86 protein-coding genes and 1 pseudogene (1 of these 87 running past the window's edge) are annotated in these 101,323 nt (G+C 62.6%); 42 read left to right on the plus strand and 45 right to left on the minus strand.

Annotated elements, in window-relative coordinates; translation table 11 throughout:
• The 9 genes and pseudogenes from VWY34_RS06425 to VWY34_RS06465 form a co-directional block, all read right to left on the minus strand.
• Nucleotides 1–632: the start of a hypothetical protein gene (locus tag VWY34_RS06425; RefSeq protein WP_416544665.1), read on the minus strand. The gene continues 829 nt to the left of window position 1, outside the view; 632 of the gene's 1,461 nt are visible here — the first part of the coding sequence; the start codon lies at nucleotides 630–632; the stop codon falls past the left edge of the window.
• Nucleotides 632–1,417 (minus strand): hypothetical protein, encoded by a 786-nt coding sequence (locus tag VWY34_RS06430; RefSeq protein WP_416537519.1) that lies wholly within the window; start codon nucleotides 1,415–1,417, stop codon nucleotides 632–634. The genes VWY34_RS06425 and VWY34_RS06430 overlap by 1 nt, the downstream gene beginning before the upstream one ends.
• 16 nt (nucleotides 1,418–1,433) lie before the next feature.
• A complete protein-coding gene (locus tag VWY34_RS06435) occupies nucleotides 1,434–1,835 on the minus strand; it encodes a GtrA family protein (protein WP_340547428.1) in 402 nt (133 codons plus the stop codon).
• The gene (locus VWY34_RS06440) at nucleotides 1,832–2,836 is read right to left on the minus strand and encodes a glycosyltransferase family 2 protein (RefSeq protein WP_416544666.1); all 1,005 of its coding nucleotides are present in this window, start codon (nucleotides 2,834–2,836) and stop codon (nucleotides 1,832–1,834) included. The genes VWY34_RS06435 and VWY34_RS06440 overlap by 4 nt, the downstream gene beginning before the upstream one ends.
• A gap of 211 nt (nucleotides 2,837–3,047) precedes the next feature.
• Nucleotides 3,048–5,036: a CocE/NonD family hydrolase gene (locus VWY34_RS06445; RefSeq protein ID WP_416544667.1), complete on the minus strand. Its 1,989-nt coding sequence runs from the start codon at nucleotides 5,034–5,036 to the stop codon at nucleotides 3,048–3,050.
• A 72-nt stretch (nucleotides 5,037–5,108) separates the two neighbouring features.
• Entirely contained in the window at nucleotides 5,109–6,236 is a 1,128-nt protein-coding gene (locus VWY34_RS06450; protein WP_416544668.1) for a CaiB/BaiF CoA transferase family protein, read from the minus strand.
• Between the two features lie 112 nt (nucleotides 6,237–6,348).
• Complete coding sequence (locus VWY34_RS06455) at nucleotides 6,349–6,672, minus strand: hypothetical protein (protein WP_416558539.1); 324 nt, start codon at nucleotides 6,670–6,672, stop codon at nucleotides 6,349–6,351.
• A 218-nt stretch (nucleotides 6,673–6,890) separates the two neighbouring features.
• Nucleotides 6,891–7,040, minus strand: a complete 150-nt coding sequence (locus VWY34_RS06460; protein WP_340547540.1) for a hypothetical protein — start codon at nucleotides 7,038–7,040, stop codon at nucleotides 6,891–6,893.
• Nucleotides 7,018–7,161 (minus strand): annotated as a pseudogene (locus tag VWY34_RS06465) (IS5/IS1182 family transposase); the annotation flags it as partial. The gene VWY34_RS06460 and the pseudogene VWY34_RS06465, both read right to left, overlap by 23 nt.
• A 536-nt stretch (nucleotides 7,162–7,697) precedes the next feature.
• Between VWY34_RS06465 and VWY34_RS06470 the strand changes: the two are divergent.
• The 7 genes from VWY34_RS06470 (at nucleotide 7,698) to VWY34_RS06500 (ending at nucleotide 16,781) form a co-directional block, all read left to right on the plus strand.
• Nucleotides 7,698–8,600 (plus strand): LysR family transcriptional regulator, encoded by a 903-nt coding sequence (locus tag VWY34_RS06470; RefSeq protein ID WP_416537524.1) that lies wholly within the window; start codon nucleotides 7,698–7,700, stop codon nucleotides 8,598–8,600.
• A 32-nt stretch (nucleotides 8,601–8,632) separates the two neighbouring features.
• Nucleotides 8,633–9,508: a putative hydro-lyase gene (locus VWY34_RS06475; protein ID WP_416544669.1), complete on the plus strand. Its 876-nt coding sequence runs from the start codon at nucleotides 8,633–8,635 to the stop codon at nucleotides 9,506–9,508.
• Nucleotides 9,509–9,528: 20 nt separating this feature from the next.
• Nucleotides 9,529–10,566 (plus strand): TRAP transporter substrate-binding protein, encoded by a 1,038-nt coding sequence (locus VWY34_RS06480; protein WP_416544670.1) that lies wholly within the window; start codon nucleotides 9,529–9,531, stop codon nucleotides 10,564–10,566.
• 26 nt (nucleotides 10,567–10,592) lie between these two features.
• A complete protein-coding gene (locus tag VWY34_RS06485; protein ID WP_340547435.1) occupies nucleotides 10,593–11,147 on the plus strand; it encodes a TRAP transporter small permease subunit in 555 nt (184 codons plus the stop codon).
• Nucleotides 11,144–12,430, plus strand: coding sequence for a TRAP transporter large permease (locus VWY34_RS06490; RefSeq protein WP_416544671.1), 1,287 nt, complete (start codon nucleotides 11,144–11,146; stop codon nucleotides 12,428–12,430). The genes VWY34_RS06485 and VWY34_RS06490 overlap by 4 nt, the downstream gene beginning before the upstream one ends.
• Before the next feature lie 75 nt (nucleotides 12,431–12,505).
• On the plus strand, nucleotides 12,506–16,135 hold the full coding sequence (locus VWY34_RS06495; RefSeq protein ID WP_416544672.1) for a hydantoinase B/oxoprolinase family protein: 3,630 nt from the start codon (nucleotides 12,506–12,508) through the stop codon (nucleotides 16,133–16,135).
• Between the two features lie 169 nt (nucleotides 16,136–16,304).
• The gene (locus VWY34_RS06500; RefSeq protein WP_416544673.1) at nucleotides 16,305–16,781 is read left to right on the plus strand and encodes a Glu/Leu/Phe/Val dehydrogenase dimerization domain-containing protein; all 477 of its coding nucleotides are present in this window, start codon (nucleotides 16,305–16,307) and stop codon (nucleotides 16,779–16,781) included.
• Between the two features lie 389 nt (nucleotides 16,782–17,170).
• Here VWY34_RS06500 and nagA read toward each other — a convergent pair whose 3' ends face one another.
• The 4 genes from nagA to VWY34_RS06520 are packed head-to-tail and all read right to left on the minus strand — an operon-like array spanning nucleotide 17,171 to nucleotide 21,050.
• Nucleotides 17,171–18,331, minus strand: coding sequence for an N-acetylglucosamine-6-phosphate deacetylase (gene nagA / locus VWY34_RS06505; RefSeq protein ID WP_416544674.1), 1,161 nt, complete (start codon nucleotides 18,329–18,331; stop codon nucleotides 17,171–17,173).
• Nucleotides 18,328–19,356 (minus strand): SIS domain-containing protein, encoded by a 1,029-nt coding sequence (locus VWY34_RS06510; protein WP_416536599.1) that lies wholly within the window; start codon nucleotides 19,354–19,356, stop codon nucleotides 18,328–18,330. Before VWY34_RS06510 ends, nagA begins: the two co-directional genes overlap by 4 nt.
• Nucleotides 19,357–19,380: 24 nt before the next feature.
• A complete protein-coding gene (locus VWY34_RS06515) occupies nucleotides 19,381–20,139 on the minus strand; it encodes a GntR family transcriptional regulator (protein ID WP_340547440.1) in 759 nt (252 codons plus the stop codon).
• Entirely contained in the window at nucleotides 20,136–21,050 is a 915-nt protein-coding gene (locus VWY34_RS06520) for a BadF/BadG/BcrA/BcrD ATPase family protein (RefSeq protein WP_416544675.1), read from the minus strand. The genes VWY34_RS06515 and VWY34_RS06520 overlap by 4 nt, the downstream gene beginning before the upstream one ends.
• Nucleotides 21,051–21,260: 210 nt before the next feature.
• Here VWY34_RS06520 and VWY34_RS06525 point away from each other — a divergent pair, with 210 nt between their 5' ends.
• The 10 genes from VWY34_RS06525 to eda all read left to right on the plus strand — a co-directional run bounded on the left by VWY34_RS06525 (nucleotide 21,261) and on the right by eda (nucleotide 33,525).
• Nucleotides 21,261–22,190, plus strand: coding sequence for an N-acetylmuramic acid 6-phosphate etherase (locus VWY34_RS06525; protein WP_416536597.1), 930 nt, complete (start codon nucleotides 21,261–21,263; stop codon nucleotides 22,188–22,190).
• A 77-nt stretch (nucleotides 22,191–22,267) separates the two neighbouring features.
• Nucleotides 22,268–23,521 carry an ABC transporter substrate-binding protein gene (locus VWY34_RS06530; RefSeq protein WP_416536596.1) on the plus strand — a complete coding sequence of 418 codons (1,254 nt, stop codon included), beginning with the start codon at nucleotides 22,268–22,270 and terminating at the stop codon, nucleotides 23,519–23,521.
• An 83-nt stretch (nucleotides 23,522–23,604) separates the two neighbouring features.
• Entirely contained in the window at nucleotides 23,605–24,531 is a 927-nt protein-coding gene (locus tag VWY34_RS06535; RefSeq protein ID WP_416536595.1) for a carbohydrate ABC transporter permease, read from the plus strand.
• A gap of 10 nt (nucleotides 24,532–24,541) precedes the next feature.
• Complete coding sequence (locus tag VWY34_RS06540; protein ID WP_416536594.1) at nucleotides 24,542–25,381, plus strand: carbohydrate ABC transporter permease; 840 nt, start codon at nucleotides 24,542–24,544, stop codon at nucleotides 25,379–25,381.
• A 157-nt stretch (nucleotides 25,382–25,538) separates the two neighbouring features.
• A complete protein-coding gene (locus VWY34_RS06545) occupies nucleotides 25,539–26,639 on the plus strand; it encodes a Gfo/Idh/MocA family protein (RefSeq protein ID WP_416544676.1) in 1,101 nt (366 codons plus the stop codon).
• A 12-nt stretch (nucleotides 26,640–26,651) separates the two neighbouring features.
• Nucleotides 26,652–27,647 carry an ABC transporter ATP-binding protein gene (locus tag VWY34_RS06550; RefSeq protein WP_416542983.1) on the plus strand — a complete coding sequence of 332 codons (996 nt, stop codon included), beginning with the start codon at nucleotides 26,652–26,654 and terminating at the stop codon, nucleotides 27,645–27,647.
• Between the two features lie 184 nt (nucleotides 27,648–27,831).
• Nucleotides 27,832–29,472, plus strand: coding sequence for a glucose-6-phosphate isomerase (gene pgi, locus VWY34_RS06555; protein ID WP_416544677.1), 1,641 nt, complete (start codon nucleotides 27,832–27,834; stop codon nucleotides 29,470–29,472).
• Between the two features lie 49 nt (nucleotides 29,473–29,521).
• The gene (gene zwf / locus VWY34_RS06560; RefSeq protein ID WP_340547448.1) at nucleotides 29,522–30,982 is read left to right on the plus strand and encodes a glucose-6-phosphate dehydrogenase; all 1,461 of its coding nucleotides are present in this window, start codon (nucleotides 29,522–29,524) and stop codon (nucleotides 30,980–30,982) included.
• Nucleotides 30,983–31,050: 68 nt separating this feature from the next.
• Nucleotides 31,051–32,874 carry a phosphogluconate dehydratase gene (gene edd / locus VWY34_RS06565; protein WP_416544678.1) on the plus strand — a complete coding sequence of 608 codons (1,824 nt, stop codon included), beginning with the start codon at nucleotides 31,051–31,053 and terminating at the stop codon, nucleotides 32,872–32,874.
• 3 nt (nucleotides 32,875–32,877) lie between these two features.
• On the plus strand, nucleotides 32,878–33,525 hold the full coding sequence (gene eda, locus VWY34_RS06570) for a bifunctional 4-hydroxy-2-oxoglutarate aldolase/2-dehydro-3-deoxy-phosphogluconate aldolase (protein ID WP_416544679.1): 648 nt from the start codon (nucleotides 32,878–32,880) through the stop codon (nucleotides 33,523–33,525).
• A gap of 93 nt (nucleotides 33,526–33,618) precedes the next feature.
• Here the strand turns inward: eda and VWY34_RS06575 are convergent, their stop codons facing one another.
• The 6 genes from VWY34_RS06575 to VWY34_RS06600 form a co-directional block, all read right to left on the minus strand.
• Entirely contained in the window at nucleotides 33,619–34,011 is a 393-nt protein-coding gene (locus tag VWY34_RS06575) for a GFA family protein (protein WP_416536587.1), read from the minus strand.
• Between the two features lie 134 nt (nucleotides 34,012–34,145).
• Nucleotides 34,146–35,117: a carbohydrate kinase family protein gene (locus tag VWY34_RS06580; RefSeq protein ID WP_416542987.1), complete on the minus strand. Its 972-nt coding sequence runs from the start codon at nucleotides 35,115–35,117 to the stop codon at nucleotides 34,146–34,148.
• On the minus strand, nucleotides 35,114–35,758 hold the full coding sequence (locus tag VWY34_RS06585; protein WP_416544680.1) for a nucleoside/nucleotide kinase family protein: 645 nt from the start codon (nucleotides 35,756–35,758) through the stop codon (nucleotides 35,114–35,116). Before VWY34_RS06585 ends, VWY34_RS06580 begins: the two co-directional genes overlap by 4 nt.
• Nucleotides 35,755–36,531, minus strand: coding sequence for an ATP-binding cassette domain-containing protein (locus tag VWY34_RS06590; RefSeq protein ID WP_340547453.1), 777 nt, complete (start codon nucleotides 36,529–36,531; stop codon nucleotides 35,755–35,757). Before VWY34_RS06590 ends, VWY34_RS06585 begins: the two co-directional genes overlap by 4 nt.
• Nucleotides 36,531–37,592 (minus strand): ABC transporter permease, encoded by a 1,062-nt coding sequence (locus VWY34_RS06595; protein ID WP_340547454.1) that lies wholly within the window; start codon nucleotides 37,590–37,592, stop codon nucleotides 36,531–36,533. Before VWY34_RS06595 ends, VWY34_RS06590 begins: the two co-directional genes overlap by 1 nt.
• Before the next feature lie 169 nt (nucleotides 37,593–37,761).
• Nucleotides 37,762–38,778 (minus strand): sugar ABC transporter substrate-binding protein, encoded by a 1,017-nt coding sequence (locus tag VWY34_RS06600; protein ID WP_340547455.1) that lies wholly within the window; start codon nucleotides 38,776–38,778, stop codon nucleotides 37,762–37,764.
• A 168-nt stretch (nucleotides 38,779–38,946) separates the two neighbouring features.
• On the opposite strand from VWY34_RS06600, the gene VWY34_RS06605 reads away from it, so the two are divergent.
• A complete protein-coding gene (locus VWY34_RS06605) occupies nucleotides 38,947–40,149 on the plus strand; it encodes an ROK family transcriptional regulator (protein WP_416544681.1) in 1,203 nt (400 codons plus the stop codon).
• Between the two features lie 6 nt (nucleotides 40,150–40,155).
• On the opposite strand, the gene VWY34_RS06610 is transcribed toward VWY34_RS06605, so the two are convergent.
• The 3 genes from VWY34_RS06610 to dnaE all read right to left on the minus strand — a co-directional run bounded on the left by VWY34_RS06610 (nucleotide 40,156) and on the right by dnaE (nucleotide 44,658).
• Nucleotides 40,156–40,686, minus strand: a complete 531-nt coding sequence (locus VWY34_RS06610) for a GNAT family N-acetyltransferase (RefSeq protein WP_416544682.1) — start codon at nucleotides 40,684–40,686, stop codon at nucleotides 40,156–40,158.
• 150 nt (nucleotides 40,687–40,836) lie between these two features.
• Nucleotides 40,837–41,139 (minus strand): hypothetical protein, encoded by a 303-nt coding sequence (locus tag VWY34_RS06615; protein ID WP_076617036.1) that lies wholly within the window; start codon nucleotides 41,137–41,139, stop codon nucleotides 40,837–40,839.
• Between the two features lie 6 nt (nucleotides 41,140–41,145).
• The gene (dnaE, locus tag VWY34_RS06620; protein ID WP_416544683.1) at nucleotides 41,146–44,658 is read right to left on the minus strand and encodes a DNA polymerase III subunit alpha; all 3,513 of its coding nucleotides are present in this window, start codon (nucleotides 44,656–44,658) and stop codon (nucleotides 41,146–41,148) included.
• 395 nt (nucleotides 44,659–45,053) lie between these two features.
• Between dnaE and xdhA the strand changes: the two genes are divergently transcribed.
• The 8 genes from xdhA to VWY34_RS06660 all read left to right on the plus strand — a co-directional run bounded on the left by xdhA (nucleotide 45,054) and on the right by VWY34_RS06660 (nucleotide 54,821).
• A complete protein-coding gene (gene xdhA, locus VWY34_RS06625; RefSeq protein WP_416544684.1) occupies nucleotides 45,054–46,448 on the plus strand; it encodes a xanthine dehydrogenase small subunit in 1,395 nt (464 codons plus the stop codon).
• Nucleotides 46,448–48,814, plus strand: a complete 2,367-nt coding sequence (xdhB, locus tag VWY34_RS06630; RefSeq protein WP_416540904.1) for a xanthine dehydrogenase molybdopterin binding subunit — start codon at nucleotides 46,448–46,450, stop codon at nucleotides 48,812–48,814. Before xdhA ends, xdhB begins: the two co-directional genes overlap by 1 nt.
• Nucleotides 48,815–48,817: 3 nt before the next feature.
• Nucleotides 48,818–49,777 (plus strand): xanthine dehydrogenase accessory protein XdhC, encoded by a 960-nt coding sequence (xdhC, locus tag VWY34_RS06635; RefSeq protein ID WP_416544685.1) that lies wholly within the window; start codon nucleotides 48,818–48,820, stop codon nucleotides 49,775–49,777.
• Nucleotides 49,774–51,291 (plus strand): ABC transporter ATP-binding protein, encoded by a 1,518-nt coding sequence (locus VWY34_RS06640; protein ID WP_340547462.1) that lies wholly within the window; start codon nucleotides 49,774–49,776, stop codon nucleotides 51,289–51,291. Before xdhC ends, VWY34_RS06640 begins: the two co-directional genes overlap by 4 nt.
• A gap of 120 nt (nucleotides 51,292–51,411) precedes the next feature.
• Complete coding sequence (locus VWY34_RS06645; RefSeq protein ID WP_416544686.1) at nucleotides 51,412–52,494, plus strand: ABC transporter permease; 1,083 nt, start codon at nucleotides 51,412–51,414, stop codon at nucleotides 52,492–52,494.
• The gene (locus VWY34_RS06650; RefSeq protein WP_416544687.1) at nucleotides 52,494–52,766 is read left to right on the plus strand and encodes a hypothetical protein; all 273 of its coding nucleotides are present in this window, start codon (nucleotides 52,494–52,496) and stop codon (nucleotides 52,764–52,766) included. Before VWY34_RS06645 ends, VWY34_RS06650 begins: the two co-directional genes overlap by 1 nt.
• Nucleotides 52,766–53,686, plus strand: coding sequence for an ABC transporter permease (locus tag VWY34_RS06655; protein WP_340547464.1), 921 nt, complete (start codon nucleotides 52,766–52,768; stop codon nucleotides 53,684–53,686). Before VWY34_RS06650 ends, VWY34_RS06655 begins: the two co-directional genes overlap by 1 nt.
• Before the next feature lie 58 nt (nucleotides 53,687–53,744).
• Entirely contained in the window at nucleotides 53,745–54,821 is a 1,077-nt protein-coding gene (locus VWY34_RS06660) for a BMP family ABC transporter substrate-binding protein (RefSeq protein ID WP_416542996.1), read from the plus strand.
• A 112-nt stretch (nucleotides 54,822–54,933) separates the two neighbouring features.
• Here VWY34_RS06660 and VWY34_RS06665 read toward each other — a convergent pair whose 3' ends face one another.
• Nucleotides 54,934–55,245, minus strand: coding sequence for a cupin domain-containing protein (locus VWY34_RS06665; RefSeq protein ID WP_340547466.1), 312 nt, complete (start codon nucleotides 55,243–55,245; stop codon nucleotides 54,934–54,936).
• Between VWY34_RS06665 and VWY34_RS06670 the strand changes: the two genes are divergently transcribed.
• Nucleotides 55,244–55,780 carry an Lrp/AsnC family transcriptional regulator gene (locus VWY34_RS06670; protein ID WP_416544688.1) on the plus strand — a complete coding sequence of 179 codons (537 nt, stop codon included), beginning with the start codon at nucleotides 55,244–55,246 and terminating at the stop codon, nucleotides 55,778–55,780. The two genes, VWY34_RS06665 and VWY34_RS06670, sit on opposite strands and share 2 nt — an antisense overlap.
• A 133-nt stretch (nucleotides 55,781–55,913) precedes the next feature.
• Here VWY34_RS06670 and VWY34_RS06675 read toward each other — a convergent pair whose 3' ends face one another.
• A complete protein-coding gene (locus VWY34_RS06675) occupies nucleotides 55,914–56,525 on the minus strand; it encodes a CDP-alcohol phosphatidyltransferase family protein (RefSeq protein ID WP_416544689.1) in 612 nt (203 codons plus the stop codon).
• Between the two features lie 141 nt (nucleotides 56,526–56,666).
• Between VWY34_RS06675 and VWY34_RS06680 the strand changes: the two genes are divergently transcribed.
• From VWY34_RS06680 to VWY34_RS06690, 3 genes are read left to right on the plus strand one after another with little or no spacing between them, the layout of a single operon-like run.
• Nucleotides 56,667–57,620 carry an aldo/keto reductase gene (locus VWY34_RS06680; RefSeq protein WP_416544690.1) on the plus strand — a complete coding sequence of 318 codons (954 nt, stop codon included), beginning with the start codon at nucleotides 56,667–56,669 and terminating at the stop codon, nucleotides 57,618–57,620.
• On the plus strand, nucleotides 57,617–58,693 hold the full coding sequence (locus tag VWY34_RS06685; protein WP_416544691.1) for an NAD(P)/FAD-dependent oxidoreductase: 1,077 nt from the start codon (nucleotides 57,617–57,619) through the stop codon (nucleotides 58,691–58,693). Before VWY34_RS06680 ends, VWY34_RS06685 begins: the two co-directional genes overlap by 4 nt.
• Nucleotides 58,693–59,373, plus strand: coding sequence for a DUF938 domain-containing protein (locus VWY34_RS06690; protein ID WP_416544692.1), 681 nt, complete (start codon nucleotides 58,693–58,695; stop codon nucleotides 59,371–59,373). Before VWY34_RS06685 ends, VWY34_RS06690 begins: the two co-directional genes overlap by 1 nt.
• Before the next feature lie 50 nt (nucleotides 59,374–59,423).
• Here the strand turns inward: VWY34_RS06690 and VWY34_RS06695 are convergent, their stop codons facing one another.
• Nucleotides 59,424–59,903, minus strand: coding sequence for an Lrp/AsnC family transcriptional regulator (locus VWY34_RS06695; protein WP_416544693.1), 480 nt, complete (start codon nucleotides 59,901–59,903; stop codon nucleotides 59,424–59,426).
• Nucleotides 59,904–60,004: 101 nt separating this feature from the next.
• Between VWY34_RS06695 and VWY34_RS06700 the strand changes: the two genes are divergently transcribed.
• The gene (locus VWY34_RS06700) at nucleotides 60,005–61,192 is read left to right on the plus strand and encodes a diaminopropionate ammonia-lyase (RefSeq protein WP_416544694.1); all 1,188 of its coding nucleotides are present in this window, start codon (nucleotides 60,005–60,007) and stop codon (nucleotides 61,190–61,192) included.
• A 101-nt stretch (nucleotides 61,193–61,293) separates the two neighbouring features.
• Here the strand turns inward: VWY34_RS06700 and VWY34_RS06705 are convergent, their stop codons facing one another.
• The 4 genes from VWY34_RS06705 to VWY34_RS06720 form a co-directional block, all read right to left on the minus strand.
• Nucleotides 61,294–63,801 carry a GcvT family protein gene (locus VWY34_RS06705; protein WP_416544695.1) on the minus strand — a complete coding sequence of 836 codons (2,508 nt, stop codon included), beginning with the start codon at nucleotides 63,799–63,801 and terminating at the stop codon, nucleotides 61,294–61,296.
• Between the two features lie 644 nt (nucleotides 63,802–64,445).
• Nucleotides 64,446–65,849, minus strand: a complete 1,404-nt coding sequence (locus tag VWY34_RS06710) for an FAD-binding oxidoreductase (protein WP_416544696.1) — start codon at nucleotides 65,847–65,849, stop codon at nucleotides 64,446–64,448.
• 193 nt (nucleotides 65,850–66,042) lie between these two features.
• On the minus strand, nucleotides 66,043–67,845 hold the full coding sequence (ggt, locus tag VWY34_RS06715) for a gamma-glutamyltransferase (RefSeq protein WP_340547474.1): 1,803 nt from the start codon (nucleotides 67,843–67,845) through the stop codon (nucleotides 66,043–66,045).
• Nucleotides 67,846–68,085: 240 nt separating this feature from the next.
• Complete coding sequence (locus VWY34_RS06720) at nucleotides 68,086–69,072, minus strand: 2-hydroxyacid dehydrogenase (protein WP_340547475.1); 987 nt, start codon at nucleotides 69,070–69,072, stop codon at nucleotides 68,086–68,088.
• Between the two features lie 274 nt (nucleotides 69,073–69,346).
• On the opposite strand from VWY34_RS06720, the gene VWY34_RS06725 reads away from it, so the two are divergent.
• Nucleotides 69,347–69,832 (plus strand): SH3 domain-containing protein, encoded by a 486-nt coding sequence (locus VWY34_RS06725; protein ID WP_340547537.1) that lies wholly within the window; start codon nucleotides 69,347–69,349, stop codon nucleotides 69,830–69,832.
• Between the two features lie 12 nt (nucleotides 69,833–69,844).
• Here the strand turns inward: VWY34_RS06725 and VWY34_RS06730 are convergent, their stop codons facing one another.
• Both VWY34_RS06730 and VWY34_RS06735 read right to left on the minus strand, forming a co-directional pair.
• Nucleotides 69,845–72,463: an AAA family ATPase gene (locus VWY34_RS06730; RefSeq protein ID WP_416544697.1), complete on the minus strand. Its 2,619-nt coding sequence runs from the start codon at nucleotides 72,461–72,463 to the stop codon at nucleotides 69,845–69,847.
• Nucleotides 72,460–73,593, minus strand: coding sequence for a metallophosphoesterase family protein (locus VWY34_RS06735; protein ID WP_416536569.1), 1,134 nt, complete (start codon nucleotides 73,591–73,593; stop codon nucleotides 72,460–72,462). Before VWY34_RS06735 ends, VWY34_RS06730 begins: the two co-directional genes overlap by 4 nt.
• A 219-nt stretch (nucleotides 73,594–73,812) precedes the next feature.
• Here VWY34_RS06735 and VWY34_RS06740 point away from each other — a divergent pair, with 219 nt between their 5' ends.
• The 5 genes from VWY34_RS06740 (at nucleotide 73,813) to VWY34_RS06760 (ending at nucleotide 79,850) form a co-directional block, all read left to right on the plus strand.
• Nucleotides 73,813–74,478, plus strand: a complete 666-nt coding sequence (locus VWY34_RS06740; protein ID WP_340547478.1) for a GntR family transcriptional regulator — start codon at nucleotides 73,813–73,815, stop codon at nucleotides 74,476–74,478.
• Nucleotides 74,479–74,576: 98 nt separating this feature from the next.
• The gene (locus tag VWY34_RS06745) at nucleotides 74,577–75,596 is read left to right on the plus strand and encodes an ABC transporter substrate-binding protein (RefSeq protein ID WP_416540916.1); all 1,020 of its coding nucleotides are present in this window, start codon (nucleotides 74,577–74,579) and stop codon (nucleotides 75,594–75,596) included.
• A gap of 99 nt (nucleotides 75,597–75,695) precedes the next feature.
• The gene (locus VWY34_RS06750) at nucleotides 75,696–76,463 is read left to right on the plus strand and encodes an ABC transporter ATP-binding protein (RefSeq protein ID WP_416537556.1); all 768 of its coding nucleotides are present in this window, start codon (nucleotides 75,696–75,698) and stop codon (nucleotides 76,461–76,463) included.
• Nucleotides 76,456–77,304 (plus strand): ABC transporter permease, encoded by an 849-nt coding sequence (locus tag VWY34_RS06755; protein ID WP_416537557.1) that lies wholly within the window; start codon nucleotides 76,456–76,458, stop codon nucleotides 77,302–77,304. Before VWY34_RS06750 ends, VWY34_RS06755 begins: the two co-directional genes overlap by 8 nt.
• A gap of 329 nt (nucleotides 77,305–77,633) precedes the next feature.
• On the plus strand, nucleotides 77,634–79,850 hold the full coding sequence (locus VWY34_RS06760) for an NADP-dependent isocitrate dehydrogenase (protein ID WP_416544711.1): 2,217 nt from the start codon (nucleotides 77,634–77,636) through the stop codon (nucleotides 79,848–79,850).
• 116 nt (nucleotides 79,851–79,966) lie between these two features.
• Here the strand turns inward: VWY34_RS06760 and VWY34_RS06765 are convergent, their stop codons facing one another.
• The 3 genes from VWY34_RS06765 to VWY34_RS06775 all read right to left on the minus strand — a co-directional run bounded on the left by VWY34_RS06765 (nucleotide 79,967) and on the right by VWY34_RS06775 (nucleotide 82,509).
• Nucleotides 79,967–80,665: a gamma-glutamyl-gamma-aminobutyrate hydrolase family protein gene (locus VWY34_RS06765; protein WP_416543006.1), complete on the minus strand. Its 699-nt coding sequence runs from the start codon at nucleotides 80,663–80,665 to the stop codon at nucleotides 79,967–79,969.
• Nucleotides 80,662–81,708, minus strand: a complete 1,047-nt coding sequence (locus VWY34_RS06770; protein WP_416544698.1) for an amidoligase family protein — start codon at nucleotides 81,706–81,708, stop codon at nucleotides 80,662–80,664. The genes VWY34_RS06765 and VWY34_RS06770 overlap by 4 nt, the downstream gene beginning before the upstream one ends.
• A 162-nt stretch (nucleotides 81,709–81,870) precedes the next feature.
• A complete protein-coding gene (locus tag VWY34_RS06775) occupies nucleotides 81,871–82,509 on the minus strand; it encodes a LysE family translocator (protein ID WP_416544699.1) in 639 nt (212 codons plus the stop codon).
• Between the two features lie 191 nt (nucleotides 82,510–82,700).
• Here VWY34_RS06775 and VWY34_RS06780 point away from each other — a divergent pair, with 191 nt between their 5' ends.
• On the plus strand, nucleotides 82,701–83,171 hold the full coding sequence (locus VWY34_RS06780; RefSeq protein WP_340547486.1) for a hemerythrin domain-containing protein: 471 nt from the start codon (nucleotides 82,701–82,703) through the stop codon (nucleotides 83,169–83,171).
• A gap of 199 nt (nucleotides 83,172–83,370) precedes the next feature.
• Here VWY34_RS06780 and VWY34_RS06785 read toward each other — a convergent pair whose 3' ends face one another.
• The 5 genes from VWY34_RS06785 to VWY34_RS06805 form a co-directional block, all read right to left on the minus strand.
• Complete coding sequence (locus VWY34_RS06785; protein WP_416544700.1) at nucleotides 83,371–83,898, minus strand: GAF domain-containing protein; 528 nt, start codon at nucleotides 83,896–83,898, stop codon at nucleotides 83,371–83,373.
• 63 nt (nucleotides 83,899–83,961) lie between these two features.
• Nucleotides 83,962–84,708 (minus strand): ABC transporter ATP-binding protein, encoded by a 747-nt coding sequence (locus VWY34_RS06790; RefSeq protein ID WP_416544701.1) that lies wholly within the window; start codon nucleotides 84,706–84,708, stop codon nucleotides 83,962–83,964.
• A complete protein-coding gene (locus VWY34_RS06795; protein WP_340547489.1) occupies nucleotides 84,705–85,553 on the minus strand; it encodes an ABC transporter ATP-binding protein in 849 nt (282 codons plus the stop codon). The genes VWY34_RS06790 and VWY34_RS06795 overlap by 4 nt, the downstream gene beginning before the upstream one ends.
• Nucleotides 85,550–86,452: an ABC transporter permease gene (locus VWY34_RS06800; RefSeq protein ID WP_416540923.1), complete on the minus strand. Its 903-nt coding sequence runs from the start codon at nucleotides 86,450–86,452 to the stop codon at nucleotides 85,550–85,552. Before VWY34_RS06800 ends, VWY34_RS06795 begins: the two co-directional genes overlap by 4 nt.
• Nucleotides 86,452–87,426, minus strand: a complete 975-nt coding sequence (locus tag VWY34_RS06805) for an ABC transporter permease (protein ID WP_416558540.1) — start codon at nucleotides 87,424–87,426, stop codon at nucleotides 86,452–86,454. Before VWY34_RS06805 ends, VWY34_RS06800 begins: the two co-directional genes overlap by 1 nt.
• Nucleotides 87,427–87,660: 234 nt before the next feature.
• Here VWY34_RS06805 and VWY34_RS06810 point away from each other — a divergent pair, with 234 nt between their 5' ends.
• The 3 genes from VWY34_RS06810 (at nucleotide 87,661) to VWY34_RS06820 (ending at nucleotide 91,190) form a co-directional block, all read left to right on the plus strand.
• Nucleotides 87,661–88,278 carry a helix-turn-helix domain-containing protein gene (locus tag VWY34_RS06810; protein WP_416544702.1) on the plus strand — a complete coding sequence of 206 codons (618 nt, stop codon included), beginning with the start codon at nucleotides 87,661–87,663 and terminating at the stop codon, nucleotides 88,276–88,278.
• 68 nt (nucleotides 88,279–88,346) lie between these two features.
• The gene (locus tag VWY34_RS06815) at nucleotides 88,347–89,933 is read left to right on the plus strand and encodes an ABC transporter substrate-binding protein (protein WP_340547492.1); all 1,587 of its coding nucleotides are present in this window, start codon (nucleotides 88,347–88,349) and stop codon (nucleotides 89,931–89,933) included.
• Between the two features lie 156 nt (nucleotides 89,934–90,089).
• Entirely contained in the window at nucleotides 90,090–91,190 is a 1,101-nt protein-coding gene (locus VWY34_RS06820; RefSeq protein ID WP_416558541.1) for a M24 family metallopeptidase, read from the plus strand.
• 51 nt (nucleotides 91,191–91,241) lie between these two features.
• On the opposite strand, the gene VWY34_RS06825 is transcribed toward VWY34_RS06820, so the two are convergent.
• Nucleotides 91,242–91,649, minus strand: a complete 408-nt coding sequence (locus tag VWY34_RS06825) for a response regulator transcription factor (protein ID WP_340547494.1) — start codon at nucleotides 91,647–91,649, stop codon at nucleotides 91,242–91,244.
• A gap of 263 nt (nucleotides 91,650–91,912) precedes the next feature.
• Between VWY34_RS06825 and VWY34_RS06830 the strand changes: the two genes are divergently transcribed.
• The gene (locus VWY34_RS06830) at nucleotides 91,913–95,059 is read left to right on the plus strand and encodes a transporter substrate-binding domain-containing protein (protein ID WP_416544704.1); all 3,147 of its coding nucleotides are present in this window, start codon (nucleotides 91,913–91,915) and stop codon (nucleotides 95,057–95,059) included.
• A gap of 162 nt (nucleotides 95,060–95,221) precedes the next feature.
• On the opposite strand, the gene VWY34_RS06835 is transcribed toward VWY34_RS06830, so the two are convergent.
• The 5 genes from VWY34_RS06835 to VWY34_RS06855 form a co-directional block, all read right to left on the minus strand.
• A complete protein-coding gene (locus VWY34_RS06835; RefSeq protein WP_416544705.1) occupies nucleotides 95,222–97,726 on the minus strand; it encodes a heavy metal translocating P-type ATPase in 2,505 nt (834 codons plus the stop codon).
• A gap of 200 nt (nucleotides 97,727–97,926) precedes the next feature.
• Nucleotides 97,927–99,309, minus strand: a complete 1,383-nt coding sequence (locus VWY34_RS06840) for a multicopper oxidase family protein (protein WP_416544706.1) — start codon at nucleotides 99,307–99,309, stop codon at nucleotides 97,927–97,929.
• Nucleotides 99,310–99,353: 44 nt separating this feature from the next.
• On the minus strand, nucleotides 99,354–100,244 hold the full coding sequence (locus tag VWY34_RS06845) for a c-type cytochrome (RefSeq protein ID WP_416544707.1): 891 nt from the start codon (nucleotides 100,242–100,244) through the stop codon (nucleotides 99,354–99,356).
• 13 nt (nucleotides 100,245–100,257) lie between these two features.
• A complete protein-coding gene (locus VWY34_RS06850; protein WP_416537573.1) occupies nucleotides 100,258–100,839 on the minus strand; it encodes a c-type cytochrome in 582 nt (193 codons plus the stop codon).
• Nucleotides 100,840–100,892: 53 nt separating this feature from the next.
• On the minus strand, nucleotides 100,893–101,323 hold a 431-nt coding region (locus VWY34_RS06855; RefSeq protein ID WP_416544708.1), incomplete at its 5' end, for a hypothetical protein.

Below are 101,323 nucleotides of genomic sequence, written 5' to 3' on the forward strand. Positions count from 1 at the left end.
AGCGCAAAACACAGGATAAACAGCCCCAGCAGCGATGCCAGATCCCGGGCAGAGCGCTGCGTGTCCGCACGGGTCAGACAGAGCGCCAGCAGAAAGAACGGATAGGTCGTATAGGCGGTCAGCGCCAGCGGCACAAAGGGCACCAGCAGCCAGCGGCAGGCCCGGTCCGACAGTTGCGTGGTCGCCAGCGCATAGATGGCAAGGATCGCCATGCCCGGGATCAGCGTGTTGAACCACAGTGAAATCAGCAGCGCAGGCGCCGACAGCCCCGCAATCAGCGCCACCGCGCCCTTGCGCCATAGCGGCGCCCCGGCCCCCAGCGCATTATGCGCCAGACAGCCCAGCACCACCGCCCATAACCCGTTGTAGATCAGATAGTTGGCCCAGCTCGGTAACAGTGTCTCGCGCAGGTGCCACAGGTAATTGACCCAGCGCCCCTCCATCAGGGTTTTGACATAATAGGTCTCTGCATCGCCAAACAGCGCAGGGTAATCATCGTGACGGATCAGCGGATCCGGCAGCTGGAACACCGCCGCGATCAGCAGCCCGAAAAAGGCCACCGCAATTGTCGCCAGCAGGGGCGTTGCAGCGTCCCGGCGCGCCACAACCGGGCTGTCCATCACCAGTGTCATTATATTGTGCCCTTTGCCGTATCCGCACCCACCAGCCCTGCCGCCCGCGCCTGCCGCGCGATGATCGCAGCGCGGATCTGTGCGATCCGGGTCACCATCAATTGCGGCATCAGCGACACCACACCCCGGCGCAGCCGCCAGCCAAGATTGCCCGCAGGCGGCACCGGCTGCCCCGCCAAAAGCTCCGTTGCCAGAACCTCCTCCGGCAGACCCGCACGCCCCGCTTCATTCACATAGAGCACAGTATTGTAGCGATACCAGGGTTCTACCCCCTCGGCCTCTCTCAGCGCCGGGCGTACGCAGTCAAACGCCCGATAGCCCCGCGCGGCAAAGAGATCCTGCCAGAAGGACAGCGGCTGTTCATTGATATGAAACTCGCCGCCCTGCCCCGGAACAGCCGCCGAAAACAGCACCCGATCGGCATGGCGCGTCAGCCCCGCAACCAAGGTTGCGGAGGCCGCCGTCGGCAGATGTTCACCAACCTCCAGGCTCTGCGCCAGCTCGAACCGCCGACCCAGATCAAACTCGCCAGTCAGATCCGCCGCATGGTAACACCCCGCCGGGATCGCCAGACGGTTACGATCCACATAATCGCCGTCCACCCCGGCGATGTCAGCAACGCCGGAATTCGCCCATTCACTGAGCCAGACACCGCGACCGCTGCCCAGATCCAGCACGCTCCGCGCGCCAAGCCAGGGCTGCACCGCCGCGATCAGCGCCTTCGCCGAGCTGCGCGCGCCGGCCTCGATGTAATCGTAGAATTCATTTGAATACACATGCGACATTTCTTGCCACTCCTCTTTACGCGCCGTGTCCGGCGTAGACCCAGATCTTGAAAAACAGGTAGTTCTGAACCGGCAGCCAGACTGCGGCGGTGGTTGCCGCCAGCCACTCCGGCCAGCCCAGCATCGGACCGATGACACCCGTCAGCAGCGCTGAAGTCACAAACCCAAGGCCGACCGTGCAGCCAAACCGCAGCGCCTGGTCCGGCTGGCCCAGCTTCTGGCGGAACGTCCAGACGGTCTGGCCGACATATTGCGCCAGAACCGCCAGGCCAAAAGCCAGCGCATTGGCCAGCCCCGCCGCCAGACCGATATGCAGGAACCCCAGGAACGCCAGCACATAGAGCGCTGCAACCGAGACGCCGACAATGGCAAAGCGGATCAACTGGCCGAGATCTTTCTGAACGGCGGCGCGGATCATGACGCTTCTTTTTGGTCCGGTTCAGCCAGTGGCGCCGCTACGGCGCGGCTGTCGCCGATGAAATCGACCGCATGGGCGGCGGGATGCCCGGTCTGCTGCGACAGGAAATACAGCGGGCGCTGTTTGCTCTCCATATAAAGCCGTCCGACATATTCGCCGAGGATCCCCAGCGTCAGCAGCTGGATCGCGGAGAAGAAAGAGATCGCCAGCAGAACCGAGGCCCAACCGGCAACGGTGTTGAACAGGATCAGCGAGCCAAAGACATAAATCGCCATCAGCACGGTCACCAACAGGCTGAAAAACGCCAGCCGTGTGGCCATTTTCAGCGGTTTGGTGGAGAACCCGGTCAGCGCATCGGTGGCAAAGCGCAGCATCGCCTTGAACGGATATTTGGTTTCCCCCGCGACACGGGCTTCGCGGATGTATTCGAGACCAATCTGGTGAAATCCGGCCCAGGCAAACATGCCGCGGATGAACCGCGCGCGTTCCGGCATTTTCAGCACCGCATCCAGCGAGCGACGGCTGACCAGGCGGAAATCGCCCGTGTCTTTGGGGATATCCACATCCGACAGCGTATTGAGAAAACGGTAGAACAGATAGGCCGTCGCCTTCTTGAACAGGGTTTCCCCCTGGCGCTCGGCGCGGCGGCCATAGACCACGTCATAGCCGCGATCCATCATCATCATCATGTCGGGCAGAATTTCCGGCGGATCCTGAAGATCGGCATCCAGCATGAAAATCCGCGCGCCGGTCGCCGCCTCCAGCCCAGCCGTCAGCGCAACCTGATGGCCGCGATTGGCCGACAGACGGATGCCCCGCACCACCGGATGACGCTTATGCGCCGCTTCCATAGCGGCCCAGGTTTCATCGCTGGAGCCATCATCGACCAGAATGATCTCGGCCCGCTCCGCCCAGGGTTCGATTGCCTGCACCAACCGATCCACCAGCAGGGGGATGGACTCTTCCTCATTATAGCAGGGTACAACAACGGATAGATGCACCTTCTCGCCCCAATTCTGTTTATCGTCTGCTCACAACCGGGGGACCATCCGCCCGGCATTCCAGCGCGATGAAAACATCTCAAGGGGGGTATTCTCACCCGAAATGGTTAACGCGCAGTTCCGTTTCTGGTCACAGAACGTGGCCAAACCGTGGCGAACTGGGGGTCAATCCGGGGAAAAACAGCGATTTTTAACAGGATTTGATGCGAAATCACAAACAATCGCGCGGCAGGCTCTCGCTCCATTCCTTAACGCAGACTTCGGTCTGCCCGGCACCTTCGCAGGCGACAACCCTGCGCCAGAGATGGAAATCCTCCCGATCACCGCGCATCTCATTGTCGGTATCGACCTGCACCTGCCAGTCACCGCGCGCGAATGTAAACCGCCACTGGCTGGTAAAGGTGGCGCTGGCCGGATCATCCGGATGCACCGCATAGCGCATGGCGACATGGCTGCCGACCTCCATCCCATGCACCGGGTCAATGGCCGCACCATAGTCATCAAAAGTTTCCAGCACCAGCGTGCCGTCGGCCTCTTCATAGGTGTTCGATGTGCCGGAGGGCGCGCGGGTGACCTCTGCCTGATAGGTCGGATAATCCCGCGCGGCGCTTGGCGCCTGCGCCTCGACCTCCTCAGCGACCAAACGTTCCGGCAGGATCAACGCGCAGCCCACCAGATGCAGGGTCAGCGCCACAGGCTCGGGCGCGGGCCAGATGATCGGCCAATAGGAGGTCGACAGCGCCAGCCGCAGCTTATGCCCAGCCCTCAGACGATGCGCGCATTCATTAAGCGCAAACTCCACCTCATAGCGCCTGCCGGGAACCAGCCGCGCCGCGTTCTCATGGCTCTCATCATGGCATAGGTTGCGTCCCCGATAGGTGATGCGCTGCGACACGCCATTCGGGGCCACATCACACAGCCGCGCCATCACCTGCGCCACCGGTCTGTCGACAGAGAACGCCAGCCGCAGCCGCGCCCGCCCCAGCAACTCCAGCGGGATGTCCAGCGGTGCCGTATCGAAACAGGCCGACAGCGCATCATCACCCGCCTGATCGTCCGGCAGTTCATTGTCGATCCGCATACCTGCGCAGAAATACCCGCTCCCCATGCCCAGGGTTGCTGGATTGGATACCACAACCTCCCCCGCACCCGGCACCGCCTGCAACGTACCCTGCTGTCCCAGATGATGCGCCACCTCGCGCACATTCGGGGAGGGCCATGCAGTCTCAGCAATCCAGCGCCCCTGCCGGGGTTTGTTTTCCTTGGTCGGATTGAAATGCTCCTGCATGTAGGTGCGATAATCCGGCAGATCCTCCGCGCCGCTGTCTACGCCCTTCAGCCAGCGATCAAACCAGCGCAGCACCTCGCCGTGGAAATCATGCCCTTCCAGCTTGGAAATATGGGCATAGCGGTGCTCCCACGGGCCGATCAGCGCCTTGGCGGGCGCCTGCATATGGGCCGCCAGTGCAGGTGGTGCATTCACATAGGCATCGGCCCAGCCGGTGATCGCCAGCACTGGCACCTTGATCGCAGACCAATCCTCGCAGATGGAACCGTGTTTCCAGAAATCATCCCGCCGACTGTGACGCAGCCAGTCTGCGGCCATAAACGGCAGCGTCTCGATCCGCTCCACCCAGGCCTCGCGCCAGTCCGGGCGCAGCTCGGGATCCAGCGGGCGGGTTTGATAGGCAAACATCTGCGAGGCCCAATTGGCATTATCGCTGAGCAGGCAGCCCCCCATAAAATGGATATCATCGGCATAGCGATCCACGGTTGAGGCCACGCTGACCACCGCCTTCAACGCCTCTGGCTGACGCGCGGCCAGCTGCAAGCCGTTGAAGCCGCCCCAGGAAATCCCGATCATACCGATATTCCCATCGCAACAGGCCTGCGCCGCAAGCCAGGCCAGCACCGCCTCGCCGTCGCTCAGCTCCTGTTCGGAATACTCATCGTCAAACACCCCCTCGCTATCGCCCGTGCCGGCGATATCCACCCGCAGGCAGACATAGCCCTCAGCCGCAAAGACCGGATGCGTGGTGGCATCGCGCGGCGCGGTGCCGTCTCGTTTGCGATAGGGCAGATATTCCAGGATCCCAGGATAACACCCCTCTGCCGCTGGCCGCCACATCCGCGCCGCCAGCCGACGCCCATCTGGCAGCGGGATCCACAGATGTTCAACTCCGGTGATCTCCATCGCCATGGCGCGCCCTCTTCCTGTATGGCTCAATCTCAAGCTGTTGCCGCCCACCCAATCGGCAGGCGATCCGGAGGTCTAGTCTCCCTGCGACATATCCTGCGCCACCGGCAGGATTGGCGCGGATTTCTCCAGCGCCAGCTCCGCATCGGAAAACACCCAAGGACCACGCACGCCCGGCACATCCTCCGGCGCAATCTGCATCTGGCGGTGCCTGATCTGCGGGTCCTCAAACGCCTGCCCAATGGTGTTGATCGGCCCCGCAGGCACGGTCGCGGCCTCCAGCGCCGCCAACAGATCCGCCTGCCCCCATTGCGCCAGCGCTGCCGCCAGCATCGGTGTCAATTCGCCCCGGTTGGCCACCCGCAGCTGGTTGGAGGTAAAGCGCGGATCAACCGCAAGCGCCGCCATATTCAAAACCTCGCAGAGCCGCGCAAACTGGCCGTCATTGCCAACGGCAAGGATCACATGCCCGTCGCGCACCGCCATCACCTGATAGGGCGCAATATTGGGATGCTCATTGCCCATCCGGGTCGGGCTGGTGCCGGTTGCCAGATAGTTCATGTTCTGATTGGCCAGCATCGCGGTGGCGCAATCCAGCAGTGACATGTCGATATGCTGCCCCCGCCCGGTTCTATGGCGCTGTTCCACCGCTGCCAGAATGCCGATGGTGCCATAAAGCCCGGTGACAATATCGGTGATCGCCACCCCAACCTTCTGCGGCTCACCCTCCGGCGCACCGGTGATCGACATCAGCCCGGACAGGCCCTGCAACAGGAAATCATAGCCCGCCCGCGTCGCATAAGGCCCATCCTGCCCAAAGCCGGTCACCGAACAGTAGATCAGACGTGGATTGACCGCTTTCAGACTGTCATAATCCAGCCCGTATTTCGCCAGCCCGCCGACCTTGAAATTCTCGATCAGGATATCGGCATCCCGGATCAGCTCCAGCACCGTCTGTTTGCCGTCTTCAGTGCGAAAATCCGCAGTAACGCAGGACTTGCCCCGGTTCGCCGCATAGTAATAGGCCGCTGTTTTATCACCGTCGCGCTCGATAAAAGGCGGGCCCCAGCGACGGGTATCATCCCCATCGGGGCTTTCGACCTTGATGACCTCCGCCCCCAGATCGGCAAGCGACTGGCCAATCCATGGCCCCGCAAGAATACGGGCCAGCTCGACCACCTTCAAACCTGCAAGCGGTGTCATGGGCACTCCTGTCAGTCCGCCCGCAATCTGCGGGACATCCCCCTGCCAAGGCACGGCAGAGTGTTCTGACAGAGACTTAGCCTATCCATTCCTCTGCGGGCAAATAATTTGATCAAAACATGCGGAGAGTCTTCAGAAGGGAGTGGCCAGGCGGAACAAGCGGATGTTGCTCTCTTAAGTGTGATGATTGCGATCGGTTAGCATAATTCCGCAAGAATTTCCACGCTACGAACCCAAGCAATACTAATCCAAGCAAAGCGAAGGGTACTGCTGATCGCAAATCGGTCATAAAACAACATTCTCGATACGCTGCCAATAACTCCTCATCCCACTCCGCAAAACCGCTATGGGTGAAGAACACGCCTTTGCCCACTTGAACGATTAGCCAAGCTGCAAAGATGAGTAATATTCCACAAACGAGGACAATCCATTTCATATTCGCAATATAGCTGCGTTGCAGAAAGGAGCAACGATGACCTCAGCGCAGACCAGCAGGGCGTCCGGAACCAGCAAAACAATTGGCGCCAAATTTCACCGTATAAGACATCGTAGAGCGACTCGCCGCAACAGCAACTACAGCGCCAGCCCGCCCTGCCAGACCTGCTGCAGCTCCAGCGCGTCGTTCAGATGCAGCACATCGGCGCGCGCGCCGGGTTACAAGCGCCCCAGATCGGGCCGCCTGATCAAATCCGTCGGTCGGCTCGTGGCCATCTCCAGCGCCGTCTCCAACGGCAGATCGCAGGTCTCGACCAGGATCTGCACCGCCGTGGCCAGCTCCAGATGGGCGACCGGGGCTGCCATCATGCGGCGCGAGCCAGGTCATCTCTTTGTCCAACCAGATCAGAAGCGACCCGCGCTTTCTGAGCGCATCGTTGTAGCTGAACCAATTCGTCGTACGGTAGCGGGCAGGTGCGGGCTTGCTCATCTGCCCGGTCTAACCGCATGGATTCGTGATGTGAATCCTTAACACTCAGAGTTCTGCAACAACGCCTTCAAAGCTGCCAATACGACTTTCACCTTGAATGCAGGGCTGTGGTTCCGTCTGGGTCGCCTTGCCATCGTTGTTCCTTCGTCCCGGCACACTGCCGGATGAGGAACGGGAAATCCACCTAGCTCAACTGTTCATATTTCTCGGGCCACATCTCCATCACGGTCAAGGCAATGTTTCCCCCACTCTTTAACAAGCTTTTTGGCCCGACTGAGCACTTCGTCACTGGAGGTCGGGTGATCCGGTGCGATCGGTACTAGTATTTTCCGGGGCATGAATGTGATCCTTTGCTGTGACGAAGGTTAGATGACTGCCCCTCGAACCTATCGACGTTGCCGAACATCAATAAAAATCAAAAAAAATCTCAAATTTCATAAATGAAATTTATACGATACCTTGCGCGGCGAACACAGTAAGCCTCAATGAAGCATTTTCCGAACGACCTCTATCGGAGAAGACAGGAACAGAACCAAATGAACACTCGTCTCAACTTAGAACAAATACGGGCATTTCTGACCGTCGTGCGCCTCGGTGGATTTAGCAAGGCAGCCGATGAGCTAGGCTTGACACAACCAGCCGTGACTACGCGGATCAAAAACCTAGAAAACACCTTGGGCGTGGAGTTGTTTGAAAGAACGAGTGGAGGCGTTCTTTTGACCAAGAGAGGGGATATTCTCGCCCGCTATGCAAAACAGTTCGAACAGCTTTCAGAGCTCGTGCAACGAGATGTTATGGATCCCTCAGGTATCGAGGGCCATCTTCGCCTAGGAGTTTCCGAAACTATCGTTCAATGCTGGTTACCGTTATTCATTGAAGAGCTTCATCGAATGTATCCTGCCCTCGAAATCGAGATCAACGTCGATATATCGGTCAACCTCCGTACAATGTTGCTTGATAGAGAGATCGACCTTGCCGTCTTACTAGGGCCAATTTCTGAGTACTCTGTCGACAACGTCGAGTTACCAGAAGTGGATCTTGCCTGGTACCGAGCCGAAAGTGACCAAAGCTCCAACGACCAACCGTCTCGATACCTAGAAAAGCCCATATTTACATATGCAAGAAATACGCGTCCTTTTCGGGAATTGCGCTCTGAACTTCTTGAACATTTGGGTCCAAACTACTCACTCTTCCCCTCCTCTTCGCTGTCAGCTTGCTTTCGCTTAGTTGAATCTGGCTTGGGCGTCGCTGCATTGCCGCGTGTCTTGGGGCAGCGCTTCGTATCTGAAGGGCGAATTTGCGAGTTCGATCCTGGGTGGCGCCCAAACCCCCTGAAATTCTCAGCGTCTTTCCTCGGTGAACCAAAGAGCCATCTACTAGAAACCGCAGCGGCCATCGCAAGCGCCACTGCACGAAGCTTCGATGATAAAAAACTTTAATGGGATTGCGAAGATCTTTTTAATTTGTTTTTATGTTAACCCAGATCGATACTCCCACCACTGGGAGGAATCGTACTTTGCCAATCTCACATGCAGAACTTGTCCAAAAACCTCTAGCAGAAATTCGAGACGTTATTCGCCGCGACAGCTACCACTCTCACACAGCTGGGCTGGGTAACGGATTTCTTCAAGCCAACATCGCAATCATGCCCTCAGAGTCCGCCCTGGACTTCATGCGCTACTGCCAACGCAACCCCAAGCCATGTCCGTTGACCGGTGTCTCCGACACTGGGAATCCAAAGATGTTCACCATGGGCAGGGACATCGATATTCGTACTGATGTTCCGGCTTACAATATTTATCGTGACGGGAAGCTGGAAAGCACTGTCGGGAACATTCGAGACATCTGGCACAACGACTTGGTCGCATTTGCTCTGGGCTGCTCTTTCACATTCGAGCATTCACTCAATGATGCAGGCATTCAACTGTGGCACATTAATAATAACAAAACAGTGCCAATGTTCCGCACATCAATCGAAACCGTTCCATCGGGACCGTTTGGCGGTCCGATGGTCGTCAGCATGCGGGCAATTCCTGAAGATCAGCTAAAAACCGCAATCTCCATTTCTAAGAACTACCCCCTTGCGCATGGGGCACCAGTGCATTGGGGCGATCCTGCGGAAATCGGGATTCAAGACGTTAACCTCCCTGATTGGGGCGATCCAGCGCCAGTGGAAGCCGGGTTTATACCCGTTTTCTGGGCCTGCGGCGTTACTCCACAGGCAGCTATCGAGCAGGCCAAACTCCCTCTCTGCATCACACATAAGCCGGGTCATATGCTGATTACCGATATACCGCAGGATGCAGAGAATCCGATCTTAGCACCCGACAATCATCAATCAAACTAAGTCCAAACAGGAGAACTAAGATGAGAAAATTCACTGCATATCTGGCGGCAACCGCATTGCTTGCATCGCCTGTAATCGCAGAAGATTTGGCTGTCGTCGGCAGTTGGTCCGGCTTGCCACTTCACAAACAATTTGAAGCACCTTTCTGGTCGGAAACCCTCCCAACAGCTTCCGGTGGATCAATCAACGTTAGCCTGACCACGCACAACCAAATGAACCTTGGGGTTGGAGACGTTTTCCGTCTGCTCGGGGACGGCGTTTATGACGTTGCAATGACAGTTGGCGACTATGCAGTGGCCGATGCGCCAGAACTCGAAGGTCTGGATGTGCCGCTGCTTGCACTTACGGCCGACGAAGCTCGCGCGATGGTCGATGCTGCACGTCCGATGGTTAGCGACATCTATCGGGACCGCTTCAACAGTCACGTTCTGGCGATCGCGCCCTACCCACCACAGGTCGTATTCTGCAATGGTGACGTGAACTCTCTTGCTGACCTCAAAGGCCTAAAGGTCCGTGCCTCTGGGCGTATGACCGCCAAGTTCCTCGAAGCCCTTGGAGCTGAGGGTGTCAACGTCAGCTTTGCCGAAGTACCTGGTGCTCTCCAGAAAGGGGTGGTCGATTGCGCGGTAACTGGTGCCGGATCTGGCTACAGCTCTGGGTGGTGGGAAGTATCTACCAATCTTTTGGCCATCCCCTTGGGTGGTTGGGATCCGGTGGTCACCGCCATCAATCTGGACAAATGGAATTCTCTAAGCACCGAAACTCAGGAATTGATCCAAACCCAGGTGTCAGCCGAATTTGAGGAGCCTGCATGGGAAGTCGCTCAAGACGCGCTGGTCAATGACATCGCCTGCTTGACAGGGAATGGCGAGTGCCCATCTGGCGAAACGCGTAACATGAAGCTTGTCGAAGTTTCGGAAGAAGACTTCAACAACGCGAGGGAAACCCTGGTCAGCGAAGTTCTCCCGGCGTGGGCTGAACGCGCCGGTGCTGATTGGGCCGAGCGGTGGAACACTAGCGTCGGTCAAGTCGTCGGCGTGTCTGTTGCCGTAGAATAACAGATAGTTCCCTGGGAGTGCTTTGAATGCCCGAGAAAATACTTGCGACGATGAAGCGGCTCAATCGAGCAGTAGCAATGCTGATTGGTGTTCTGCTCTTGACATGTGTCGTGTTCATCATCGCTGAAATCATGATCAGGCAGTTGGGAGGCACTCTCGGCGGAACTGATGAAATAAGTGGCTACGTCATGGCTGTTGTTACGTCCTGGGGTATGGGATTTGCCCTGCTCGAACTCAGTCACATTCGGATCGATATTCTCCGGGGGCGTGTCAACGCCCTCGGACGGTCCCTCTTTGACCTGTTCTCTCTGTTCGTCTTGTCGAGCACCGTCACCGTGATTGCCATCAGGTCCTGGCCTGTCGTTGAGCGGTCAATCATAAACAGTTCGCGCGCCAATACACCGCTGGAGACACCTCTGGCACTGGTTCAACTACCGTGGTTTGCGGGCTGGCTTTGGTTTGCGTTCATCGCATGGCTCACGTTGGTCGCCGCAGTCATGCTGGTGTTGCGCGGTGAATTTGAAAAATCCGAAGCTGCCGTCGGGATCGTCGGCGAAGAAGACGCGGAGATCCACACATGATTTGGTCAATTTCAGTCGGCCTGCTGGCCCTGCTTTCGCTCTCAATCCCTGTTGGGATCGTGTTATTCCTCCTTGGTTTCGGAATCGACGCATTCTTCAGCCCTTTTCCGCTGACCAGAGGACTCGGAAACTTGGTCTGGTCGACATCAAACAATGCCACATTGATCGCCATTCCATTCTTTGTCTTGCTCGGTGAGGTCCTGGTCCGCAGCGGTATCGCCAACAGAACTTACGCCGCGCTGGACCGTTGGGTGTCTTGGATGCCAGGGGGGCTGGTCCACGCGAATGTGGCTACCTCGACGATGTTTTCGGCCATTTCGGGCTCGTCTGTCGCGACGGCCGCGACCGTCGCAACGGTCGCCATGCCACAGGCTGAAAAGCTCGGGTATGACCCAAAGCTCTTCTCAGGGGCCATCGCCGCTGGCGGTACACTTGGCATCATGATCCCGCCATCAATCAACCTTATCGTCTACGGTTTCCTGACGCAGTCATCTATCCCGCAACTTTTTCTCGCGGGTCTCATGCCAGGTCTTTTGCTTGCGGTGGGCTTCATGCTCATCACTGTGCTCATTTGTATGATCCGACCCGAATTGGGCGGTGTTCGACGGGTGTTCCCGATCGCCGAGATGATCCGCGGACTTTTTCAGCTCATCCCCATCGTCATCCTTTTCGGTGCTATCATCGGGACCATCTACATGGGGTGGGCCACTCCGACAGAGGCAGCGGCAGTTGGTGTTGCAGGCGCAGTGCTCATCGCAGCAGCCTTTGGTGGCGTTTCAATCAAGATGATCAGTGAGAGCATCGTTGGCACCATCAAGATCACCTCCATGATCATGCTGGTTATCATTGGGGCGTCTTTCCTGAACTTCACACTGGCCTCGGCCGGTCTGGGCGCGGAACTTCAGGCTCTGCTCAATGGGCTTGGGTTTTCACCATTGATGACCATGCTGGTGATTGTCTGCATGTACATTGTACTCGGATTTTTCATCGAGACCTTGTCGCTGATGGTTGTAACGATCCCGATCATCGTGCCCCTGGTCGCGGCGCTTGGGTACGATGTGATTTGGTTTGGGATAATGATGATCGTTCTCGTTGAAATGGCTCTTATTTCACCTCCGGTCGGCTTGAACCTCTATGTCGTGCAAGGCGCACGTAAGAGCGGGAAACTGAGCGACGTGATGCTGGGTACCATCCCGTTCGTCTTTGTGATGCTGCTTATGGTAGCGGCCTTACTCGCGTTCCCTCAGATCGCTCTCTACCTTCCGGAATCCATCCAGCGATAACCGCGGCCCTAAGGGGCCGCATTTCACCAAAGAAAACATGCCGGGCAGTTGCCCGGCAAACAAAGGAGCTATGCCATGTGGCAATTTTGGGTCGACCGAGGCGGTACGTTTACCGACATCGTCGCACGAAAACCGGACGGAACGCTTCAGTCCCATAAACTACTTTCCGAAAACCCCGAGCGTTACAAAGACGCGGCAGTTCAAGGGGTCCGAGAAATTCTAGGCTTGGACGCGGACAGCCCTATCCCCGAAGGCACGATCGATGCAGTCAAGATGGGGACAACCGTCGCAACCAATGCGCTTCTGGAACGCAAAGGCGATCGGACAATCCTGCTCATCACCAAAGGAATGAGAGACTTGCTGCGCATCGGCTACCAGAACCGGCCGCGCCTATTTGATCTGAACATTCAGCTGCCTGAGCTGCTCTATGAAGAGGTCATTGAAGTTGAAGAGCGCGTCGATGCCGATGGCAATGTCATCGAACCCTTGAACCTGCGTCAAGTCCGCGACGCGCTATCTCAGGCCTACGGGCGCGGGTACCGCTCTGTCGCGGTGGCACTGATGCATGGCTACAGATTCCAGGACAACGAGCTAAAGATCGGCGAGATGGCAAAGCAATCCGGCTTCACCCAGGTCTCGCTTAGCCACAAGGTTAGCCCGCTGATCAAGCTTGTCTCCCGTGGGGATACAACCGTTGTGGATGCCTATCTGTCGCCAATCCTTCGCCGATATGTTCAGCAAGTCAGCGATGCGCTTGGTGCCACACGCGGTGGATGTAGGTCCTTGATGTTCATGCAGTCCAATGGTGGGTTGACCGATGCAAACCTGTTCCAAGGTAAGGATGCAATCCTATCTGGCCCTGCTGGCGGCGTGGTCGGCATGGTGCGCAGTGCAGAAGCCCTTGGTTTTAACAAACTCATCGGTTTTGACATGGGCGGCACTTCTACCGATGTGTGCCACTATGCGGGAGAATTCGAACGTTCCTTTGAAACCGAGGTCGCAGGCGTGCGGATGCGAGCACCGATGATGAGCATCCACACTGTTGCAGCTGGCGGTGGCTCGATCCTCAGCTTCTCAAACGGACGCATGCAAGTGGGTCCCGAGAGCGCCGGTGCAAACCCAGGCCCGGCTTCATACCGCCGTGGCGGCCCGCTTGCCGTAACCGACTGCAACGTTTTGCTTGGCAAGCTTCAACCAGATCACTTCCCGCATGTGTTTGGCCTCAATGGCGACGAGCCGCTGGACGTGGCGGTCGTGCGTGAGAAATTTACAGCGCTTGCCAAAGAAATATCGGCAGAAACCGGGGAACCAGAGCGCAGCCCGGAACAACTTGCCGAAGGTTTCCTGCGCATCGCCGTGGAAAACATGGCAAATGCGATCAAGCAGATCAGTGTTCAGCGCGGCTATGATGTGACCCAATACACCATGAACTGTTTTGGTGGTGCGGGGGGGCAGCACGCCTGTCAGGTTGCGGATGTCCTGGGCATGGAGAGTATATTCATTCACCCGTTTGCGGGCGTTCTCTCAGCATTCGGTATGGGGTTGGCGGATGTACGTGCCCTGCGGGAATACCAGTTTGCGCAGCCCATCAAAAATATCTCTGAAGCGGAGACTGTTCTGAAAGGGCTGGATGCTGAAACGCATAACGAAGTTCTGGAACAGGGTGTATCCAAAGAGGCGATTCAAATTGTTCGCACAGCTCATATTAGGACCGATGGCGCACATCAGACCCTGGACGTTCCTTTTGGAACCGTCGAGGAGATGCGTAAAGGATTTGAGGACGCGCACGAGCAGCGCTTCGGCTTTGTGCCGGACTACAATCAGCTAATCATCGACCTTCTGACATCAGAATCCATCGGATCCACTGGCGAAGATGTAACGCTTCCTGTCAATGAAGAAGGGCGTGGTAAGAACCTGAACGCCTCCATGTATAGCAATGGCCGTTGGCAAGATGTTCCAATGGTGGATCGAACCGGCTTGACCATTGGTGACAAGGTCACCGGACCAGCAATCATTTTTGAGCCCACTGGGACCAATGCCATCGAAGATGGTTGGCAAGCAGAATGCCGCGAAGGTGGCAACCTTGTGCTGACGCGGATTGTGCCATTGGAACGCAAAGAGGCGATTGGCACGACCGTCGATCCAGTAATGCTTGAGGTGTTTAACAACCTGTTCATGTCGATTGCCGAACAAATGGGGGCAACTTTAGCCAACACCGCTTATTCGGTAAACATCAAGGAACGGTTTGATTTTTCCTGTGCGATCTTTGATGCCAACGGCGACCTGGTGGCCAATGCACCACACGTGCCTGTCCACCTTGGGTCCATGAGCGGCAGCGTCAAATCCATCCTCAGCGAAAACACAGACAAGATCCGCCCGGGCGATGTGTTCATGATGAACAATCCCTTTAATGGCGGCACACACCTGCCGGATGTCACCGTCATCACTCCGGTGTTTGATGCCGATGGGAAAAACATCATCTTCGTCACAGCATCCCGCGGTCACCATGCAGATATTGGTGGCAAAACCCCGGGTTCAGCCCCGCCAGACAGCAAGACCATTGATGAGGAAGGTATCCTGATCGACAACTTCCTGCTGGTGGATCGCGGCACTTTGCGCGAAGCAGAAGCGCGCGCTTTGCTGGGCAGCGGACCATATCCCTGCCGGAACATCGATCAGAATATGGCTGATCTGGCAGCGCAGGTGGCTGCAAATGCCACGGGCGTCAAAGAGCTGCAGAATATCGTAGAGCAGTTTGGGCTTGGTGTCGTGCACGCCTATATGGGCCATGTGCAGGACAACGCCGAAGAAAGCGTACGCCGGGTTCTGGATGTTCTAAAGGATTGCTCGTTTGAATATCCACTGGACGGTGGTGCAAAGATCTGTGTCAGCATTTCGGTGGACAGAGTCGAGCGCAAGGCGATCATCGATTTTGAAGGCACCTCTGATCAGAGTCCTTTGAATTACAATGCTCCTTACTCGATTTGCCGCGCAGTTGTTCTTTACGTTTTCCGCACGCTGGTCGGGTCCGATATCCCGATGAACGAAGGTTGCATGAAGCCGCTGGAGGTTCGAATGCCAAAGGGATCAATGATCAACCCGGAATTCCCAGCTGCGGTGATCTCCGGTAATACCGAAGTCAGCCAGGCCATTGCCGATACGCTTTATGGTGCTCTGGGTGTTATCGCCGGCTCGCAGGGCACTATGAACAACTTCGTTTACGGGAACGATGAGTATCAAAACTATGAAACGATCTGCGGTGGCACAGGCGCAGGGGATGGTTTTGACGGGGCCAGTGCGGTGCACAGCCATATGACAAACACCCGCATGACGGACCCGGAGGTTCTGGAAACTCGGTTCCCGGTGCGCGTGGATGAATTCTCGATCCGGCAGGACTCTGGCGGCGCGGGGGAAACCACGGGCGGCAACGGGATTATCCGCAAGCTGCGGTTCCTCACTCCGATGACCGTCACGGTGCTGTCTTCGCATCGGGAAACCGTGCCCCATGGCGCAGCAGGTGGTGAACCGGGCAAACCCGGTGAAAACTCGGTTAAGCGCAGCAACGGGGATGTGCAAATGCTGAAAGGGAATGATGAAACTCAAATGGGGGTCGATGACGTCTTCATCATGAAAACCCCAGGCGGAGGCGGCTTTGGCACCGCAAAGGCATCTTTGATGCCCCGCCTGCTGGGGGCCATCCGATGAGTCGTGCGTTCTTGCCTGATGTGAATGCCATATTTAACGACATAGCATCCACAATCGATTTGCCAGAAGGGCTGGATGAGAAATAATCCGCATCTGCCACGCGACCTATGTGACCCGCTTCGGTGTGCGGCTGCGTGGCAAAATGCACTCCTTTACAGGGTGGCGCGCGGTGCATTCCACCCAAAACCCTCCGGCAAAGGGCGGCATCCGATATTCTCCGGATACCGATCAAGAAGAGGTTGAGGCGCTGGCGGCGCTTATGACTCATAAATGTGCTTTGTTGGGGCCGCCGTTCGGCGGCTCCAAGGGCGCCCTGCGGATCGACCCACGCGACCGGGAAGAACATGAGCTGGAAAAAATCACCCGGCGCTTTGCCCAGGAATTGATCCGCCATGGGTTCTTGAACTCAGGCATGAATGTTCCGGCACCCGACAGGGACACCAATGAACTGACCATGATGTGGATCGCCGATGAATACCGGCACCAGAAGCCCGAAGATATCAACGGCCTGGCCTGTGATACCGGCAAACCCCTGGGGGGGGGCAGCGGGATTGAAGGCGGCACCTATGCGCCAGATGGAGCAGAGGCGCTGCACGATGAATGTGATATTCCGATCCCAGTCGCATTCGCACGGAAGGTGGCTTAAACGAGCACCTGGGGCGGCACTAAAACGAGACAGGTCCAACACGGGCCGCATCGCAGAATTATTTTTGCTGCAACCGCGAGAGATTGCTGTGTAAGCACTGGCTGCATTAGCAAAAGTTGGGTCCGTCCCGCATTGTGTCAGCTCACCGGCTGCAAAACCTCGCAGTCGCAGCGAACGGCCGGCTGCGGCGCAGCAGAAACCCTCGGCTGGTTGCGTCAAATGACCGACTTTGCAACGCACACTATCCGCGCTTTTCTGCCGTTCGTGGGTCGTGCAGGATCGGTCAGCATGACCTCAGAGCAGACCAGCAGGACTTCCTGCCCCAGCAGAATAGTTGGCGCCAAGTTTCACCGTATGAGGCATCGCTGAGCGACACGATGCAACAGCAGCTACAGCGCCAGGCCGCCCTGCCAGACCTGCTGCAGCTCCAGCGCGTCGTTCAGATGCAGCACATCGGCGCGCGCGCCGGGTTGCAAGCGCCCCAGATCGGGCCGCCTGATCAAATCCGCCGGCCGGCTCGTGGCCATCTCCAGCGCCGTCTCCAACGGCAGATCGCAGGTCTCGACCAGGATCTGCACCGCCGTTGCCAGCTCCAGATGGGCGCCCGCAAGGGTGCCATCAGCCAGCGTCAACCGATTGCCGTCACGGCGGATTTCGCGACCATTCAGGGTAAAGCGGTCGATATCGGAGCCGCCGGTGGCCATGGAATCGCTGACCAGAAACAATTGCCCGGGCCCGGTCTTGGCCGCCAGCGCCGCCCGCATGGATGCCGGGTGCACATGCACCGCGTCCGCAATCAGCCCCGCTGACAGCCCGCCAAGATCAAGGGCGGCGCCGACAACACCGGGTTCGCGATTGCCAAGCTGGCTCTGGGCGTTGAACAGATGGGTGACGCAGCGCGCGCCTGCCGCAACCGCCGCCACGCAATCGGCGTGGCTCGCATCGGTATGTCCCAGCGACACCAGCACACCCGCCTCGCTCAACCGCCGGATCTGCGCCGGCGTCGCCGCCTCGGTCGCCAGCGTCACCTTCAGCACCGGCAACCGGGTGGCCGCTGCGCATAACATCTCCAGATCGGTCTCGCTCATCGGGCGTATCAAAGACGCATCATGCGCGCCCTTGCGCGACACCGCCAGATGCGGCCCCTCCAGATGCAGCCCGATGATGCCCGGAACCCCGGCGGCAATCGCGGCGACCACGGCGTCGATGGCGCGGGCGACGAAATCCGGCGTATCGGTAATCAGCGTCGGCAGGATCGAGGTCGCGCCAATCTGCGCATGGGCCGCCGCAATGACCTGCAACTGCTCCAGCTCGGGCGCGTCGTTGAACATCACCCCGCCGCCACCGTTGACCTGCAGGTCGACAAACCCCGCCGTCAGGATCCCACCGGTCAGCTCCGTCACCTCCGCCCCCTCGGGCAGTTTGCCGACGGGCAGGACGGCCGCGATCTGGTCGCCGCGCAGGACCAGCGCGCTGTCCTCCTCCCAGCCCACCGGGGTCAGGATGCGGGCACCGGTCAGCGCACGCAGCGGTTGCCGGTCGCCGGTCATACCGTTTCCGTCACTTTTTTCAGGTGGCGGGGCGCATCGGGGTCAATCCCGCGCGAGGCGGCAAAGGCTTCAACCATCGCATAAAAGGACACGATCAGGCTGATCGGATCAGTCAGCGCATGGTCCGTGCGGATATGATCCACACGCCGCGCCGCCGTCACCTTGTCGCTGGTGGCAAAGACCTGCGCGCCCTTGCCCGCGATCTGATCGGCGATACCCGCCAGCGCGTCCTCAGCGGCATCCGCCGCCGCAAAGCCCAGCACCGGGAACCCCTCTTCCACAATAGACACCGGCCCATGCAGCACCTCCGCCGAGGAATAGCTCTCCGCATGAAGCTGGCAGGTTTCCTTGAACTTCAGCGCCGCCTCATTCGACACCGCCAGCGCCTGACCACGCCCCAGCGTGAACAGCGATGACCGCGCGCCGATGGCCTCGCGCACCTCGGGCCAGTCAATGCGGCAGGCGCGCTCCAACTGCTCCGGCAAGGCGTGCAGCGCCGCAAGCACCGCTTGGTTGCGATCCCATTTGGCCAGCAGCCACAGCCCCGCCACCGCCGAGGTGACAAAGGTCTTCGTCGCGGCCACGCTCAACTCGGGCCCTGCGTGAATATCCAGCGCATGGTCCGACGCAGCCGCCAGCGGCGAGGCGGGATCATTGGTCAGCGCCACCGCCAGCGCCCCGTCACGGCGCGCGCTTTCCGCCATCGCCACGATGTCCGGGCTTTTGCCCGACTGCGACACCGCCAGGCTCAGCGCCCCCTGCAGCCGCAACGGCGCCTTGTAGATCGACGCAACCGACGGCCCGACCGAGGCAACAGGCACTCCCAGCAGGATCTCGCTGGCATATTTCAGATAGGTGCAGACATGGTCGGACGATCCGCGTGCCACCGTCACCATAATATTCGGATCAAGGCGGCGCACCGCCTCGGCCACCGCGTCAATATCCGCCTCGCCCTGGCTCAGCAGCCGATCCACGGCGGTCGGGATCTCGTCGATCTCGCGACGCATCTTGGTGATATCTGTCATGGTTCCCTCCTCAGGGTCGCCAGGTTAGCTCGTCCCGAGCCGCAGCTCGGCGACAAAATCATAAGCATCGCCGCGATAGATCGAGCGGGTGAACTCCACCACGCGACGGTTGCGCAAGTAAGACGTCCGCACGATGCTTAGGCCCGCCATTCCCGGCTCCACCCCCAGCAGCTGCGCCTCATACTCCGGCAGGTTGATCGCCGAAATCCGCTGCAAGGCCCGCACCGGGCGGCTGCCGGTCTGCTCCAGCACCTCATAAAGCGACCCCCGGACTGCCTGCGGATTGGGCAGGATATCCACCGGAAGCGAGGCCCGCTCGATCGCCATCGGACGCCCATTGGCACGCCGCAGACGGGCAATACGCGCAACCGCCTCCCCCGAGGTCAGCGCCAGCGCCATCACCTCCTCGGGCGAAGGGGTATGGATGCCGCGTTCCAGCCATTCGACGCTGGTGTCATAGCCGCGCCGCTCCATGTCCTCGGTAAACGAGGTGAGCTGCGACAGCGACTGCTCCACCTTGGGCGTGCCATCGGACACAAAACTCCCCGAGCCCTGCCGCTGCACCACGATGCCCCGATCCACCAGATCCTGCATGGCGCGGCGCACGGTGACGCGCGACAGTCCGGTCAGCGTTGCAATCTCTCGTTCGGCGGGCAAGGGCGCGCTCTTGGGCAGCAGCCCGGTCTCGATACCGTCCTCGATACGCTGGCGCAGCCGCACATAGCGTGGCCCGGCGGCGTCCTCCAGCCAGGCGGCCGGTTTCAGGAATTCCTCGACCGTCATAGCGCCTCCTGCCGGATCTCGCGGGCAAAGCGGCGCGCCAGCTCCAGCGCCCCGTCCAGCGGCGAGCCCTCCGGCGCCTGCAGGTACTCCGCCACATCCGCAGGCAGATAGGCGGCGTATTGCGCCGCCACACCGCCGATATGATAAACCGGTTCCTCCGGTCGACGTCCCAGCGCCTGCAACCCGTGGCACAGATACTCCGCCCCTTCGGCCATCAGCCGCCGCCCCACGGAATCGCCCGCAGCGGCAGCCTGCGCCACCCGCGGCGCATAGGCGCCAAAGGCCGCCGGACGCGCGGTCTGGGCAAACCGGACAATCTCGGCAGTCTGATTGGAAAAATCCCTGAGACAGCTGCGCAGCAGCGGCGTCATCGGCTCGATCCCTTCGGCCGCCTGTAGCGTCAGCTGCAACACACGCCGCCCCAGCCAGCCGCCCGAGGCCTCATCGCCAAGAACCGCCCCGTGACCACCAATAAGCGTGACCTGCCCCGCCACCTGACGGCCCAGAAATGACCCGGTGCCGACACCGATCAGACAGGCAGTGCCCTCGCCAAGCGCCCCGACAACCGCAGGCATCCGGTCATCTTCGACCCGGATATGCCGATGCGGCAGGGCCGAGGCGACAAAGGCTGCCGACCCGGCATCAATCACCCCCGCCAGCCCTGCATAGACCGGGATCTGGTGAAAAGCCTCATCCTCAAGGCCCGCCTGACGTTGCAGATCGCCCAATCCCGCGCGCAGCGTCTCAACCGCAAGCTCGGGCGCGGTATAGACATTGGCGCTTCCCCCGGTGACCACCAGCCGGCGCGGCGACGCCCCGCAGCTCTTGGGCGCGGAGGTATCAGGCAGATCAGCCGCAGGATCGCCCGCCCCCAGCAGGACAAAGCGACAGGAGGTCCCCCCTCCATCCACGGCGATTAGATATGGAAAGCACGAGTCAGTCATGCAATACCTATAAGATACCTTTTAACCAAAAGAAAGACCTATCGGCCGCAAGTATTGACGCCACAATCGATAACACCTTGAAAAATCTACATCAGATCAAGAAAATAATTAAATGGTAGACAAGTGGTATTGTATAGGTATTAAATACTTCTCATTCACCTGAGGGGGAGGAATCACATGGCATCGACCAGCGAACAACCGTCCGCAGCACGCATATCGGCGCCCACCGATGCGCAGACGGAAACGCTGCACCCCCGCGCCAGGGGGCTCGATCTGCGCGCCGATGCCGATATCCTCGACACGCTTCTCGACGGGCAATCGCGCGCACTGGCAGCTGTAGACAGCGCCCGCCCCGCCATCGCCGCAGGCGCCGCCCTGCTGACCGAATGCCTGCGCAACGCTGGTCACCTGCACTATGCGGCGGCAGGCTCCTCGGCCCTTATGGCGCTGGCTGATGGCGCCGAACTGCCCGGCACATTCGGCATCAGCGCCGATCAGATCTCCATTCACATGGCCGGCGGCATCCCATCCGACGGGCGGATGCCCGGCCATACTGAAGATGACAGCGCGGCCGGCAGCAAGGCTGCCGCCGCAGTGACCGCAGGTGATGTGGCGATCACCCTTTCCGCCAGCGGCACCACGCCATTCCCGATCGGCTTTGCAAAAACCGCACAGGCCGCCGGCGCCAAGGTCATCGCGATCGCCAACAACGCAGACACGCCACTGCTGCAACTGGCCGATGTGGCAATCTGCCTGCCAACACCGCCGGAGGTCATCGCAGGCTCCACCCGCATGGGCGCCGGAACCGCGCAGAAGGCCGCGCTCAACATGATGTCGACGCTGGCAGGCATCCGGTTGGGGCATGTGATGGACGGCATGATGGTCAATCTGATCGCAGATAACGCCAAGCTGCGCCAACGCGCGATCCGCATAGTCTGCACCCTCACACAGCAGGACGCCGAGGCCGCCGCCCGCGCGCTGGATCAGACCGGCGGCGCGGTGAAAGCCGCCATTCTGCTGTTGCAGGGTGCGGCCTCCCCCACTGCGGCGGACACGCTGCTGCGCCATAACAAGGACAACCTGCGAGCCGCGCTCGCACAGGTGTAACGGTCGGCCACGCGCCACCCAAGAGGTCACCAAGACCCTGATTTCAAATACCAAACATGCAAACTGGGAGATACAGAATGACACGCAAACTCTTTACCCTCGCGCTGCTCGGCTCGACCGTGCTCGGCGGCGCAGCCGCTGCCGAAGACGTCACGCTGACGATTGAGAGCTGGCGCAACGATGACCTCGCCCTCTGGCAGGACAAGATCATCCCCGCCTTTGAGGCCGCCAACCCCGGCATCAAGCTGAAGTTCACCCCCTCTGCCCCGGCGGAATATAACGCCGTGCTGAACTCCAAATTGGATGCGGGCAGCGCCGGCGATTTGATCACCTGCCGCCCCTTTGATGCTTCGCTTGGTCTGTATGACAAGGGCCAGCTGGCCGATCTGTCCGATCTTGAGGCGATGAGCAGCTTCTCCGACGTGGCCAAATCCGCCTGGCAGACAGATGACGGCTCCGCCACCTTCTGCGTGCCGATTGCTTCGGTGATCCACGGCTTCATCTACAACAAGGACGCCTTTGCCGAGCTGGGCGTGGACGTACCGGAGACCGAAGACGAGTTCTTCGCGGCGCTGGAGAAAATCAAACAGGACGGCAATTACATTCCGCTGGCGATGGGCACCAACGACCAGTGGGAAGCCGCCACCATGGGCTATAACAACATCGGCCCGAACTACTGGAAAGGTGAGGAAGGCCGTCTTGCCCTGATCGCAGGCGAGCAGAAACTGACCGACGAGCAGTGGGTCGCCCCCTATGAGACCCTGTCGAAATGGGGTGCCTACATGGGCGACGGCTATGAAGCCCAGACCTATCCCGACAGCCAGAACATCTTCACCCTGGGCCGCGCCGCGATCTATCCGGCAGGCAGCTGGGAAATCTCCGGCTTCAACACCCAGGCCGATTTCGCCATGGGCGCCTTCAAACCGCCAGTCAAAGCGGCGGGCGACACCTGCTACATCTCGGATCACACCGATATCGCGGTGGGCCTGAATGCCGCCTCCCCCAATGCAGAAGCTGCCAAGACCTTCCTGAACTGGGTCGGCTCGCCTGAATTCGCCGCAATTTACGCCAACGCGCTGCCGGGCTTCTTCTCGCTGTCAAACCATGAGGTCGCGATGGATGATCCGCTGGCGCAGGAATTCGTCTCCTGGCGTGGCGAGTGTGAGAGCACCATCCGCTCCACCTATCAGATCCTGTCGCGCGGCACACCGAACCTCGAAAACGAAACCTGGGGGGCCTCCGTTGCCGCAATCAAGGGCACCAAGGCCGCTGCTGATCTCGGCGCTGAACTGCAAGAGGGTCTGGCCAGCTGGTACGAGCCGCAGAAATAAGCGCGCCGCGATCTGACTGACCACAGACTCAGGCGTCCGGGCGGCCTCACGCGGCCCGGACCCGTCGACAGATGGGACACATCATGCAAAACACCCCTCATAAACCGCGCAGACGCTGGCATATCGCCGTTTTTCTGGCGCCCGCTGTGCTGGTCTATACGGCCATCATGATCTTCCCGCTGTTCAATACCCTGCGGCTCGCGCTCTATAGCGAAAGCGACCAGATCCGCCAGTTCGTCGGCCTCGCCAATTTTCAGACCCTGTTCGGCAACCCCAACTGGTCGGAACAGTTCTGGAATGCGCTTGGCAACAATTTCTGGTTCTTCATCGTGCATATGCTGGTGCAGAACCCAATCGGGGTGGCGCTGGCGGCGATCCTCAGCCATCCCCGGCTCCGGTTTGCCGCACTCTATCGCACCGCGATCTTCGTGCCGACCATCCTCAGCTTTGTCATCGTCGGCTTTGCCTGGAAACTGATCCTCTCGCCGATCTGGGGCATCACCCCCGACCTCCTGGACGCCATTGGCCTGAAGTGGCTGTTTGCCCCCTGGCTGGGCAAGGAAGACTACGCGCTGACCACGCTGGCGCTGATCTCTGTCTGGCAGTTTGTCGGCATCCCGATGATGCTGATCTACGCAGCCCTGCTGTCGATCCCCGAAGAGGTGATCGAAGCCGGCGAGGTTGATGGCATCACCGGCATGTCCGCCTTCTGGAAAATCAAACTGCCGCTGATCCTACCCTCCATCGGGATTATCTCGATCCTGACATTTGTGGGCAACTTCAACGCCTTCGACCTGATCTACACCACCCAGGGCGCACTTGCCGGGCCGGATTTCTCGACCGATATCCTCGGCACCTTCATGTATCGCACCTTCTTCGGCTTTCAGCTGCAACTGGGCGATCCGCATATGGGGTCCGCCATTGCCACCGCCATGTTCGCGATCATCCTGATCGGTGTCTGCATCTATCTCTTCGGCATCCAGACCCGTCTGCGCCGCTACCAGTTCTGAGGATCCGATGATGCATAAATCCCGCTCAAACCCGTTCAACAGCATCCTCGCCCACGGTGCGCTGATCACCTACACGCTGATCGCCCTGTTTCCGGTGTTTGTGATCCTGGTGAACAGCTTCAAAACCCGCAAAGCGATCTTTCGCGAGCCTCTCGGCCTACCGACATCCGACACATTCTCGCTGGTCGGCTATCAGACCGTTCTGAAACAGGGGGATTTCTTCCTCTACTTTCAGAACTCGATGATTGTCACCGTGGTGTCGCTGGCGCTGGTGCTGCTGTTTGGCGCCATGGCCGCCTTCGCCCTCGCCGAATACCGGTTCAAGGGCAATATGCTGCTCGGCCTGTACCTCGCCCTTGGCATCATGATCCCGATCCGCATCGGCACCGTCGCCATTCTGGAGCTGATGGTGGACACCGGGCTGGTCAATACACTGACCGCGCTGATCCTCGTCTATACCGCGCAGGGCCTGCCGTTGGCGGTGTTCATCCTGTCGGAATTCATGAAACAGGTGAGCGACGATCTTAAGAACGCAGGCCGCATCGACGGGCTTTCGGAATACACAATCTTCTTCCGCCTGGTGCTGCCGCTGGTGCGCCCGGCCATGGCCACCGTCGCCGTCTTCAACATGATCCCGATCTGGAACGATCTCTGGTTCCCGCTGATCCTGGCCCCGGCCGAGGAAACCAAGACGCTGACACTGGGCAGCCAGGTCTTCATCGGCCAGTTCGTGACAGACTGGAACGCCGTGCTCTCGGCGCTGTCGATGGCGATCCTGCCGGTCATGGTGCTCTATGTGATCTTCTCGCGCCAGCTGATCCGCGGTATCACCTCAGGAGCGGTGAAATGAGCCGACATATCACACTATGCGCTCGTCCGGCAGCAGTGCCGGGCTGCGTCGGGCCAGCCCCCCGGAGCGGCAGTCTTCAGCCGCTTGTTGGCCCGGCGCTCAGCCTGTCCTCTCGCCATCGTCACAGCAGCCATCCTCACCACAGCGGAGGCCGCCAATGATCCGCGTTCTGATTGCAGGCCTTGGCAATATGGGCTTTGCCCATGCGCTGGCTCACCACAATGACGAAACCGCGCAGATCGTCGGCCTCGTCAACCGCTCCGGCGCGCCTGCACAGGCCCCCTTGCAGGACTATCCGGTTTATAGCGATTTCCATCAGGCGCTGGCGCAGACCAAACCCGATCTGGTGGTCATCGCCACCTATTCCGACAGCCATGCCGCCTATGCCATTGCCGCAATGGAGTCCGGCGCGGATGTCTTCGTCGAAAAGCCGCTGGCCACCACGGTTGCCGATGCCCGCGCAGTGACCGACGCCGCCCGCCGTCTGGGGCGCAAGCTGATGGTGGGCTATATCCTGCGTCACCATCCCAGCTGGCAGCGCCTGATTGCCGAGGCCCGCGATCTCGGGCCCCCGTATGTGTTCCGCATGAACCTCAACCAGCAGTCCGATGGCCCTACATGGCAGACCCACAAGGCACTGATGCAGACCACTTCGCCAATCGTGGACTGCGGCGTGCATTATGTCGATGTGATGTGCCAGATCACCGATGCCACACCCCAGCGCGTCCATGGCATCGGCCTGCGCCTGTCGGATGAAATTGCCGAGGATATGTATAATTACGGCCAGTTTCAGGTGACCTTCTCTGACGGGTCCGTCGGCTGGTACGAGGCAGGCTGGGGACCGATGATGTCCGAAACCGCGTATTTCGTAAAAGACGTGGTGTCCCCCAACGGATCCGTCTCGATCACCGAAACAGACAAGGCTGGCTCGGACGATGTCGATGGCCATACCGCCGTCGGCAGCCTGATCGTACATCGCAGCACGCAAGACACCCCGGACCGCCGCATCGACCTGCCCGAGGAACCCGACCATCAGGCGCTCTGCGCTACCGAACAGACCCATATGCTGCGGGTCATTGCCGAGGACATCGACATGGAGCGGCACATGCAGGACGCCGTTGCCTCGCTGGCAATCTGCTTGGCCGCCGACCAGAGCATCCGCAGCGGCGCGCCCGTTGACCTGACCACAGTACAGACAGAACGGACCGAGGCCGCGGCGACAGCGCCCACCTCGCCCTCTGCGAACCCGAAGACCTGAAGGATCCCCGCCATGACCGCCCTACAGCTTACCAATGTCTGCAAATCCTTCGGCCCGGTCGAGGTGCTGAAAGATATCAACCTCACCGTGGAGGACGGCGAATTCGTGGTCTTTGTCGGCCCGTCGGGATGTGGCAAATCCACCCTTCTGCGGGTGATCTCTGGGCTTGAGGACGCCACGGCGGGTGAGATCACCATCGGCGGCCAGACCGTCACCACCACGCCCCCCGCCAAACGCGGCATCGCCATGGTGTTCCAGTCCTATGCGCTTTATCCGCATCTCACCGTGCGCGAAAACATGGCGCTTGCCCTGAAACAGGAACGCCAGCCCAAGGAGGAAATCGCCGCCCGCGTCGCCGAAGCCAGCCGGATGCTGTCGCTGGAGGACTACCTCGATCGCCGCCCCTCGGAACTGTCGGGCGGTCAGCGGCAGCGCGTCGCCATTGGCCGCGCCGTGGTGCGCGAACCCAAGCTGTTCCTGTTTGACGAACCGCTCTCCAACCTCGATGCCGCCCTGCGCATGAACACCCGTCTGGAAATCGCTCGCCTGCACCGTCAGCTGTCGGCCAGCATGATCTACGTCACCCATGACCAGATCGAAGCGATGACCCTTGCGGATAAAATCGTCGTGCTGCGCGACGGCCGTATCGAACAGGTCGGCACCCCGATGGAGCTTTACAACAATCCTGCCAACCGTTTTGTGGCGGAATTCATTGGCGCACCAGCCATGAATTTTGTCCCCGCCCCGCGTCTGGGCGGCAACCCCGGACAGTTCATCGGCATTCGCCCGGAATATGCCCGCATCAGCCCGGATGGCCCACTCACAGGCGAGGTGATTCACGTGGAAAAACTGGGCGGCGACACCAATATTCTGGTCGACATGGGCGAGGATCTGACCTTTACCGCCCGCCTCTTTGGTCAGCATGACACCCATGTGGGCGAAACGCTGACCTTTGACTTTGATCCCGCCAACTGCCTCGCCTTTGATGCTGCGGGTCAGCGGGTCTGATCCGGCACGCCCCGGCCCGCCCCTCATTCCGGCTCCCATTTTCACCGGTGACAGCCCGATTTGGGCCTATTCGCGCGGCCTGCTATATTAGGGCGTTACAAATGCACATGTTAGCGCTAACTAATCGGCAGCGGTGCCCTTGAGTGATTCGCAACGGGGCAAGGACAACCGAGGGAGACGGACGATGACGCAGACCCGGACGCAGATCTGGCAGCTTCTGGAACAGCACCGGACAGAGACCGCCGATATCCCGCTCCTGTCGCTCTTCGAGACGCCCGACCGGTTTCAGAGCTTCTCCGCCGAAACCGACGGGCTGCTGCTGGACTATTCCAAAACCGCGCTGGACGCCACCGCGCTCTCGCTGCTGGAGCGTCTCACCGCCGAGGCCGGTCTTGCCGATCGCATCTGCCAGATGTTCCGGGGCGAGAAGATCAACACCACCGAAGACCGCGCCGTTCTGCATACCGCCCTGCGGGCACAGACTGACGCGCCGATCCTGGTCGATGGCGAGGATATCCTGCCGCCGGTGCGTCAGACCCTGCAACAGATGGAAAGCTTTGCCGAGGCGCTGCGCGATGGCAGCCTGCGCTCCAGCACCGGCGCCAAATTCACCGATGTGATCAATATCGGCATCGGCGGCTCCGACCTTGGCCCGGCGATGGCCACGCTGGCGCTGGCACCCTACCATGACGGTCCGCGCTGCCATTTCGTCTCCAACGTCGATGGCGCCCATATCGCCGACACGCTGAAAGCTCTGGATCCGCAGACCACATTGGTGATCATCGCCTCCAAAACCTTCACCACCATCGAGACCATGACCAATGCCCGCACCGCGCAGAACTGGCTGCGGGCCGCACTGGGGGATGACACCTCTGCGCATCTGGCGGCTGTTTCCACGGCGCTGGACAAAACCGGTGCCTTTGGCATTGCCCCCAAACGGGTCTTTGGCTTTGCCGATTGGGTGGGCGGGCGCTATTCGCTCTGGGGGCCGGTTGGTCTGCCGATCATGATCGCCATCGGGGCCACGAATTTCCGCGAGTTCCTGTCGGGCGGGGCGGCGATGGACCGCCATTTCCGCACCGCACCGTTTCGCGAAAACCTGCCGGTGATGCTGGCCGCCACAGGGATCTGGCACCACAATATCTGCGGTTACAGCAGCCGCGCCATTCTGCCCTACGACCAGCGCCTGTCCCGCTTCCCGGCCTATCTCCAGCAGCTGGATATGGAGAGCAACGGCAAGAGCGTCGCACTGGATGGCAGCCCGCTGCCACGCAACTCCGGTCCCATCGTCTGGGGCGAACCCGGCACCAATGGCCAGCACGCCTTCTACCAGCTGCTGCATCAGGGTACCCGCGTGGTGCCTGCCGAATTCCTGATCGCCGCCGAGGCGCATGAGGGCGATCTGACCGATCACCACCAGCTGCTGGTCTCCAACTGCCTCGCCCAGTCCGAAGCCCTGATGCTGGGCCGCTCCCGCGAGGAGGCCCGCGCCATCGCTGCCAAACGCGGCTTTACCGGCGACGCGCTGGAGCAGATGGCAGGTCATCTCGCCTTTGCAGGCAACCGCCCCTCGGTGACCCTGGCCTATCCGAAGCTGACGCCCTTCGTGCTGGGCCAGCTGATCGCGCTATATGAACACCGTGTGTTTGTCGAAGGTGTGGTCTGGGGGCTCAACTCCTTTGATCAATGGGGCGTCGAACTGGGCAAGGAGCTGGCCGTCAGCCTGTTGCCGCTGGTTGATGGCAGCGCTCCCGCCGAGGCTTACGAGGCCAAAGACGGCTCCACCCGTGGCCTGCTGTCGAAACTCACCCAACCGCAACCCTAGCCACCAAAAAGACCGCCAATTTCCCCTTCGAGCTGTCAGAGAGAGAGCCATGGTTTCCCGCGTCATTCCCGTCCAGTCCTTTGATCTCGTGCTGTTTGGCGCGACCGGGGATCTTGCCCGCCGCAAGATCCTGCCCAGCCTGTTCCACCGCTTCCAGATCGGCCAGTTCTCCGACGATTGCCGCATTATCGGCACCTCCCGCAGCGACATGGACCGCAAAGGCTTCCAGCAGATGGTCGCCGATGCCATCCGCACCTTTGGCCAGCCGGGCGAAACCAGCGACGACGAAATCGCGGCCTTCGTCACTCTGCTGCATTACACCGCCGTCGATGCGCGCGGCGACAATGGCTGGCAGGCGCTTGGCGATCTGCTGCGCGACGATGCCATCCGCGCCTTCTACCTCTCGGTCGGGCCCAGCCTGTTCCCCGATATCGCCGGCCGTCTGCGTTCCACCGGGATCGCCACCCCCGACAGCCGCATCGTGTTGGAAAAACCCTTCGGCCATGATCTGGCCTCAGCCCAGGCGCTGAACGCCGCCTTGCGCGCCAATTTCGAAGAACATCAGATCTACCGGATCGACCATTATCTGGGCAAAGAGACCGTCCAGAACCTGATGGCCCTGCGCTTTGCCAATTCGCTGTTTGAACCCCTGTGGAATTCCTCCCACATCGACCATGTGCAGATCACCGTCGCCGAAAGCATCGGCGTCAAAGGGCGCGGCGAATATTACGACAAATCCGGCGCCATGCGCGATATGGTCCAGAACCACCTGATGCAGCTACTGTGCCTCACCGCGATGGAGCCCCCCGCCCGTTTCACCCCCAACGCCGTGCGCGACGAAAAGGTGAAGGTAATCGAGGCGCTGAACCCCGTCGCCCCGGATCAGATCGCCCGTGGCCAATACCGCGGCCCGGAGGGAGAATCCTACCGCGAGCACGCAGGCAACCCTTCCAGCACCACCGAAAGCTTTATCGCGATGAAGGTGGAGGTCGCCAACTGGCGATGGGCCGGCACGCCGTTTTATCTGCGCACCGGCAAATGCCTGCGCGCCCGCGAGTCGGAAATCGCCGTCTTCTTTCGCGATCCGCCGCATAACATCTTCGCCGAGGACACCGGCACCGGCGGTATCAAGGGCAATGTGCTGGTGATCCGCCTGCAACCGGACGAAGGCATCACCCTGCGCACCACGATCAAGGATCCCGGTCCCGGCGGCATGCGTCTGACCGGCGCCAATCTGGACATGACCTTTGCCGACAGCCTGCCAGAGGCTGGCCGGCCGCAGGACGCCTATGAACGGCTGATCATGGATGTGATCCGCGGCAACCAGACGCTGTTCATGCGCGGCGATGAGGTCGAAGCCGCCTGGGCCTGGGCCGATCCCATCATCGCGGGTTGGGCTGACAACAGCAATGACACGCCGCAGCCCTATGATCCCGGCAGCTCCGGGCCAGAGGACGCGCTGCTGCTGATGCACCGCGACAATCGCCGCTGGCGCGGCATTGGCTCCTGAGCCTGCCCACCCACCCCGCCACTGAGACCCACGACCAACCGGCACCTGACGACTGAAAGAGGCACCCGATGCGTTTGAACCAGACACTCCGCGACGTCACAGACCGAATTATCGCCCGCAGCGCCAAACCTCGCGCCGCCTATCTCGATCGGATGCGCGCCGCCAAGGGCAAAGGCCCCGCCCGCGCCCATCTGTCGTGCAGCGGTCAGGCCCATGCCTATGCCGCCACCGGCGAGGACCAGATGTCCCTCGCCGAAGGCACCGCCGGACACCTCGGCATTGTCACCGCCTATAACGACATGCTCTCGGCGCATCAGCCGTTTGAAACCTATCCGCAGCGGATCCGCGACGCCGTGCGCCGCGTCGGCGGCACTGCGCAGGTGGCCGGTGGCGTCCCTGCCATGTGCGATGGCGTCACCCAGGGCGAGGCGGGAATGGAGCTCAGCTTGTTCTCCCGCGATACCATCGCCATGGCCACCGGCATTGCCCTCAGCCACAACGTGTTTGATGCCACTGTCTATCTCGGCGTCTGTGACAAGATCGTGCCGGGTCTGGTCATTGGCGCGCAGGTCTTTGGCCATCTGCCCGCCGTCTTCCTGCCCGCAGGCCCGATGACCTCCGGCATCTCCAATGATGACAAGGCCAAGGTCCGCCAGAAGTTCGCCGCCGGTGAAATCGGGCGCGACGAGCTGCTGAAATCCGAGATGGCCGCCTATCACGGCCCCGGCACCTGCACCTTCTACGGCACCGCAAATACCAACCAGATGCTGATGGAGTTCATGGGCCTGCACCTGCCCGGCTCCTCCTTCGTCAATCCCGGCACTGACATGCGCGCCGCCCTGACCGAGGAAGGCGCCCGCCGCGCCCTCGCGCTCAGCGCGCTTGGCAATGATTACACACCGGTCTGCGACATCCTTGATGAACGCGCCTATGTGAACGGCATCGTCGGGCTGATGACCACCGGCGGCTCCACCAATCTGCTGATCCACCTGATCGCCATGGCCCGCGCCGGCGGCATCATTCTGGACTGGCAGGATTTCTCCGAACTCTCTGACGTGGTGCCGCTGCTGGCGCGGGTCTATCCCAACGGTCTGGCCGATGTGAACCACTTCCACGCGGCTGGTGGGCTTGGCTATGTGATCGGCCAGCTGCTGAACTCCGGCCATCTGCATCCCGACACCAAAACCGTGGCGGGCACCGGGCTGGACCGCTACACCAGCGAACCCTTCCTCACCGGCGAAGGTCTGGTCTGGAAACCCGGCTCCGGCGAGACCCTCAACGACAAGATCATTCGCCCCGCTAGCGACCCCTTCCAGCCCACCGGCGGGCTCTCCCGCCTCTCCGGCAACCTCGGCACCGGCGTGATGAAGATCTCCGCCGTGGCCGAAGAGCACCGCATCGTCGAGGCCCCCGCCCGCGTCTTTCATGATCAGGAGGAGGCCAAAGCCGCCTTCAAGGCGGGTGAGCTGGACAAGGGCGATGTGGTGATCGTGGTCCGCTTCCAGGGGCCAAAGGCCAACGGAATGCCGGAACTCCACTCGATGACGCCCTTCCTCGGCATCATGCAGGGGCGCGGCCAGAAGGTGGCGCTGGTCACCGATGGCCGCATGTCCGGCGCCTCGGGCAAGATCCCCTCCGCCATCCATGTGGTGCCAGAGGCGCTGGATGGTGGTCCGATTTCCAAACTGCGCGACGGTGACATGGTGCGGGTTGATGCCCTCACCGGGACGCTGGAGGTCAAGGCCGAGGGCTTTGACGACCGCGCCCCCGTGGTCGCCGACCTCTCCGCCTATCAGCACGGCACCGGCCGCGAGATGTTCGCACTGTTCCGCAATGCCGTCACCTCGGCCGACACCGGCGCCACCGTATTCTCGACCCTGATCGGAGACTGACCCATGCCCATCACCCCAAAAGATGCCAGCGCCCGCGCCCGCGAGATCTGCCAGCTGGCCCCGATCGTGCCGGTGCTGGTTGTCCATGACGTCGCCCACGCCCGCCCGCTGGCCGAGGCCCTGGTCGCCGGTGGCCTGCCCGCGCTGGAGGTCACCCTGCGCACCCCCGCCGCGCTGGATGTGATTGCCGAAATGGCCAAGGTCGAGGGCGGCGTCGTTGGTGCCGGCACGCTGATCACGCCGGAGGATGTGACCCGCGCCGTTGCTGCCGGTGCGCAATTCGGCGTCTCCCCCGGCGCCACCGACACGCTGCTGGACGCGGCCGAGACCGCCGGTCTGCCCATGCTGCCCGGTGCCGCCACCGCCTCCGAGGCGATGCGCCTTCTGGACCGCGGCTATGACATGCTGAAATTCTTCCCGGCTGAGGCCTCCGGCGGCGCTCCCGCGCTCAAGGCCATCGGCGCTCCCCTGCCGCAGATCAGCTTCTGCCCCACCGGCGGCGTCAGCCCGGACAATGCAGACAGCTACCTGTCGCTGTCCAATGTGGTCTGTGCCGGCGGCAGCTGGGTCGCCCCGACCAAACTGGTTGAGGCAGGCGACTGGGACGGCATCCGCGACCTCGCCCGCGCCGCAAGCCAACTGGCACGCTGACCGCGCAGACCTGATGACCCCCACTCCCCCGCAGCCCCGTGCAATACGGCGCTGCGGGGCAGTCACGCCCCTATGGGTCTAGATCCAGATCGATCAGGCCGGATGGCCGCTGGATTTTGGCGCATCGTCGCAAATCTCGTACCAGCCAGGCTTCTCCGACACGAATTCATGAAACCGGTTTCTCGTTGCAATCTCGCTGTCCAGCGCATTTGCGGCAATCGGGAAACTGTCCTCCTCTGACAGGATCTCCCCAAGCGAGCTGCCGCAGACCCTGCAGAAACATCTGCCGTATTTGTAAGGCGCGGCTGGCTGGTACAGGGCCACCTGATCTTTGCCCTCAACCCAGCTCAGATCCTCCCGCTTGACAAAAACGATGGTGCTCGCCCCTGCCTTTCGGCAACGCGAACAATGGCAGGTCCCCATCATGGATGGTTCCGCCTTCAGTCGGAATTTGACCGTTCCACAGCAACAGCTCCCCTCAATCATCTGATAATCCTTCACTAGACAATTAATGAGAACATTACGTGAACATATGATGCCTGACAATCCCCAACGCAAAGCGCCACACCGGCAGTTGTGACCGGGTGGCGCCTCAGCAGATCAAATGTTGGATCGCGGCCCTAGCCCGCCAGCTCGTCGCGCCAGGGCGGATTGGCACCGGGGCGGGAAACGGTGACGGCGGCGGCCCGTGCACCGTAGCCCAGACAGGCCCGCAGCTGCTCCAGATCCATCGCGCCGCTGGCGGCATCCGCCAGCACGCCTGCCTCGCTCGCTGCCGCCAGAAAGCCTGCGTTGAACGTGTCGCCCGCGCCCACCGTATCGGCCACCTCCGCCGCCTGTGCGGGCACCTCCACCGTCGGGCCGGAGCGCAGATAGCCCTTGGCGCCCTTGCTGCCCAAGGTGAGGATCACCAAGCCGGGGCCCTGTCCTGCCTCTGCGGCCAGAACCTGCCGGATCTTGTCCTCAATCGGAGCGTCGCCCGGATAGATCCAGTGCAGATCCTCATCCGATACTTTGACGATCCCGGCCCCTGCCACCATCGCCGTAAGCCGCCTGCGATAGGCCGCCTCGTCGCTGGCAAACCCGGCCCGCACATTGGGGTCGATCATGATGATGCGCTGTCCGGTTTCCCGCGCGGCCAGACGCGCGTAGGTCTCAGCCGCCGCGCCGTTGCACAAGGATATCCCCCCGAAGAACAGCGTCTTGACCTGTTCCGGCAACTCGGGCAGCCGGTCCGATCGCAGGCTGGCCCCGGCCGAATTCTCGTCAAAGAAATGATAGGCCGCATGGCCATCCTTCAGATGCACAAATGCCAGCGTGGTCGGCTGATCAGAGACCTCCGCCAGCGCGTGATCCACATGCGACGCGTCGAGCGCCGACATCAGCTGCTGCCCGAAGAGATCCCGCGACAGGCCGGTGAACAGACCGGTTGCCTGCCCCAGCCGCCCCAGAGCGATTGCGGTGTTGAACACCGCGCCGCCGCAATGGGGCACAAAACCGGTCTGCGCGTCCGCGCCGTCCACCATTGGCACGGCTCCCGCGACCGGTGCCGGGATCATGTCGATCAGCGCCTCGCCACAACACAGGATCATTCTGTCTCACCTTTCCAGATCACATCCGCAGGCAGCGCCGCCTCGGCGATACGATCGGCGTTGGCCATATCGTTGCGCTCGGCCCGTGCCTCGGCCTCGGCATCGCTCAGCCCATGGGCCTGCCAGCGCGCCACAAGCCGCTCCCGCAGCACCTCGCGCGGCACATCGACCCGGACCGACAGATCCCAGATTGCCGCCAGATCCCGCCAGACGGGCGCGTCGAACAGCAGGTAATTGCCCTCGACCACGGCAACCTCAACACCTGCATCAACCCGCGCTGCGCCTGCTATGGCGATATCCTGCGCCCGGTCGAACAGCGGATAGACCACCTCCTCCTCTGTCGCCATCGCCGCCATCAGCCGCTGAAACCCCGCCGCATCAAAGCTCTCGGGCGCGCCTTTCCGCGCCAGCAGATCCATTTCGGACAGCAGCCCGTTGTCCAGATGAAACCCATCCATCGGCACCACCGACGCCGGTGTGCCATTGGCGCAGAGCGCCCGCACCAGCAGCTCCGCCAGAGTGGATTTGCCGCTGCCCGGCGCGCCCGCCAGCGCCACCAGACGGCGCGCGCACCCATCGGCAACGGGCAGCGCCTGCACGGCGGTCACCAGATCCGCCAGATATGTCATGTCCCGTGTCATGCTGCTGTCAGATCCCCGGATGGGTCCTGCGCGCCAGTCATATAGGCCACCGCATCGGACATACTGTGCTGTTTGGGGTCGATCACGCAAAGCCGCTTGCCCAGCCGATGCACGTGAATGCGATCGGCAACCTCGAACACATGCGGCATGTTGTGGCTGATCAGGATGATTGGGATGCCGCGCGACCGCACGTCCTGGATCAGCTCCAGAACCCGGCGGCTTTCCTTCACGCCCAGCGCCGCCGTTGGCTCGTCCAGAATAATCACCTTGGACCCAAAGGCCGCCGCCCGCGCCACGGCCACGCCCTGACGCTGACCACCCGACAGCGTCTCCACCGCCTGATTGATGTTCTGAATGGTCATCAGCCCCAGCTCATTCAGCTTGTCGCGGGCAATCTGCTCCATCCGCGCGCGATCCAGCTGCCGCAGCAGATTGCCCCGCCAGCCGGGTTTGCGCAGCTCCCGCCCCATGAACATATTGTCGGCAATCGACAGCGCAGGCGACATCGCCAGCGTCTGATAGACCGTCTCGATCCCCTCTTCGCGGGCATCAATCGGCGACTGGAACGCCACCTTTCGCCCCTCAAGCCAGACCTCGCCCGCGTCGGGGATCACCGCGCCGGAAATCGCCTTGATCAACGAGGATTTCCCGGCGCCATTGTCACCGATCACCGCCAGAATCTCCCCCGGCATCAGATCGAAATCGCAATGGTCCAGCGCCGTGACACGCCCATAGCGCTTTACCAGACCTCGGGCTTTCAAAATGGGTTCCATCAGACCGATACCTTTCTGATCCACTGGTCTACCGCCACCGCGGCAATGATAAGCAGGCCGATCAGCAGATAGGTCCACTGCGCATCCGCCCCCAGCAGGCGCAGCCCCAGGGTAAAGACGCCCACGATCAGCGCGCCGAAGAATGCCCCCAGGATCGAGCCGCGTCCGCCAAACAGCGAAATGCCCCCGATCACCACCGCCGTGATGCTCTCGATATTGGCGAGCTGTCCCGAGGTCGGCGAGACCGACCCGATCCGCCCAATCATCGCCCAGCCTGCAAAAGCGCAGATCAGCCCCGACAGCATATAGACCGAGATCAACACACGGTTCACCTTGACCCCCGACAGCTCCGCCGCCTCCGGGTCATCGCCAACCGCATAGACATGCCGCCCCCAGGCCGTATGCCGCAGCACATAGGCCAGCAGAACCACCAGAATGACCAGGAAAATCACACCATAGGTGAAGACCGCACCACCAATCTTGATCTTCTCGCCAAACAGCTGCAACAGCGGCGCGTCGGTGGCGATCACCTGGCTGCGAATGGTCTCATTTGCAGAATAGAGGAAATTCGTCGCCAGCACGATCTGCCACATGCCCAGCGTCACGATAAACGGCGGCAGCTTCATCCGCGCCACCAGCCAGCCGTTGATAAAGCCGCAGAGGGTGCCGCAGATCAGCCCGCAGACCACCGCGATTTCCGGCGGCACCCCGTAGCGAAAGGTGAACTGACCCATCACCACCGAGCTCAGCACCATGATCGCCCCCACCGACAGGTCGATACCTGCCGTCAGGATCACCAGCGACTGCGCGCAGGCCACAATGCCGACAATGCCCACCTGTTGCAGGATCAGCGTCAGCGCAAAGGGCGAAAAGAACTTCGAGCCCAGCAGCAGCCCAAAGACGATCACCGACAGCACCAGCACGATCAGCGGCACCAGCGATGGCGTCACATGCAGCAGATGCTGCAACCGGCTGATAAAGGAGGCCTCTCCCTGGTCAAAATCCGCAACGGCCTCGGGGCTGCCGCTGGCCGCCGCTTCATAGCTGTGGGGCGTGGTCATATCTGTCTCCGTAAGATCCGGCGTCCGATGGGCCTGACACCCACAGCCGGGGATGCGGCTGCGACAGGGATCGCAGCGGTGCAGAAGGGGCGATGTTTCCACCGCCCCCATGGCTCGCCTTGGCTAACAGCCCCTTGTCTGGCCTGCCTCTAAGGGGTGTGTCACCTGATCACCCCCAGCAGAGGTTCATGCCCTCTTCGGTGTCGATGCTCTCGACGCCCTCGGCAGGCTGATCGGTCACCAGCGCCACGCCGGTGTCAAAGAACGCCTTGCCCGGTGTCGGCGCAGGCTTCTCGCCCGTGGTGGCCCAGGCGCTGATCGCCTCGATCCCCTTGGACGCCATCAGCAGCGGATACTGCTGCGAGGTTGCACCGATGACGCCGTCCTTGATGTTCTGCACGCCGGGACAGCCGCCATCGACCGAGACAATCAGCACGTCGTTTTCACGCCCGATTGCCTTCAGCGCCTCATAGGCACCGGCAGCGGCGGGTTCATTGATGGTATAGACCACATTGATCATCGGGTCCTTCGCCAGCAGGTTCTCCATCGCGCGGCGACCGCCCTCTTCATTGCCTGCGGTGATGTCATTGCCGACAATGCGCGGATCGGTCTCATCGCCCCATTTGTTGGGATCGCCAAGATCAATGCCGAACCCCTGCAGGAAGCCCTGATCGCGCAGCACGCCCACGGTGGGCTGGCTGACAGCAAGGTCCAGCATCGCGATCTTGGCATTGGCCGCCTCATCGCCAAGGCTCGCCGCCGCCCATTTGCCAATCAGCTCACCAGCCAGGAAATTGTCGGTGGCAAATGTCGCATCGGCCGAGTCGATAGGCTCCAGCGGCGTGTCCAGCGCAATCACCACCAGCCCCGCATCGCGCGCCTGCTGCACCGCAGGCACGATCGACGAGGTGTCAGAGGCGGTCAGCAGGATGCCCTTGGCGCCATCGGCAATGCAGGTCTCAATCGCGGCAACCTGGGTTTCATGGTCGCCATCCACCTTCCCGGCAAAGCTCTTGAGCGTCATGCCCAGCTCCGCCGCCTTGGCCTCGGCGCCCTCTTTCATCTTGACGAAAAACGGATTGGTATCGGTCTTGGTGATCAGGCAGGCCGTCACACCCTCTGCGGCAAAGGCGCTGCCGGTCATGGCAGCAATTCCAACGGCTGTTCCCAGTAGGATCTTCTTCATGATGTCCTCCCTCAGCATCACAACGCAACAAAACAGGACGGGCAAACCGTCGTGTCGCCCATAGTGGGCCGTGATTCTGGCCTCCCTGTCAATATATAAATCAACTTGACTTATTAAGTCGATCTTCGCACTTTTCTTAGGTCTCAAAGCGTGATTAGGGTCCGCCGCATGGAACATGAGCAAGTCAGATCCCTGAGCGGCGGTGTCAATCAGACCGGCGTGCGTGTCTTCAACGAACGGCTGATCCTGTCCCTGCTGCAACGCAACGGCCCGATGCCCGGCAGCGCGCTGGCCCGTGGCACCGGCCTGTCGCCACAAACCGTCTCCGTCATCCTGCGCAAACTGGAAACCGACGGGCTATTGCAGCGTGGCGAAACGCAGCGCGGCCGGGTCGGCAAACCTTCGGTCCCTATGGGCCTCAACCCCGATGGCCTGTTTTCCTACGGGCTGAAAATCGGCCGCCGCAGTGTCGAAGTGCTCTTGATGGATGTCTGCGGTGCGGTGCGCAAGCAGCTGCGCCTGCGCTACCCCTATCCCACCCCCGCCGTGGTCTTTGATTTCCTGCGCGACAGCATCGCCCAGATGGAGGCCGCGCTGCCCGCAGACCTGCTGCCCCGCATCTGCGGCATTGGCGTGGCAGCCCCCTTTCAGCTTTGGACCTGGCACGCCCAGATCAATGCCCCGGCAGAGGCGCTTGCGGCTTGGCAAACGGTTGATTTCGCGTCTGAAATATCGCGCTTCAGCACCCTGCCCGTACATGTCGTGAATGACGCAACCGCCGCCTGCCGCGCCGAACATATGTATGGCCGGGGCAAGGCCTATCGCGATTATGCCTATTTCTTTGTCGGCGCCTTCATCGGCGGTGGCGTGGTGCTGAACCACCGGGTGCTTGAGGGCAATCAGGGCAATGCCGGCGCGCTTGGGTCCCTGTCGATGCTGGGTCCGGACGGGCAGGAAACCAAGCTGCTGGATCTCGCCTCCATCCATCTGCTCGAACAGCGGCTGCGCGATGCGGGCAAGGATCCCGGCCAGCTCTGGCAGCTGCCGATGCACTGGTCCGGGTTCGAGGCGGAGCTGACCCCCTGGCTCGATCAGGCCGCCGACGCCATCGCCCGCGCCAGCCTCGCCACCTGCGCGGTCATCGACTTCGAGGCGGTGCTGATCGACGGCGCCCTGCCCGACAGCGTGCGCAGCGCCCTGGTCGAGCGTACCCGCGCCGCCCTCACCTCTCTGGATGCCCGTGGCCTGATCCTGCCGCGCATCGACCCCGGTGCCATCGGCCCCAACGCCCGCGCCATCGGCGCTGCCAGCGGCCCGATCATCTCGCAGTATCTGCTCGACACAAACTCGGTGTTCAACGCCGCCCTGTGATCGCCATCAGCCGCAACAGGCCCGCGCAAAGACATCATTGAGATAAGACTGATCATCGATCACGAACTGCGTTTCACCAACACGGTCAAACCCCTGCGACAGGTAGAACGCTTTGGCGGGGGTGTTTTCGGCATTGCTGGCCAGCCAGACCCGCGCCACGCCCTCCTCCGCGCAATGGGCCAACGCCGCCCGCAGCAAGGCAGTCCCAATGCCCCGCCCATGGTGGCGCGGCTGCACATAGAGCGTTGTGATCTCCACGTCCGAACAGCCTGGCACAGGCCCCGGACTGCCCCGACTGAGGCGGATATAGCCATCAATGCCGACCCTGTTTTGCGAGACGATAAAATGCTCCTGCGGGTTGGCCAGATGCGTCTCAAACCGCGCCGCCGTCAGCTCTGCCAGTGCATAATCGGCAAAGAACCCGCTCACCCCTTCACGCAGATAAGTGCCAACCCAGACCTCCATCGACAGCGCCGCCAGGCTGGAGGCATCCGCCACATCTGCAACCCGCAGAGTGAGGTCTGGATGGTCAGTCATGTGAATGGGTCCTTAGCTGGCAGTCACTTACGTGTGGCGATGTAATTAGGTGAACATACTACTCGTACTGTCAATAAAGCCGGAGTTAGACGCAAAGCCCACCGCCCCACGGAGTCTATGTGTCCACATTCACTTGCTTCGCTTCAGTATCTAGCCGTTGCGCACGGGGTTGACTCGGCTGTCATCATCCCACGGGTAGGGATTTTCCATCGCTCCAAATGCGTCGTTCCATTCTTGTTGGGACGGATCGGAAACCTCGCTGTAAGCGAAGCATCGCACACATTGAACTTGCAGCTCTACCGAGTTTCGAATTGCTGCAATAACCAGCCACTTGTGCTCGCAAGTTTCCGGATCCTGTCCCAAAATTTCGAGCCGCTTGAATAGATACCTCGTGGACAATAACCGGCCCGGAACAAGAAAACTCAATAATGCGAGTATTTTCTCAAGTTTCATAGAATCCTATATCTCCTCCACATCCATCACCCCGTCCAGCGACTTCAGCGCGCCTTTGATCTGGGGGTTGATGGGGAAGGGCTGGCCCAGATCCATCTCAACGTCGCCGGGCAGGCCGGGATCCTGCAGGTACATATAGACCTCCCCCCGCGAGGCGTTGCGGGCGGCGGATTTGGCGTCTTCCAGCACCTGCGCCACCGTCGCCACCGCGCTCGCCTGCGAGATATAGACCCGCAGCGAACTGCGCCCGGCGTCAGCAATCGCCGCATCCACCGGCCCGACAGACCGCACCAGCAGTTTCAGCTGATCGCTCTCCATCGTCGCCTCGGCGGTGATCACCACCTTGGCGCCGGTTTCCAGAAATTCGCGTGATTTCTCCAGCACTTCGGAAAACAGCGTGACCTCATAGCCGCCGCTGGTGTCTGACAGCTGGGCAAAGGCAAAGCGATTGCCGCGCGCCGATTTCCGTTCCTGCCGACCGGCGACAACCCCGGCCATCTTCGCCATGAAGGGACCGCGCTCGGCCTTGGCCGTGACCTCGTCCAGCGTCATCACATCCTTGCGTTTGAGCGCAGGCATATAGTCGTCCAGCGGATGGCCCGAGAGGTAGAAACCAATCGCCTTGAATTCCTCCGACAGCCGTTCGGCGGGCAGCCAGTCGGGCACGTTGGGCAGCCGCGGCTCCGGCAGGTCCTCGCCCGCCTCGCCAAACAGCGACACCTGGCTGGAATTCCGCTGATCATGCACGGCGGCGGAATAATCCACCAGCGCGCCGAGGCTCTCAAACACCCGGCGCCGGTTGCTGTCCAGCTGGTCAAAGCCGCCCGCCCGCGCCAGCATTTCCAGCGGACGCTTGCCGACCTTTTTCAGATCCACCCGGCGGGCAAAATCAAACAGCGTGGCAAAGGGTTTGTCCTGCCCGCTCTCGCGCCGCGCCGTTGTCACCAGCCGCATCGCCTCGACACCGACGTTTTTCAGCGCGCCCAGCGCATAGACCAGCTCGCCCTTGACCACATTGAATGTCGCCTCGGAGCGGTTCACACAGGGCGGCACATAGGGCAGGCTCAGGCCTTTTTTGACCTCTTCGAAATAGATCGCCAGCTTATCCGTCAGATGGATATCACAGTTCATGACGCCAGCCATGAACTCCACCGGGTGGTTCGCCTTCAGCCAGCCGGTCTGGTAGCTGACCACCGCATAGGCCGCCGCGTGCGATTTGTTAAAGCCGTAGTTGGCGAATTTCTCCAGAAGGTCGAACACCTCCGACGCCTTCTTGGCAGGCACGCCGTTTTCTGCCGCCCCCTTTTCAAATTTGGGGCGTTCGGCGTCCATCGCCTCCTTGATCTTCTTACCCATGGCGCGACGCAGCAGGTCGGCGCCGCCCAGCGTGTAATTCGCCATCACCTGGGCGATCTGCATCACCTGTTCCTGATAGACGATAATGCCTTGGGTTTCCTCAAGGATATGGTCGATCAGCGGATGCACCGACTGGATCTTGCGCAGTCCATTCTTGACCTCGCAATAGACCGGGATGTTCTCCATCGGACCCGGACGATAGAGCGCCACCAGCGCCACGATATCCTCGATACAGGTGGGTTTCATGCGCTTCAGCGCGTCCATCATGCCGGTGGATTCCACCTGGAACACCGCCACCGTCTTGGCCCGCGAATAAAGGTCATAGGTAACGGCATCGTCCAGCGGGATGGCGTTGATCTGGTTCTCCGCCCCCTCCGGCGGATCATAAAGCTGGGTGCCATCGGCGGCGACATGCAGGTCGCGCCCCGACTGGAAGATCAGATCCATCGCATTCTGAATGACGGTGAGCGTCTTCAGGCCGAGGAAGTCGAACTTCACCAGACCGGCCTGTTCCACCCATTTCATGTTGAACTGGGTGGCGGGCATGTCCGAGCGCGGATCGCGGTAAAGCGGCACCAGCGCATCCAGTGGCCGGTCACCGATCACCACACCGGCTGCGTGGGTGCCCGCTGATCGCAACAGCCCCTCAACCTGCATGCCGTATTTCAACAGCCGGTCGACAACCTCTTCGTTCTCCGCCTCCTCGCGCAGCCGCGGCTCTTCGCGCAGACTGTCCACAATCGACATCGGTTTCACGCCTTCGACCGGGATCAGCTTCGACAGCCGATCCACCTGGCCATAGGGCATCTGCAGAACCCGCCCCATATCGCGCACCGCCGCCTTCGACAGCAGCGCGCCAAAGGTGATGATCTGCCCCACCTTGTCGCGGCCATATTTCTCCTGCACGTATTTGATCACCTCTTCGCGGCGATCCATGCAGAAGTCGATGTCGAAGTCGGGCATCGACACCCGTTCGGGGTTGAGAAAGCGTTCGAACAGCAAGCTGTAGCGCAGCGGGTCAAGGTCGGTAATCGTCAGCGCATAGGCCACGAGCGAGCCCGCACCGGAACCCCGCCCCGGCCCCACCGGAATGTCGTGATCCTTGGCCCATTGGATAAAGTCCGCAACGATCAGGAAATAGCCCGGGAACCCCATCCCCTCGATGATGCCCAGCTCAAAATCCAGCCGCTCCTGATACTCCTCGACGCTGACGGCATGGGGGATCACGGCGAGACGTTTTTGCAGCCCCTCATTGGCGATGCGGCGCAATTCGGCCACCTCGTCATCGGCAAACTTCGGCAGGATCGGATCGCGCCGATAGGCCATGAAAGCGCAGCGTTTGGCGATCTCCACGGTGTTTTCCAGCGCCTCGGGCAGGTCGGCAAACAGCGCGACCATTTCCTCCTGGCTCTTGAAGTAATGCTGCGCGGTAAGCCTGCGGCGCGGCTCCACCTGATCGACATAGGCGCCTTCCGCGATACAGATCATCGCATCATGGGCCTCATACATTTCCGTGTTGGGGAAATAGACATCATTGGTGGCAACCAGCGGCAGGTCCATCGCATAGGCCATCTCGATATGGCCCCGCTCGGTCAGCTGTTCGGCCTCGGGCTGGCCGTGTTCGCCCGGATGGCGCTGCAACTCCACATAAAGCCGATCTGGAAAGATCGCTTTCAGCCGCTGCATCAGGGCCTCTGCCGCCGGGCGCTGCCCCTGCTGCAACAGCCGCCCCACCGGCCCATCCGGCCCGCCGCTCAGACAGATCACATCGCCTGCATATTGCGCCAGCTCCTCCAGCGTCACATGCGGCAGCTCGCTGCCCTGCCGCAGATAGAGGCAGGAATTGAGCTTCATCAGATGCTCATAGCCGGTCTCGCTCTGCGCCAGCAGCACCAGCGGCGCTGGCGGTTTGGGCCGCTCGCCCGGGGCAGGCTCGGCAGACCGCAGATCGACCTGGCAGCCGATGATCGGCTGCACCCCCGCGCCACTGGCCGACACCGAAAACTCCAGCGCCGAGAACAGGTTGTTGCTGTCGGTCACCGCAATCGCGGGCATCTCGTGCTTCTTGCACAGGTCCGGCAGCTTCTTCAGCCGCAATGCGCCTTCCAGAAGCGAATATTCGGTATGGGTGCGCAGGTGAATGAATCGGGGAGAGCTTGTCATCCCGCCAAGCTAGCGTCAGCGCCGCCAAGGTTAAAGCGGTTCCGCACCGGAGGAGCTGCGACCCTGCCCGTCCCCCGTTCCGCCGCGCAGGTTTCACCCGATGCCGTAATATTCAGCGATTATTATTCTGCTTTCTTTGAAAGTCTTATCGAACCCAACCATCAACGCCGCGACAATCTGACCTAAAGTCGTTCAAAAAGAACAGCATACGCCGGTATTCAGCAAGGATCTTGCGCCCCGCATCGACTCCATGGCAGAGTCACTTTTCCTTGCCAGAACAACAGCCTGCTTTCTAGGCTATCGGCAACGGAACCACCAAGGCCCGCCATGTCTTCTACGTCGCATCGAAGGGATGGCACCAAGGGAAAACCAGAGTAACGCGACGGGTTTCTGACATGACAATCACCTTTCGGCTGAACGGTGAAGAGGTCGCGCTGACGGAGGTTTCTCCGACGGCGACGCTGCTGGACTGGCTGCGCGAAGAGCGCGGGCTGACCGGCACCAAAGAAGGCTGCAACGAGGGCGACTGCGGCGCCTGCACCGTGATGGTGACCGACGCCAAAGGCGCCAAACCGCTCAATGCCTGCATCCTGTTCCTGCCGCAGCTGCACGGCAAATCCATCCGCACCGTCGAAGGCGCGGCCGGCCCCGATGGCCAGCTGCATCCGGTGCAGGAGGCGATGATCACCCACCACGGCAGCCAATGCGGTTTCTGCACGCCGGGGTTCATCATGTCGATGGTGACCGCCCACAAAAATGGCGCCTCGGATCACGACGACCAGCTGGCAGGCAATCTCTGCCGCTGCACCGGCTATGCGCCGATCATCCGCGCCGCCGAAGCCGCCAGCGCCGAACCCGTCCCCGACTGGATCCACGGCGAAGATGCCATCAGCCTGCCTGACACAGGCGGCGATGCCACGTCTCTGCGCCCCACCTCCGCCGACCAGCTGGCCGCAGCCTATGCTGCCCGCCCGGACGCGACGCTGATTGCAGGCGCCACGGATGTCGGTCTCTGGGTGACCAAACAGCTGCGCGATCTGTCGGATGTGATTTTCCTTGATGGCTGCGATGACCTGAAAGAGATCACCGAACAGCCCGACGGCAGCCTGCGTATCGGTGCGATGGTGGATATGAACCAGCTGCGCAGCGCCCTCACCGCGCGGCATCCGTCTTATGGCGAAATGCTGCGCCGCTTTGCCAGCCAGCAGGTGCGCGCCGCCGCCACCATCGGCGGCAATATCGCCAATGGCTCCCCCATCGGGGACAATCCGCCTGCGCTGATCGCACTTGGTGCAACGCTGGAGCTGCGCAAGGGCGACAGCCGCCGCAGCCTGCCGCTTGAGGATTTCTTCATCGACTATGGCAAGCAGGACCGCCAGCCCGGTGAATTTGTCGAGGCGATCACCCTGCCCGCACGCCTGAAGGGGCAGACCGATGGCTTGCGCGTCTACAAGCTCTCCAAACGGTTCGATCAGGATATCTCCGCCGTTCTGGGCGCCTTTAACCTGACGGTCGACGCCGGCCGGATCACCGCCGCGCGCATCGCCTTTGGCGGCATGGCGGGCGTGCCCAAACGCGCCAGCCACGTGGAGGCCGCCCTGATTGGTCAAGACCTGTCGGCCGCAACACTCGCCACCGCGCGGGGCGAATTTGCCCGCGACTTCACCCCGATGAACGATATGCGCGCCTCTGCCGATTACCGGCTGGAGGCTGCGGCAAATATGCTCGCACGCTACTTTGACGATCTGGGCCAGACAAGCGCACCCACACATGTGCTGGAGGTGAAGTGATGGCTGTTGCAAAACCCCTCCCCCATGATGCGGCACGGCTGCATGTGACCGGTCAGGCGCGCTATGTCGATGACATCCCGACCCCGCGCGACACCCTGCATCTGGCCTTTGGCCTTTCAACCGTGGCCCATGGTGACATCACCGCACTGGAGCTGGACGCCGTGCGCCAGAGCAATGGCGTGGTTGCCGTGCTGACGGCGGAAGATCTGCCGTTTGACAATGACGTCTCGCCGTCTGCCCATGACGAGCCGCTGCTGGCCAAGGGGTCTGTCCACTATATCGGCCAGCCGGTGTTTCTGGTGGTGGCAACCTCCCATCGTGCTGCGCGGGTGGCCGCGCGCAAAGGTCAGGTCAGCTACGCCGAACGCCCGGCCCTCCTGACGCTGGAGGATGCGCTGGCCGCCGACAGCCGGTTTGAAGACGGCCCACGCATCTACAGCAAAGGCGACGCAGGCAGCGCCATCTCCGCCGCCGCCCATGTGGTCGAAGACACGTTCGACATTGGCGGGCAGGAGCATTTCTACCTCGAAGGTCAGGCCGCCCTCGCCCAGCCGCAGGAAGATGGCGGCATGCTGGTCAACTCCTCGACCCAGCACCCGACCGAGATCCAGCATAAGGTGGCCGAGGCCATCGGCCTGCCGATGCACAGCGTACGGGTTGAGACCCGGCGCATGGGTGGCGGCTTTGGTGGCAAGGAAAGTCAGGGCAACGCGCTGGCCGTCGCCTGCGCCATCGCCGCACGCGCCACCGGTCGGACCTGCAAGATGCGCTATGATCGCGACGACGACATGACCATCACCGGCAAACGTCACGCGTTTCGCATTTCCTACCGCGCGGGCTTTGACGCCGAGGGGCGCATTCTGGGGGTTGAGTTCACCCATCTGGTCGATTGCGGCTGGGCGCAGGATCTGTCGCTGCCGGTGGCCGACCGCGCCATGCTGCACAGCGACAACGCCTATGCGATCCCCGCGATCCGCATTGAAAGCCACCGGCTGAAGACCAACCGGCAGAGCGCCACCGCCTATCGCGGCTTTGGCGGTCCGCAGGGGATGGTCGGGATCGAGCGGGTGATGGATCACGCGGCCCATAAGCTGGGGCTGGATCCGGTCGATCTGCGCATGAAGAACTATTACGATGCCCCCCAAACGGCGGGCGACGGGGGCGCTGCCCCCCGGCCTGCGGCCTCCCCCCGGGATATTTCCGGCCAGAAGATATCCGGCCAGAAGACGGACAATACCACGCCCTACGGGATGGAGGTCACCGATTTCGAGCTGCACGGGATGACCCGGCAGCTGCTGGAGAGCGCGGATTATGCCGCGCGCAAGGCCGAGATCGCCAAATGGAACGCCGGGAATGAGCGGCTCAAGCGCGGGATTGCGTTTTCTCCGGTCAAATTCGGCATTTCCTTCACCCTCACCCATCTCAATCAGGCGGGTGCGCTGGTGCATGTCTATCAGGACGGCTCGGTCCATCTGAACCATGGCGGCACCGAGATGGGGCAAGGCCTGTTCCAGAAGGTGGCACAGGTGGCCGCCAGCCGTTTTGGCATCGGGCTGGAAAAGGTGAAGATCACCGCCACCGACACGGCCAAAGTGCCCAATACCTCGGCCACCGCCGCCTCCTCCGGCACCGATCTAAACGGGATGGCAGTAAAGGCCGCCTGCGACAGCATTCGCGACCGTATGGCCGATCATCTGGCCGAGCGCTATCAGGTCACCGCAGCGGAGGTGGTGTTTGCCGATGATGAGGTGCGGATCGGCGCCGAGGCCCTGCCCTTCGCCCGTGCAGCACAGATCTGCTATGAGGGGCGTATCAGCCTGTCGGCCACCGGGTTCTACAAGACGCCGAAACTGGAATGGGACCGCATTCAGGGCAAGGGGCGGCCGTTTTTCTACTTTGCCTATGGCGCTGCGATCACCGAAGTTGTCGTCGACCGCCTGACCGGCGAAAACCGCATTCTGCGCGCCGACGTGCTGCATGATGCCGGCGCCTCGCTGAACCCGGCGCTGGATATCGGCCAGGTCGAAGGCGCCTATGTGCAGGGTGCCGGCTGGCTCACCACAGAGGAACTGGTCTGGGATCAGACCGGCAATCTGCGCACCCATGCGCCCTCGACCTACAAGATCCCCGCCTGTTCGGATCGCCCCGATGTGTTCAATGTGGCTCTTTGGGACGGCGAGAACCGCGAGGACAGCATCTATCGCTCCAAAGCGGTGGGAGAGCCGCCCTTTATGCTGGGGATTTCCGCCTGGCTGGCGCTTGGTGATGCGGTCGGGCACTTCGCGCCCGCCTATCCTGCGCTCAATGCCCCCGCCACGGCGGAGGAGATCTGGCGCGCGGTGCGTCGCATCGCGCCGGGGGCCTGAGCCATGGGGTTTGATCTTCAGGATCTGCGCCGCAGGATCGGCGCCTATGGCACGGTGGTGCGGGTGGTGATTGCCGCCATCCGCGGCTCTTCCCCGCGTGAGGTGGGCGCCGCCATGCTGGTCTGGGACGACGGCCAGTCCGGCACCATCGGCGGGGGCGCGCTGGAGCATGAGGCCGCCGAGGCTGCCCGCCGCCAGTTGCAGGATGGCAAGACCCGTTTGCAGACCATCCGCGCGCTTGGCCCGGATCTGGGGCAATGCTGCGGCGGCTCCGTCACCCTGTGGAGCGAGATCTACCGCGCTGCCGATCTGGACCGGCTGGATGGCGATGTGATCCTGCGCGCCCTGTCCACCGAGCTGGGCGAGCCGGGCGAGCCGCCCCTGGGCCTGCGCCGCAAGCTGGCGCTGGCCCGCAGCCAGGGGCAGCGGCCCGACGCGCAGCTGGCCGACGGCTGGCTGCTGGAACCGGTCCATCGTGCCGAAACCCCGCTGTGGATCTGGGGGGCGGGCCATGTCGGCCGCGCTCTGGTTGATGTGCTGGCGCCGCTGCCGGATCTCGACATCATCTGGGTAGATACCGGCCCTGACCGTTTTCCCGCCCAGATCCCGCCCTCAGTCACCATGGTTCCGGCGGCGGAACCTGCGGCACTGGTGCCGCATGCCCCTGAAAATGCACGGCATTTGGTGCTTACCTATTCCCATGCGCTGGATCTGGCGCTATGCCACGCCTTATTGCTGCGCGGCTTTGCCTTTGCCGGGGTGATCGGATCTGCCACCAAATGGGCACGGTTCCGGTCGCGGCTGGCGGATCTTGGCCACCGGCCCGAGCAGATCGCCCGGCTCACCTGCCCGATCGGGGATCCCGGCCTTGGCAAACATCCGCAGATGATTGCGGTCGGGGTCGCGGCAGAGCTCTTGCGGATGGGCGCAACAGACGAGTTGAAGAAGGACAGACGCGCGTGACCCAACCTCTCCTGAGCCTGCAAGGTTTGACAAAGGCCTATCCTGGTGTTGTTGCCAACGATACGGTCTCCTTTGATATCGGCGCGGGAGAGGTTCATGCCCTGCTCGGCGAAAACGGCGCCGGGAAATCGACGCTGGTCAAGATGATCTACGGGCTGGTGAAACCGGACAGCGGCACCATGCTGTTGCGCGGCGCCCCCTATGCCCCGGCCGAGCCGCGACAGGCACGGGCGGATGGCATCGCGATGGTGTTTCAGCATTTTTCGCTGTTTGACGCGCTGAACGTGGCGGAGAACATCGCCCTTGGCATGGAACAGCCGCCTGCCCTGCGCGATCTGGCCAGCCGCATCCGCGAGGTTTCGGAAACCTATGGCCTGCCGCTGGATCCCTATCGCACGGTGGGCGATCTCTCTGCCGGCGAACGCCAGCGGGTGGAGATCATCCGCTGCCTGTTGCAGGACCCCAAGCTGCTGATCATGGATGAGCCGACCTCGGTTCTCACCCCGCAGGAGGTGGATATCCTGTTCCAGACCTTGCAGAAGCTGCGCTCCGAAGGCACCTCGATCCTCTATATTTCGCACAAGCTGGAAGAGATCCGCACGCTCTGTGATCACGCCACCATCCTGCGGCTAGGCAAGAATGTCGGCGAATGTGTCCCCTCTGAAACCTCGGCCCGCGATATGGCCGAGCTGATGGTGGGCACCGCGCTGCAGACACCGGAGCGCGCGGGCCGCGATCTGGGCGATGTGGCGCTGGATATCACCGGCCTGTCGGTGCCTGCGCCCTCGGCCTTTGGCACGGCGCTGAAGAATGTGCATATGACCGTCCGCAAGGGCGAAATCCTCGGCATTGGCGGGGTGGCGGGCAATGGCCAGGACGAGCTTCTGGGCGTGCTGTCCGGCGAAACCACCACCGCTGCCGATGCGGTCAAGATGCATGGCGCGCCGGTCGGCCACCTTGGCCCTGTTGCGCGTCGTCGCCTGGGTATTCTGGCCGCGCCGGAGGAGCGTCTCGGCCATGCCGCCGCACCGGATATGAGCCTGACGGAAAATGCCATGCTGACCGCCGCCACCCGCGAAGGCCTGTCCAGCAACGGCTTTCTGAAATGGGGGCTGGCCAAGGAATTTGCCGAAAAGGTCATCAAGAATTTCGACGTGCGCACCCCCGGACCTGAAAACGCGGCGCGTTCGCTGTCGGGGGGCAATCTGCAGAAATTCGTCATTGGCCGCGAGGTGCTGCAAAACCCGGAGGTTCTGGTGGTGAACCAGCCGACCTGGGGTGTGGATGCCGCCGCCGCCGCCGCGATCCGCCAGTCGCTGCTGGATCTGGCCGCCGGGGGCACTGCGGTAATCTGCATCAGCCAGGATCTGGATGAGCTGATGGAGATTGCCGACAGTTTTGCCGCCCTGAACGAAGGCCGCCTGAGCGCGCCGCGCCCCACAACCGGGCTGAGCGTCGATGAAATCGGCCTGATGATGGGGGGAGCACATGGGATGGAGGTCGCGCATGTCTAGCCTCGCAGCCGGGCGTGCCCATCCCGGCCGCAGCGCGGGCTGCCGGGTCGGGAGTGTGAGTATTTTTGGAAAGATGACAGGCACGCAGGCACAGATCTGCGACCGGGGGGGACAACAACAATGATCCGGCTAGAAAAGAGACCACAGCCCTCGCGGGTCTGGTCGATGGCGACGCCGCTGGTGGCGGTGCTGGCGACCATGATCGCGGGCGGGCTTTTGTTTGCGGCCCTTGGCAAGAACCCGGTTGAGGCGATCCGCACCATTTTCTGGGATCCGCTGTTTGGCGAATTTGCTTTTTACTACCGCCCGCAGCTCTTGGTGAAGGGCGCGCCACTGGTGCTGATCGCCATCGGCCTGTCCTTGGGCTTTCGCGCGGGCATCTGGAACATCGGCGCCGAGGGCCAGTATATCATGGGCGCCATCTGTGGCGCCGGGGCTGGCCTTGCCTTTTACCCTACAGACTCAGCACTGATCTTTCCCTTGATGGTGGTGGCAGGCGCGCTGGGGGGCTGGGCCTGGGCGATGATCCCCGCAGTGCTGAAAACCCGCTTTGGCACCAATGAGATCCTGGTCTCGCTGATGCTGGTCTATGTGGCCGAGCAGTTTCTCGCCTCGGTCTCGCTGGGATTGCTGAAAAACCCCGAGGGCTTTGGCTTTCCCGGCTCGCGCAACCTGCAATCCTGGGACAGCGCCCATAACGCCGAGCTGATCACGGGCACCGGCATGCACTGGGGTGTTGTGGCGGCGCTGATCGCGGTGATCTTTGCTTATGTGCTGCTCAACCGTCACATGCTGGGCTATCACATCCGCCTGACTGGCGAGGCGCCACGTGCCGCGCGTTTTGCGGGCGTGAACCCCACCCGCCTTGTGCTGTTTTGCCTTGGCTCCTCCGGCGCGCTGGCGGGTCTTGCGGGTCTGTTCGAGGTCTCCGGCCCCTCTGGCCAGATCTCCATCGATTTCAACGTCGGCTACGGGTTTACCGCCATTATCGTGGCCTTTCTGGGCCGGTTGCACCCTGTCGGCATCCTGCTGGCGGGTGGTCTGATGGCGCTGACATATATCGGTGGCGATATCGCCCAGTCCAACATGGGCCTGCCTTCGGCGGCGATCCAGGTGTTTCAGGGGATGCTTTTGTTCTTCCTTCTGGCGCTGGATCTCCTGACCAATTTCCGCATTGCGCTCTGCAAACCCGAGGTGGTGTGATGGGAAACACTGCCACAAATCTCGTTTTCGGCATCCTTGGCGCTTTGGTCGTGTACGCCGTACTGCATCTAGCTGGATTGCAAATGTGGATTATTGCACCGGCAATGTTCTGGTTCATTACTATTCCGGTCATCGTGGCAGTAGCCTTTGTTGGGCACTCAACATCGCAACCTGCACTAAAGCGCGTATTGTCCAGCATAGCCGTCGCAACTGGCTCATTGTTCGCAGCAAGCGGCTTTCTTCTCCTAGCTTTGGCCATGAGGGACATCTGATGGATCTTTCTGCAATCAACCCGGTCCTGCTCATCGCCTCGCTGATGGTGGCGGCCACACCGATCCTGATCGCTGCCATTGGCGAATTGGTGGTGGAGAAATCAGGCGTTCTGAACCTTGGCGTCGAAGGCATGATGATCACCGGCGCCATCGCAGGCTTTGCCACCGCGGTGGAGACCGGCTCGCCCCTGATCGGGTTCCTTGCCGCCGCCGTTGCCGGGGCAGCGCTGTCGGTTCTGTTTGGCTTTCTGACCCTTGTGGCGCAGGCCAATCAGGTGGCCTCCGGTCTGGCGCTGACGCTGTTCGGCCTCGGCCTGTCGGCGCTGATGGGGCAATCCTACGTCGGTGTGAAACCGCCACAGATGAGCGACATCCACATCCCCGTCCTGAGCGACCTGCCGGTGATTGGCCCGATCCTCTTTGGCCATGACATCATCCTCTATTTCGGCATCGCGCTGACCGCCGCAGTCTGGGCGCTGCTGAAATTCTCTCGCGCCGGACTGGTGCTGCGCGCGGTGGGGGAAAACCACGATGCCGCCCATGCGCTGGGGTATAAGGTGATCCGCATCCGCCTGATGGCGATCATGTTCGGTGGCGCCTGTGCCGGTATCGGCGGGGCCTACATCAGCCTTATCCGGGTGCCGCAATGGACCGAAGGCATGACCGCGGGCGTGGGCTGGATTGCGCTGGCGCTGGTGGTCTTTGCCAGCTGGAAACCCTGGCGCGCACTCCTTGGTGCCTATCTTTTTGGCGGCGTCACCGTGGTGCAGCTCAATCTGCAAGCGGCAGGCGTTGCCATCCCGGTGGAGTATCTGGCAATGTCGCCCTACGTGATCACAATTATCGTGCTTGTCATTCTTTCGGCGGACAAAAGCAGCGCACCTGCCGCCCTTGGCCGCAACTTCCACGCCTCCCGCTGACGGGGGGCTTTTCACTGCCCCGCTGTCGGGGCCAATAGATGCAACTGGGGAGAACCTGATGAAACTGACCAACCTTCTGACCAGCGCCGCCGTGGCGCTTGGCCTGGCCACCGGTGCGGCCTTGGCCGAGGACAAGACCAAAGTGGGCTTTGTCTATGTCGGCCCTGTCGGTGACGGTGGCTGGACCTATGAACACGATCAGGGCCGCAAGGCCGTGGTTGCGGAATTCGGCGACAAGGTCGAAACCGTCTATGTCGAGAACGTCGCAGAAGGCCCCGATGCCGAGCGCGTGATGACCCAGATGGCGCTGGAAGGTGCGGATCTCATCTTCACCACCTCCTTTGGCTACATGGATCCCACCATCAACGTCGCCAAGAAATTCCCGAACGTGAAGTTCGAGCACGCCACCGGCTACAAGCGCGCCGACAACGTCTCGACCTACTCCGCCCGCTTCTACGAGGGCCGCGCGGTTCAGGGCCACATTGCCGGCCATATGACCGAGAGCAATATCGTCGGCTACATCGGCTCCTACCCGATCCCCGAAGTGATCCGCGGCATCAACTCGGCCTATCTGCACGCCAAGAAGGTGAACCCCGACGTCCAGTTCAAGATCGTCTGGGCCTTCACCTGGTTTGATCCCGCAAAAGAGGCTGATGCCGCCAAGGTGCTGATCGAACAGGGGGCTGACGTGATCCTGCAGCACACCGATTCCACCGCACCGCAGGCCGCCGCACAGGCCGCAGGCAATGTGATCACCTTTGGTCAGGCGTCCGATATGGCCGAATACGGGCCCAAGCCGCGCGTCTCCTCGATCATCGACAATTGGGCGCCCTATTACATCGCCCGCACCAAGGCCGTGATCGACGGCACCTGGACAAGCAGCGACACCTGGGACGGCATTGGCGCCGGCATGGTTGGCATCGGTGAAATCTCCGATGCGGTTCCCGCTGATGTGAAAGCCTCCGCACTGGAGCTGAAAGCCGCGCTGGCCGATGGCTCCTACCACGCCTTCACCGGCCCGATCAAAAAGCAGGACGGCTCCGACTGGCTGGCCGAAGGCGAGACCGCCGATGACGGCACCCTGGCCGGCATGAACTTCTACGTCGAAGGCCTGGAAGGCGACATTCCGCAATAAGCGGCCACCGCCTTCAGATGACCCGCAGCAGAAAGGCCCGCCAGTCCGGCGGGCCTTTTTCATAGCGGCCGTCGCTGTTCCTCTCGCGCGACCGCAGGGCAAATGCCGCCGTCTAGATGCTGCCCGCCGTTTCAATGACAAGCGCCCGCACCGGCCCATCGGGATGCGCCACATGTTCATCGCCGCTCTCGGCATGAAAGATGTCACCCGGCAGCAGGCGCAGGATACGCTCGGCCCCGTCTATGCGAACATGCATGTCGACCTCTCCGTCCAGCACGACAAAGACCTCAGGGCCATCGTTGACATGCCATTTATACGGCGCGTCGGTCCAATGCAGCCGCACGGTTGCATCGCTTATGCGTTCGATATCCAGCGCGTCCCAGGCCTTTTCGCCCGTAAACGCCGTTGCGGTGATCTTCTTCATGCCCTACCCCCGGCTGCTGTGGTTGATGTGGTTCATCTCAACTGCGATGTTACGGCTGCGGCAACGGATCGGATACTTGCGGTCCGACGTGATCAGCCTGCCAATCGGGGAATTCAACGTGGATCGGACGGACAAACGGATATTGGCGGTTCTGGAACGGAACGCCCGCACCAGCGCTGCCGAAATCGGGCGCCAGATCGGCCTGTCCCGGACCGCGGTTCAGGACCGGCTGTCGAAGCTTGAGACACGTGGCGTGATCAGCGGATATCGGGTTCAGCTATCAGAGCCTCAGGACGACCTGATCCGGGCGGTCCTCTTCGTCAGAATTGCGGTCCGCCCATGCACCGATGCGCTGACCTGGATGGCCTCGCTCGAGGGCGTGCAGGAGGTGATGTCTCTGTCCGGTGAGATCGACGCCATCGTCAGATGTGCCGTGCCGGATGTCGCCGCGCTGACGGCGCTCAATGACAGGATCGGGGCCAGCGACTGGATTGCCGGTTCGAACTCGAACGTGGTGCTGCGCACCCTCCGATAATCCCGCGCAGATGCCGGCCGCAGATCTCGGGTCCGCTCCCGTGTCCGTTCATGGGCCGAACCTCAAAGCGCGCGCGGCCCTGCCCGTCATCTTTCCATAAATACTCAAACCGCCCCGGCAGCGGCGCTGCCCTTTAGTCGCGGCGAAACACCCGCAGCGCCAGGAGCACGCGGGAGGTGGCGGTCACCAGACAGAGCGCGCCAAACACCCAGGCCATCGGTGCAAACCACGCTGGCAGCAGGCACAAGAGCACGAAAAAACCGATCGTCTCCGCCCCCTCCAGCAGACCGCCGGTGAAATAAAGCGTTTTGACCCCGCGCGCCGTGCTTGTCATCTTGTGTTTCTCCGCCAGCACCGCATAGCCGAGGAAACTGGTGCCATTCACATAGAAGGTCATCAGCAAGAACGCCCCGGCCACGCCATTCTGCGCAGGATCCGCCAGCACAAAGGCAAAGGGGACCGCACCGTAGAACAGGAAATCGCAGGTGATATCGAGATAGCCGCCAAAATCGCTTGGCTCGCTGGCGCGTGCCACCGCGCCGTCCAGACCATCGGCCAGCCGCGACAGAAGCAGCGGCAGCAGCGCCAGCGCAAAGAGCGAACAGGCGATCATCCCGGCCGCCAGCAGCCCCAGCGCCAGCCCAAGGAGCGTCACCTGATTGGCACTGATGCCCGCGCGCGCGATGACCTGCCCCTGGGCATTCAGCATCGGGTCGATCAGCGGGCGAATTTTTGAATCGAACATACTCTCCCCTACCCTGCGCACCGGGGCTTTGCCACTCACGATTATGATAGGGCAGAGCCGGTGTCTCGCGCAGATCTCTTTATGCCCCGCGCCGATATTTTGCGCTTTTGATTGCCGCAGATGCGTGCCACCCTCCGCCGCATGAGCACCGAACTGATCAGCCTCGACGGCACCCCCGCAAGCCCCCTTGCCTTTGGCACCATGCAATTTGGCGGCCGCGCCGATGCTGCCCAGTCGGCCGAAATGTACCAGGCCTGCCGCGCTGCGGGGGTGACCCATTTCGACACCGCCTGGGTCTATACCGAGGGCCGTAGCGAGGCGCTGCTGGGCCAGCTGATCCGGGAAGACCGTGACAGCCTGCTGATCGCCACCAAGGTCGCCTATACCGGCGGCGCAGGCCCTGACAATATCCGGCGCCAGCTCGATCAGTCGCGCGCGCGTCTGGGGCAGGACATGGTCGATATCCTCTACCTGCACCGCTACGACGAAGAGACGGACCTGCGCGAGACCCTTGCCTGTCTCGCCGAGCTGCGCGACGCCGGGCAGATCCGCTATCTGGGGCTGTCGAACTTTGCCGCCTGGCAGGTGATGAAGGCGATCATGATCGGGCAGGAATTCGACCTGCGACCCGCCATCCTGCAACCGATGTATTCGCTGCTGAAGCGTCAGGTCGAGGTGGAGATCCTGCCGATGTGCGCTGATCAGGGCCTGCATGTGGCCCCCTATTCGCCACTGGGCGGCGGGATGCTGACGGGCAAATACAGCAGTGCCCAGCAGGCGGGTCACAGCCGGGGGCGGCTGGACGAGGATCCGCGTTACGCCGAACGCTATGGTCAGCCCTGGATGCAGGAGAGCGCCCGTGCCCTGGCCGATCTTGCCGCCGAACTGGAGGTTGATCCGGCCAGCCTCGCCGTGGCCTGGGCCGCCGCCTATGGGCGCAATGTGACCCCCATAATCTCGGCCCGGTCACGCGCACAGCTGCGCCCCTCGCTGGCGGCGCTGGAGATTGAGGTGACGCCGGACCTCTACGCCCGCATGTCGGCGCTGTCACCGCGTCCGGCGCCCGCAACAGACCGGCTGGAGGAACAGCAATGACAACGGTCGACTATCTGATCATCGGCGGCGGGCTTGCCGGTCTGAGCGCCGCCGCCGCCCTTGCGCCACGGGGGCGTGTTCTGGTGCTGGAGCGGGAAGAGGCGCTTGGCTATCACTCCTCCGGGCGCTCTGCGGCGATGTTTGAGGCCAATTACGGCCCCGCGCCGGTACAGGCGCTGAGCCGGGCCAGTGAGGCCCACCACCGCGCCCATGGCTGTCTCAGCCCGCGCGGGCTGCTGCTGGTCGGGCGCGCCGATCAGGCCGCGCGTTTCGAGGCCGATTGCGCCGAGCTGGATCTGACGCCGATTTCGGTTGCGGCGGCCTGCCAGATGGTGCCGGTGCTTGATCCCGAGCAGGTCAAATTTGCGGCCAGCCATGATGCGGCGCAGGATCTGGATGCGGACCTGTTGTTGCAGGGCTTTGCCAGAGAGCTGCGCGCCCATGGGGGTGACATCCGCACCCGCGCCGCTGTCACCGGTCTGGACCGCAGCACCGCGGGCTGGCAGGTGAGCTGCGGTGACGATGTGATCACCGCCACAACGATTATCAATGCGGCCGGGGCCTGGGCGGATGAGCTGGCACAGATGGCCGGGATCGCGCCCATCGGATTGCAACCCAAGCGCCGCTCCATGGCGCGGCTGCCCGCGCCCGGTGGCCACGATGTCACCACCTGGCCAATGATCATGGGCGTCGGTGAGAGCTGGTATGCCAAACCCGATGCCGGCAAGCTGCTGGTCTCGCCCGCTGACGCCGATCCGGTGCCGCCGCAGGATGCCTATGCCGATGACATGGTGCTTGCCGAGGGGCTGGCCCGCTATGAGGAGATGGTGACAACCCCGGTCACCCGAGTTGAGCACAACTGGGCCGGCCTGCGCAGTTTTGTAGCCGATGGCGTGCCGGTGCTGGGGCCGGATCCGGCGGTGGCCAGTTTTGTCTGGTGTGCAGGTCAGGGCGGCTATGGCGTGCAGAGCTCCCCCGCCGCCGGGCGGCTGATTGCCGATCTGGTCACCGGGCAGACACCGGACATCGACGCCACGAACGTGGCCGCGCTCAGCCCGGAAAGGCTGCGCTGATGGTTGTGCGCACGGTGCCCGGAGAGGCCTCCGTCACGCTGCCGGATGCAGGGGCAAAACTCTTTGCTCCGTCGGCGGCGCGCAATCTGGAGCCGATCGCGGATCTTCTGGCCCGGATTGCCCCGCAACCCGACGGTGCGGATGGCCCTCGCCCCCGCGCGCTGGAAATTGCCAGCGGCACCGGGCAGCATGTGGTCGGCTTTGCCGGCCGCTGCGCGCATCTGGACTGGCAGCCCAGCGATGTGAACCCGGCACGCCTGACCAGCATCAATGCCTATACCGGTGACAGCGGCTGTCGCAATATCGCGACGGCGATCCAGCTCGATGCCACCGAAGCCCCCTGGCCTGACGGGCTGGGCCGTTTTGATCTGATCGTGCTGTGCAATCTGCTGCATCTGATCAGCACGCCCGAGGCCCAGACCCTGATCCGCGAGGCCGCGCGCCATCTGGCGGCGGGCGGGCACTTCCTGATCTACGGCCCGTTCATGCGCGGCGGTGAGCTGACCAGCGAGGGCGACCGCAGCTTTCACGCCAAGCTGACCGCCCATGACCCGGAGGTCGGTTACAAGGATGATTTCGACGTGATGGACTGGCTGCAAGACAGCGGGCTGGAGATGCGCCAGGTGATCGAGATGCCCGCCAACAATCTGGCGCTGGTGGCGATACGTCAATCCGGGTGAGAGCTGGCACATAGGTGACCGCGTCGGCCCTGCGCCACGTCAGGCACCGGTCAGATATTCAGCTGCATCGTCGACTTGGTGCGGTCCATAGTGACAAAGGTGCGGAACTTCCGAATATTGTCATTCGGAAAAAACAGCCGTTGCGTCAGCGCTTCATATTCCGACATGTCCCCAACGATCACCACAAGGATGAAATCCACTTCGCCGGTGACATAGTAGCATTGCTGGATTTCCGGAGCGTCTTGGAAGCTGCGCTTGATATCGTCGATCCGGCCCGCTGTCTCGGCCCTCAGTTCGACCTCCACAAGAATGGTCAGCGGCAGGCCGACCGTCTTCGGCTCGATCTGGGCGGCCTGGGTCGAAATCACGCCATCCGCCTCCATGCGCCGGATACGCCGCTGGACCGATGCGGTCGACAGATTGACCATCTCGCCGATCTGACGCTGTGGCTTGGTGCAGTCCTGTTGCAGGATCCGCAGGATCGCCAGATCATAGGAATCCAGCCCCTGTGATAAATTTTCTTTTCCCATGCCATATCTGTGCGCAATTTTTGCACGGCGGTCCATGATTCCGAAGTCATAGCCCATGTAAATCGACGTATTTTTGCGCAGGCGCAAAAAAGGATCGTATGATGCTAGACATATTCAGAACCACCAAACCAGATGTCTTTACCACCCAACCAAGGTTGGGGCCGAAGGTTCAGGACGCTCTGCCTCGTCGCGAATTTGACGAGGCTGCCCGCGAAATCAGCACCTGGGACGGCTACCAGCCGACCCCGATGCCAAATTTGACCAGCCTTGCGGACAGGCTGGGCATTCAGGCGATCCACTACAAACACGAAGGACCGAGGTTCGGTCTGGGCAGCTTCAAAGCCTTGGGTGGGGCCTATGCTGTTCTGCGCGTGCTTCAGCGCGAGCTGTCAGAGACCACGGGCCGGGCCATCACCGTCGAAGACCTGCACAGCGGCAGTTTCGCAGATCAGATTTCGGAGATCACCGTGATTTCGGCAACCGATGGCAATCACGGCCGGTCGGTGGCCTGGGGCGCGCAGCGGTTTGGGGCGACGTGCCGAATTTACATCCATGCCGAAGTGAGCCCCTTTCGCGCCGAAGCGATGCAGGCGCTGGGAGCAGAGGTTATTCGCGTCGATGGCGACTATGATGCAACGGTTGCGCAGACCCGTATTGATGCCGAGAAACACGGCTGGAAAATTGTGTCGGACACCTCTTGGCCCGGTTATAGGCAGCCACCGCTGGATGTCATGGCCGGCTACGGTGTGATGGCGCGGGAAATCGTGAGAGACCTGCCTGAACCGCCAACCCATGTGTTCCTTCAGGGCGGCGTTGGCGGGCTGGCTGCATCGGTGATTGCGGTTTTCCATCAGGAATGGGGCAATGCCGCTCCACGCAGCATCATTGTCGAGCCGGAACTGGCGCCCTGTCTGTTTGCCAGCGGCAAGGCCAATGCGGCGACCGCTGTTTCGATCACCTCGGAAACGCTGATGGCAGGATTGTCCTGCGGCGAGCCTTCGCAGATTGCCTGGGAGGTTCTGGGCGAGTCCGTCGATAGTTTCATGACCATTCCCGAAAGCCTGGTCGCCCCAGCCGTCCGATTGCTCGCAGGTGGAGCATGTGGCGATCCCGGCATCGACGCTGGCGAAAGCGCGGTTGCCGGTCTTATCGGGTTGATGTGCGGAGCGCTGGACCACGACCTGCGTGATGAGCTGAAGCTGGATGCTGCGTCACGTGTTGTGATCATCGGCTCCGAAGGGATCACCGATCCAATTGTGGTCAATGCGATCATGGAGGGACATATCTGACGGGGTTTGTCAGCCCTGTCAGGATCGCGCTGTTGGGTCCGGTACACATGAAAAAAGCCCCGGCACAATGGCCGGGGCTTTCTCATCTCTTCCGTCAGACCTTAGCCATTCATGCGGATGGTTTCGTTCTTTGGATCATAGGGGCTGTCGCAGGTGACAACCGCATCCCACAGCTTGTCCTGGATCTTCACCTTCAGCTTGGTGCCTTCCACCGCGTGCTCAGGCTTTACGTAGCCCATGCCGATGGATTTCTCGAAGGCCACCGAGTAGCCGCCGGAGGTCAGGCGGCCTACACGGGTGCCATCCTCGGCATAAAGCGCCTCGCGGCCCCAGGGATCGGCATCGGCGGGGCCGTCGATCAGCAGGGTGCAGCACTTCACGCGGACACCAGTCTCAACCAGCTTGTCCTTGCCGTGGAAGTCCTTCTCCAGATCGACAAAGCGCGGCAGGTCGGCTTCCAGCGGGGTCGCGTCGCGGCCCAGCTCGTTGCCGAAGGCACGGTAGGATTTTTCCTGCCGCAGCCAGTTCTGGGCGCGCGCGCCGACCAGCTTCATGCCGTGCTTCTCGCCCGCCTTCTCCAAGAGGTCGAACAGGTAGTTCTGCATCTCGATCGGGTGATGCAGCTCCCAGCCCAGCTCACCGGTGTAGGCCACGCGGATCGCATTGACCGGGCACATGCCCAATTCGATCTGACGGGCCGACAGCCAGGGGAAGCGCTTGTTGGAGAGTGCGGTTTCCGGATCGGCGTCGACGATCACCTCTTTCAGCACATCGCGCGACTTGGGGCCTGCGATGGCGAAGACGCCCCACTGGGTGGTCACGTCCTGGATCTCGATGTAGCCGAACTCCTCCATCTTGTCCTCAGCCGCCTTACGCAGGAAGTCGGCGTCATACTCAGACCAGGCACCGGCGGAGACCAGATAATAGTTGTTCTCGCCGTTGCGCACGATGGTGTATTCGGTGCGGGTGGTGCCGAAAGCTGTCAGCGCATAGGTCAGGTTGATGCGCCCGATCTTCGGCAGCTTGTTGCAGGTGAACCAGTCGAGGAACTGGGTCGCACCGGGGCCTTTGACGACATGCTTAGTAAAGGCGGTTGCATCCACCAGACCAACGCCTTCGCGGATGGCCTTGGCTTCGTCCACAGCGTGCTGCCACCATTTGCCACGACGGAAAGAGCGGCTTTCCTCGTCGAAATTGTCGGGTGCATCCAGCGGACCGAAGTAGTTCGGGCGTTCCCAGCCGTTGACCCAGCCGAACTGTGCGCCGCGCGCTTTCTGGCGCTCATATGCGGGCGCGGTGCGCAGCGGGCGGGCTGCCGGGCGCTCTTCATCCGGGTGGTGCAGGATGTAGACGTGCTCATAGCACTCTTCGTTCTTGCGCGCGGCGAACTCGGTGGTCATCCAGTTGGAGGAGTAGCGTTTCGGGTCGAGCGACGCCATGTCGATCTCGGCTTCGCCATCCACCATCATCTGCGCCAGGTAGTAGCCGGTGCCGCCTGCGGCGGTGATGCCGAAGGAGAAGCCCTCAGCCAGCCACATGTTGCGCAGGCCCGGTGCCGGACCAACCAGCGGGTTGCCATCGGGGGTGTAGCAGATCGGGCCGTTGAAATCATCCTTCAGGCCGCTTTCGGCGCAGGAGGGCACGCGTTCCGCCATCGCCATATACTGGTCGGCAATCCGGTCCAGATCCAGCGGGAACAGGTCGGCGCGGAAGCTGTCGGGCACGCCATGCTCAAAGCGCGCGGGCGCGCCGTGCTCGTAGATGCCGAGGATCCAGCCGCCGCGCTCTTCGCGGGCGTAGGATTCATTGTCGGCGTCGCGGATCACCGGGTGCTCGGGGTTGCCGGCTTCGCGCCATTTGACCAGCTCAGGGTCCTTGTCCATGACGATGAAGGTGTGTTCGACCGGGATCGCAGGCATCTTGATGCCCAGCATCTTGGCGGTGCGCTGCGCGTGGTTGCCGGAGGCAGTCACGACATGCTCGGCGGTGATCACCACCTGCTCGTCGCTCTCCACCAGGTTGCCGCCTTTTTCGATCATCTTGGTGCAGGTGACTTCCCAGTGGGTGCCGGTCCAGTGGAAGGCATCGGCCTGCAGCTTGCGGTGGATCTCAACGCCGCGCTGACGGGCGCCCTTGGCCATCGCCTGGGTCACGTCTGCCGGGTTAATGTAGCCGTCTTCGGTGTGGTAGATCGCGCCTTTCAGGTCGCCGGTCTCGATCAGCGGCCAGCGCTCCTTGATCTGATCCGGGGTCAGCCACTCATAGGCCACGTCACAGGTCTCTGCGGTAGAGGCATAGAGCATGTATTCGTCCATGCGCTCCTGGGTCTGCGCCATGCGCAGGTTGCCCACCACGGCGAAACCCGCGTTCAGGCCGGTTTCCTCTTCCAGGGTCTTGTAGAAATCGACCGAGTACTTGTGGATGTGGGTGGTCGCATAGGACATGTTGAACAGCGGCAGCAGGCCGGCTGCGTGCCAGGTCGAGCCGGAGGTCAGCTCATCCCGCTCGATCAGCATGACATCGTCCCAGCCTGCCTTGGCGAGGTGATAGGCAATGGATGTCCCGACGGCACCACCGCCGACGACCAATGCTTTGACTTGGGTTTTCATGGGCCCGCTCTCCGGAAAATGATGACTCGTTTGCAGGGAGTTATGCCCCGCCTGCAAATTCCGCGCCAAATCCATCCGACCCAAAACATAACAAAACCGACCTAGCATCGCCCTGAATGCAGGTTTCTGCCCACCCCCTGTCGGTTTTCGCGGTCATGGCCGCGATTTGCCTCTTTGGGTTTGCACAGGCCGCGATGCGCATGGATATGGTCCGGTCGGGGCATTGCCCTGCCGGAGTGTCCTTTTCTTGTTCTCTGCTGCGGCTGTTTGGTCGGTGGTGATATCCGGCCAGAACAAAGAGCAATAACAAGTGGCGGCGGCGCCAGAAGCGGAGGCGGGACGGAGCACTCTGCCCCGCACGAAAAAACGTCGTCTGTGCGTGCCCATGCCAATGGGCCCTGTTCCATGGTGCCGGGGGTGTCAGGCCCGGCGGTGATCGCGATCAGCTCAGATCCTGCCATTGCGCCATTGAGCAAAGGTAAGCCGACCGTGCGGCGGCTTCGCAACGGGCCAACTTCTGCCCCTGCGAGGGCAGCGCCGTGAGTATTTCAGGAAAGGTGACAGAGCGAGGTCCATCCCGTCACCTTTCTTCAAATACTCAAATTCCGCCGCCAGCCCGGCGCGGTGGCGGCGGCGGGCGGTCCTCAGATCTCCAGTATCTTGCCGGGATTGAGGATATTTTCCGGGTCCAGCGCCGCCTTGATCGCTGCCATATAGCGGGTGGTCTCGCCCAGTTCCTGCGTCAGATAGGGGCGTTTGCCCTGTCCGATACCATGTTCGCCGGTGCAGGTGCCCTCCATCGAGATCGCCAGCTCATTGAGCCAGCCCACATAGGCATCGGCTTTTTCGCGTTCTTCTGCGCTGTCCATGTCGATCAGCAACAGCGCGTGGAAATTGCCGTCGCCGACATGGCCCACCATCGGTGCCAGAAGCCCCATCTCCTCGGCCTTTGAGCGCGCAGCGCTGACACATTCCGCCAGTTTCGAGATTGGCACGCAGACATCGGTGGAGATCCCCTTGGCACCGGGGCGCAGCTGCAGGCAGGCCCAGTACATATCGTGGCGCGCCTGCCAGAGCTTGCTGCGGTCCTCCGCCGTTGAGGTGGCCGCGATGTCAAAGCCGCCGTACTCCTCGGCGATGGTGGCAAACATGTCGCTCTGCTCAACCACACCGGCCTCGGAGCCGTGGAATTCCAGCAACAGCAGCGGCATTTCCGGCAGGTCGAGGCCGGAATAGGCATTGGCCGCCTGCACGCTGAGCGCATCCAGCAGTTCGATGCGGGCGACGGGAATGCCGTATTGGATGGTCATCATCACCGCACGACAGGCATCATCGACGCTGCGAAAGGCGCAGCGGGCCGAGCGGATCGCCTCCGGGATGCCCTGCAGACGCAGGGTGAGTTCGGTGATCAGACCCAGCGTGCCTTCGGAGCCAACCAGAAGCCGTGTCATGTCATAGCCGGCCGAGGATTTCCTGGCGCGCTGAGCGGTGCGGATCACCCCGCCGTCGGCCATCACCGCCTCAAGCGCCAGCACATTGTCCTTCATGGTGCCATAGCGCACTGCGTTGGTGCCCGAGGCGCGCGTTGCGGCCATACCGCCGAGCGAGGCATTGGCGCCGGGATCAATGGGAAAGAACAGGCCCTGATCGCGCAGATGGGTGTTGAGCTGTTCGCGGGTGACGCCGGGCTGCACCACCACATCCAGATCCTCGGCATGGACGGCAAGGATCTGATCCATCCGCATCATGTCGATGCAGATGCCCCCGGCGGGGGCGTTTACGTGCCCCTCAAGCGAGGTGCCGGTGCCATAGGGGATAACCGGCACGCCGTGGTCCGCGCAGATCTTTACGATCTCGGCCACCTCGGCGGTGGAGGTGGGAAAGACAACCGCATCCGGCGCCTGATTGCTGATCCAGGTGGTGGTGTGGCCGTGCTGTTCGCGGATCGCCTGCCCGGTCTGTAGCTGTGTGCCAAAGCGCGCCTTCAACGCGTCAATGACGGCGGCAATCCCGGCGTCGTTGCGCGGCAGTCTTGTGGCTTGCACCATGGTTCAGTCTCCCCCCGTTCAGCGGCCGGGGCTGACGCCCGGACCTGTCACCTGTCAACCTAAAGTCGGCGCGCGGGCCCGGACAATACCCAGAACAGGGTAGGTGCGGGATTATCCGCAAAAGACAACGCCCGCCCCGGTGTCCGGAGCGGGCGCGCAGTGTGCGGCCCTGAGCTGAGGCCCGGAGAGCCGATCAGCCCCCCAGCGCGATGCCTTCGCGGCGCGGATCTGCGCCGCCTTTCAGCCCGTCACCGATCTCGATGGCATGCAGGCCGGAGGTCAGATCGCGGGCGTTGACCTCAAACCCCATATCCATCAGCGGCTGGGCCATCTCCTCGGCGCTGGTGCCGGCCTCGACATCATAGGTGCCAAAGCGGTTCACCGCATGGGGCAGTGCCACGGCCTGCTGCACATCCATGCCCCAATCCGCCCAGGCGACGATGGTCTTGGCGACATAGCCGATGATGCGGCTGCCGCCGGGGGAGCCGATGGCCAGAGCGGGCTTGCCGTCCTTCAGCACGATGGTGGGCGCCATCGAGGAGCGTGGGCGCTTGCCCGGTTCCAGCCGGTTGGCAATCGGCACGCCGTCGCTGTGGGTGCGGAAGGAGAAATCGGTGAGCTCGTTATTCAGCAGGAACCCAGCCGCCATCAGCCGCGAGCCAAAGCCGTTTTCAATGGTCGTGGTCATCGACAGAACGTTGCCATACTGGTCGACGATGGAGATATGGGAGGTCGAGGGCAGCTCAATCGACTCATCATCGGCCAGCAGCAGCGCGTGATCGAACTCCGGCGCGCCTGCGTTCACCGCCGGCAGGGCGGCATCGCCCTCAAGCAGGGTTGCGCGGGTCGCGAGGTAATCCGGCGCCACCAGACCCTGCGTGGGCACCGGCACGTAATCGCTGTCGGCCATGTAGCGGCCGCGATCAGCAAAGGCGAGGCGCGAGGCATCGCCGATCAGGCGCCAGGACTGCGGGTTATCGGCGCCCAGTTCCGCCAGGTCATAGTTGCCCAACATGCCGAGGATCTGCCCGACGGTCAGCGCCCCGGATGACGGCGGCCCCATGCCGCAGGCTTCGAACGCGCGGTAGGTGACGCAGACTGCGGGGCGCTCCTTTACCTGATAGAGTGCCAGATCCATCGCCGACAGCACGCCGGGGTTGCCCTCGGCGTTGCGCACCGCATTGGTGATCGCCTCGGCCACCGGGCCGGTGTAGAAACCGCGCGCGCCCTCATCCGCGAGGCGGCGCAGGGTATCGGCATAGGCCGGATTCTTCAGCGTGCTGCCCACCGCCAGCGGCGTGCCGCCGGGCAGGAAGTAATCGGCGGTATCCGACCAGCGCGACAGCCGGTCGGCGTCATTTTCGATCAGGCCGGCCAGCCGGGGGGAGACGGCAAAGCCCTCTTCGGCCAGATCAATCGCGGCGGTGAACAGGCCCGGCCAGGCGGCACGGCCCCAGCGACGATGCGCCGCCTCCAGCAAGGCAGGCGTGCCCGGTGTGCCCACGGACCGGCCCCCGACCACGGCATCGTAGAATTTCAGCGGCTCGCCCGCGTCGTCCTGAAACAGGGTCGGCGTCGCTGCCAGTGGCGCGGTTTCGCGCCCGTCCAATGTCGTGACCTCGCCGCTGGCCGCATCATACCAGACCAGGAACGCACCACCGCCCAGACCGGAGGATTGCGGCTCAACCAGCCCCAGCACGGTCTGCACCGCAACCATGGCATCGGCAGCGGTGCCGCCTGCGCGCAGCACCTCGGCACCGGCAGCCACCGCATGGGGGTTGGCAGCGGCAATCATCCAGTTCTCGGACTCGACCGGGGTGCCTGCGGATTTGGCCTCAAGGGCGGCGGCGACATCGGCGCTGATGGCCGCAAAGCCGGCATCGGCGGTTTCTGCCGCGCCCTCTGGCGCCACGGCATCCGCCGCTTCCTGTGCCATAAGCGGCAGGGCAGCGCCCAACGTCGTGATCCAAACCCCTGCAATCAGTGTTCGTTTCATCGTCCCTCTCCTCTCGTCTGTGGTGATCTTCTGCGCATGCTGGCATTTCACAGAGCAACCCGGCAATGCTGAGATACCGCCATCGGCGCACAGATGCCTGTGCGTCCGCGACATATTGACATGGGGATGATGTTCCGAATCGAAAAGATAAACCGGAACACTATTCCAATAGTTGAACTTCATTAAGAACGCTGATCCACCCCGATCGTTGCAGGTGGACATATTTCCTTCCTGAGATCCCTACAGCATGGAGGGGACAACCTGATCTGGTGGTCGATGGCCGTCCTCGAATGTCTTGATATTCAGCAGAACTTTCTCGCCCATCTCCAGACGTCCCTCAAGCGTGGCGGAGCCCATATGCGGCAGCAGCACGACGTTTTCCAACTCGCGCAATCGCGGGTTGATGTCAGTGCCATGTTCATAGACGTCGAGACCGGCGCCGGCGATTTCACCGGAGCGCAACATACGGGTCAGCGCGTGTTCGTCGATCACTTCCCCGCGCGAGGTGTTCACGATCACCGCATCGGGCTTCATCAGTTTCAGCCGCCGTGCGTTCATCAGATGAAAGGTCGAGGGCGTCGAGGGGCAGTTGATCGACAGCACATCCATGCGGGCCACCATCTGATCGAGGCTCTCCCAATAGGTGGCTTCAAAGCGCTCTTCGATCTCCGGGCGCAGGCGTCGGCGGTTGTGGTAATGGACCTGCATACCAAAGGCCGCGGCCCGTTTGGCCACCGCCTGCCCGATGCTGCCCATGCCCAGAATGCCCAGACGCCGCCCGGCCAGCCGCCCGCCGAGCAGGGCGGTGGGCGACCAGCCCTGCCAGTCGCCTTTCTGCATGATCGCAAGCCCTTCGGGGATTCGGCGGGTCACCGCCATGATCAGCGCCATTGCCATATCGGCGGTATCATCGGTCAGCACGCCGGGCGTGTTGGACACCAGTACTCCCCGCTGGCGCGCAGTGGCCACATCAATGTGATCGACCCCCGCGCCATAGTTGGCGATCAGTTTCAGACGCTCACCGGCCTGCGCCAGCAAGGCGGCATCTATGGTGTCGGTCACGGTTGGAACCAGCACATCGGCGTCCTTCATCGCGGTGGCCAGCTCGGCGCGGGTCATCGGCGTGTCGTCCTCGCGCAGACGCACATCGAACAATTCGCTCAACCGGGTTTCGACCGGCTCCGGCAACCGTCGCGTAACGACAACACTCAGACGTTCTCTTGCCACTGCTGCTCTCCCTCGGCTTTGCAATCTCTCTGGCCTCATGGCATCGTGGCGCAGGACGCGGGCAGGCACAAGAACCCATCCCGCCCTCCGGCCTCTCTGACGCGGCTTTCTTTTTCCAGATGATCGGCACCCGGACATCAGATCAGGGGCAGGTCGGCAAAAAAACGCAGCGCTTTTGGATTGGTCAGGCAGGTAACAGGCAGCGACAATAAGAAGCGAGCAGGCAGTGAAAATTTCGGCATCATATCTGCGGTCCCGGCTGGCCGTGGTCGGCATGATCCTGATTGGCGTGACCGGTGCGGTGGCCCCTGCCCCCGGCCATGCCCGTGACGAACGCGGGCCGGTGACCAACCTGCCCCTGCCCCGGTTCGTGTCGATGAAGGCTGCCGAGGGCAACGTGCGCCGGGGTCCGTCGCTGACGCATAAGATCGACTGGGTGTTCAAGCGGCGCGGGATGCCGCTGGAGATCACCGCCGAATACGGGCACTGGCGCCGCGTGCGTGATCGCGACGGAGCCGGCGGCTGGGTTCATTATGCGCTGCTGTCAGGGTCACGCACCGTGCTGATCGAAGAGGACATGCTGACGGTCCATGCCCGCCCGGACCCCAACGCCCCTGTGACCGCCGCCTTTGAGCTGGGCGTGGTGGCGCGGCTGGGCAAATGCGACATCAGCTGGTGTTCAATCTCTGCCGGTGGCTATCGCGGCTGGGCGCCCAAGGAAAAGCTGTGGGGGGTGGCCCCGGATGAGCTGCGCGACTGAGCCATCAGCCCGTCAGTCGCGGCGGTCGGCGGGGCGGATCGCAAGGCTGGTGCCGCCCAGTTCGCGAAAGCTCTTCTGACGGCAGGAAAACACCAGAATTTGCAGATCATTGGCCTGTAGTGTCAGCGCGTCAAACAGCGCCTCGATGCGGGCATCGTCGGTATAGGCCAGCGCATCATCCAGAATGACCGGGATGCCGCGCCCGGATTTCGCCAGGAGCCGGGCAAAGGCCAGCCGCACCATCAGCGCCAATTGTTCCTGTGTGCCACCGGAGAGCTGGGTCAGCTGCTCCTCTGTGGCGCCGCGCGCCAGCTGGCTGGGCAGCACGCTGTCGGCATCAACCTGCACCTGTGCCTCCGGCCAGAGCCTACGCAGCAGCGGCGTCAGCTCGGCCATCAACGGCCCCAGATATTGCGCCTGCGCGCCTGCCTGCGCGGCTTCCAGCGCCTGATCCAGACGGCGCAGGGTGGCCACTTCGAAATGCAGCGCCGCCAGCGTGGTTTCGGCAACCGCCAGCTGATCGGTGACCTCGGCCAGTTCTTCCTCCACCGCGTGGCTGGCATGGGCGCTGACACGCGCGTCCAGAACCGCCAGATCGCGCGCCAGCGCCTGCAGGCGAGCCTGCGCCGTCTCGACCACCGAACGGGCACGCTGGCAGGCCGCCTGAGCCTGTTCCAGATCCGGGGCCTCGGCGGTCAGGCGGGCCTCTTCGGCGCGGGCCTCGGCCACGGCCTGCTCCAGCGCGGGCAGCCCGGAGCGGAGGGTTGCCAGCTCTGCCGTGGCCGCCTCGGCATCTCCCAGCGCCACGGTGGCGCGGGCCAGCTCGGCCTCGGCAGCCTCGGCATGGGCCAGCGCGCCATGGGCCTCTTTCTGAGCGGCGGCCTCCTCGGTGCGGCGCTGTGCAAGTGTGGCATCTGCGGCCAGTTCGCCAGCCTCGGCCCCGGCCTGCGCCGCGTCCAGGTCGGCCCGGTCCGGCTCGGCCTCGCCCTCCGCATCGGCCTGCCCATCCGACCCAACCGGCAAGGCTGCGATCGCCGCGACCAGCGCTTCGCGCCCCTCCGGCGCAAGCGCCCGCTGGGTGGCCTCGCCCTCTTTCAGGCGGGCCGTTGCGGCACTGCGGGCATGATGCGCCCTGCGGGCCTGTTCCAGCGTTTCGAAACCCTGGTCGGCCAGAGCCCGCGCCAGGGCGGTTTCGGCCTCGGACAATGCGCCACTATCGCTGCCGCGCGCGGGATGCAGGGTCACGGTGGCAAGGCCCGGTATCTCCAGCCTGCCGCCATCGGGCAGGGCCACCTCTGCCCCCTCATGCAGCGGTTCACCGTCAAGGCTCAACCGCGCCTCGGCGCCGGGCAGATAGGCAACGCTGAGTGCGGCAGCGGAGGCGGCGCGGGCGTGGCGGGCCAGAGCAACCGACTGTGCCAGATCTTCCAGCCGGGCCATCGCGGCGGCTGTGACAGCCTCCTTGGCCAGCTGGCGATCACCCACCAGATCTGCCTCTAGCGCATCGAACTGGGCCAGACGCTCGGTCAGCTCGGCACGGCGCAATTGAGCCTGCTGCGCAGCCTCGGCGCGCAGGGCGGTGGCGATGGATTTGCGGATCGCGGCAACGGCATCGCGCGCCTTGGCGGCGGCGAGTTCGGCGGATTTCAACTGTGCGGCGGCCTGTTCGGCGGTGCGGGCGGCGTCCTCCCGCCGCTCCGTTGCCTGCGCAAGCGCCTTGCTGGCGCGGGCATGATCCGCGAGGCGCGCCGTCTGGGTTTCGATCCGCGCCGCCTGCCCGTCGCGGCGCGACAGCGCCAGATCAAGCGCGCGGCGAGCCTGTTCGCATTGCTCTCGGTGTCGCTTGGCGGCGACCAGCGCGGCTTCGGCAGCTTTCAACCGGGACTGGCGGGCTGCGGTTTCCTGTGGTGCGGAGAGATCGGCCTGTTCGCGGCGCAGGAGCTGGCGCTGGTCCAGCAGCTGGCGCAGATCGGCGACCTGCCCTGCCAGAGTGTCGCGCTGTTCAGCCAACGCCGCCACGCGGGCCTCGGCCTCGGCCAGCGGGCCGCCCTTGCGGGCACCGCGACTGGTCACCATCCGGTCCAGATCGGCGCGCAGGCGGCGGCGCAGGCTCTCCATCTGCTGACCGCCGGTCACCGCCTCGACCTTGCCGCTGAGCGAGGACATCAGATCGCGTCGCGCCTCCAGCGTGTCCTTGGCATCGGCAAAATCGGTCAGCCCCTGTCGCAGCCAGAGCATCCCCACCGGGCCGTCCTTTGGCGGTGCAATGAGGTCGCGCAGCCAGGCCTCGGCGGCATCGGCCTGATGCAGCAGCGCGCCCTCCCGCCAGATCCGCGCGGTGCCCTTGCCGGAGGCTTTGGTAAAGGTCTTGGCGATGCGGTAGTGGCTGCCCTGATGGGTCAGCTCGACCTCCACCTCCGGGTCGCCGCCGGCATAGGGGGCCAGCGCGCGCACGTCCTTGTCCCAGGATTTCGCGTCCTTGAAAAACAGCGCCTGAAGCGCGTCGAAGATGGTGGATTTGCCCTGCTCATTAGGCGCGCTCAGCAGGTTGAGACCGGGGCCGATGCCGGTGATTTCAACCGGATCGACAAAGCGGCGCACATTGGTCAGGCGAAGGGCCGTCAGCTTCATTCCGCGCCCTCCTGCACCGCCGCATAAAGCCGGTTCAGCGCCGCTGCGGCCACGTCGCGGTCGTCCTGCGCCAGCGCGCTGTTCCGGCTTTCCGCCATCAGGGTTTCGGCGGCGACCCGCAGCGCGCCGGCGGTGGCGATCTGGTCCAGATCCTCGGCCCGGTGTTCGATCCGCAGCGCCTCCTCGTCGAGGCTGAGATGGCAGAAGGCCGGGGCCTGCTCGGCCACGAAACGCCGCAGCTGCATATGCTGATCGGCGGTGACCCAGCCCCGCGCGCGCAGGCGGATCAGACAGTCGGGCCAGTCCGGCGGGTCGGCGGGCAGCGCGGCCCTGATCAGGGCGGTGATATCCTGCCCCGGAGCCAGATCCAGCGCCAGCTCCTGCCAGTGGTACTGGCCGATCTCGATCTGGCGCAGCTGTGGTGGCTGACCCGGCCCCGGCAGATCCACCAGCAGGCAGCTGCCGCGGCCCGGATGTTTGAAGCGGTCCCGTTCCGGCGTGCCGGGATAGCGGCTATGGGCATTGAGGGTAAAATCGCCATGCCAGTCGCCAAGCGCCAGATAATCCAGCCGCGCGCTGCTGGCGCGGGTGGTGGCGATGGTCTCGGCACCGTTCTGGTCGCGGTCGAAATCGAGCACTGCGCCATGGGCCAGCCCGATGCGCAGGTGGCCCTCGGGCGTCTCGGCGCTCTCCATCCAGATGGTGCGGTCCTGACCGGCAAAACGATGCTGACAGGGGGCGGGCAACAGCGTGGCACCGGGAGCCATCTCGACCGGGTCGGGCTGCATCAGCAGATGGACATTGTCCGGCGCATGGCGCGCCATCTCCGCCCAGAGCGGCTCGGCCGCGCCGCTGTCGTGATTGCCGGGGATGATCCACCACTGCACCGGCTCGGCGGCGGCCATCGCGGCCAGCGCCTGCCGGATCACCCGCGCCGAGGGGGTTTCGGTGTCAAAGAGATCCCCCGCAATCAGCACATGTTCCGCGCCCTGCTCTGCCGCCGTCTGCGCCAGCCGGGGCAGGATCCCCTGCCGGGCCTGTTGCAGCGCGGCGCGGGTTTCCTCGTCGAACTGGCCAAAGCGTTTGCCTAGGTGCAGATCGGAGGTGTGCAGCAGGCGCAGGCTGGTCATGCGGAATGGGTCCTCTGGTGGTGGGCTTCACAGGTGAGTGACGTGCAGAAGTGACAGAGCCGCGCCGGGGCGTCAACGCGGGTCTGCACGGCGGGCTCAGGGCAGGTGTCGGGCGGTCGGCAGGCTGGCGGCGGGCAGCCACGCGGCGGGCAGAAGGATTGACAGAACCGCAATCAACCGGCAAAAATATTGGAGATTTTCCAAAATAGGGATCAAAGCATGTTTGGTCGGCGCCCCCGCTCGGAGGAAGATACGGTTGTCGCCGTGCTGGCGGCAGCGCTGCGGCGGGATATTTCCTTTGGCGTGCTGCGCCCGGACCAGAAGCTGAAGATCGAAGCGCTGCGCCAGAGCTATGGCGGCTCCAACCATTCGATGCGCGAGACCCTGCGGATGCTCAGTGCCGAGGGGCTGGTGGAGGCCACCGCCCAGCGCGGTTTTCGCGTCACCTCGGCGACCGAGGATGATCTGCGGGACATTCTGTTCATGCGACTGGAGGTGGAACGGCTGGGCCTGAGGATGGGGTTGGAGCGCGGCAACGTCCAGTGGGAGGGCCGGGTTCTGGCGGCGCATCACGCGCTGCGCCGCACCGAGGAAGCGCTGGTTGAGGAGGCCAATGACGCGCTGGCGCTGGATTGGGACATGGCCTGCCGGAACTTTGCCGCGGTGCTGGTGGAGGCCGCGCAATCGCCCCGGCTGTCGGATATGCAGCTGAAATTCTACGATCAGTCCCGCCGGTTCCGACTGGCGCAACTGCGCGAGGGGCGGCTCGATTTTGCCACCCGCGCCCGGCAGCAGCAGGTGCTGGTCGAGGCTGTGCTGGCCCGCAATACCGAGGCCGCCATCGCGGCGCTGGAGATCTATGTGACCGGCGATATGGGCGGCTAACAGCGGGCTGCGGTCAACGCGCGCCGGAAACCGAGACTAGATATCAGCGGGCCTGACCGACCCGATGGGACACCAACATAAGAGGGAGGATTTGAGAGATGACCAATTGGACACGCCGCCGCACGCTTGCAGCACTTGGCGGTGCTGCCGCAGCTGCGGGGCTGGCGACACCGGCGCTGGCAAGCAATCGCAAGATCGTGCTGGGGGCGCTGCGCTTTACCAGCCATTCAGCCAGCTTCATCGCGCAGGAGCGCGGATATTTCGCTGATGCGGGCCTTGACGTGGAGCTGCGGTTTTTCCAGGCGGCCTCGCCGATGTCGGTGGCGATTGCCTCGGGCGATGTGGATTATGCGATCACCGCGATGTCGGGCGGGCTGATCTCGCTGGCCGATCGCGGTGCAATCAAGGTGATCGGTGGCGCCTTGTCGGAGGAGCCGGGTATCGACGGGCAGAAGATTCTGGTCTCCGACGCCGCCTATCAGGCCGGGGTCACCAGCCCGGCGGCGCTGGACGGCAAGAGCTTTGGCATGACCACCGCCGGTTCCTCGTTCCACTATATGGGGTCGCGGATGGCGCAGAAGGAAGGTGTCTCGCTGTCCTTCAAGCCGCTGCAAAAGGTCGGTGCGATCATCGGCGCGCTGAAATCAGGGCAGATTGATGCCTGGTCCATCGTGCCTCATATCGCCAAGCCGCTGGCAGGATCGGGCGCTGTGCATATCATCGGTGATGTGGCGGACTATCTGCCCGACTATCAGGTGACGACGGTGTTTACCTCGGCCAGCAATGCCAGCGGCGAGCAGCAGATGACCCGCGATTTCCTGAGCGCCTACAGCCGCGGTGTCTCCGATTACAACGCCACCATGATCGACCGGGCCAGCGGTGATGCAGGCGTCGACCAGATGGTCGATCTGATCCACAAATATGTCTACGCAGATCGCCCCCGCGAGAAGGCCGCCAAGTCGATCATCAATGGCACCATGCGTCTGAACGAAGGGGCGGCGATGAACACCAGATCGCTGGCGGATCAGCTGGCGTGGTTCCAGGCCGAAAAGCTGGTGGATGCCGATATCACGCTGGAGACGATCATCGACTCCAGCTACGTCGACACCATCGGCTGATCACCGGACCGGTGACGCACAACTGACTGTGCCGGTGACCCAGACCGGCACCAGCGCCGGGGCGGCCTGCCCCGGCCCTCTCATGCGCGGAGCAAGACTATGGATATTCGCCTGTCCGGGGTGGGTCATGCCTATGACGACATCCCGGTCCTACGGGACATCACGCTGGAGATCCCCAGCGGCAAGATCGTCTGTATCGTCGGCCCCTCCGGCTGTGGCAAATCCACCCTCCTGCGGTTCATCGGCGGGTTGGAACGCCCTAGCCAAGGCGAGGTCCTGCAGGTGGGGCAGCCGCCCGAGGGCAGTCTTAATCCGCTGACTTATGTGTTTCAGGATTTTGCCCTGCTGCCCTGGCGCACGGTCCGGGGCAATATCAGCCTGGTGCTGGAGGATCACGGCATTCGCGGCGCGGCAGCGGCACGGATCATTGACGATGTTCTGGCGCGCACCAAGCTGGGTGATTTTGCCGAGGCGCTGCCCAAGCAGCTGTCGGGCGGGATGAAACAGCGGGTGGCAATAGCACGGGCGCTTGCCGTGAACCCGGCAGTGATGCTGATGGATGAGCCGCTGTCGGCGCTGGACAGCCAGACCCGCGAACTGCTGATGGATGATCTGGTGGCGCTGTGGACGCGCACGCCCTTCACCGCCGTCTATGTGACCCATAATCTGGCCGAAGCGGTGCGGCTGGGTCATGCCATCGTGGTCTTGTCCCGCCGTCCCGGCCAGATCCGCGAGATCGTGGAACTGGACACACCGCTGGCCGAGCGCGAGTTTGGCGATGCTGAGCTTGAACAGAAACAGAAATACCTGTGGCAGCTGATGCGTGACGAGGCGCGGGCGGCGGATGCGGAGCTGATGAATGTCTGACACCCAATTGGCCGGGGCGCAGCCCGGCAAGACGGCGGGCACCCCCGCAACACCGGCGATCCGCCCGGTTCAGTTTCGCGGCGGCGGCTTTGCCCCTCGCGGCGGGCGCTGGGTGGGCGGACTGGTCTTTGTGCTGCTGTTGCTTCTGGCCGAACTTGGCACCCGTCAGGGCTGGATTTCCAACCTCACCCTGCCGCGCCCCAGCGATGTGCTGGCGACGTTGCAGGAGCTCTATGCCACCGGCCTGCTGTGGACCCACGTCAGCGTCTCGCTGTCGCGATTGGTCGTGGGCGCGGCCTTGGGGGCCAGCGTCGGTATTGGCGTCGGGCTGATGATCGGGCTGTTTTCCTATGTGCGCGCGGGGCTGGTGCCCTTGGTGGCGGCGCTATTTCCGATCCCGAAGATCGCACTTTTGCCGCTGTTTGTGATCTGGTTCGGCATTGATGAAGGGTCCAAATATGCGCTGATCGCCTTTGGCACCTTTACGCCCACCGTCGTGGCCACCTATGGCGCGGTGGACAATGTCGACCGCTCGCTGATCCGCATGGGGCAGAGTTTCAACCTGTCGTGGCTGTCGATTGTCCGCAAGATCGTGCTGCCGGGCGCGATGCCCGGTATCCTGTCCGGCCTGCGCATCAGCTTGGCGATTGCCATCATCCTGCTGGTGGCCGCTGAAATGTTGGGGGCGGAGCATGGCATTGGTGCGTATATTCTGGAGGCCGGGTCGCTCTATGATCTGGAGCGGCTGTTTGCCGGTGTGGCGATCCTGTCGGTGCTGGGGGTGCTGGTCAGCAGCCTGATCGGGCTGATCGAACGCCACCTGCTGCGCTGGCGCAGCTGAGCGCGACCGAGTCGCGCATGTGACCCGCCCCTGCCTGTCGCAATCGCATAGAATCGAGGCCAATGGCGCCAAAACGCGCCAATAATCTCAAAAGCGCGGCAATCTGCGCCTCACAAAGCCCATGCCGGCAATTGCACCCGCGCGCGACCTGATTTACACGGGGGCCATATGAATGGCTGTTGTCCTTGCGGGCTGCCGGTCTGTCAGACCAGTTCTGACCCAAGATGACCGCCCGCCGCATCCTCACCGGGCAGCAGCACCCCGTCCATCAGGTGCAGCGCCGACCGCTCACCCAAGTTTCCGATATCGCTGAAAAAAGGTTGTGGAATATGGCAGAAAATTCGACCCCCGACATTTTGTATACCATCGTAGACGAAGCCCCCGAGCTGGCCAGCGCCTCTCTGTTGCCGATCATCCGCAGCTTTGCGAATGCGGCGGGCGTCTCCGTCGGGACCAAGGACATTTCGCTGGCGGGCCGCATCCTTGCGACCTTCCCCGAAGCGCTGAGCGACACCCAGCGTCAGAGCAACGATCTGGCCGAACTGGGCGAGCTGGTGAAGACCCCCGAAGCCAATGTCATCAAGCTGCCGAATATCTCGGCCTCGGTGCCGCAGCTGACCGCCGCGATTGCCGAGTTGCAGGCGCAGGGGTTCGATATCCCCGACTATCCGGCGGACCCGGTGACCGATGCGCAAAAAGAGATCCGCGCGCGCTATGACACCATCAAGGGCTCGGCTGTGAACCCGGTGCTGCGCGAAGGCAACTCGGACCGTCGCGCCGCCCGCGCGGTGAAGAACTTTGCCCAGAACAACCCGCATTCGATGGGCAAATGGTCTGCTGACAGCAAGACCAAAGTCTCCTCGATGCCGGGCAATGATTTCTACGCCAACGAAGTCTCCGCCACCATCTCCGCCGCGCAGGCCGGGACCGCGAAGATCGAGTTTGTCGGCAAGGACGGCGCCGTTACCGTGCTGAAGGACAGCTGGCCGCTGGAAGAGGGCACCGTTGCCGATGCAACCTTCATGTCGGCCAAGGCGCTGTCGTCCTTCCTGACGGATGCGATTGAAGACACCAAATCCGATGGCACCATGTTCTCGCTGCACATGAAAGCCACCATGATGAAGGTCTCCGACCCGATCATCTTTGGCCACGCGGTGAAGGCATGGCTGGGCCCGGTCTGGGACAAATACGGCGCTGAAATCGAAGCGGCTGGTGGCTCGGCGAACTCGGGCCTTGGTGCGGTTCTGGCAACCATCGACGGCCTGCCCAATGGCGATGCGATCAAGGCAGAGATCGCCGCGCTGGACCGTCCGTCCATGTATATGGTGGACAGCGACAAGGGCATCACCAACCTGCATGTGCCCTCCGATGTGATCATCGACGCCTCCATGCCTGCGGTGATCCGTGCCGGTGGCAAGGGCTGGGACGAAGCGGGCAACAAGGGCGACACCAACTGCGTGATCCCCGACCGCTGCTATTCCACCGTCTATGACGAGAGCATCAATTTCTTCAAAGCCAATGGTGCGCTCGACGTGACCACCGCAGGCTCCGTCGCCAACGTCGGTCTGATGGCGCAGAAGGCTGAGGAATACGGCTCGCACCCGACCACCTTCGAAGCGGCCGCAGATGGCACCATCCGTATCGTGCTGGCAAATGGCGAGACGCTGCATTCGCACGAGGTCGAGGCCGGTGATATCTGGCGCGCCTGCACCGTGAAAAAGGCCCCGATCGAAAACTGGATCCAGCTGGCGATGGACCGTCAGCGGCTGACCGGCTCCGAGGCGATTTTCTGGCTGGACGCCAACCGCGCCCATGACGCCGAGCTGATCAAATACGTGCAGCCCGTGCTGAACGCAGCTGGCGTGGCCGATAAGTTCCAGATCATGGCGCCGCGCGAAGCCACCCGCCAGAGCCTTGAAACCATCACCGCAGGCAAGGACAGCATCGCCATCACCGGCAACGTGCTGCGCGACTATCTGACCGACCTGTTCCCGATCCTGGAGCTGGGCACCTCGGCCAAGATGCTGTCGATTGTGAAGCTGATGAACGGTGGCGGGTTGTTTGAAACCGGGGCCGGCGGCTCTGCGCCCAAGCACGTGCAGCAGCTGGTTGAGGAAAACCACCTGCGCTGGGACTCGATGGGCGAATTCTGTGCTCTGGGTGAATCGCTGAACTTCCTCGCCGACAGCAAGGGCAACGCCAAGGCTGGCGTGCTGGGTGCCGCTGCCGAGGCGGCGACGCAGGGCATTCTGGATCACAACCGCTCGCCCTCGCGCAAGGTGGGTGAGCCGGACAACCGCGCCAGCCACTACTGGTTTGCCCGCTACTGGGCCGAAGCGCTGGCCGCGCAGGGGGATGACGCCGAACTGGCCGCGCATTTCGCGCCCATCGCCGCAGAGCTGGCGGCCAAGGAAGAGCAGATCCTGTCGGAGCTGGCCGAGGTTCAGGGCAAGGCGGTTGATCTGGGCGGCTATTTCCACACCGATCCGGTGAGAACCGCCGCCGTCATGCGCCCCAGCGCCACGCTGAACGGCATTATCGGCTGATCACGCATCGGCGTGTTCGGGCGACATGCTGCCCCTAGACCATAGAAAACGCCCGGAGTGATCCGGGCGTTTTTTTCGTTCAGACTGCAAAGCCTCGGGGAAAGTGTCAGGGCCGATCAGCCGGCCATGTCCAGCGCTTCGACCGGGTCGTCGCGTTTGGATCTCGCCGCCTCGACCAGCGCGCGAAAGAGGTTCAGATGGGCGGGCTGGTAGAACAGATGCTCAGGATGCCACTGCACCCCGACTGCAAACCGACGGCCCGGATCCTCGATCGCCTGCACCATGCCGGACTGATCGCGCCCGGTGACACGCAGCCCCTGCCCGAGGCTGCTGACCGACTGACTGTGCAGCGCGTTGACCTTCAGCTCAGGCACCCCGAGGATACGCCGCAGTGTGCTGTTGTTGGTGATCGTGACCTTCTTGCGGGGGAGCACTGTCTTGTAGTTTTCCAACCCGTAAAAGGCATAGGCATCCTGATAGAGCGCGCCCCCGCGGGCTACATTCAGCATCTGCGCCCCGCGACAGATCCCCAGAAGCGGAACATCCTGTTGGGTTGCCTGCCGCACGATATCAGCCTCAAGCGCGTCGCGCTCGGGGTCCAGACGGACTTCCGGCATGATCTGCCCCTTGTAGAGCGTTGGGGCGATGTCGTCTCCGCCACCGATGACCACACCATCCACCTGCGCCAGATCGGCGGCGCGGCCGCTTTGCCAGCGCACGGCGCGGCCACCGGCCAGCCAGATGTTCAGGGCCATCAGCGGAAAGATCCGCCAGCCGCTGCGGCGCGAGACGGTAACTGCAATGACCGGTTTCATGCGGCATCTCCTCGTGCTGCGGTGTTCAGGACGTCGGCCGCGTGTTTGGCCCATTCGCGGTTCAGCAGCTGTTCGCTGCGCGGGCGGCTCCGCCAGGCCTTGATCAGCGGGTCGAGCCGACCGTCGCGGGCGATCTGTTCCAGCTCGGCCCAGCGGTTCCATTCCTGGCTGATGGACCACCCCGGCTGCCCCAGACGGCAATCCGGCAGACGGTAGTGATAGGCCGGACGGGCGGCGGTTTTGTCATCCTCGCCCAGCGCGGCGCGCACGCGATCGGGCGCGTAATCGGCCAGCAGTGGCAGCAGATCCAGCGCGTGGTTTCTATCCGCCGCATGGTCGAGATAGAGGTCGCAGAGCGCCTCCATCGTCTGCGGCGGGTGCTCACAGAGGGCATCAATCAGCGCCGCCGGATAGGGCGCGATAAAGGGCTGCACCCGGCGCGACACGTCGATGCCCGGACTGCGGCGCAGCACCGGATCCAGCAGAGCAAAGGCGGTAAGCACCGGGACGATGTGATCTGCCGTCATATCCGCTACTTCGACATTCAGATGTACGCCAAAGCCGTTCAGCACGCCGTCCTGCGTGCCCGTGGCCCCCGCCTCTGCCAGTTTGGAACACAGCCGATCCAGCTGCGGCAGCTGCGATTGCGCCAGCGGCGGGGTCACGATTTCAACAGGGATTAGCGGCTCCGCGAGGGAGAAAAGTGCCTTGCCCAGCCCGTGGACTTCGGTCCGGTAGCGGCTGTCCAGATAGACCTCGACGTCGCCCAGACGGGTGTTCTTGACATGAGGCTTGGGGCCGTCGGTGTCATCCTGCGCATGGATGTCGCCGCCAAGTTCGCGCTGGACAATGTCCTGCGCCTCGGCGGCGGAGAGGCCACCGAACTCGATCTCGACGCCGACCTTGCGATCATCGGCGGCGGTGCGGGCCCCAGACATCTGCGGCAGCGATTTGACAGCGTCCTGCGCATCCGCGCGTCCCGCCGACCGGCCGTCAAGGGGAGAGGCAAAACCCGCCTCGGTACTCAGATCACTTTCCAACATAATGGGCTCCGTGCTCGCTCACAGACCCAACGTCACCGATGCAAAAATGTTCCACCCCTGCGGGCGCGGGCAGGATCCTCTCACGTTTTTTACGCTGCTTTGTTGATCGGGCGATCGGTCGAAATCCGCCGCGGGACAAGACAGGCCCCGTCGGATTAGAAGTCAGATCAACAGCATCCAGAGGCCGACAGCCGCCAGCAGCAGGGCAAACCCCCGGTTCATCCGGCGCGCCCGATCATCGCGGAAGATCCATCGTGCAAGCCCCTCGCCGATCCATGTCCAGATCGAAAACGCCACCAGATTGTTCAGCGTGAAGATCAGCGTGATGATCATGACCAGCCCCAGCTGTCCCGAAAAAAGAAGGGGCGCTGCATCATCGGCGGTGCGCGCAGGATCAGCGGGCGCCAGAAACTGGCTGAACATCACCGCAATGATCACATAGGCCTTCGGGTTCAGCAGCAGCAACACCACACCATCACCAAAGCGCGCTGGTCGCGCCTGTGCCCCTGAGGCCGCCCCGTCGGCGCACCACATGCCCCAGGCCAGCCACAGGACATAGGCCGCCCCGGCCAGCGTCAGCCATCGAAACGCCTCCTGCGAGACCGCCTGAGCCAGCAGGGCGCTGGATCCGATCAAGAGGGTCACCAGCGCCGTGGCGATGTGATAGCCGGCCGTGGCCGGGATCGTGGCGCGCATCCCGAACCGCGCGCCGTTGGCGGCAAAGAACAGATTGCCCGGTCCCGGGCTATAGGCCAGCGGGAACAGAAACACGAGCAGGGCAAGCGTCGTCTCAAGGGTCATATCAGCCTCACATGGCAATGCTGATCCCGACCTAATTGCACCGGCCATGGGTCGCGACCCGGATCCTGCGCATAATATTGCGGTCTGCGGGAACACTCCGCCCGGCTGCGGCGTTCTTTCCCTGTCTCCCGGCGGCCAGAGCCCTGGCGGGGAGGCTCAGCCCAGATAGGTCAATCAACCGGAGAGCCGCTATGCCATCCATCTATGACGCCATCAAACAGGACCATGACGCCCACCGCGAGTTGCTCGCCTCGATCGAGGACAGCAAGGTTGAGGCGCGCGGCGCCCTCTGGAAACGCTTCTACGAGGATGTGAAAAGCCACGCCGCCGCCGAGGAAGAAACCTTCTACTCAAAGCTGATCAGCCAGACCTGGGGTCAGGATGCGGCCCGCCATTCCGTGCATGAGCACCAGCAGCTCGACGATCTGATGGAAGAGCTCAACGTGATGAAAATGTCCTCCGACCTGTGGATGAGCAAGTTCCAGCAGCTGAAGCACGACTACGAACACCACATGGAGGAAGAGGAAAACGAGGTGTTTACCCGGGCCAAGGAGATCATCTCCGATGAGGAGATCGAAGGCTATGGCACACGTTTCCAAAAGCGCAAGGAAGAGGAACGCGGCCTGATTGACGAAAAACGCGAGGACAGCCTCGAAGACTGACGGCAGCGATCCCGGGCAGCCCGGCGTCAAGCCCGACGTCCAGCCCGGTGCAGGGAGGCAGATCCGGGCGGGGACCTCTCGGCGCCGCGCGCATCATACCGCCGACAAGAGAGAGCCGGCCGCCGCGCGGCTCTCTCTGTTATCTATCCATGAGAGCCTGCGGGTCGGCGGGCAGGACCGCCTCGGCCTTCAGCGGCGATCAGAGCTGTCGCGCAACCGCCAGCGTTGCCATGGCGGGCAGCGTCAACAGCTCTTTCGCCTGCGCAACCCGCGCCTGCGTGTAGTACCCCGGCTCGTGCAGGATATTGATGGTCGCGGCCAGTTCCCCCTCCAGCAGAACCGGCAGGTTGATCACCGCGCCACAGCCCAGCGCGCCGATCAGCTCAGCGTCGGGAAACACCGCGTCGATCTCTTCCAGCGTATTCGCAACGAAACTGCGGTGCTGACCGTGGACGATATCGAACCAGCTGTTCATCTCGATCGGTTTGGTGCCGGAGGTCGGGTAATTCACACTGTCGTCGGTATAGGTGCGACAGGCCAGCATCGCGCCCATATCCACCGTCATCACGGTGAACAGCTTTGCCCCAACGGTGGCCTTGGTCAGCGCGCAGATTGCATCATAGGCCGCCTCGGCCGTTGTGGCGGCGGCCAGCGCGTTGGTGAAATGGCGCAGCGCCTCGGCGGAGGCATCGTCTGTTCGGCGGCTGCGCATGTTATCGTCGGGCATCGGGTCTGTCCTTTGGCATGGGGTCGGGTCTGCTGTCGTGATTGATGGTCAGTCCGGCAGCTGTTACACGGTCAGCTCCGCGCCACCGCTGGCGGCATAGAGCGCCTGAGTATAGGGATCGCGAAAGGCGCCGTCATGCAGCGCCTCTGCCGGGGCGATCTCGACAATGCGCCCCTTGTTCATCACCGCCATACGGTCACACATGAAGCTGACAACCGGCAGGTTATGGGTGACCATCAGATAGGTCAGCCCCTGCGCATGGCGCAGCGCCTTCAGCAGGTTCAGGATCTCCGCCTGCACGGACACATCCAGCGCCGAGGTCGGCTCATCCAGGAGCATCACCTTGGGCTCCAGCATCAGCGCCCGCGCAATCGCGACCCGCTGGCGCTGCCCACCGGACAGTTGATGCGGATAGCGAAAGCGGAACCGCTGGTCGAGGCCAACAGCGGCCAGCACCTCTGCGACGCGGGCGTCACGCGCGCCGATGCCATGCACCCGCAGGGGCTCCCGCAACACCCAGTCGACCGGTTTGCGCGGGTGCAATGATCCGTAGGGATCCTGAAACACCATCTGGCAGCTTCGCGAAAAGGTGCGATCAATCCCGTGGCTGCGCGGCTGGCCCAGAACCGAGATCTCGCCGGTCCAGTCAGGCGCAAGCCCGGCAATCGCCTTCAGCACGGTGGATTTGCCAGATCCGCTTTCGCCGACCAGGGCAAAGCTCTCCCCCTCGGCCACATCCAGGGTGACGCCCTGCACCACCCTCGTGTCGCCGTAGGAAATATCGAGGTTTCTTAGAGATATCGCTGTCATGTGCCACTCCAGCTTGACCGGTCGAGCACAGGCAGCGTGTCGCGGGTTTCCTTCATCCGGGGCACCGCTGCCAGCAGACCTTGGGTATAGGGGTGGCTGGCCTTGTGCAGATCAGCAGCGGCGCAGCTTTCGACCACGCGGCCGGCATTCATCACCATGATCCGGTCGCAGTAGCGCGCCACCAGATTGAGATCATGGCTGATCAGGATCAAGCCCATTCCCTTGTCCCGCACCAGATCGTCGATCAGATCCAGCACCTGCGCCTGTACCGAGACATCCAGCGCCGAAGTCGGCTCATCCGCGATCAGCAGATCCGGGCGCGGGATCAGCATCATCGCGATCATCACCCGCTGCCCCATGCCGCCCGAGACCTGATGCGGATACATCTGCGCCACCAGTTCGGGGTCGTTGATGCGCACCGCCTCCAGCATCTCCAGCACGCGGGCGCGGGTGTCGCGGCGGCTGAGACGTTCGTGGACATCCAGCGCCTCGGCGATCTGTGCGCCGATGGTCATCACCGGATTGAGCGAGAATTTCGGATCCTGCATGATCATCGAAATCCGCGCGCCGCGGATATTGCGCATCTGACGTTCGCTGAGTGTTTGCAGCTCCTGCCCCTCCAGCGCCAGCCGGTCCGCCGTCATCTGGCCCGGGCGGCGGATCAGCCGCAGGATCGCACGGCCGGTCATGGATTTGCCCGATCCGCTCTCGCCCACGATACCCAGGCGTTCGCGGCCCAATGTGAAGCTCAGCCCCTTGACCACCTCTACCCGCCCCTGGGGTGTCGGGAAGCTGACGCGGAGGTTGTCGACCTCCAGCAGGGGTGTGGACGTGGATTGGCTCATGACTTGCCCCCCTGTTTGGGGTCCAGCACATCGCGCAACCCGTCACCAAGAAAACAGAAGCCAAGGCTGACAACGATGATGGCAATGCCGGGCATGGTCGCCACCCACCATTGGTCCAGAATGAACACCCGCCCGCGCGAGATCATCGCGCCCCATTCCGGCAGCGGCGGCTGCGCGCCCAGACCCAGAAACCCAAGACCCGCCGCCGTCAGAATGATCCCGGCCATATCCAGCGTCACCCGCACGATCATCGAGGAGGTACAGAGCGGCAGCACGTGGTGCAGGATGACCCGACTGTGTGAAGCCCCCAGCAGGCGCGTCGCGGCGATGAATTCGGCGTTGCGGAAGGTCAGTGTCTCGGCCCGTGCGATGCGGGCATAGGCAGGCCATGCGGTGATCGCGATGGCGATGATCGCGTTTTCGATCCCCGGCCCCAAGGCGGCAACAAAGGCCAGCGCCAGGATCAGCTTGGGCATCGACAGGAAGACGTCCGTGATCCCCATCAGGATGCGGTCGATCCAGCCGCCGAAATAGCCCGAAATCGCCCCGATGATCAGCCCCAGCGGCGCCGAGATCACCGCCACCAGCGCCACGATCATCAGCGTGATGCGCGCTCCGTAAACCACGCGGGAGAAGATATCGCGCCCCAGCTCATCGGTGCCCATCCAATGGGCGGCAGAAGGCGGTAACAGGCGCGAGGACAGGTCCTGCCCCACCGGGCTATGCGGCGCGATCCAAGGCGCCAGCGCCGCTGCAAGAATAAGGATCGTGATGATCAGTGCCCCCAGCACTGCCAGCGGGTTGCGCATCAGCGCCAGCGTCATACGATAGGCGCGCCCTGCGGTGGCCTGGGTCCGTGTGGTGGGGGAGTCGTCCAGCAACCAGTCGCGGCTCAGCATCACAGGCTCCTTGGATCAAGAACCCGGTACAGCACATCCGAGATCTTGTTGATGAAGATGAAGACCGCGCCAATCACCAGCGTCGAGCCAAGCACGGCGTTCATATCCGCATTCAGCAGCGCCACGGTGAGGTAATTGCCGATGCCGGGCCAGCTGAACACCGTCTCAATCATCACCGACCCTTCCAGCAGAGCGGCATAGGAGAGGCCGATTACCGTGATCAGCGGCACCCGGATCGGTTTGAACCCATGCACCCAGATCACTTTCCATTCCGGCACGCCTTTGACGCGGGCGGTGGTGATGAACTCCTGACTGAGCTGGTCCAGCATGAAGCTGCGGGTCATGCGCGCGATATAGGCGAGGCTGAAAAACCCGAGGATGGCCGCAGGCAGCACCAGATGCGAGAGCGCGTTCCAGAACACCTCGGTGTCGCCGACCAGCAGACTGTCCACCAGCAACAGGCCGGTGACCGGCTCAATCAGCCCATCATAGAAGATATCGACCCGCCCCGGTCCAGCGACCCAGCCCAGACCCGCATAAAACACCGCCAGACCAACCAGCCCCAGCCAGAAGGCGGGCACCGAATAGCCCAGCAGCGCAAAGACGCGAATGATCTGATCGACCCAGGTGCCCTGACGCGCGGCGGCCCAGACGCCCATGGGCACGCCCATCATCACACCAATCAGTATGCCCAGCGTGGCCATCTCCAGCGTGGCGGGAAACACCCGCGCGAGGTCGGACACGACGGGCCGGTTGGTGGAGACGGAACGCCCCAGATCGCCCTGAAACACATCCCCCACATAGGATAGGAACTGGATCACCAGCGGCCGGTCCAGTCCCATGGCAACCCGCGCCGCGTCATATTGATCCTGTGTCGCGCGGTCGCCGACCACGGACAGAACCGGATCAATCGGCACCACACGGCCAATGAAAAACGTGATCGCCAGAAGCCCGAGAAAAGTCAGCGTCGACACGATGGCAAAACCGGCAAGCCCCTGCCCCCAGCGCAGAATTGCGCGCCGTCTCTGTGCTGCTCTGGTCAAGATATCCTGCCCTCCACATGGTCGATCCGCACCGCATCCGATCGGCGGACGGTCGGCGCGACACCATCAGGCATAAATATTATTTTTCTCGATAGCAAAATTTTTTTGCTTCACAATAATTTTTTTCTTAAGCTGCCCGAAGCAAGCCCAAACCGAGAGCCACCGATGACCCCTGCCAGCCCTGCCGCCAAACCCGCCAAGACCCGCAACAGCACGGGGCCGATGCTGGGCGCGCTGATCCGCAAGCGGCGCAAGCAGATGGGGCTGACGCTTCAGGCGCTTGGTGATACCGCCGGGGTGTCGGTGGGCTATCTGAGCCAGGTGGAGCGCGACAACGCCACCCCGACGCTGGGCACGCTGGCGCAGATTGCCGCTGCGCTGGAGGTGGGGCTGGAGTATTTCATCGCCACGCCCAAGCCGTCGGATGCGCTGACGCGGGCGGCAACGCGCACGCAGTTTTCACTGGCGGGATCGTCACTCACCTATGAGGCGCTCGGCGCGCAGTTTCCGGGTGCGGAGCTGTCCAGCTACATCCTGCATGTCCCGCCCGGATACGTCTCCGAAGAGGTCAGCCACGAGGGCGAAGAGATGCTTTATGTGCTGGAGGGCGAGATCGACCAGTCGCTGGACGGGCAGGTGTTCCGCCTTACCGCCGGCGACAGCCTGCATTACAGCGGCCTTACCTCACATTCCTGGAGCAATCCGACCGAACAGCCCGCGCGGCTGTTGTGGACCGGCACGCTCAGCGTTTTGCACAGCAAGAATACCCCCAACCTGCCGTGACCCGGATCGCTCCCCAGTGGGCAGAGCCGATGCGGCAAACAACAAGACATCAAAACAGGGAGACTGACATGAACCTCGTGAAATCCGCCTTGCTGGCCAGCGTGATGGCCCTGCCCTTGGCGAGCGGCGCTGTTGCAGACACGCCCGCCAATGCGCTGATCGTGGCGCAGAACATCGACGATATCGTCGCCATTGACCCCGCACAGGCCTATGAGTTCACCTCGGGCGAGCTGGTGACCAACCTCTACGACCGGCTGGTGCAATATGACGCCGAGGATCCCACCGTTCTGGCGCCGGGCCTTGCCAGCGCCTGGGACATCGACGCGGCAGCCAAGACCATCCGCTTTTCCCTGCGCGATGATGCGGTGTTCCACTCGGGCAATCCGGTGCGCAGCGAGGACGTGGTGTTCTCGCTTGCCCGGGTGATCAAGCTGAACCTGACCCCCGCCTTTATTCTGGCGCAGCTGGGCTGGACGGCGGAGAATGTCGATCAGATGGTCACCGCAGATGGCAATAGCATCACCATCAAATACGAAGGCGATTTCTCACCCGCCTTTGTCATGAACGTACTGGCCGCCCGCCCCGCCTCGGTGGTGGACAAAGAGGTGGTGATGGCCAATGCCGTGGACGGCGACATGGGCAATGGCTGGCTGAATGAAAACGCCGCAGGCTCCGGCCCGTTCAAGCTGCAGGGCTACCGCCCGGCGCAGATGGTGCGGCTGGCGGCAAACCCCGCCTATTTCAAAGGCGCGCCGAAGATGGAGAGCGTCATCATCCGCCATGTGGCCGAGGCGGCGACGCAGGAACTGCTGCTGGAATCCGGCGATATCGACATGGCGCGCAACCTGACGCCCGATCAGATCCGCGGCTTTGACAGCGACGCCATCAAGGTGGAGACCTACCCGCAGGCCGCGGTGCATTTCCTGTCCTTCAACCAGAAGACCGACAGTCTGACCGATCCGGCCGTCTGGGAGGCCGCGCGCTATCTGGTGGATTACAAGGGGATGACCGATACCATCATCAACGGCCAGATGGAGATCCATCAGGCGTTCTGGCCCAAGGGCTTTCCCGGCTCCTACGATGAGACCCCGTTCGGCTATGACCCGGAGCGGGCCAAGTCCATCCTCAGCGACGCGGGGATCAAATCCCCGATCACCGTCTCGCTGGATGTGATCAACGCAGCCCCCTTTACCGATATGGCGCAGTCCCTACAGGCCAGCTTTGCCGACGCGGGGATCAACTTTGAAATCCTCCCCGGCACCGGCAGCCAGGTGATCACCAAATATCGCGAGCGCAGCCATGAGGCGATGCTGCTCTACTGGGGCCCGGATTTCATGGACCCGCATTCCAACGCCAAGGCCTTTGCCTATAATTCCGACAACTCGGACGACAGTTATGCGGCGACCACCACCTGGCGCAACGCCTGGGCTGTGCCGGAGGAGATGAACGCCAAGACCAAGGCTGCCCTCACCGAGGCAGATCCTGAAAAACGGCTGGAGATGTACCGCGAATTGCAGGCCGAGGTACAGCAAAGCTCCCCCATCGTGATCATGTTCCAGGCGGCCTATCAGGTGGCGATGGACGCGGATGTCTCCGGCTATGTGAACGGTGCGACCTCTGATTTTGTTTTCTACCGTCTGGTGGAAAAGAATTGATCCCCGGCGCCCCCTGGTGCCTAGGCCTGTCCCCTGTCTGACGGGGGCAGGCCGCTCGGGGCCGGTGCTGACATGAGCCGGCCCCCTTTTTCCAATGTCGACCGCAATCAAGACGCCCCGCCCCTCACAACCGGGCGCGCGGCAGGAGCCAGATAGATGACAACGCCCCCCTATGCAGACCGGCTGAACCGGCTGCGTCACCGCATGACAGAAACCGCCAGCGATCTGGTGGTGCTAGGCCCCTCCAGCCATATGATGTGGCTGTCGGGTGTGAACCCCCATGGCGACGAACGCCCGGTGATGCTGATGGTCAGCCAGAGCCATGCGGGATTTCTGATGCCGGCGCTTAATGCTGATGCCGCGCGCACGGCAACCGACCTGCCATTTCGCTGCTGGTCGGATGACGAAGGCCCGGATGCGGCCCTTGCCACGCTGCTGAGCGACTGCGATGCTACAGCTGGCGGCCTGTCGGTGGTGCTGGATGAAACCATGCGCGCCGATTTTGCCCTGCGGGTTTTGGATGCGATGGACGCGCCCAGCCGCCGCTTTACCGATGATACCGTTGGCCTGCTGCGCGCGATGAAGGACGCCGCAGAATATGACGCGCTGAAGGCCGCGCATCTGTTGAATGATGCTGCCGTGACCGAAGCGTTCTCCCGTCTCGAAGAAGGCATGAGCGAGCTGGATGTGCAGGCGATCCTGCATGAATATTACAAGGCCCATGGCGCCAGCGCGGAATTCACCATCGTCGGCTTTGGGGCCAATGGCGCCTTCCCGCATCACCACACCGGTGACACAAGGCTGAGCCGCGATATGGCTGTGCTGATCGACACGGGATGCCGTCTGAATGGCTACCCCTCTGACATGACCCGCTGCGGCTGGTTCGGCACACCGGAAACGGAATATGAGCAGGTGTTCGAAGTGGTCGAGGCCGCGGTAAAGGCAGCTGTTCAGGCGGCAAAACCCGGCGTGCGCGCCAGTGAGGTCGACCGTGCCGCCCGCGATACCATTGCCGCAGCCGGCTATGGGGCGCACTTCCTGCATCGCACCGGCCACGGGCTGGGCATCGACGTGCATGAACCGCCCTATATCACCGCGACATCGGAGGTTGAGCTGCGCGCAGGCAATGTGTTCTCGATCGAACCGGGGATTTACCTCAAGGACCGTTTCGGCGTGCGTCTGGAGGAGATCGTGATCCTGCGCGAAGATGGCGCCGAGATCCTGTCAGAGATGCCCCGCAGCATGCAGCGGCGCTGACTGATCAGGCTCCGAAAAAACGGTCGGCGCCCCGGTTTCTGGTGGCACCGATCAGACTTCGCTCTCCAGCAGCTCGTCGATCAGAGACAGCAGCTCGATTGGTTCAAAGGGTTTGGTCAGCGAGGCCGTGGCCCCAAGATCACGTGACGTGACCAACAGATTCTCCAGCCCCGGGGCTTTGGTTGCACCGGACATTGAGATAACCGGCGGGATCTTGTGGCCCTCTCGGGCACGCCCCTGCAGGAAGGCAAGCAGGATCACGCCGCCATCCGGCACCGCACGGTTGTTTTTCTTTACGATCAGATCGGCGATTACCAGATCGAAGTCATATTCATCGTATTGAGCAATGGCCTGAGTTGCGTCCGCGCAGAAGATCGGGAAATGCCCGGCCCGCTCCAGCGAGACCTGCAACAGGTCGGCAAAAACCTCGTCGTCTTCGAGAACCAGAAGATTTGCCATCGCATTCCCTTTTCAAACGGACCAGTACCACATAACTGCGTCGAAACGCCGACCGGATTGCTGATGTTTCCCATGCCGCATCGGTTTTAACGGCCAGCCCGGGATTGATCAATTGTGTTGGCTGCGACAATTCGTTTTGATTGCAACTGTTGGTCGGTTTGATCCGACATTGCGCCCGGACAGGTGGTAGCCTGACGGCATCGGACCGGCGATATCAGGCGGGCAGCATCAGGCGGGCAGAGGCAAGGCGGAGCGTTCGAGACATGATCAGACAGGTTTGGCGCGGCGTGGCCTTGCTGGCGGTTCTTGCCATAGCCCCGCCCGTGTGGTCGCAGCAGGCCCCGGAGCCGTTACGGATCGGTGTGCTGCCGATCCCGCCTTTCGCGCAGCTGGATCCTGATGCGCAGGCAACCGGGTTCCTGGTTGAGCTCGCCGAGGAGATCGCGGGCGAACTCGGCACCGGCATCACGCTGGTTCCGCTGTCCACCAGCCGCGAGTTCGTCGAGTCACAGGCCACTGGGCGGACCGATATGATCGCGGGCATTGCACAGCTGCCCGCACTGCGTGACACCAATGTGTTTTCCCGCAGCATTTCGCGTGAAACCCTGCGCCCGATGGTCCGTATCGCACAGGCGCAATCCCTCTCGACCACCTCGCTCAGCGGCAGGCGGGTGGGCATCGTGCCCCCGGCTGTCGGATCGGAGGAGCAGGCCTTTCTCGCGCGCAACACGGCCGTGGAGTTCGAGTCACCCGAGGCCGCAATCATGGCGCTGCTGTCAGAGCGGGTTGACGCCGTGCTGATCCCGGAGCCCGTCGCTTTCAACATCGCGAAACTGGCGTCCGTTGATGGCCGGGTCAGCTTCCTGAACCCGCCCTTGCGGCAGTTCGAGAGGTTCATCGCCCTGCATCAAAGCCGTGCCGACCTGCTGCCTGACATCGAAGCCGCGCTAGATCGGATCGAAGGCGACCGTCGACTAGATAATCTGCTGCGCAAGTATTTTCTGGACATTCCACTGCCCGCCCCCGAGGTGCTTCGCGTCGGCGTGCGCCACGCGCCGCCCTATCAGGTGATCGAACCGGATGGCAGCTTTTCAGGTTTTGGCGTCGAGACCCTACGCGATCTGGCAGGGCGCACCGGGCTGAAACTGGCATTCCACAGCATCAGCGACGACGACTGGCGGCGTGGGCCGCAGTCGGACACCTACGATATCCTGCCCGCCGCCAGCATCACGACCGAACGTTCTGCAAGGATGGATTTTGCCCATCCCATTCTGGCCACGGATCAATCCGTCTTTACCCGTCCGGCGGATGCCGCAGAGCTGAGGCGGCCCGAGGATTTGCAAGGGCGCCGCATCGGCCTGCGCTCAGACAACGCAGCCGCGATCGCGCTGGCAACCGCCAATGGCTGGACCATCGTTGCGATGGCAGAGGCCAGGGACCTGCTGGCGGCGTTGCAGGATCGGCGGATCGACGCGGTGATCTATCAATCTGACACCCTGCCCCTGGCGGCGGCGCGATGGGGCGATCCTGAGAGCATAACCGAGGCGCTCCCCGCGCTGCTGACCACGGAACGCGCCGCCGCGCTGCGCTTTGGTCTGGGCGAGATCCGCGACAAGCTGGATCTGGCCCTGCCGCAATATCTGGTGTCCGCCGATTACGCCGAGCTGCGCCGTCAGTATTTTGAACCGGCAGTGTTCTGGACCTCGGACCGGCTTGCGCTGCTGGGCTATGGCCTTGTGGGCGGTGTTCTGGGCCTGCTGGGTATTCTTGGCACCGGCCAATTGCGCGCCCGACGCCGCACCGCCGCTGAAAAGGCCAGACAAGCCGCTGAGGTGGCCGAGATCCGCGACGAGCTGGAAACCGTACTGAATGCCGCTACCAGCGGTATTGTCGCACTGGATCGCGACGGCCAGATCATTCGTATCAACCGCCGCGCCCGTCGCATGTTGGGGGGTGTCTCGCAACCGGTGCCCTTCGCCTGGCCGCAGGACATCGATTTTCTCGACAGTGAAAGCAACACCCCGCTTGAAGACAGCGCCGACCCGATCCGCCGCGCCCGCTCAGGCCATGTGTTGACCGGCGAAACCCATCTGCTGCGCCGCCACGCCGACAGCGAGGACTATCGCTATGTCCGCGTCACAAGCGCCGTTCTGGACAATGAGGAACACGGTATCTCGCTGGTTCTGGTGATCGACGATATTTCCCGCGAAGAACGCAACCGACTGGCAAGCGAACGCAAGAATCGGCTGGATGCCCTCGGCCAGCTCACCGGCGGGATCGCCCATGATTTCAACAATCTGCTGGCCTCCATGCTCTACGCCGTAGAACTGGCGCGCAGCTCCGAGACGCCGGACAGCAGGGCGCGGTTTCTCAACGTTGCAGCTGGCGCAATCGACAAGGGCCGCGCGCTCACAGCTCGGCTGCTGGCCTTTGCCAAACGCCAGCCGGGGCTTGCCATGGCCAAACCTGTCGATGAGGTTTTTGCAGATTTCGAGGAGCTGATCGGCTCCATGATCGAGGAACGGATCCAGCTCGCCTGCGATCCGGTTGACCCCGGATTGCGGGTCTATTGTGATCCGGCCCAGCTGGAAACGGCACTGATGAATCTGGTGCTGAACAGCCGGGATGCGATACTGCACAGCGGTCGCGGTGACAGGATCACACTGACGGCCCGCGCGGTGCTCTCGACCGACGACGACCTAGACGCGGACCAGAGCGATCATGACAACAGCGCCGCACCCGGCTCAGAACCCGGCATCTATCGCTACGTGGAACTGTCGGTCACCGACAATGGCCCCGGCATGGACGAGGCAACGGTGGCCCGCTGCACCGACCCGTTCTTCACCACCAAAGGCAGCGTTGCGGGCACCGGGCTGGGCCTGTCGATGGTCTACGGCTTTGCCCGCAATGCCAATGGTGATCTCAGGATCTATTCCGAACCCGGCATCGGCACCACCGTGCAAATGATCCTGCCGCGCGGGACCGAACAGGGCGAGCGTGAAGCGCCCGTCAGCGACGGGGCGGCGATCCGCGGCAATGGCGAGACCATTCTTCTGGCGGAGGACGAACCCGAGCTGCTGTCGATGATGAGCGGCGTGCTGGAGGAGCTTGGCTATCAGGTGCTTGCGACGTCATCGGCGCAGCAGGCGCTGGATCTGGCAGGGCGTGAGGCGTCTATTGATCTGCTGCTGACCGATGTGGTGATGCCGGGCTCCATCAGTGGTTTTGAACTGGCCCGCTGCATCCGCGCCCTGAGACCGGGCGTCCCGGTTGTCTACACGTCGGGCTACATCGGTTTCACCGCCGCCGAGATGGGCCCGGTTGAGGCCCCGCTCCTGCAGAAACCTTCGCACCCGCACGATCTGGCAGCCACCGTGGCAGCCGCACTGGGGCGGGGCGCCACCGCCTGAGTGCCCGCCCCAGCAAAGCACCACCCGGCGCTCGATCCCGACACGCATAGGCCTGTCATAAGCTGAGGCAGGCAACCACCGCTGCCTGCCTCAATGGATCGCAGTTGATCTACATTTGCCGCGCCTGATATGGCCGCTCATGCCCGTGGCGTTGAGCTGGCGCTAGGCCCGGGCGGCGACAGCGCCCGGTTCCGGCCGCGCGGCGGCTTCTGAGGGGGCCATCGACGGGCGCACCCATCTGAGCCGCAGCGCGTTGGTCAGGACAAAAACGCTCGACAAGGCCATCGCCCCGGCGGCCAGCACCGGCGACAGAAGCGGTCCACCGAACGGGTAGAGCACCCCCGCTGCAACCGGGATCAGCAGGGTGTTATAGCCAAACGCCCAGAACAGGTTCTGACGAATATTCTTCATGGTCCGCTGCGACAGGTTGAACGCATTCACGACCCCGGTCAGATCGCCCGACATCAGGACAACATCGGCAGCTTCGATGGCGACATCGGTGCCAGTGCCAATGGCGATGCCAACATCGGCGGCAGCCAGGGCGGGCGCGTCGTTTATCCCATCGCCGACAAAGGCCAGTTTGCCGCTCCCCATGCGCAGATCGTCCAGCGCGGCAACCTTGCCCTCGGGCAGCACCTCGGCCACCACATGATCAATCCCGAGATCCGCAGCGATCGCTTTTGCGGTGACCTCATTGTCGCCGGTGATCATCGCCACCTTCAGCCCAAGCCGGTGTAGCTCCGCGATGGCCTGCGGGGTGGTGGGCTTTACTGGGTCGGCCACTGCGATCACGGCGGCAATCTTGCCGTCGATGGCGGCAAAGAGCGGTGTTTTCCCCTTGCCCGCCAGCGCCCTGCCCTGCTCGGCGAGGGCGCCAAGTTCCACGCCGTCCCGGACCATCAGCCTGTCGGCACCAACAAGCACCTGATGCCCGTCAACCTCCGCCCTCACCCCATAGCCGGTGATGGACTGAAAGGATGTCGTTGCAGGTATCTGAAGCCCGCGCGACTGGGCGGCTTGCACGATGGCCTCGGCGATCGGGTGTTCGGAGTGCTGCTCCACTGCGGCAACCAGCGCCAGCACATCGGTTTCCTGCCGGCCCTCCGCCAGTCTCAGATCCGTAAGCGCCGGTTTCCCCGCTGTCAGCGTGCCGGTCTTGTCCAGCGCCACAACGGTGGTTTCCTGCAGCATTTGCAGCGCATCGCCCTTGCGGAACAGGACACCCAGTTCTGCGGCGCGCCCGGTGCCAACCATGATCGAGGTTGGCGTGGCCAGCCCCATCGCGCAGGGGCAGGCGATGATCAGCACCGCAACACCCGCAACCAGAGCCAGGCTCAACGCCGGATCCGGCCCGAACAGGAACCAGATCGCAACCGTCAGCGCCGCAACCGCGATGACAGCAGGGACGAACCAATGTGTGATCCGGTCCACAAGTCCCTGAATAGGCAATTTCGCACCCTGCGCCTGTTCCACCATGCGGATGATCTGGGCCAGCATGGTGTCGCTGCCGACCTTCTCTGCCCGGAACGTCAGCGCACCTGTGCCATTGACGGTCGCACCGACGACCTGCGCGCCCTCGGTCTTTTCAACCGGGACCGGTTCGCCGGTGATCATGCTTTCGTCGACATAGGAGGCCCCGCTGAGCACAACCCCGTCCACGGCGATCTTTTCCCCGGGGCGCACATGCACGGTATCGCCCGCCACGATGTCGTCGATTGGCCGTTCCACGACCCTGCCGTCACGTTCAACCCGCGCGGTTTTTGCCTGCAATCCCACAAGTTTGCGGATCGCTTCACCGGTCCGGCCCTTGGCCCGTGCTTCCAGCAGACGACCAAGCAGGATGAGGACAACGATAACCGCCGCCGCCTCGTAATAAACATTGGCGGTGCCCGTCGGCAGGACATCGGGCGCAAATGTGGACACCAGAGAAAACCCGAAAGCGGCCGAGGTTCCCAGCGCAACAAGCGAGTTCATATCCGGTGCCCCCTTGAACAGCGCCGGGAAGCCTTTGGTATAGAACTGCAAGCCCGGTCCGAACAGCACAATCAGGGTCAATGCAAACTGGAGGTAATAGCTGGTCTGCAACCCGATGGTAGAGGAGATCAGGTGGTGCATCCCCGGAATGACATGGCTGCCCATCTCGATGATGAACACCGGCAGGGCAAGCGCCGCGGCCAACAGGGTGCGTCGTGCCAGACTGCGGATTTCCTCCGCTTTCCGGTCCTGCTGGTCAGACATCTCCGCCGATTTCACCTGCGCCGGGTAGCCCGCTTCGGTGGCGAGGGCTGCAATTTCTGCCGGGGTGATCGCCGCCGCCGCATAGCGGATCGTGGCCGTCTCTGCCGCCAGATTGACGGATGCGGTCAGCACACCATCACCGCTCTGCAATGCCCGCTCCACACGACCGACGCAGGACGCGCAGGACATATCCGCAATCTCCAGCGTGACTTCCTCGGTTACGGCGGGATAGCCTGCCCCCGCCAGAACATCGGCCAGATCCGCAGCCGTGACTTTTGCATCATGGCTGACGCGGGCGCTTTCGCTCGCCAGATTGACGGTCGCCTCCGACACACCGGGGACGGCCGCCAGCGCACGCTCCACGCGGCCCACGCAGGAGGCGCAGTTCATGCCCGTAATTTGAAATCGGGTAGTAAGATTTTCCGTCATGACAACACCAATAAACTCTATGTTGCTGCTGATGTAGGGTCTCCAGCGACTGGAAGGTCAATACCAGAGTTGCAGTTTTTCGCCCTCACCGGCAATACGCCCAAAGCGGCACTGGCCCGCCGGTGCAGACACCTCCCCCCATTAACCGCACCAGCCAAGGGTCTGGCCGGAGCGGTCTGTTCTGCTGCGGAGGTGTTTCGTCATCTGACACGCAGCCAGGTCTTCATACCGGCGGCCTGATGCGAAAGCATGTGACAATGCAGCAGCCAGTCGCCCGGATTATCCGCGATAAAGGCGATTTCGCGGGTTTCCTGACGTGCCATCAGCAGGGTGTCCTTCAGCGGGCCGAAACCTCCGTCTGGCAGCACCTCCTGGAAATGTGTGCCATGCAGATGGATCGCATGGGGAAAGGCGGTGTTGTTCTCGATGGGGATCCGGATGATTTCGCCTCTCTCGGCTGTCACCATCGGTTCGGCCGGCAACCCTGCCTCGCCATTGAATGTCCAGATCTGCCCGGCCGCGACCAGCTCGCGCGATGTCAGCAGTTCCCCCTTGTAACGGCCCTGGCGCAGACCGCCCATCGCGCCTCCCTCCATGACCAAGGGAACACTGCGCGCCTCTGTCAGACTGTCCAGCCGTGTGACCGGATTGTCCGGCAATGCCGCAACCGCGCCGCGCGCAGCGTCGGCATGACGGCCGCTTACGTCGATCTCCTGCAACAGATAACCGGTCTCGCCTTCATGGAGAACGATCTGGACGTTCTCACCCGGTGCCGCCGAAACATCCGCGATGATATCCAGCCGTTCCGCCGGCCCCAGAACCATGATGCCGGGATCCTCGGGGGTTTGCAGCGGCATCCCGTCGCGGGCGACAATCCTGCCGGTCACGCCACGCAGCGATACCGCCATGATCCTGTCCGTCGCCACATTGACGAGCCGCAGCCTGAGGCGCTGATTTTGCTGAACCTCAGAGACCTGCGGCGTCAAGGCGGCATGGATGAAATTGCCCAGCCGCCCCGCGTGGGTCCAATCGTGCATCGCGCCGAAATCATCGGTGATCTGCGCCGTCTCGCTCAGACGCCAGTCATCAAGGACAACCACGATATCCTGGTCAATATCCGGGGCGTCGGCCTCATCGACAACCAACACGCCGTAGAGCCCCCGCGCCACCTGTTCGGTCGACTGATTGTGCGAATGATACCAATAGGTCCCCGCATCCCTCATCGGAAATTCATAGAGAAACCCATCGCCGGGCAGGACGGCATCCTGTGTCATTCCGGGCACGCCATCCATGGCATTGGGAACCCGCAGCCCATGCCAATGTACGGCTGTTGGCTGCGGCAGGCTGTTGGTCAGGCGGACCTGCAGCAGCTCGTCCTGGCGGGCACGGATGAGGGGGCCGGGCACGGTGCCATCAAACCCCCAGACTTCTGTCTCCGGGTGGTCGCCAAATTCCGGCGGCACCAGCTGCACGCGGCTTGGTCTCGCTTCAAGAAGGCGCGGCGCGGCAGCCGCAGCGCTGGTCCGGGGCCAAAGCGCCATGGCACTGGCGCCCCCCAGGAATTGTCGGCGGTTAAGGATCATACCGTCTCTCCTTCTGTCTCTGGAACTGCTGTTCGGCGCGCTCATCACGCACCGGGCTGGTCATCAAGCAGGTAGGTCGCCATGGCCCTGCGGTCCGTGTCGGTCAGGAATGCGGTTCCATATAGGACAACTTCGCCCATCGTCCCGCCAAAGACGTCGCCATCCGGCATCACCCCCGTACCAAGGGCATAGGCCAGGCTGTCGACGCTCCAACCGCGTGCCAGAAGAGATGGGGGATCAATGGCAGGTGCCTTTCCTCCCCCCGGCAAGACATCATTGCCCTTGAAACGTGCGGTGCCCGTCTTCCGCGCGCCGAGCAGATTGCGGCCCGTATGACAGGCGCCACAATGCGCGGCCCCCTCGACCAGCAGTCGACCACGTGACCATAGATCATCCTTTCCGGCGACCGGATCTGTCCGCGGCGGTTCAAGAAACGCCAGACGCCAGAGCTTCAGCCCCCATCGCTGGTCGAAGGGAAACGCCATTTCCGGCGGCCTCGATGGCTGCGCCACCGGGGGAACGGTCTGAAATGCCGCCCAGAGATCGGCAATATCCTGATCGGTGAAATTGCCGTAGAACGGGTAGGGAAACGCCGGATAATAGGGCTGCCCCTCTGGAGACACGCCTTGGCGAACAGCCTTGGCAAAGACGTCGACCGTCCAGCTGCCCAGCCCATGATCGCGATCCGACGTGAGGTTGGGCGCGTAGAGATCCCCGAACGGCGTTTCGATCTTCGCCCCACCCGCAAGCGCTGCGCCACCGTTGGAAAAATCTGTATGGCACGCAATACATCCCGACGCCCTTGCCAGATAGGCTCCGCGGGCGACGTCGCCGTCCAGATCAAGCGCACTCGGCCTCGTGCCGATCGGCCAGGCCGCCACCGCGGCAAGCCCGGCCGACACCGTCACCGAGGCGGCAAGGAGATAACGAAACATATGTCTCCCCCTCTCACTCTTTACGAAAACGGGTGTGACAGGCCGAACAGGTTTGGCTCAGCATGGTGAAGACAGCATCGGCAGGCATCTGCTGCAGGGCCTCGGCGCTTCGTGGTCCCCCCATCATCTGACCGCCCATCATGCCTCCTGCTCCCATCGCAGTGGCCCCCATCATCGCCCCGCTCGACATCATTCCCGTCCCCTCGGCACCGGCCATCATCAAGCCGTTCTCGGCCGCCAGGGCCAGACCTTCGGAATAGGTCTCCAATTGCAGCGCAAGATCGGCAAACCCCTCCCAATCGGCCCAAATCTCGGGTTTGGCGTCTGAGGGATGCCCGTCGGTTCCCTTGGGAAACAGCCCCGTCAGGACCTCCCCTGCGTGGGTCTGAATTGTCTGCGCCTCTTCGCGAACCACCGCAGCATCATAGGGCGTCTGCCCCTGCATCATCGGCGCCAGCAGCTTCATGCTGGCTTTCATGGCATCCATGCCATCCATTCGTTCTTTTACAACGCCTGTGGCGCCGCTATGCGCATAGGCAGCCACGGAAATGAGCGACGCCAATGCAGCGCCGGTAAGCAGTTTGGAACATGTCATCTTGTTTTCCCGATTGAGGTCCAGAATGCGCGTCACATGCGCAGGATCAGTCTTCAGGACCGGCCACGCGGCGGCGGTGGTTCAAACCCGGTGATGGCCAGCGGTCGCAGCAGCATCAACGGCAGATCAGGACGAAAGTTCCGCGGATCGGGCTGCATCGACGGCCAGCTGCCCAACAGAACCGCAACCCCACCACAAAGCGAGCTGCCATGACAATGATCCGCAGGGCGGCTACCCGCCACATCTCGATCCATGTCCTGAACCGAGACCGCGATCTGCACCTCCCCGCTGGCACCATGGGCCTCTGCCCGATTTGCCGAAAGGACGAGCGCCGCTATCAGCAGGCAGGCCGCCAGCAGCACGGAGCCGATTGCCGATCTGGCCCCGGTTGCAACTCCGGCTCCGGTTTCTACTCTGGAAAAGAGGCACAAGGCTCCGTTCATCCCATTGTCGCGGCCAGGTTCAGCGGCTGAAACAAAGATGC

The organism is Phaeobacter sp. JH20_02 (genome assembly GCF_048056915.1).
In the GTDB taxonomy this organism is placed as follows: domain Bacteria; phylum Pseudomonadota; class Alphaproteobacteria; order Rhodobacterales; family Rhodobacteraceae; genus Phaeobacter; species Phaeobacter bryozoorum.

Bases quoted from the DNA above. Each gene is read 5' to 3' on its own strand.
- VWY34_RS06430 (WP_416537519.1), bottom strand. From the start codon at position 1,417: ATGTCGCATGTGTATTCAAATGAATTCTACGATTACATCGAGGCCGGC.
- VWY34_RS06435 (WP_340547428.1), bottom strand. From the start codon at position 1,835: ATGATCCGCGCCGCCGTTCAGAAAGATCTCGGCCAGTTGATCCGCTTT.
- VWY34_RS06445 (WP_416544667.1), bottom strand. From the start codon at position 5,036: ATGGCGATGGAGATCACCGGAGTTGAACATCTGTGGATCCCGCTGCCA.
- VWY34_RS06450 (WP_416544668.1), bottom strand. From the start codon at position 6,236: ATGACACCGCTTGCAGGTTTGAAGGTGGTCGAGCTGGCCCGTATTCTT.
- VWY34_RS06455 (WP_416558539.1), bottom strand. From the start codon at position 6,672: ATGAAATGGATTGTCCTCGTTTGTGGAATATTACTCATCTTTGCAGCT.
- VWY34_RS06460 (WP_340547540.1), bottom strand. From the start codon at position 7,040: ATGATGGCAGCCCCGGTCGCCCATCTGGAGCTGGCCACGGCGGTGCAG.
- VWY34_RS06470 (WP_416537524.1), top strand. From the start codon at position 7,698: ATGAACACTCGTCTCAACTTAGAACAAATACGGGCATTTCTGACCGTC.
- VWY34_RS06475 (WP_416544669.1), top strand. From the start codon at position 8,633: ATGTTAACCCAGATCGATACTCCCACCACTGGGAGGAATCGTACTTTG.
- VWY34_RS06480 (WP_416544670.1), top strand. From the start codon at position 9,529: ATGAGAAAATTCACTGCATATCTGGCGGCAACCGCATTGCTTGCATCG.
- VWY34_RS06485 (WP_340547435.1), top strand. From the start codon at position 10,593: ATGCCCGAGAAAATACTTGCGACGATGAAGCGGCTCAATCGAGCAGTA.
- VWY34_RS06490 (WP_416544671.1), top strand. From the start codon at position 11,144: ATGATTTGGTCAATTTCAGTCGGCCTGCTGGCCCTGCTTTCGCTCTCA.
- VWY34_RS06495 (WP_416544672.1), top strand. From the start codon at position 12,506: ATGTGGCAATTTTGGGTCGACCGAGGCGGTACGTTTACCGACATCGTC.
- nagA (WP_416544674.1), bottom strand. From the start codon at position 18,331: ATGACCGGCGACCGGCAACCGCTGCGTGCGCTGACCGGTGCCCGCATC.
- VWY34_RS06510 (WP_416536599.1), bottom strand. From the start codon at position 19,356: ATGACAGATATCACCAAGATGCGTCGCGAGATCGACGAGATCCCGACC.
- VWY34_RS06515 (WP_340547440.1), bottom strand. From the start codon at position 20,139: ATGACGGTCGAGGAATTCCTGAAACCGGCCGCCTGGCTGGAGGACGCC.
- VWY34_RS06525 (WP_416536597.1), top strand. From the start codon at position 21,261: ATGGCATCGACCAGCGAACAACCGTCCGCAGCACGCATATCGGCGCCC.
- VWY34_RS06530 (WP_416536596.1), top strand. From the start codon at position 22,268: ATGACACGCAAACTCTTTACCCTCGCGCTGCTCGGCTCGACCGTGCTC.
- VWY34_RS06535 (WP_416536595.1), top strand. From the start codon at position 23,605: ATGCAAAACACCCCTCATAAACCGCGCAGACGCTGGCATATCGCCGTT.
- VWY34_RS06540 (WP_416536594.1), top strand. From the start codon at position 24,542: ATGCATAAATCCCGCTCAAACCCGTTCAACAGCATCCTCGCCCACGGT.
- VWY34_RS06545 (WP_416544676.1), top strand. From the start codon at position 25,539: ATGATCCGCGTTCTGATTGCAGGCCTTGGCAATATGGGCTTTGCCCAT.
- VWY34_RS06550 (WP_416542983.1), top strand. From the start codon at position 26,652: ATGACCGCCCTACAGCTTACCAATGTCTGCAAATCCTTCGGCCCGGTC.
- pgi (WP_416544677.1), top strand. From the start codon at position 27,832: ATGACGCAGACCCGGACGCAGATCTGGCAGCTTCTGGAACAGCACCGG.
- zwf (WP_340547448.1), top strand. From the start codon at position 29,522: ATGGTTTCCCGCGTCATTCCCGTCCAGTCCTTTGATCTCGTGCTGTTT.
- edd (WP_416544678.1), top strand. From the start codon at position 31,051: ATGCGTTTGAACCAGACACTCCGCGACGTCACAGACCGAATTATCGCC.
- eda (WP_416544679.1), top strand. From the start codon at position 32,878: ATGCCCATCACCCCAAAAGATGCCAGCGCCCGCGCCCGCGAGATCTGC.
- VWY34_RS06575 (WP_416536587.1), bottom strand. From the start codon at position 34,011: ATGATTGAGGGGAGCTGTTGCTGTGGAACGGTCAAATTCCGACTGAAG.
- VWY34_RS06580 (WP_416542987.1), bottom strand. From the start codon at position 35,117: ATGATCCTGTGTTGTGGCGAGGCGCTGATCGACATGATCCCGGCACCG.
- VWY34_RS06585 (WP_416544680.1), bottom strand. From the start codon at position 35,758: ATGACACGGGACATGACATATCTGGCGGATCTGGTGACCGCCGTGCAG.
- VWY34_RS06590 (WP_340547453.1), bottom strand. From the start codon at position 36,531: ATGGAACCCATTTTGAAAGCCCGAGGTCTGGTAAAGCGCTATGGGCGT.
- VWY34_RS06595 (WP_340547454.1), bottom strand. From the start codon at position 37,592: ATGACCACGCCCCACAGCTATGAAGCGGCGGCCAGCGGCAGCCCCGAG.
- VWY34_RS06600 (WP_340547455.1), bottom strand. From the start codon at position 38,778: ATGAAGAAGATCCTACTGGGAACAGCCGTTGGAATTGCTGCCATGACC.
- VWY34_RS06605 (WP_416544681.1), top strand. From the start codon at position 38,947: ATGGAACATGAGCAAGTCAGATCCCTGAGCGGCGGTGTCAATCAGACC.
- VWY34_RS06610 (WP_416544682.1), bottom strand. From the start codon at position 40,686: ATGACTGACCATCCAGACCTCACTCTGCGGGTTGCAGATGTGGCGGAT.
- VWY34_RS06615 (WP_076617036.1), bottom strand. From the start codon at position 41,139: ATGAAACTTGAGAAAATACTCGCATTATTGAGTTTTCTTGTTCCGGGC.
- dnaE (WP_416544683.1), bottom strand. From the start codon at position 44,658: ATGACAAGCTCTCCCCGATTCATTCACCTGCGCACCCATACCGAATAT.
- xdhA (WP_416544684.1), top strand. From the start codon at position 45,054: ATGACAATCACCTTTCGGCTGAACGGTGAAGAGGTCGCGCTGACGGAG.
- xdhB (WP_416540904.1), top strand. From the start codon at position 46,448: ATGGCTGTTGCAAAACCCCTCCCCCATGATGCGGCACGGCTGCATGTG.
- xdhC (WP_416544685.1), top strand. From the start codon at position 48,818: ATGGGGTTTGATCTTCAGGATCTGCGCCGCAGGATCGGCGCCTATGGC.
- VWY34_RS06645 (WP_416544686.1), top strand. From the start codon at position 51,412: ATGATCCGGCTAGAAAAGAGACCACAGCCCTCGCGGGTCTGGTCGATG.
- VWY34_RS06650 (WP_416544687.1), top strand. From the start codon at position 52,494: ATGGGAAACACTGCCACAAATCTCGTTTTCGGCATCCTTGGCGCTTTG.
- VWY34_RS06655 (WP_340547464.1), top strand. From the start codon at position 52,766: ATGGATCTTTCTGCAATCAACCCGGTCCTGCTCATCGCCTCGCTGATG.
- VWY34_RS06660 (WP_416542996.1), top strand. From the start codon at position 53,745: ATGAAACTGACCAACCTTCTGACCAGCGCCGCCGTGGCGCTTGGCCTG.
- VWY34_RS06670 (WP_416544688.1), top strand. From the start codon at position 55,244: ATGCCCTACCCCCGGCTGCTGTGGTTGATGTGGTTCATCTCAACTGCG.
- VWY34_RS06665 (WP_340547466.1), bottom strand. From the start codon at position 55,245: ATGAAGAAGATCACCGCAACGGCGTTTACGGGCGAAAAGGCCTGGGAC.
- VWY34_RS06675 (WP_416544689.1), bottom strand. From the start codon at position 56,525: ATGTTCGATTCAAAAATTCGCCCGCTGATCGACCCGATGCTGAATGCC.
- VWY34_RS06680 (WP_416544690.1), top strand. From the start codon at position 56,667: ATGAGCACCGAACTGATCAGCCTCGACGGCACCCCCGCAAGCCCCCTT.
- VWY34_RS06685 (WP_416544691.1), top strand. From the start codon at position 57,617: ATGACAACGGTCGACTATCTGATCATCGGCGGCGGGCTTGCCGGTCTG.
- VWY34_RS06690 (WP_416544692.1), top strand. From the start codon at position 58,693: ATGGTTGTGCGCACGGTGCCCGGAGAGGCCTCCGTCACGCTGCCGGAT.
- VWY34_RS06695 (WP_416544693.1), bottom strand. From the start codon at position 59,903: ATGGGAAAAGAAAATTTATCACAGGGGCTGGATTCCTATGATCTGGCG.
- VWY34_RS06700 (WP_416544694.1), top strand. From the start codon at position 60,005: ATGCTAGACATATTCAGAACCACCAAACCAGATGTCTTTACCACCCAA.
- VWY34_RS06705 (WP_416544695.1), bottom strand. From the start codon at position 63,801: ATGAAAACCCAAGTCAAAGCATTGGTCGTCGGCGGTGGTGCCGTCGGG.
- VWY34_RS06710 (WP_416544696.1), bottom strand. From the start codon at position 65,849: ATGGTGCAAGCCACAAGACTGCCGCGCAACGACGCCGGGATTGCCGCC.
- ggt (WP_340547474.1), bottom strand. From the start codon at position 67,845: ATGAAACGAACACTGATTGCAGGGGTTTGGATCACGACGTTGGGCGCT.
- VWY34_RS06725 (WP_340547537.1), top strand. From the start codon at position 69,347: ATGATCCTGATTGGCGTGACCGGTGCGGTGGCCCCTGCCCCCGGCCAT.
- VWY34_RS06730 (WP_416544697.1), bottom strand. From the start codon at position 72,463: ATGAAGCTGACGGCCCTTCGCCTGACCAATGTGCGCCGCTTTGTCGAT.
- VWY34_RS06735 (WP_416536569.1), bottom strand. From the start codon at position 73,593: ATGACCAGCCTGCGCCTGCTGCACACCTCCGATCTGCACCTAGGCAAA.
- VWY34_RS06740 (WP_340547478.1), top strand. From the start codon at position 73,813: ATGTTTGGTCGGCGCCCCCGCTCGGAGGAAGATACGGTTGTCGCCGTG.
- VWY34_RS06745 (WP_416540916.1), top strand. From the start codon at position 74,577: ATGACCAATTGGACACGCCGCCGCACGCTTGCAGCACTTGGCGGTGCT.
- VWY34_RS06750 (WP_416537556.1), top strand. From the start codon at position 75,696: ATGGATATTCGCCTGTCCGGGGTGGGTCATGCCTATGACGACATCCCG.
- VWY34_RS06755 (WP_416537557.1), top strand. From the start codon at position 76,456: ATGTCTGACACCCAATTGGCCGGGGCGCAGCCCGGCAAGACGGCGGGC.
- VWY34_RS06760 (WP_416544711.1), top strand. From the start codon at position 77,634: ATGGCAGAAAATTCGACCCCCGACATTTTGTATACCATCGTAGACGAA.
- VWY34_RS06765 (WP_416543006.1), bottom strand. From the start codon at position 80,665: ATGAAACCGGTCATTGCAGTTACCGTCTCGCGCCGCAGCGGCTGGCGG.
- VWY34_RS06770 (WP_416544698.1), bottom strand. From the start codon at position 81,708: ATGTTGGAAAGTGATCTGAGTACCGAGGCGGGTTTTGCCTCTCCCCTT.
- VWY34_RS06775 (WP_416544699.1), bottom strand. From the start codon at position 82,509: ATGACCCTTGAGACGACGCTTGCCCTGCTCGTGTTTCTGTTCCCGCTG.
- VWY34_RS06780 (WP_340547486.1), top strand. From the start codon at position 82,701: ATGCCATCCATCTATGACGCCATCAAACAGGACCATGACGCCCACCGC.
- VWY34_RS06785 (WP_416544700.1), bottom strand. From the start codon at position 83,898: ATGCCCGACGATAACATGCGCAGCCGCCGAACAGACGATGCCTCCGCC.
- VWY34_RS06790 (WP_416544701.1), bottom strand. From the start codon at position 84,708: ATGACAGCGATATCTCTAAGAAACCTCGATATTTCCTACGGCGACACG.
- VWY34_RS06795 (WP_340547489.1), bottom strand. From the start codon at position 85,553: ATGAGCCAATCCACGTCCACACCCCTGCTGGAGGTCGACAACCTCCGC.
- VWY34_RS06800 (WP_416540923.1), bottom strand. From the start codon at position 86,452: ATGCTGAGCCGCGACTGGTTGCTGGACGACTCCCCCACCACACGGACC.
- VWY34_RS06810 (WP_416544702.1), top strand. From the start codon at position 87,661: ATGACCCCTGCCAGCCCTGCCGCCAAACCCGCCAAGACCCGCAACAGC.
- VWY34_RS06815 (WP_340547492.1), top strand. From the start codon at position 88,347: ATGAACCTCGTGAAATCCGCCTTGCTGGCCAGCGTGATGGCCCTGCCC.
- VWY34_RS06820 (WP_416558541.1), top strand. From the start codon at position 90,090: ATGACAACGCCCCCCTATGCAGACCGGCTGAACCGGCTGCGTCACCGC.
- VWY34_RS06825 (WP_340547494.1), bottom strand. From the start codon at position 91,649: ATGGCAAATCTTCTGGTTCTCGAAGACGACGAGGTTTTTGCCGACCTG.
- VWY34_RS06830 (WP_416544704.1), top strand. From the start codon at position 91,913: ATGATCAGACAGGTTTGGCGCGGCGTGGCCTTGCTGGCGGTTCTTGCC.
- VWY34_RS06835 (WP_416544705.1), bottom strand. From the start codon at position 97,726: ATGACGGAAAATCTTACTACCCGATTTCAAATTACGGGCATGAACTGC.
- VWY34_RS06840 (WP_416544706.1), bottom strand. From the start codon at position 99,309: ATGATCCTTAACCGCCGACAATTCCTGGGGGGCGCCAGTGCCATGGCG.
- VWY34_RS06845 (WP_416544707.1), bottom strand. From the start codon at position 100,244: ATGTTTCGTTATCTCCTTGCCGCCTCGGTGACGGTGTCGGCCGGGCTT.
- VWY34_RS06850 (WP_416537573.1), bottom strand. From the start codon at position 100,839: ATGACATGTTCCAAACTGCTTACCGGCGCTGCATTGGCGTCGCTCATT.